This is a genomic window from Aerococcus sp. BD502, from assembly GCF_057919555.1.
This window is the reverse complement of sequence record NZ_CP147972.1, coordinates 897672-1013014: the sequence shown is the minus strand read 5'-3', so window position 1 is coordinate 1013014 and position 115343 is coordinate 897672. Positions and strand designations below refer to the sequence as shown.

The 115343-nt window shown below is 44.6% G+C and carries 98 protein-coding genes, 1 tRNA gene and 3 pseudogenes (2 of these 102 cut by a window edge); 41 read left to right on the top strand and 61 right to left on the bottom strand.

From position 1 onward, the window contains the following. From WF803_RS04690 to WF803_RS04630, 13 genes are all read right to left on the bottom strand, one after another. Positions 1 to 29, bottom strand: partial view of a sulfurtransferase gene (locus tag WF803_RS04690; RefSeq protein ID WP_489610397.1) — the 5' end (the start) only. Its footprint begins 850 nt before the window's first position; only the first 29 of its 879 coding nucleotides appear in the window; it begins with the start codon at positions 27 to 29; the stop codon falls past the left edge of the window. Between the two features lie 15 nt (positions 30 to 44). After that, positions 45 to 938 (bottom strand): nucleoside hydrolase, encoded by an 894-nt coding sequence (locus tag WF803_RS04685; RefSeq protein ID WP_489610396.1) that lies wholly within the window; start codon positions 936 to 938, stop codon positions 45 to 47. Positions 939 to 967: 29 nt separating this feature from the next. Beyond that, the gene (locus WF803_RS04680; protein ID WP_489610395.1) at positions 968 to 1363 is read right to left on the bottom strand and encodes a hypothetical protein; all 396 of its coding nucleotides are present in this window, start codon (positions 1361 to 1363) and stop codon (positions 968 to 970) included. Then, on the bottom strand, positions 1363 to 2586 hold the full coding sequence (locus tag WF803_RS04675) for a sulfurtransferase (RefSeq protein ID WP_489610394.1): 1224 nt from the start codon (positions 2584 to 2586) through the stop codon (positions 1363 to 1365). Before WF803_RS04675 ends, WF803_RS04680 begins: the two co-directional genes overlap by 1 nt. Before the next feature lie 262 nt (positions 2587 to 2848). After that, positions 2849 to 3520: a TIGR04283 family arsenosugar biosynthesis glycosyltransferase gene (locus WF803_RS04670; protein ID WP_489610393.1), complete on the bottom strand. Its 672-nt coding sequence runs from the start codon at positions 3518 to 3520 to the stop codon at positions 2849 to 2851. A gap of 10 nt (positions 3521 to 3530) precedes the next feature. Continuing rightward, complete coding sequence (locus WF803_RS04665; RefSeq protein ID WP_489610392.1) at positions 3531 to 5225, bottom strand: IS1182 family transposase; 1695 nt, start codon at positions 5223 to 5225, stop codon at positions 3531 to 3533. A gap of 156 nt (positions 5226 to 5381) precedes the next feature. After that, the gene (locus WF803_RS04660; RefSeq protein ID WP_489611891.1) at positions 5382 to 6101 is read right to left on the bottom strand and encodes a TVP38/TMEM64 family protein; all 720 of its coding nucleotides are present in this window, start codon (positions 6099 to 6101) and stop codon (positions 5382 to 5384) included. Between the two features lie 28 nt (positions 6102 to 6129). Continuing rightward, the gene (locus tag WF803_RS04655) at positions 6130 to 6942 is read right to left on the bottom strand and encodes a rhodanese-like domain-containing protein (RefSeq protein WP_489610391.1); all 813 of its coding nucleotides are present in this window, start codon (positions 6940 to 6942) and stop codon (positions 6130 to 6132) included. A 39-nt stretch (positions 6943 to 6981) separates the two neighbouring features. Next, positions 6982 to 7164, bottom strand: coding sequence for a hypothetical protein (locus WF803_RS04650; protein WP_489610390.1), 183 nt, complete (start codon positions 7162 to 7164; stop codon positions 6982 to 6984). Between the two features lie 69 nt (positions 7165 to 7233). Further along, positions 7234 to 7722, bottom strand: a complete 489-nt coding sequence (locus WF803_RS04645; protein ID WP_489610389.1) for a glycine/sarcosine/betaine reductase selenoprotein B family protein — start codon at positions 7720 to 7722, stop codon at positions 7234 to 7236. 27 nt (positions 7723 to 7749) lie between these two features. After that, complete coding sequence (locus WF803_RS04640) at positions 7750 to 9282, bottom strand: TIGR04282 family arsenosugar biosynthesis glycosyltransferase (RefSeq protein ID WP_489610388.1); 1533 nt, start codon at positions 9280 to 9282, stop codon at positions 7750 to 7752. 179 nt (positions 9283 to 9461) lie between these two features. Then, positions 9462 to 10343, bottom strand: a complete 882-nt coding sequence (locus tag WF803_RS04635; protein WP_489610387.1) for a sulfurtransferase — start codon at positions 10341 to 10343, stop codon at positions 9462 to 9464. A 128-nt stretch (positions 10344 to 10471) separates the two neighbouring features. Continuing rightward, the gene (locus WF803_RS04630) at positions 10472 to 11152 is read right to left on the bottom strand and encodes a phosphoribosylaminoimidazolesuccinocarboxamide synthase (protein ID WP_489610386.1); all 681 of its coding nucleotides are present in this window, start codon (positions 11150 to 11152) and stop codon (positions 10472 to 10474) included. Positions 11153 to 11492: 340 nt separating this feature from the next. Between WF803_RS04630 and WF803_RS04625 the strand changes: the two genes are divergently transcribed. After that, the gene (locus tag WF803_RS04625) at positions 11493 to 11918 is read left to right on the top strand and encodes a helix-turn-helix domain-containing protein (RefSeq protein ID WP_489610385.1); all 426 of its coding nucleotides are present in this window, start codon (positions 11493 to 11495) and stop codon (positions 11916 to 11918) included. A 44-nt stretch (positions 11919 to 11962) separates the two neighbouring features. Here the strand turns inward: WF803_RS04625 and WF803_RS04620 are convergent, their stop codons facing one another. Further along, a complete protein-coding gene (locus tag WF803_RS04620) occupies positions 11963 to 12130 on the bottom strand; it encodes a hypothetical protein (RefSeq protein ID WP_489610384.1) in 168 nt (55 codons plus the stop codon). 528 nt (positions 12131 to 12658) lie between these two features. Between WF803_RS04620 and WF803_RS04615 the strand changes: the two genes are divergently transcribed. The 4 genes from WF803_RS04615 to WF803_RS04600 are packed head-to-tail and all read left to right on the top strand — an operon-like array spanning position 12659 to position 17530. Next, positions 12659 to 13732, top strand: a complete 1074-nt coding sequence (locus WF803_RS04615) for an extracellular solute-binding protein (RefSeq protein WP_489610383.1) — start codon at positions 12659 to 12661, stop codon at positions 13730 to 13732. A gap of 8 nt (positions 13733 to 13740) precedes the next feature. Further along, complete coding sequence (locus WF803_RS04610) at positions 13741 to 14766, top strand: ABC transporter ATP-binding protein (protein ID WP_489610382.1); 1026 nt, start codon at positions 13741 to 13743, stop codon at positions 14764 to 14766. Further along, entirely contained in the window at positions 14750 to 16486 is a 1737-nt protein-coding gene (locus WF803_RS04605) for an ABC transporter permease (protein WP_489610381.1), read from the top strand. Before WF803_RS04610 ends, WF803_RS04605 begins: the two co-directional genes overlap by 17 nt. Before the next feature lie 18 nt (positions 16487 to 16504). Further along, positions 16505 to 17530: a YdcF family protein gene (locus WF803_RS04600; RefSeq protein ID WP_489610380.1), complete on the top strand. Its 1026-nt coding sequence runs from the start codon at positions 16505 to 16507 to the stop codon at positions 17528 to 17530. 92 nt (positions 17531 to 17622) lie between these two features. On the opposite strand, the gene WF803_RS04595 is transcribed toward WF803_RS04600, so the two are convergent. The 12 genes from WF803_RS04595 to WF803_RS04540 form a co-directional block, all read right to left on the bottom strand. Next, a complete protein-coding gene (locus WF803_RS04595; RefSeq protein WP_489610379.1) occupies positions 17623 to 18888 on the bottom strand; it encodes an amidohydrolase family protein in 1266 nt (421 codons plus the stop codon). Positions 18889 to 19268: 380 nt separating this feature from the next. Continuing rightward, complete coding sequence (locus WF803_RS04590; RefSeq protein WP_489610378.1) at positions 19269 to 21404, bottom strand: peptide ABC transporter substrate-binding protein; 2136 nt, start codon at positions 21402 to 21404, stop codon at positions 19269 to 19271. Positions 21405 to 21843: 439 nt separating this feature from the next. Then, positions 21844 to 23928: a peptide ABC transporter substrate-binding protein gene (locus WF803_RS04585; RefSeq protein WP_489610377.1), complete on the bottom strand. Its 2085-nt coding sequence runs from the start codon at positions 23926 to 23928 to the stop codon at positions 21844 to 21846. A gap of 369 nt (positions 23929 to 24297) precedes the next feature. Continuing rightward, positions 24298 to 26064 (bottom strand): ABC transporter ATP-binding protein, encoded by a 1767-nt coding sequence (locus tag WF803_RS04580; protein ID WP_489610376.1) that lies wholly within the window; start codon positions 26062 to 26064, stop codon positions 24298 to 24300. Between the two features lie 75 nt (positions 26065 to 26139). After that, the gene (locus tag WF803_RS04575) at positions 26140 to 28281 is read right to left on the bottom strand and encodes a peptide ABC transporter substrate-binding protein (RefSeq protein WP_489610375.1); all 2142 of its coding nucleotides are present in this window, start codon (positions 28279 to 28281) and stop codon (positions 26140 to 26142) included. Positions 28282 to 28472: 191 nt separating this feature from the next. Further along, positions 28473 to 30611: a peptide ABC transporter substrate-binding protein gene (locus WF803_RS04570; RefSeq protein ID WP_489610374.1), complete on the bottom strand. Its 2139-nt coding sequence runs from the start codon at positions 30609 to 30611 to the stop codon at positions 28473 to 28475. A gap of 209 nt (positions 30612 to 30820) precedes the next feature. Further along, positions 30821 to 32017, bottom strand: a complete 1197-nt coding sequence (locus WF803_RS04565; RefSeq protein ID WP_489610373.1) for an AI-2E family transporter — start codon at positions 32015 to 32017, stop codon at positions 30821 to 30823. A gap of 222 nt (positions 32018 to 32239) precedes the next feature. Further along, the gene (gene proS, locus WF803_RS04560; protein WP_489610372.1) at positions 32240 to 33688 is read right to left on the bottom strand and encodes a proline--tRNA ligase; all 1449 of its coding nucleotides are present in this window, start codon (positions 33686 to 33688) and stop codon (positions 32240 to 32242) included. Between the two features lie 220 nt (positions 33689 to 33908). Further along, positions 33909 to 34511: an ECF transporter S component gene (locus WF803_RS04555; RefSeq protein ID WP_489610371.1), complete on the bottom strand. Its 603-nt coding sequence runs from the start codon at positions 34509 to 34511 to the stop codon at positions 33909 to 33911. Between the two features lie 137 nt (positions 34512 to 34648). Beyond that, positions 34649 to 35947: an alpha-amylase family glycosyl hydrolase gene (locus WF803_RS04550; protein ID WP_489610370.1), complete on the bottom strand. Its 1299-nt coding sequence runs from the start codon at positions 35945 to 35947 to the stop codon at positions 34649 to 34651. Between the two features lie 71 nt (positions 35948 to 36018). Next, entirely contained in the window at positions 36019 to 36309 is a 291-nt protein-coding gene (locus WF803_RS04545; RefSeq protein WP_489610369.1) for a hypothetical protein, read from the bottom strand. A 24-nt stretch (positions 36310 to 36333) separates the two neighbouring features. Further along, entirely contained in the window at positions 36334 to 36870 is a 537-nt protein-coding gene (locus WF803_RS04540; protein ID WP_489610368.1) for a helix-turn-helix domain-containing protein, read from the bottom strand. 340 nt (positions 36871 to 37210) lie between these two features. Here WF803_RS04540 and WF803_RS04535 point away from each other — a divergent pair, with 340 nt between their 5' ends. Further along, complete coding sequence (locus WF803_RS04535; protein ID WP_489610367.1) at positions 37211 to 38623, top strand: ATP-binding cassette domain-containing protein; 1413 nt, start codon at positions 37211 to 37213, stop codon at positions 38621 to 38623. After that, positions 38580 to 38804: a hypothetical protein gene (locus tag WF803_RS04530; RefSeq protein ID WP_489610366.1), complete on the top strand. Its 225-nt coding sequence runs from the start codon at positions 38580 to 38582 to the stop codon at positions 38802 to 38804. The genes WF803_RS04535 and WF803_RS04530 overlap by 44 nt, the downstream gene beginning before the upstream one ends. Positions 38805 to 38851: 47 nt before the next feature. Here the strand turns inward: WF803_RS04530 and WF803_RS04525 are convergent, their stop codons facing one another. Both WF803_RS04525 and WF803_RS04520 read right to left on the bottom strand, forming a co-directional pair. Then, positions 38852 to 40081, bottom strand: a complete 1230-nt coding sequence (locus WF803_RS04525; RefSeq protein ID WP_489610365.1) for an MFS transporter — start codon at positions 40079 to 40081, stop codon at positions 38852 to 38854. Next, positions 40068 to 40400 carry a hypothetical protein gene (locus WF803_RS04520; protein ID WP_489610364.1) on the bottom strand — a complete coding sequence of 111 codons (333 nt, stop codon included), beginning with the start codon at positions 40398 to 40400 and terminating at the stop codon, positions 40068 to 40070. Before WF803_RS04520 ends, WF803_RS04525 begins: the two co-directional genes overlap by 14 nt. 735 nt (positions 40401 to 41135) lie before the next feature. Here WF803_RS04520 and WF803_RS04515 point away from each other — a divergent pair. Then, on the top strand, positions 41136 to 41336 hold the full coding sequence (locus WF803_RS04515) for a hypothetical protein (protein ID WP_489610363.1): 201 nt from the start codon (positions 41136 to 41138) through the stop codon (positions 41334 to 41336). Positions 41337 to 41911: 575 nt separating this feature from the next. On the opposite strand, the gene WF803_RS04510 is transcribed toward WF803_RS04515, so the two are convergent. From WF803_RS04510 to WF803_RS04495, 4 genes are all read right to left on the bottom strand, one after another. Continuing rightward, positions 41912 to 42604 (bottom strand): ATP-binding cassette domain-containing protein, encoded by a 693-nt coding sequence (locus WF803_RS04510; RefSeq protein ID WP_489610362.1) that lies wholly within the window; start codon positions 42602 to 42604, stop codon positions 41912 to 41914. After that, a complete protein-coding gene (locus WF803_RS04505) occupies positions 42604 to 43329 on the bottom strand; it encodes a hypothetical protein (RefSeq protein WP_489610361.1) in 726 nt (241 codons plus the stop codon). Before WF803_RS04505 ends, WF803_RS04510 begins: the two co-directional genes overlap by 1 nt. A 599-nt stretch (positions 43330 to 43928) precedes the next feature. Next, positions 43929 to 44741: a hypothetical protein gene (locus WF803_RS04500; RefSeq protein ID WP_489610360.1), complete on the bottom strand. Its 813-nt coding sequence runs from the start codon at positions 44739 to 44741 to the stop codon at positions 43929 to 43931. 18 nt (positions 44742 to 44759) lie between these two features. Next, positions 44760 to 45125, bottom strand: a complete 366-nt coding sequence (locus WF803_RS04495) for a DUF488 domain-containing protein (protein WP_489610359.1) — start codon at positions 45123 to 45125, stop codon at positions 44760 to 44762. Positions 45126 to 45313: 188 nt separating this feature from the next. Between WF803_RS04495 and WF803_RS04490 the strand changes: the two genes are divergently transcribed. From WF803_RS04490 to WF803_RS04480, 3 genes are all read left to right on the top strand, one after another. Beyond that, a complete protein-coding gene (locus tag WF803_RS04490) occupies positions 45314 to 46408 on the top strand; it encodes an LLM class flavin-dependent oxidoreductase (RefSeq protein ID WP_489610358.1) in 1095 nt (364 codons plus the stop codon). Continuing rightward, entirely contained in the window at positions 46401 to 46970 is a 570-nt protein-coding gene (locus WF803_RS04485) for an NADPH-dependent FMN reductase (RefSeq protein ID WP_489610357.1), read from the top strand. Before WF803_RS04490 ends, WF803_RS04485 begins: the two co-directional genes overlap by 8 nt. A 531-nt stretch (positions 46971 to 47501) precedes the next feature. After that, positions 47502 to 48785 (top strand): uracil-xanthine permease family protein, encoded by a 1284-nt coding sequence (locus tag WF803_RS04480; RefSeq protein WP_489610356.1) that lies wholly within the window; start codon positions 47502 to 47504, stop codon positions 48783 to 48785. A gap of 62 nt (positions 48786 to 48847) precedes the next feature. On the opposite strand, the gene WF803_RS04475 is transcribed toward WF803_RS04480, so the two are convergent. From WF803_RS04475 to rpsF, 13 genes are all read right to left on the bottom strand, one after another. Then, on the bottom strand, positions 48848 to 49579 hold the full coding sequence (locus WF803_RS04475) for a YdjY domain-containing protein (protein WP_489610355.1): 732 nt from the start codon (positions 49577 to 49579) through the stop codon (positions 48848 to 48850). A 72-nt stretch (positions 49580 to 49651) separates the two neighbouring features. After that, positions 49652 to 50041, bottom strand: a complete 390-nt coding sequence (locus WF803_RS04470) for a hypothetical protein (protein ID WP_489610354.1) — start codon at positions 50039 to 50041, stop codon at positions 49652 to 49654. An 80-nt stretch (positions 50042 to 50121) separates the two neighbouring features. Beyond that, complete coding sequence (gene apf, locus WF803_RS04465; RefSeq protein ID WP_489610353.1) at positions 50122 to 50802, bottom strand: aggregation-promoting factor; 681 nt, start codon at positions 50800 to 50802, stop codon at positions 50122 to 50124. A 277-nt stretch (positions 50803 to 51079) separates the two neighbouring features. Continuing rightward, complete coding sequence (locus WF803_RS04460) at positions 51080 to 51655, bottom strand: hypothetical protein (RefSeq protein WP_489610352.1); 576 nt, start codon at positions 51653 to 51655, stop codon at positions 51080 to 51082. A gap of 925 nt (positions 51656 to 52580) precedes the next feature. Further along, positions 52581 to 52653: transfer RNA gene (locus WF803_RS04455), tRNA-Lys, on the bottom strand. Between the two features lie 110 nt (positions 52654 to 52763). Continuing rightward, positions 52764 to 53480: a CPBP family intramembrane glutamic endopeptidase gene (locus WF803_RS04450; protein ID WP_489610351.1), complete on the bottom strand. Its 717-nt coding sequence runs from the start codon at positions 53478 to 53480 to the stop codon at positions 52764 to 52766. A 168-nt stretch (positions 53481 to 53648) separates the two neighbouring features. After that, a complete protein-coding gene (locus WF803_RS04445; protein ID WP_489610350.1) occupies positions 53649 to 54848 on the bottom strand; it encodes a coenzyme F420-0:L-glutamate ligase in 1200 nt (399 codons plus the stop codon). 96 nt (positions 54849 to 54944) lie between these two features. Next, entirely contained in the window at positions 54945 to 56309 is a 1365-nt protein-coding gene (dnaB, locus tag WF803_RS04440) for a replicative DNA helicase (protein WP_489610349.1), read from the bottom strand. A 54-nt stretch (positions 56310 to 56363) separates the two neighbouring features. Continuing rightward, the gene (gene rplI, locus WF803_RS04435) at positions 56364 to 56816 is read right to left on the bottom strand and encodes a 50S ribosomal protein L9 (RefSeq protein ID WP_489610348.1); all 453 of its coding nucleotides are present in this window, start codon (positions 56814 to 56816) and stop codon (positions 56364 to 56366) included. Beyond that, positions 56816 to 58837 (bottom strand): DHH family phosphoesterase, encoded by a 2022-nt coding sequence (locus tag WF803_RS04430; RefSeq protein WP_489610347.1) that lies wholly within the window; start codon positions 58835 to 58837, stop codon positions 56816 to 56818. Before WF803_RS04430 ends, rplI begins: the two co-directional genes overlap by 1 nt. Positions 58838 to 60832: 1995 nt before the next feature. Beyond that, positions 60833 to 61072, bottom strand: a complete 240-nt coding sequence (gene rpsR, locus WF803_RS04425) for a 30S ribosomal protein S18 (RefSeq protein WP_489610346.1) — start codon at positions 61070 to 61072, stop codon at positions 60833 to 60835. A 37-nt stretch (positions 61073 to 61109) separates the two neighbouring features. Continuing rightward, positions 61110 to 61703, bottom strand: coding sequence for a single-stranded DNA-binding protein (gene ssb / locus WF803_RS04420; RefSeq protein WP_489610345.1), 594 nt, complete (start codon positions 61701 to 61703; stop codon positions 61110 to 61112). A 24-nt stretch (positions 61704 to 61727) separates the two neighbouring features. Then, on the bottom strand, positions 61728 to 62036 hold the full coding sequence (gene rpsF / locus WF803_RS04415; protein ID WP_489610344.1) for a 30S ribosomal protein S6: 309 nt from the start codon (positions 62034 to 62036) through the stop codon (positions 61728 to 61730). Positions 62037 to 62292: 256 nt separating this feature from the next. Here rpsF and WF803_RS04410 point away from each other — a divergent pair, with 256 nt between their 5' ends. Both WF803_RS04410 and WF803_RS04405 read left to right on the top strand, forming a co-directional pair. Beyond that, positions 62293 to 63198 (top strand): ABC transporter ATP-binding protein, encoded by a 906-nt coding sequence (locus WF803_RS04410; protein ID WP_489610343.1) that lies wholly within the window; start codon positions 62293 to 62295, stop codon positions 63196 to 63198. Beyond that, the gene (locus tag WF803_RS04405) at positions 63191 to 64489 is read left to right on the top strand and encodes an ABC transporter permease (protein WP_489610342.1); all 1299 of its coding nucleotides are present in this window, start codon (positions 63191 to 63193) and stop codon (positions 64487 to 64489) included. Before WF803_RS04410 ends, WF803_RS04405 begins: the two co-directional genes overlap by 8 nt. Before the next feature lie 113 nt (positions 64490 to 64602). On the opposite strand, the gene WF803_RS04400 is transcribed toward WF803_RS04405, so the two are convergent. Both WF803_RS04400 and WF803_RS04395 read right to left on the bottom strand, forming a co-directional pair. Beyond that, the gene (locus WF803_RS04400; protein WP_489611890.1) at positions 64603 to 64719 is read right to left on the bottom strand and encodes an IS3 family transposase; all 117 of its coding nucleotides are present in this window, start codon (positions 64717 to 64719) and stop codon (positions 64603 to 64605) included. 179 nt (positions 64720 to 64898) lie between these two features. Further along, on the bottom strand, positions 64899 to 65276 hold the full coding sequence (locus WF803_RS04395; protein WP_489610341.1) for a transposase: 378 nt from the start codon (positions 65274 to 65276) through the stop codon (positions 64899 to 64901). Between the two features lie 470 nt (positions 65277 to 65746). Here WF803_RS04395 and WF803_RS04390 point away from each other — a divergent pair, with 470 nt between their 5' ends. Then, positions 65747 to 66316 (top strand): hypothetical protein, encoded by a 570-nt coding sequence (locus WF803_RS04390; protein WP_489610340.1) that lies wholly within the window; start codon positions 65747 to 65749, stop codon positions 66314 to 66316. Positions 66317 to 66649: 333 nt separating this feature from the next. On the opposite strand, the pseudogene WF803_RS04385 reads toward WF803_RS04390, so the two are convergent. The 9 genes and pseudogenes from WF803_RS04385 to dnaA all read right to left on the bottom strand — a co-directional run. Next, a pseudogene (locus WF803_RS04385) lies at positions 66650 to 66991 on the bottom strand (transposase); the annotation flags it as partial. A gap of 51 nt (positions 66992 to 67042) precedes the next feature. Next, positions 67043 to 67483: pseudogene (locus WF803_RS04380) on the bottom strand (transposase); the annotation flags it as partial. Positions 67484 to 67636: 153 nt separating this feature from the next. Next, a complete protein-coding gene (locus WF803_RS04375; RefSeq protein ID WP_489610339.1) occupies positions 67637 to 68482 on the bottom strand; it encodes a glycosyltransferase family 8 protein in 846 nt (281 codons plus the stop codon). A gap of 12 nt (positions 68483 to 68494) precedes the next feature. Continuing rightward, positions 68495 to 71137, bottom strand: coding sequence for a DNA gyrase subunit A (gene gyrA / locus WF803_RS04370; protein ID WP_489610338.1), 2643 nt, complete (start codon positions 71135 to 71137; stop codon positions 68495 to 68497). A gap of 17 nt (positions 71138 to 71154) precedes the next feature. Next, positions 71155 to 73146 (bottom strand): DNA topoisomerase (ATP-hydrolyzing) subunit B, encoded by a 1992-nt coding sequence (gyrB, locus tag WF803_RS04365; RefSeq protein WP_489610337.1) that lies wholly within the window; start codon positions 73144 to 73146, stop codon positions 71155 to 71157. 17 nt (positions 73147 to 73163) lie between these two features. Further along, positions 73164 to 74333, bottom strand: coding sequence for a DNA replication/repair protein RecF (recF, locus tag WF803_RS04360; RefSeq protein WP_489610336.1), 1170 nt, complete (start codon positions 74331 to 74333; stop codon positions 73164 to 73166). Then, positions 74314 to 74562 (bottom strand): RNA-binding S4 domain-containing protein, encoded by a 249-nt coding sequence (locus WF803_RS04355; RefSeq protein ID WP_489610335.1) that lies wholly within the window; start codon positions 74560 to 74562, stop codon positions 74314 to 74316. The genes recF and WF803_RS04355 overlap by 20 nt, the downstream gene beginning before the upstream one ends. Before the next feature lie 240 nt (positions 74563 to 74802). After that, positions 74803 to 75951, bottom strand: coding sequence for a DNA polymerase III subunit beta (dnaN, locus tag WF803_RS04350; protein ID WP_489610334.1), 1149 nt, complete (start codon positions 75949 to 75951; stop codon positions 74803 to 74805). A gap of 198 nt (positions 75952 to 76149) precedes the next feature. Beyond that, on the bottom strand, positions 76150 to 77505 hold the full coding sequence (dnaA, locus tag WF803_RS04345; RefSeq protein WP_489610333.1) for a chromosomal replication initiator protein DnaA: 1356 nt from the start codon (positions 77503 to 77505) through the stop codon (positions 76150 to 76152). A gap of 887 nt (positions 77506 to 78392) precedes the next feature. On the opposite strand from dnaA, the gene WF803_RS04340 reads away from it, so the two are divergent. The 3 genes from WF803_RS04340 to WF803_RS04330 are packed head-to-tail and all read left to right on the top strand — an operon-like array spanning position 78393 to position 80953. Continuing rightward, positions 78393 to 79130, top strand: a complete 738-nt coding sequence (locus tag WF803_RS04340) for a metal ABC transporter ATP-binding protein (protein WP_489610332.1) — start codon at positions 78393 to 78395, stop codon at positions 79128 to 79130. Further along, on the top strand, positions 79123 to 79992 hold the full coding sequence (locus WF803_RS04335; protein ID WP_489610331.1) for a metal ABC transporter permease: 870 nt from the start codon (positions 79123 to 79125) through the stop codon (positions 79990 to 79992). Before WF803_RS04340 ends, WF803_RS04335 begins: the two co-directional genes overlap by 8 nt. 1 nt (position 79993) lies before the next feature. Beyond that, complete coding sequence (locus WF803_RS04330; protein ID WP_489610330.1) at positions 79994 to 80953, top strand: metal ABC transporter solute-binding protein, Zn/Mn family; 960 nt, start codon at positions 79994 to 79996, stop codon at positions 80951 to 80953. Positions 80954 to 81614: 661 nt separating this feature from the next. Here WF803_RS04330 and WF803_RS04325 read toward each other — a convergent pair. The 3 genes from WF803_RS04325 to WF803_RS04315 all read right to left on the bottom strand — a co-directional run bounded on the left by WF803_RS04325 (position 81615) and on the right by WF803_RS04315 (position 87085). Continuing rightward, positions 81615 to 82754, bottom strand: coding sequence for a ThiF family adenylyltransferase (locus tag WF803_RS04325; protein ID WP_489610329.1), 1140 nt, complete (start codon positions 82752 to 82754; stop codon positions 81615 to 81617). A 230-nt stretch (positions 82755 to 82984) separates the two neighbouring features. After that, entirely contained in the window at positions 82985 to 84574 is a 1590-nt protein-coding gene (locus tag WF803_RS04320; protein WP_489610328.1) for an ATP-binding cassette domain-containing protein, read from the bottom strand. 777 nt (positions 84575 to 85351) lie between these two features. Then, complete coding sequence (locus WF803_RS04315; protein WP_489610327.1) at positions 85352 to 87085, bottom strand: IS1634 family transposase; 1734 nt, start codon at positions 87083 to 87085, stop codon at positions 85352 to 85354. Between the two features lie 140 nt (positions 87086 to 87225). Between WF803_RS04315 and WF803_RS04310 the strand changes: the two genes are divergently transcribed. The 14 genes and pseudogenes from WF803_RS04310 (at position 87226) to WF803_RS04245 (ending at position 102948) form a co-directional block, all read left to right on the top strand. Next, positions 87226 to 87654 (top strand): UPF0236 family transposase-like protein, encoded by a 429-nt coding sequence (locus WF803_RS04310; protein ID WP_489610326.1) that lies wholly within the window; start codon positions 87226 to 87228, stop codon positions 87652 to 87654. 411 nt (positions 87655 to 88065) lie between these two features. Continuing rightward, the gene (gene tet(T), locus WF803_RS04305) at positions 88066 to 90021 is read left to right on the top strand and encodes a tetracycline resistance ribosomal protection protein Tet(T) (RefSeq protein ID WP_176269832.1); all 1956 of its coding nucleotides are present in this window, start codon (positions 88066 to 88068) and stop codon (positions 90019 to 90021) included. A 397-nt stretch (positions 90022 to 90418) separates the two neighbouring features. Then, the gene (locus WF803_RS04300; protein ID WP_243344606.1) at positions 90419 to 90892 is read left to right on the top strand and encodes a PcfB family protein; all 474 of its coding nucleotides are present in this window, start codon (positions 90419 to 90421) and stop codon (positions 90890 to 90892) included. A gap of 116 nt (positions 90893 to 91008) precedes the next feature. Further along, on the top strand, positions 91009 to 91740 hold the full coding sequence (gene erm / locus WF803_RS04295) for a 23S ribosomal RNA methyltransferase Erm (RefSeq protein ID WP_166083556.1): 732 nt from the start codon (positions 91009 to 91011) through the stop codon (positions 91738 to 91740). A 176-nt stretch (positions 91741 to 91916) separates the two neighbouring features. Further along, positions 91917 to 92099: pseudogene (locus tag WF803_RS04290) on the top strand (replication initiator protein A); the annotation flags it as partial. A 934-nt stretch (positions 92100 to 93033) separates the two neighbouring features. Next, positions 93034 to 94617, top strand: a complete 1584-nt coding sequence (locus WF803_RS04285; protein WP_489611876.1) for an ATP-binding cassette domain-containing protein — start codon at positions 93034 to 93036, stop codon at positions 94615 to 94617. 181 nt (positions 94618 to 94798) lie between these two features. Further along, on the top strand, positions 94799 to 94933 hold the full coding sequence (gene rpmH, locus WF803_RS04280; protein WP_489611875.1) for a 50S ribosomal protein L34: 135 nt from the start codon (positions 94799 to 94801) through the stop codon (positions 94931 to 94933). A gap of 54 nt (positions 94934 to 94987) precedes the next feature. Further along, complete coding sequence (gene rnpA / locus WF803_RS04275) at positions 94988 to 95326, top strand: ribonuclease P protein component (protein WP_489611874.1); 339 nt, start codon at positions 94988 to 94990, stop codon at positions 95324 to 95326. A gap of 15 nt (positions 95327 to 95341) precedes the next feature. Then, a complete protein-coding gene (gene yidC, locus WF803_RS04270) occupies positions 95342 to 96184 on the top strand; it encodes a membrane protein insertase YidC (protein WP_489611873.1) in 843 nt (280 codons plus the stop codon). Between the two features lie 16 nt (positions 96185 to 96200). Next, positions 96201 to 97169, top strand: coding sequence for an RNA-binding cell elongation regulator Jag/EloR (gene jag / locus WF803_RS04265; RefSeq protein ID WP_489611872.1), 969 nt, complete (start codon positions 96201 to 96203; stop codon positions 97167 to 97169). Between the two features lie 581 nt (positions 97170 to 97750). Beyond that, on the top strand, positions 97751 to 99391 hold the full coding sequence (locus tag WF803_RS04260) for an ATP-binding cassette domain-containing protein (protein ID WP_489611871.1): 1641 nt from the start codon (positions 97751 to 97753) through the stop codon (positions 99389 to 99391). Positions 99392 to 99800: 409 nt separating this feature from the next. Further along, entirely contained in the window at positions 99801 to 100994 is a 1194-nt protein-coding gene (locus tag WF803_RS04255; protein ID WP_489611870.1) for an amidohydrolase, read from the top strand. Between the two features lie 651 nt (positions 100995 to 101645). After that, a complete protein-coding gene (locus WF803_RS04250) occupies positions 101646 to 102482 on the top strand; it encodes an HAD family hydrolase (RefSeq protein ID WP_489611869.1) in 837 nt (278 codons plus the stop codon). A 1-nt stretch (position 102483) separates the two neighbouring features. After that, positions 102484 to 102948, top strand: coding sequence for a hypothetical protein (locus WF803_RS04245; protein ID WP_489611868.1), 465 nt, complete (start codon positions 102484 to 102486; stop codon positions 102946 to 102948). A 47-nt stretch (positions 102949 to 102995) separates the two neighbouring features. Here WF803_RS04245 and WF803_RS04240 read toward each other — a convergent pair whose 3' ends face one another. After that, positions 102996 to 103250, bottom strand: a complete 255-nt coding sequence (locus tag WF803_RS04240) for a hypothetical protein (RefSeq protein ID WP_489611867.1) — start codon at positions 103248 to 103250, stop codon at positions 102996 to 102998. Between the two features lie 16 nt (positions 103251 to 103266). Further along, positions 103267 to 104175: an Rpn family recombination-promoting nuclease/putative transposase gene (locus WF803_RS04235; RefSeq protein WP_489611866.1), complete on the bottom strand. Its 909-nt coding sequence runs from the start codon at positions 104173 to 104175 to the stop codon at positions 103267 to 103269. Between the two features lie 550 nt (positions 104176 to 104725). Between WF803_RS04235 and mnmE the strand changes: the two genes are divergently transcribed. The 10 genes from mnmE to WF803_RS04185 form a co-directional block, all read left to right on the top strand. Continuing rightward, positions 104726 to 106117, top strand: coding sequence for a tRNA uridine-5-carboxymethylaminomethyl(34) synthesis GTPase MnmE (mnmE, locus tag WF803_RS04230; RefSeq protein ID WP_489611865.1), 1392 nt, complete (start codon positions 104726 to 104728; stop codon positions 106115 to 106117). A gap of 14 nt (positions 106118 to 106131) precedes the next feature. Further along, positions 106132 to 108033 (top strand): tRNA uridine-5-carboxymethylaminomethyl(34) synthesis enzyme MnmG, encoded by a 1902-nt coding sequence (gene mnmG / locus WF803_RS04225; protein WP_489611864.1) that lies wholly within the window; start codon positions 106132 to 106134, stop codon positions 108031 to 108033. Between the two features lie 422 nt (positions 108034 to 108455). Continuing rightward, positions 108456 to 108857, top strand: a complete 402-nt coding sequence (locus WF803_RS04220) for a hypothetical protein (RefSeq protein ID WP_489611863.1) — start codon at positions 108456 to 108458, stop codon at positions 108855 to 108857. 14 nt (positions 108858 to 108871) lie between these two features. Continuing rightward, the gene (locus WF803_RS04215; RefSeq protein WP_489611862.1) at positions 108872 to 109708 is read left to right on the top strand and encodes a hypothetical protein; all 837 of its coding nucleotides are present in this window, start codon (positions 108872 to 108874) and stop codon (positions 109706 to 109708) included. Next, positions 109695 to 110465 (top strand): hypothetical protein, encoded by a 771-nt coding sequence (locus tag WF803_RS04210; RefSeq protein WP_489611861.1) that lies wholly within the window; start codon positions 109695 to 109697, stop codon positions 110463 to 110465. The genes WF803_RS04215 and WF803_RS04210 overlap by 14 nt, the downstream gene beginning before the upstream one ends. Continuing rightward, on the top strand, positions 110458 to 110763 hold the full coding sequence (locus WF803_RS04205) for an ATP-binding cassette domain-containing protein (RefSeq protein ID WP_489611860.1): 306 nt from the start codon (positions 110458 to 110460) through the stop codon (positions 110761 to 110763). Before WF803_RS04210 ends, WF803_RS04205 begins: the two co-directional genes overlap by 8 nt. Then, positions 110690 to 111088: an ATP-binding cassette domain-containing protein gene (locus tag WF803_RS04200; protein ID WP_489611859.1), complete on the top strand. Its 399-nt coding sequence runs from the start codon at positions 110690 to 110692 to the stop codon at positions 111086 to 111088. The genes WF803_RS04205 and WF803_RS04200 overlap by 74 nt, the downstream gene beginning before the upstream one ends. After that, positions 111075 to 111698, top strand: coding sequence for a hypothetical protein (locus WF803_RS04195; protein ID WP_489611858.1), 624 nt, complete (start codon positions 111075 to 111077; stop codon positions 111696 to 111698). The genes WF803_RS04200 and WF803_RS04195 overlap by 14 nt, the downstream gene beginning before the upstream one ends. A 224-nt stretch (positions 111699 to 111922) precedes the next feature. Then, positions 111923 to 114790, top strand: coding sequence for an AMP-binding protein (locus tag WF803_RS04190; protein ID WP_489611857.1), 2868 nt, complete (start codon positions 111923 to 111925; stop codon positions 114788 to 114790). Next, positions 114772 to 115343, top strand: the 5' portion of a protein-coding gene (locus WF803_RS04185; protein ID WP_489611856.1) for an ATP-grasp domain-containing protein. It continues 628 nt past the right edge of the window; 572 of the gene's 1200 nt are visible here — the first part of the coding sequence; it begins with the start codon at positions 114772 to 114774; its stop codon lies beyond the right edge, outside the window. The genes WF803_RS04190 and WF803_RS04185 overlap by 19 nt, the downstream gene beginning before the upstream one ends.

The following is a 115343-nucleotide window of genomic DNA, read 5'->3' as shown; positions in this document are numbered from 1 at the left end:
CAGTCCGTTGTTTTAAAGGGTGAAGTCATACCAATACAAGCCTCCTAATCAATTTGCTGCCAAGTGTCATACAAATGCTTCCTCAGGGCGGCTTTTTTTGCCACTCGGGGCGTATTCAAGGACCGCCTGGCATAAGGTTTACTGGTGCGGTAACTCGTCTGATCGACCGGCGGGCAATCCAAGCGCCCCGTTGCCAAGCCCTCCACACTCACGGTGTACTCCGCCCAGACATCTTCGTAATATTTGGGGTGAAGCAAGTAGGCAGCCGCCAGCGTGTCCCAATTGTAGAAGCCTTCAATGCCGTACTCCACTTCATTATCCACAAACCAAGGCGCCGAGTACTCCCGAATTAAGTCCACAATAGGAGAATCTTCTCGGGTAAATAACTCCCGGTACTCCGCCTCATGGAAGAGCAAATCCAAGCAATGATTGCCTGTCATAATCGCTAAATTAGGCGTCCGACTCAAGACACTAAAACTCGCCATCGGGTCACAGGAAAAATTCAATTCCTGCATGGTATCTTTGGCGAACACGAGGGGCTGGGTAAGGCCGCCCATTAAAACAATCTGCTTTACTTGCTTAAAAAAATTGGGATTATAGAGATAAGCCCCATGGAGATTGGTCAGGGAGCCTGTCGCTAAAACACACAGTTCGCCCGCCCAGCGCTCCGCCAAGTCCGCCAATTGCCGACTCGCCGGACTCAAGTAAGCCCCCGGCTCCGAGCCCCCGCGCGCATAAAGTTCGCGACTTAGGCCACAAACCTCTAACAGCTTTAAGGTATCCGCTTCCACAACAGCAATGCCCTTATTTCCGAAACTAGAGGTCACCGACAAGAGCTCCACCTGACCGCTCCCCAGCAAGTAAAGCAAGGCCAGGCCATCGTCCACGTCCCGATTCGGGGTGAAAAAGGTGTTATCAAAATCAATTGCAACCTTCATAACATCTCCTCCTCAATGAACCGACCACCTTAGCGGACAGTTCTCTTCGGCCGCTGGCGCAGGAAAACATTCAGAGCCTGGAAAATATAGAGGAACAAGCCCCCTAAAAGCCAAACGTAATAGAGGCGCTGGCTTTGGAAATTACTGATGACGGCAAAAACGAGCCAGGCCAAAGCGTATAGGAGCCAAAGTCCCGTGGCCAAGTTTTGCTGGCGGCGAACAGCCAGGATTGCGAGTAGTAACATGACCAGGCCTAAAACCCATACCCAGGAGCCCACTAAACGATCTAACTTCAACGAGCGATGCAAAATACTGCGCATGAAACCCAAGTGATTCTCATAAAAAGGCTTCACCCGCCATAGGAAAAAGGCGAGGATCGCCTGCAATAGATACAGGCCTCCCCGCATAAAAGTGCGCCGCTGCATTACTTATCCTCGACCTTAAAGTCTTCGGTACCGGGGATACCTTCTTGGATGGGGAATTTAGCCGGATCATCTTGGTGTTTCATATCCCATTCGTACCAGCCACCGTCTTGGACACTGACATCTTTGAAGCCGGCTTGCTTGGCCATAAAGAAGACGGTCGTATTCCGCCAGCCCGTCCCACAGTAGAAGGTCACCGGCGTGTCCTGAGTAATGCCCCATTTTTCCCATTCTTTAATGACAGTTTCCGGATCTCGAATCGAGCCATCGGCGTTGGAGATATAATTGACATCGGCCGCCGTTTCTGAAGCCATCGCCCAGACCGCATCCTTAATTTCGCCAGCATTGTCGATGTAGTCATAGCCGCTCGTCTTGCCAGCAAATTCATCCCAACTGCGAACAGAGGCAATCTTTAGGTCAGGCTTTTCTGCCTTCACTTCGAGCAAGTCCTCGGAAGTTTTAATGTATTCATCCGTGCGTTCGGGGAAAGCACCGCCAAAGTCCTCAGCAGCTGCAACGTCTGCTTGGTCCGTGGTTAAGTCATAGCCGGCTTTTTCCCAAACTTCCTTCTTGCCATCAAGAATTTTGACATCCTTAACGCCCAAGTAGTAAGCCGCAAAGGCCACCCGGCAAGCTGCATTAATATCATCCCCATAGAAAACCACGCGTGAGTCCTTCGTTATGCCAGCCTTGAGGAAAGGCTTCACTAATTCTTCGGGTTCAAGTAGGTTCCAGTCACTCTCTAAAGTCTCCACATCATTCGTGTCCACTAAGGCAGCACCAGGAATGTGACCCTTGTTATAGCCTTCATCCCCATAGGATCCTTCAATGACCTTCAAGTCCTCGTCTTTTTCCATTTCTTGCTTCAGCCAGTTCGCCGTCACAAAGAAGTTGTCCGTTTGCTCGTCTTCAGGATCAACAAATTGTGTTTCTGGCATTTCACTAGCCGGCGCCGGGGCTTCCGTGGGCGTATCTGCTTGCGCCGTGTCCTTATCAGCATCTTTTTTGCTAGCTTTGTCCGCTTGGGATTCAGCCTCCTCGTCAGCTTGAGACTCTTCGGTTTTTTCCGTTGCTTCCTTGTCACTCGAAGCTTCACCCGCTGCTTCCTTGCTTTGGGTTACCGCCGGGGCTTCCGGCTTATCCGCATTTTGCCCTTGCCCCTGGCAAGCTGCGAGTAAAAAGCCACTCAGTCCCAAGGCAATTAATGTCTTCAATTTTTTATCCATAAGTACTCCTTCCATCTGAGCTTAGCAAACAAAGGCCATGAGCCCACTCAGATCCAAATTAATTGAGTCTATTATAACAATTTTCAAAGCGATTTAACAGGGAAAAGGTAAGTAGGCTGCGAAGCCAGCTAAAAAACACCGTAGACCGGAACGCCAGAGTGTGAGTCAGCGAATCGCCACGGCTGAGTTGAGCTGGACTACAGAGACTGGTGGTGAGTTCAACTATAGGCTACGAAAGCCAACTCACCATTCATCCCTCTTCCTAATACCGCTTGGCCAACTCTTCTGCGGGCACGCCCCGCCGAAATGCCGCCTGCAACTTCTGCATATGATACAAGGTTGACCAGACCCCCTGAGCCTTAAAGCGCCGCGCCGACGTCCAAAGCACTTGCGGGCTCTGCCTAAGTTTTACGCCCGCTTCCCGCAAGCGCAAGCTCAAATCATAATCCTCCATCAAGGGGATCGGTTTAAACCCCCCTACCGCTTCATAGGTTTCCCGCCTTAAAAACATGCCCTGATCCCCGAAGGCAATTTGCCGGTAGCGAACCCGCCAATTCGAGCCCCAGGCAATACTTCTAAGCCGCCAGTCCGCCCCCTTAAAGCCCAGGGTAAAACAGCCCCAAGAATGCTCCTGTAATAGCCGTTCGATTTCCGGCAAAGGATCTACCTCAAAGCCACTATCGGCATGCAAGAAAAATAAATGCTCACCCTGAGCCTCATCAATCCCCCGACACAATTGCTGGCCACGGCCGGCTTCGCTCGCTAAAACACGAAAACCTGCTGCTCTTAATGCTTCTGGGCTCCCATCCGCACTACCGCCATCTACCAAAATGATTTCCTTTTGAACCGGACTCGCCTCGAGCTGGCGCAAGAGAGCCAATAGTCGCTCCAGCTGTTTGCCTTCCTGGTAGATGGGCATGATGATACTTAACAAAATTTGCCTCCTAAGAAAAAAACGGGGCTGGGAAATAAGTCGCCCTAAATAATAAAAAATGCATTGAAGTTATCCATATTTGGATTCCTTCAGTGCATTTTTTACTTTTAGAGAAATGATTACGAAGAGCTTCTGCTCTTCGCCGAGCTTTAAGGGCTAATTTCGTTAAATTCATGCTCATCAGCATCATTCCGATATCATTATACACGCTTTGTTTGCCTCTCACATGTGTTCTGCGCATACCAAAGACACCTTTCATCCGTCCGAAAACGGTCTCTATGTCAATTTTACGTTGCGCATAGATTTCTTTTCCAGGTGTGCTTTCTAAATTCTCTTTTGCTTGGTGCTTAAAATATTCCCAATTAAGATTGACCGCCGTCTGGCGCTGACGTCCTGTCGGAGTTTTCGCAAGCTCATTTAAACGCTCATCCATTTGTTCAGTATCGGCTTGATAGACTTTAAACTGTCTTTGGAAACCTTTTTTATCTTTTCGCGTACGATAATATGAAAAACTAAAATGAACGCCATCTAAATCCGTATAGGAATCTTCAGCCGCATGATAGTGCCAGTTCTCACGATGCTTGGATTGGTTTCGATATTTTTTACTTTGTTCTTTATGATACATTCCGTAAGGAATCAAAGGGACTTTCTCAAAGTCATCGATAATCGCCATATAATTCTCTTCACTCCCATAACCCGCATCCGCAACAATATATTGGAACAGATCAAGCGTTGGGATTGTTTTTAAAAACGGAATGAGGGTGCGCGTATCGGTAGGGTTCGGGAAAATATCAAAGTCAATAATATATTGATGACTTGAAGCAACTTGGAGATTATAGCCAGGCTTTAACTCCCGATTTTTCATGGGATCTTCTTTCATACACATAAAGGTGGCATCGGGGTCCGTTTTTGAAAAACTGTTTCTGCCATTAAATCGTGCGTTTGCTTCCTCGTATTTCTGTTTTCGGGGTAAGAAATCCTTCATACATCGATTCCGGTGCTTTTTAAGCGTGCGACGACGTCGCTTGTGTCGAGAACCTCCTTTAGGAATGGTCGTCTCATTTTCAATTTTGCTTTCAACCTCTTCGATTGCTTCATCAAGACACGCAATAATTTTTTCAATCCCATCAGAAGTCGTTAATTCTTCTTCGGTCAAGGCGATATCGACATTCGTTTGAATAAGTTCCTCATATAAACTCGAAACATTTTCATTGAGCTTCGCTTCATAGCGTTCAATCGCTCTTCGCCAAGTAAAACTATAGATGTTCGCATCCGCTTGAATTTTTGTCCCATCGATAAATAAAGCCTCTGGGTGGATTAAACCATTGTCCCTCAGCAGCATGGTGAAAAGGATAAAAGCATACTTGATCAAGTTCGAGGCATGTTCGCTTGAACGAAAGTTATTGATTGTCTTGTAGCAAACTGGGGTATCGCCCGTTAGCCATTTCATCGGAATAGATTCTTCATTCATTCGTTCAATTTTTCGACCTGAAAACGTTGATCGACTATAGGCAAATAAACACATCTTTAATAGCATTGCTGGATGAAAAGCAGGACGTCCCGTATGAGAAGTGTCTTCCAGAATAATTTCCGTAGGAATCGAGTCGACAAATCGGCTGATCAGCCGAGCTTCATGGTCCTCAGGAATCGTAAAATCTAATTTTAGTGTTAAAGCTGTTTCCATTGTGGTATAATTTTGATACAAAGCGAGTTCCTCCTTCGGTTTGCTTACCTTTTATTATAAGGCTTGGAACTCGCTTTGTCTTTATAAAATATCAAAACGCATCAATTTATTTTCGAAATAAATTGATGCGTTTTTTATATTCTGAGACTGAGTTTTTTCCCAGCCCCAAACACCATGTTAATCCACTTTTGCTTTTTGTTTTTGCCGGTCGCGCCAAATTTTGCCGACCAGGCCCACCACAATGGACAAGGCAAAGAGCACGACGAGGCCAATGAATAATTTCTTCGCTCCTCCAGTCAGCATCCCACCAAAGTAGGAATAGACGATTGTTGCCGGGGTTTGCCCGACGCCCGTCGCCCAAAAGAAGCTCCAGAACGACATCGATGTCAAGCCGGCCGCATAGCTCACAATATCAAAACTGATAAAGGGCAAAAGGCGGGCCACCAAAATCGTTTGCTTCCCGTAACGGGCGAAGAAGCGTTCAATGCTTTCCAAGCCACGACGAGTCGTGAAGCGAATCACCACATCACGGCCCAAAATGCGTGCAATGGCAAAGTTAATGGCCGCTCCCACCATGGCACTGGACCAGGATAGAAGGGCTCCCTGCCACCAGCCGAAAAGGTTGGCATTGGTGAGCGTCACGAGAAAGCCTGGTAAAGGGGCAAAGACGGAAGTCACAATCATCAAGAAGAAAGACACCGCCATCGCCCAAGGACCATAAGAATCCACAAACTCTTGCACCCGATCAAAGTTACCCGTGGCCAGCATATGCAAAATGGAATTAAGCCATTGGCGAACAGAGGGGACAAGCAAGTAAATCAGTACCAACACAGCCGCCAAGGCGAGCAAGCCTAAACGCTTCTTGTTGCCCTGGGACAGATGCTCCAATTTCTCCATTTCCACAGTCTCCTCCTAGGCTACTCGATTAGTCTTGAACGAGATTAAATTCCCATTCCTTCGTTCCGTCTGTCCCATTCAGGACTTTTTCCCAACCATTGTCCATTAATTTTTGGGCAATCGTGTAGGATTTGTTCCCGGAGTAGCAGTAGGTCACAATCGTCTTGTCCTTAGGAATTTCACTCATATGCTCATCAATGTCATCCACGAAAATGTTGTGGGCACCCTTGAGATGGCCTTCGTTGAAGTCTTTTTCTTCGCGAGCGTCAATGATGTAGTAGTCATCCGAATCCTTGTCGGCAATTTCTTGCAAGGTGTCACCGAGGATGAAGGCGACCTTGGTCATTGGCTCATAGTCGAAGTCTTTCACGCCGACAGCATTTAACACGTCAAGCCCATTTTCAGCCAATTTTTCTGCCGCTTCGCTGGATTTTTTACCCGTATTGCAGATGGTTACAATTTTCTTGTGGCCATCGTATTGCTTGATGCGGTCAATATTGTCTTCAATTTCATCCACTGGAATATTGACAGCCCATTCCACGTGCCTTTCGTCATATTGTTCTTCAGGACGCACGTCAAGGACGAGGTATTCTTCCTTTTGCTTTTTATCGGCGAGGGCTTTATTTAAATCTTCGCCAGAAATTTCGCCGACTTCACCTTTTTGAGCAGTTTCTTCGCCTTTATTGTCAGCTTTACCATCTTCTGATTTAGCGTCAGAAGTTTGCTCAGTCTTGGGCTTTTCTTCATTAATTTTTGGCTTGTCTTGACCACAAGCTGCCAAGCCCATCACCGCGGTTAAAGCAGACGCTGTCAGTAATAACTTCTTGAATTTCTTCATCATTCAACACTCCTTATATGTGTGTATTTTTTAGAATAATACTTATTCCCAATTTTTAACTTCTTCGGCTCCGCCATGCACGGCAAAGTCGAGAAGGGCGCGCACACCCGCCAGTTCACTCTCCTTATCAAAAGCCTCGGGCGCAAAGGTATGGCCCAATTCGTAAGGGGTGACGAGCATACGCGGTGGCCGGCATTTTTCCGCCACCTTCGGCAAATGCATCATGGATGCGGTTCTGATACCGTGCGTTTCAATTTCGCGCTGTATTAACCCGACAGACTGATGGCAAATATATCAGCCGGGCGACAGCAAGGCAATATCGACCCCATCGGCCAGCATCATCTCCGCAATTTTCGGGGCGGTTTTATTCATTAAGGGCTTCACCTGGGGAATGTAACCCATCAAGCCGTAATGATGCTTGGCGACTTGGCCAATTTCCCCCTTCGCCGCCAGTTCCTTCAGAATTTCTAAAGGAAAGACCAGATTATGGTCCTGCTTGGCAGCGGTGGTGTCATAGTGCTCGTGATCCACTACCAGAGCTTGGGGGGGCGTCTCCTTGGGAATCACGCGGAAAGTAGGATCCCCCTGCTTCGTATCAAAAGGCTCATCCGTCTCCAACCGCAAGCCGGCCGTCGTCACGAAGGCCACGGTCGCCTCTTCAACAGGTTTTTTCAAGCTGGCAATCGGCGGCGGGGTGGTAATGGTGACCACCATATGCTGGGCAACTTTTTCGAAGAAAATCTCCTTCAAACTACGCCGCCTGCGTCGTCTGCGTTTCGCCATTTCATTCACCTCCCTTGCCTAAAATTATCAAACAATTGGCCCGCCCAATACGGTAGCCAATTCTTCCATGTAAGCCCCGATCTCGTCTAAAAATGGCGGGCTAATAAAGCGTTCGATCACGCGGAAAGTCGGATCACTCGCTTGCCCCCGACCTTCCTCTATGTACTGAACGTAAGCCATCGCGCACCAGGTGAGCCCACGCAAGCAAGTGAAGCGCAAGTACTGCTGCAATTTCGCTCGGTTCACCGGTTGGGCACTCCTGGCCTCATAGGCAGCCAAGAAGGCTTGAAGAGCCTCGCTCTCATAGCGGTAAGACGTTCGCCACAAGGTCGTTGTCGGCGCCAGGAAATGGGCTAAATCCTGCTCGCGCTCACCGATCAGGGGTTTTTCCCAGTCGATCACGTAGGAAGCTCCCCCAGGATTAATTAAAAAATTGTGGGAATTAAGTTCTGTATTAATAATACAAGGCTCCTCTAAGGGCGCTTGTAAGTCATACTCAGTTTTCAAAGCATCCAGCCAACTCCGAAGACGCTCGGCAACCGCTGGCTCCTGCTCCTCCCAGCTTTCATAGTATTTAAACATGCTTTCAAATTCATCCATCATCACTTGGAAGGGGGCTTTCGCTAAAATAAGATGGGGAGCTCGCTCGCACGACACCTGGTGAATACGCGCCAACAAGTCTGCCGCAAGCTCACTGTCCGTCTCATAGTCAAGCGGGCGGCCCGGTAGAAATTCTTCTGTAAAGTAGTCTAAGCCAAGTAAAGGTTCGTCCTCTACCAAGTCATACACCCTAGGCACCACACCACTGGGAGCCAATGCTTGTAAGGCTTCAAATTCGTAGCGCGCCTGACGCTTAAGATGCAGCTGGGAACCTAAAGGCAAGCGGAAAAGTCGGCCATTACTCAAGGTAAAATTGGCATTGTATTCGCCTTGCGCCAGGAATTTCGCTTCTTCATCATCGGTCAAATAACGCACCAAATCTTCGCGGGTATCAATATCATGTAATTGCCCCAGCACTTGCTTGGAGAGGCCGAGCGCTGCCACTTGGGCTAAGGTTTGCTGGTAAACGGCCTTGTGCCCATAGGTTTTCAAGCCAAACACTCGCGGCTCATAATGGCTCATGCCCAATAAGCCGTAGCCGCCATCCGCAGTGGGGGTAATAACTAAATCTTTGGTTTTTAAAGTCAGCAGCGCTTCGTTAAGTAGTTCGGCAGACAGATCTGCCAAATCCGAACCAATTAATACAATACGTTCGTAGCCGCGGTCAAAGCCACGCTTAAAAGCCTCCGCCATGCGTTCGCCCAAGCTAGCGCCGACCTGGCGTTCCACCCAAGCCTGTTCCCCAAGCGGCAAAAAATCTTGCAAGCGCAAACGCTCATCAGCACTGGTCACCCAAAAAAAGTGATCCGCAGCGACTTTTTTAACCGCTTCAAAGTTTCTGTTGAGTAAGCGTTCGCTGATCGCCACAATATCCTTCTTCTTAAATAAGCGCTCCAAGCGAGTTTTAGTCTGCCCCCACTCTGGCAGCCGGGTCATCAATATGATTAAGCTTCGACTCATGGTCTCTCCCTATTCCTTAGTTACTAAGAAACAATCCTTTATCCTTTTAAAAGGTATCACAAGAACTAATTTTTAACAAGTAAATATGGAGGCTTTCCGGTTAAAAAGAGGGTAAAACGTTTCAATTCAAGCCCAAGTGGGGCAGAATTTTTCGACAAATACATTTCTGTACGCCCGTCTTATTGCACAGGGTATTGTTCAGGCTCAGCATCATGGGCAATTTTCCATTTGTACCAACTGCCGTCAAAAACTGCCACTTCCGGATAGCCTAAACTCTTCAAAACGAAGAAAGCTGTGGAAGCTCGCCAGCTCGTCCCGCAATAGACAATAATGCGCTGATCTTTGGTGAAGCCCGCTGCTTCAAATGCTTCCAAGTAGGTTTTGGGGTCGGCTAAGAGGCCTTGTTCATCCATGAGCACCTCATCGTCTCCCATGTAGATGGCGCCTTTGATTTGTCCTGCACCCGCATTCCAGGCATGCCCTTGCGTTTTGCCTTCAAACTCCTCTAAGCTGCGGACACAAGCCAATTTAACATTAGGCTTCCCCTCTAAGGCAGCCTTTAAATCATCCGGCGTTTTCACATGGCAGTCGGGGTGCTTGGGATATTCTCCCTTAAAATTGCTTTTGGGTGTGGCCACATTGACGCCTGACTCTAAGGCAAAGCCTGCGCGTTCCCAAGCCTGGAAACCACCGTTGAGAATTTTCACATTTTCAACCCCCACAACATAAGCCGCCCAGGCCACGCGACTCGCAATATACATGATGTCCTCCGCATAGATAGAATAAACGACCAATTCCGTTTTTGCATCCACCCCATGAACAAGGAAAGTATTCACCAAATCGGGGTAAGGTTTTAAGTAGGCTTTAAATTCCCCTAATTCATCCGTACTAAAATTTTGGGCTCCAGGAATATGGCCCGCCTCATAATCACGTTCTGTCCGTGTTTCGGCCAGTGGGTAATTCCCCTTCCCCCGCGTCACATCCAGTAAAGCAAAATTCTCTGGCTTATTGGCTAATTTCTTCTCCAAATCTTCTGCACTCATAAAATATTTCCAATCCATGCCATTCGCTCCTCTCTCTTACCAATTATAAGCTAAAAAGTCTCGAAAGGAAAAGAATACAAAGGCATTTTGACCACAAAAAAACACCGGCTAAAAACCGGTGCCAAAGCAGGGAACGGCATAGGCATTTAAAGACCCATGGCCTGCGAAAGTTCGAGGGGTTTTACATAGCTTCCGTTTTTGTAAACACGCATGTTGCCACCGCTCACTTCATCGATGAGGAGAATATTCCCCTCTTCATCCTTGCCCCATTCAAATTTAATATCGTAAAGCTCAAGCCCCCGTTCCGCAAGAATACTCTTCACTATTTCCGCCGCTTGGCGATTTTTCTCAACAATGAGATCATATTCCGCTGGCGTCATTACTCCGAGAACAGCGAGGCCAGCTCGGGTTACCAGGGGATCTTCGCGTTGATCGTCCTTCAGGGTCATTTCCGTATAAGCCGGTAGCGGCGTGCCTTCCTCGATATAAGCTCCGTAGCGCCGAACAAAGGAGCCCACCGCCACAAAACGAGTGATGACTTCCAAACCTTGGCCAAAGACTTGGGCTTTTTTGATTTCCATCAAATTCTGGCTCAAATCAGCCCCTACAAAGGCCGTATCCAGGCCGGCCTCCGCCATTTTTTGAAAGAAAAATTCCGAGACTTTCAAGCACTCTTGCCCCGCACCAGCCATACTGCCAGCGACCTGATTGCCACCCGTATCAAATTCACCGTCCGCTGTGCCTGTCATATCATCCTTAAATTTGAAAAAGTAACGATCACCGTCTTGGAGTAAATCCTTCGTCTTCCCTTGGTAAATAATTTCCATTGTTCGTCCCTCCTCAGGATAAAGGCCCAGGAAAATAGGTCACGAAACCTATCCTCCTGGGCTTTTCCCCCTCTGGTGTCCTACTATTGTAGTCGTACCGCTCGGTCTTGCCAGGCAGATCCCTAGGTACGCTTTCGCTCCGCTCTAGAGCCTTGATTTAACTAGCTTTATCCTAGCAAAAGCCATCGTCACTGTCAAGAAAAAAGTGAACGATTAACTATATTTTTAATTTATTGTTTGGCTTATGGGTTATCTTTTCTTTCCTTTCCTTGCAATCGAAATAGGCTTTCAGTATGTTTAATGTAACAGTCACCACTAAAACTGCACATGAGGAGCATCCATGAAAGAAAAAATCCATCGTTTGAGAAGCCATCTCGGACTCTCGCAGGCCGAATTTGGGAGGAAAGTATACGTCAGCCGGCAAACCGTCTCCAATTGGGAACGCGGCAAAACCCAGCCTGACTTGGCCTCTCTTAAGCGATTAGCCAAAATTTATGAACTCCCACTCAGTTATTTTACGGACGAAGGCAAGGAAATTTTAGATCCTCCGCCTCTGCCAAAGCAAAAAATTTCCTGGCCCTACTATCTCTTTTTCTGCTTTTCTTTTTTGGTCCCTGGAGCGCCCTTTATCCTTATTTATTACTATCGAGAAGAGCCCCTACCTATTAGCTATAAAAAATGCTTGATCATGGTCGGCTTTATACAGCTCATTATCCTCACCGGTTTGACTTACCGGCTGATTGAACTTGCCGCTATATCGCCATAGAAATACCTGCCAGGGAAAAATGGGCAATATTCAAACGTTGGCTATTATTTTAAGTCCTTATATTTTTTCAAGAAAAAGGAAGCCAAAGCCACCAGCAAGAGCGGGAGGAGACTTAGGCCTCGATAGCCATTTTTCCATAACCAAACTAATAAAACCAACGCTAATAAGCCTAAAATGATGCTTGTCAAGCGATAAATAACCGTCTTTGCCATTTTTCCATCTCCTCGATTCTTAAAGCTAAAGTATATTTCAAGCCGTAGACTTCCTGCTCACCAAAGAAACTAAGCCTTTCACCAACTTCATCATAGCAACGCCAGGTAAAAAAATACTTTTTCAAAAGCCCCATGATTGCCTGGCCAAGGATCCAAATTTTCCCCACTCCTTTTACCTTCTTAAATTCAAGCTACTCAAAGCCAGTCAAAAAGGCAAGCGAAAGTCTTTGTCATCTTGCTAAAAAGATAAGCAAACTGTCAAAGCAATTGGTCAAATAGGCTTACAGGGCGCCTATGCCCTCAACAACGGACTTCATTTCGCATTCTGATTTTTAAATACCATCGAAAGACTCCGTCTCTTTATCTCAATGCAAGCCTCTGCTTTTTAAATCTACCAGGAAATTAACCGGCCTTTTACACAAAATTCCCCAGTAGGCATGCTTTATCGTGTGAGAACGGTTATAATGATAGAAGAAACGCAACATTTTTACCGCTAATTGCTAGCACAAGAATCAAGGAGGAAAATGGATGACTTTTTCATGGAAGAAAGCCCTCATGCTAGGGGCAAGTTTACTGGCTTTAGGCGCTTGTGGCCAAGGCCAGACTGAGCAAAATCAGCAAGAAGCTAAAAAAGGTGACCAGCAAGCTTTAACGGTGTACACGAACTCACTGGATGATGAGAAGGAAGACTGGCTAGCCAAGCGCAGTAAAGATGCTGGCTTCGACGTGCAATTTGTCAAGGCTGGTGGTGGGGATACCTTCAACCGCATTATGGCTGAGAAAAATGATCCCCAAGCCGATGTGATTATTGGCTTGGATGAGGGGCAATTGAAGCAAATTAAGGAAGCGGACTTGCTCGCTGAATTCGAACCAAGCTGGGCTAATGATATTCCCGACAATCTAAAAACAGGGGGCAAGTACTATTACCCTTGGACTGAGCAAAGGATTATGGCCTTCTACCGGGCTGACCAAGTCAAAGACGCCCCTAAAAAATTAGAAGACTTCGCTAAGATACCGGAACTGGAGAAAAAATATGCCGTGCCAGCCGATATGGCAGGCTCCACCAACCAAAAAATTGTCTTCAGCATTTTACTCCAACACCTCGACAAGGAAGGTGAATTGGGTGTCTCCAAGGAAGGCTGGCAAGCGGTCAAGGACTACTTCGATCATGGCTATGTGCCTACCGAAGGCGAAGATCGCCACGCTAAAATGGGCCAAGGCGACCTGCTCGCTTCCTACTATTTCAGCGGCGGTATTCCTAATGTTGAGAAGGAATTTGAATTCCAAGCCACACCCGTCAATCCGGACTATGGGGTCTTTTCCATGTCAGAACAAGTGGCTGTCGTGAAAAAAGACGATGACAGCAAATTAGCTACCGCCAAAAAATACGCCGACTGGTGGGGCTCTAAGGAAACCCAAGAAGCCTGGGCCAAGGACTTCGGGACGGTACCTACCCTGAAAAGCGCCCAAGACGCCGTCGCTCCCCGTATTAAGGAAATCATGACGGCCACGGACCGCATGGACGTGGACTGGGACATCATTAATGAATACGCCGACCAATGGGTAGAGAAGATCGAATTGGATCTCCTCCCTGCCCAATAGGTGACAGCATGTTAGAAGTTAAAAATCTACAAATCAAATACGGGGACTTTGTGGCCGTTGATGACGCCAGCTTTACCATCGATCAGGGGGAATTTTTTACCTTGCTCGGCCCTTCTGGCTGTGGCAAGACCACGACATTACGCGCCATGGCGGGTTTTTTAAGCCCCAGCCAAGGAGAAATTCTTCTCAATGGCCAAGATCTCACCCGAATCCCCGTGGAAAAGCGGGGCGTGGGCATGGTCTTCCAGTCTTATGCCCTTTTTCCCACGATGACCGTTTATGAAAATATTGCTTATGGCCTGAAAGTCGCCAAGTGGAAGAAAGCCGACATCAAGGCGCGCGTGGAAGAAATGGCCCGACTGGTAGAACTGAGGCCCGAGCAATTACCCAAGAATGTCTCCGCCCTCTCTGGGGGCCAGCAGCAACGGGTCGCTATTGCCCGCGCCTTGGCCCAAGGGAATGATGTGGTGCTTTTTGACGAGCCCTTATCCAACTTAGACGCCAAACTTCGCAAGCAATTGCGCCAGGAAATTCGCCGTATCCAGGAACAGACGGGAATGACGGCCATTTATGTCACCCACGACCAGGAAGAGGCCTTGGAAATGTCCACGCATATTGCGGTATTTAATGAAGGGAAAATTGTCCAAGTCGGCACGCCCCAAGAAATTTACCACGAGGCCGCGACCGAATTTGTCTGCAATTTTATCGGCGAGGCCAATGCCTTAAGCCCCACCCAAGTTAAAGCCATTAATCAGCAAAAACCCCATGCCCTAAATCCTGAACACCGGCACTATATCCGCGAGGAACGCCTGCATATCAACGATACGGAGGGCTTGTGTGAATTGTCGGGCGACGTCACCCAAATTATTTTCCAAGGGAATTTCACCCGCTATCAAATGAATGTCCTCGGCGAGCCGCTCTACGTGCAAACGACCCAACCACGTGAGGTGGCAGTAGGCCAGAGCCTCACCATTGGCTTGGACCCAGAGGATGTTTTAAGTTACAAGGAGGCCGGCCATGCCAAAGATTGCTAACGACCAAGTGGCTGCTTGGACCCGCCGACTTCCTAAAGTTCTCCTCCTCTTAGGCTTATTCTGGTTCATTTGGACCTTTTTAGCCTATCCCGTTTTTGAAGTACTCCGCCAAGCCCTCTGGGTCGATGGCCACTTCAATGCGGAACTCTTCCAACGTATTTTAGGCTCTGAGCGGGCGATGACGGCCATTAAGAACTCCCTCTTTTTAGCCGTGATCCTAACCATCACGGCCAATGTGGTGGGCACCTTGCTCGTCTTATTTACGGATTACTTCCAGATTAAGGGCGCTAAAATCTTGCGCCTGGCCTACATGTCCACCCTCTTCTTCGGGGGCTTAATTTTAAATAACGGCTACCTGTTTGTTTATGGTGAAGGGGGCATTGTCACACGCGGTTTAATGAAGCTGTTCCCCGGCATGAATCCGGGCTGGTTCACCGGCTTTACGGCGGTGATTTTCGTCATGACCTTTGGCTGCACGCACAATCACATGATTTTTTTGCGCAATGCCATCCAAGGGCTAGACAATAATATTATCGATGCCGCTAAGAATTTAGGAGCCAGTCCCTTCCAAATTCTCAAAGACGTGGTCTTCCCCAGCCTGAAGCCGACTTTTTTAACGCTTATTATTATGGTCTTTGCGACCGGTCTGGGGGCTTTTGCGGCGCCTCTCATGGTCGGAGGCCAAGCCTTCCAAACCATGTCGCCTTTAATTTTAACCTTTGCCCAAAGGCCCAGCTCCAGAAATCTGGCCGCCCTCATGTCCTTATTCCTAGGACTGGCCCAAGTGCTGTTACTGTTGGCCTTGAATGCCTATGAGCGCCGGGGCAATTACCTGTCGGTGGCTAAAACACAAACCCACTTTGAGAAGCAAAAAATTGAAAATCCCCTGCTGCGGGTAGGGGCGCACATTCTGGCCTATGCCTTGTTTGTGATCTATGCCCTGCCACCTGTCATGATTGTGGCCTTTTCCTTTATGTCCACGCGGGCGATCAGTACGCAAACGTGGTCCTTGAGTGAATTCACTCTCAAGCACTACCAAAAAATTGTCATCAGTGCGAAAACTTACGGGCCCCTCCTCCGCTCCATCCTCTTCTCCGGCCTGGCCGCGGTGGTGGCAGTTTTCCTAATGCTTTTCGTGGTCCGCTTAGTGATGGACAAGCGCCAGGCCCGCTGGCTGAAGGCCTTGGAATTCCCCTTCTATATCCCTTGGCTCTTGCCCAGTATTTTACTGGCCCTGGGCTACTTGCTGGCCTATGACAAGCCGAGCGCCCTCTTACTGGGGCAGAGTGTGATTGGCAATCCCTGGATTCTCCCCGTAGCTTATGGGGTGATCGTCCTGCCGGTCACCATTCGCTATTTGAAGAGTGCCTACTATAATTTTGACCATCATTTAGAGGATGCTTCGAGGAATTTAGGGGCCAGTTCCTTCACAACCTTCCGCCGCATTATTGTACCTGCCCTACTGCCGACCATGTTGGCGCTCATTGCCTTAAACTTCAACACTAACCTGGCTGAGTACAACATGTCAGCCTTCCTCTACCAGCCTGGTTGGGAGCCCATTGGCGTGGTCATCCGCAATAACGCCGCTCCCACCGCCACCATTGACGGCAAGGCCATTAACCTAGTCTATTCCGTTATCCTTATGATCACCAGCGCCCTTGCCCTCTACCTCGTTTACGGCCGGGGCACAGCGTTAAGCGAACGCCGCCAAGGCCGCTAAAATTAGAAAGGAGCCCCCATGCGCAGTGCCTACGAGCTTTTTATCGATGATGAAGCCTCCCTAAAACCCAAAGTGGGGGTCGATCCCACGCATTTAAGCCCCACCATGGGGCAAAGTTACCGGCCCTACAAAGCCTTACAGCCGGCCTGTGACTTCGCCTTAGCCTGGAATTTAAAAAAAGCCCGCGCAAGTCTAATCGCCGTCCAAGAAAACACAGCTCCCACCGAAGACTTGCATTTTCTCGCCCTGATGTTTGAGGTGGAACTCCTCCTGCATTACTTTCAAATGCGAACGGCCCAGGAAAAACTTCAGCTCGCCGTCAGCTTGCGGCCCAGCGATCCAGAAGTCCTGACCCTTTTAGCCCTATTAGCCTGGCAAGCTGAAGACAAAAAAGCACAAAAAGCCTACCAAGAAAAATTACAAGCCATCAGTACCCCGCTCGGCCAATGGTTTTTGGCCTTCATCCAAAGCCTTAACGCCAATTGGCAGAAAACGAGCTATGAACATGAAATTCCAAAAGGCCAAGCCCCAGCCGCTATTCTCGTTTACGGCCACCGTTTTGAAGCAAATGGCCAGATGTCGACCATGCTGAAAGAGCGCCTGGAAAAAACACGGGCGCTAGCAAAAAAATACCCCCAAGCCCAACTGATCTTAAGCGGGGCGGCTGCCCAAACCCCAATTGAGGAAGCAGAGGCCATGACAGATTGGCTGGTCAAGCGGGGCATAGACCAAAAGCGCTGCTGGCAGGATCGGTGCGCCAAGGACACGGTCGGGAATAACCTCGGCTTTGTGCGCATCTTAAAAGCGGGCTTCCCCAGGGTGCGAACGGTTTGGGCCCTCACTTCCCTGAGTCATTTGGCCCGCTCGCTGACCGGCCTTCGCTGGGCCATCGCCCAAGCCCAGCTGCCCATGCAAGCTTACGGCCTCGCTCCAGAACGCCCGAAGCCCCTAAATTTTCCTTGGTACGAAGATGTCTACTATGCCCTAACTATCTTCCGCAGTGCGGGCATGCTGGACCGTTCGGCCTACAACAATCTGCGCTAAACACAAAAAGTCATCGGTTTTAGTGCCGATGACTTTTTTCTGGCAAAAACAAAAGGAGTGATCCACTCTGGTTCACCCCTTTAAATATTTTACTAAGCGTTGAGGTCTAAAGGTTTAGCGTATTCCCGGGGTTTCTTCTCGAAAAGGTATTCCCCGTGGCGAATGGAAGCCAAGCATTCTACCCGCAAGCGTTGGGCTTCAAAAACGTTAGGCGCATCCAAGACAATAAAATGAGCGGGCTTGCCTTCGTCTAAGCCGTAAACATCCTCTAACTGCATCAGTTTTGCGCCATTGTAAGTGATCAAGTCAAAGTTCTTGGGAAAATCTTCCTCCCGCATCAATTGGGTCGCATGCAGGCCGTTATCTAAAATATTCATCAAGTTACCCGAGCCGGCTGGATACCAGAGATCCACGATCGAATCTTGGCCAAAAGCAACATTAATGCCATGGTCGACAAATTCCTTGACCCGAGTGAGGCCCCGCCGCTTGGGATAGGTATCTTGGCGGCCTTGGAGGAAGAGATTTTCCGTCGGGCAAGAGACAAAGTTCAAGCCTGATTGGCGGAAGAGACCCAGCATGCGGAAGGCATAGGCATCATTCGCCGAACCGAAGGAGCAGGTATGGGAAGCGGTAGTGGCTTGACCATAACCTTGCTTCATCGCTTCCGCATTCAGAAGTTCTAAGAAGCGTGCTTGGTCGTCGTCCGTTTCATCACAGTGAACATCGATGAGTTTATCGTATTTAATGGCTAGACGCACAATTTCATGAATGGCTTTGGCGCCATCTTCCGCACTCCATTCATTATGAGGAATCCCACCCACACAGTCTGCCCCCAATTGCAAGGCTTCTTCCACGAGATCCCGGCCGGTTTTACCTTCTTCCTGATAGGAATACATGCCATTTTGAGGGAAGGCCACGACTTGAATGGTGATTTTATCCTTCAAGGCATCCCGCACTTCAAGGGCAGCTTTGATCCCGGTCAAATTGGGATCCGTACAGTCCGTTTGCGCACGAATAAATTGCGTCCCATAGGAAGCTACATCATGAACAGCATGGAGGATCCGCTCCTTCATTTCTTCCTTGCTGGTGCCTTTCTTGTAGTCATTCCATAGGTCAATGGCTTCAAAAAGCGTGCCCGATTCATTCTTGATCTGGTCATCTTGGCCGGTGAAATAATAATCCAAGTGCAAGTGCGAATCCACATAAGGGGGTAGGACAAGTTTACCGTGCAGGTCAACCACTTCATCCGCCTCATCTAAATCCACACCAAAGGCCTTAAAAACGCCATCTTCCACAAGAATTTCTGAGGCCTCATCGTGCTTGTAGATCTTCGCATTGATGAACTTTTTAGTACTCATTAACATCCCTCCACTAAGTAGGCGTAATAATTATATTATATGGTTTTTTATTCATCATAGCAATTAAATCACACTACCAATGCTTTTATAATAGGCTTTCTTAGCTTTTTGTATTTTAAAATCTATCATAGATCATAATGGTTCGATAGACAGGAGCAGGGGGCTTGGACAAAAGATGAAAGTCATCGAACGCTTCCTCGCCATTATTCACCGGAACGTCAAAATGACTAAGCTTGACTGCAGCAGCCACCTCCTAGATTCCCATCAAGCCGATCCGTCATTTCGCACAAGAAAAAAAGCCCGAGCCTGGAGGGGGTTCGGGCTAAGTGTCTAATAGTTAGTGGAGGTGGCTATGGAGGACGGCCATAGAGTATTAGCCATTATTTTTTCTTGTCGTCATCGCCTCCTTTCTTCTCATCATCAGTATCGGCCTCTTCTTTATCAGCTTTCTCTGATTTTTCTTTAGTATCCTTATCAGCTTTTTTCCCTTGCTTTTCTTCTTCTTCCTTGGCCATCTTCTGCAAAGCTTCGTCGCGCTTCCCTTCCCATTCCTTCTTCAGGGTTTCATATTGCTCAATCGTAACCGGCTTATCTTGGATACGCAAGTATTTGAAGCGAGCATCGGTTGGTCCGGCGAAGGCAAAGGGGCCTGAGAATGGTACCGCCTTGGTGACCCGTGGTACTGCTGCTTCCAAGTTGATCGGTAAGAGCAGCACGTTTTTCAAGAGAACAGCTTCCGCTTCCGCAAAGAGTTCGTTGCGTTTTTCAATATCAGACGTTTCCTTGCAGGCTTTTTCATAGAGTTCATAGTATTTGAAGAGCTGGCCAGCTTCTTTGGCTTCTTTATTCTTGTCAAGGCCGGTTTCTAGTCCCATGGAGGTCATCATTTCCCCATCATCAGGGTTGACGATACTTAAGTAAGTCGAAGGATCACGGAAGTCTGGCAGCCAGCCACTGGCCGTCGAAATATCATAATCCACGGCGTCCGGCGACGTCGCATTAAAGGTGGCGTTCAAGTAGTTATCCTTGCTCAGTAAGTTCAAATCAATCACAACATTGTCGCTGCCCAGTACATCCTCGATCGTTTTTTTCATGGATTTCCCCCAGTTCACCTGGATTTCATCCTGTTCTTGGAGCGGTAAATCCACATGGATTGGGAAATCGACCCCTTCAGCTTCGAGGGTTTTCTTCGCTTCTGCAAAGACTTTCTTAGCCTTATCAGGATTGAAGTAGCCGTCTTGGCCGTCTGCGAGGTCAACATCCCCAAAATGCTCCGGATCGAGCTCATGGAGTTTTTCTTCTAATACTTCCCCGTAAGTCCGATCGCCAACCATGACGAAGTCGCCTGGGACAATAGTGTTGCGCACCCGTCCGGCCGCATACTCATTCCCCACTTGCTGGGCCATGTAAGTCTCCCGGTCAAAGGCAAAGAGCAAAGCCTGGCGGAAGTCCGGATTGAGAATCGCTTTTTGCGTATCGGCTTTTTCTTTATCGGTGGTTTTCTTAGTCGCATTATAAGACTGACGGTTAAAGTTAAACTGACCATAGAAAGTCCCCGGTCTAGCCATATTTACCGTAATAGCATCTTTGTAAGTCTTTTTGACTTCTTCATAAATCGGTAGGTTCGGTAAAACGGTAAAGGAGACGAGGGCATCATCATTAAACATTCGGAAATAGGCTTCTAGGTCTGAACCATCGTTGAAGGTATAGGTCACCTTTTCAATATGAACATTATCCTTATCCCAATACTGATCATTCTTCACATATTCAATAGCGGATTTAACGGTCAAATTAGCAAGGCGATAAGGCCCGCAATAGAGAATGGAATCCGGTTTTAGGGCACCAAAGTCCTTGCCCTTCGATTTGAGGAATTCCTCATTCAACGGCCAGAGGATCCCATAAGTGGTTTTCGAGTTAAAATAAGGCTCAGGCGCTTCTAACGTATACTCAACCGTATAGTCATCGAGGGCTTTAACGCCCACGTCTTCAAAGTCTTTGACCTTACCGTCCATATAGGCTCGTAAATTTTTAATGGAGTCAGAGACGATAGGCAAACTATCCGACTCAACGTCCACCGCATGTTTCAAGCCGGTCACGAAGTCTTGAGCCTTCACCTCAGCATAGTCGTTCCCATCCACGTCCACCCACCGCACGCCTTCGCGCAGGTGGTAGGTATAGGTTCGCCCATCCTCACTGACCTCATAATCCTTGGCCAGGGCGGGGATATAGTTCCCGTACTGATCCGTTTCAAAGAGCGGTTCGATAAAGTTTACCGTATGATCCGTCGTTGAGGCCCGGGCACTCTGCAAATAGTCCAAAGTTAAGGGATCCGTCCCGTAAGTTGCCTTAAAGTCATCAACCAGCTTGGCCCCCTCTGGCAAGTTTTTCTCAATTTCTGCCGTGCTCGGGCCCTTATCCCCACTACTTTGCTTCTGCTCCGTCTTCCCACCGCAAGCAGCTAGTAAAAAGCCTGCGGTCGCTGTCAGTGAGAGCAGCTTCATCCATTTGCGTCTCATTGTCATCTCCTCCAATTTCTATAGGGGTACAGCAAATGTTGTTCTAGGACAACTGCTTGCTATTATCATACCTGCTTATTAAGAATTTGTCTAGTCTTTTTCTTATTTTTTTGTAATTTGTCCTACAATTCGCACCTTTTTAAAGGAAGCAAAACAAGACTTTTCAAGCTTTTTCTTACCAAGTAACAGCCAGCCCCTTGCCTAGCCTAAGCACTCATAAGCCTTAGTTTTAGGAGTTTTTGAGAAAAAAATGAGAGAATGACTGGTGCGACTTCACCTCCTCAGGTTTCATTCTCGCCGAAAAGTTTTCACAAATAATAAGTTTTCATTAAGATCTTTACTGTTTTCTTATTTCATGAAAATATAAGAAAAACAGGCTAGCATTGAGCCTGTTTTAAGAGTTCAGCGTCAGCGCCTAAGCGTCCACCAGAAACTGGGCTTATTGATCCTCTGCAGTGGAAGTCGTCGCTTCTTTTGCCTCGGTCGGTTGGTCTCCAGCAAAATGCTTGGCTTCCTCCTCGGCCGCCTTTTTATTTTCTGCTGCTAATTGGCTGTCCCATTCGCCCTTTAATTTATTGTACTGATCAACGGTCACGGGCTTATCTTGCAAACGCAGGTACTTATAGCGCAATTCCGTAGGCCCAGCAAAGGCAAAGGAACCCGTGAAAGGCACAGCCTTCGTCACGCGGGGGACGGCGGCTTCAAGATTAATCGGCACGAAAAGGACGTTTCTCAGTAAGACGGCCTCCGCCTCAGCAAAGAGAGTATAGCGCTTGTTGAGGTCATTTACTTCATTAACAGCTTGTTCGTACAAGTCGCCATATTCTTTTAGGCCCGCTTTTTCCTTAATCTGCTGATCCTTAGTGGGATCCCCCGACAAGCCCATCGCAACGAGCATATCCCCATGATCGGGCTTAGCAATGCTTAAATAGGTCGATGGATCTCTAAAGTCAGGCGTCCAGCCACTGGCAGTCGTGATATCATAGTCGACAGCATCGGGCGAAGTCGCATTATAGGTGGCAGCATTGTATTTGTCCTGGTTCAAAAGGTTCAAGTCTAAGACAACATTCTCCTTACCCAAGGACTCTTCGATGGTTTGCTTCATCGATTTGCCCCAGTTCACTTGGATATCATCCTGCTCTTGGATAGGCAAGTCAATATGAATAGGGAAATCCACCCCGTCAGCCGCCAAGGCTTGCTTGGCATCAGCAAAAATCTTCTTCGCCTTGTCCGCATTGTAGTAGCCGTCTTGGCCATCTGCCAGCTTCACATCCCCAAAATGCTCAGGATCTAGTTTTTGCAATTGACTTTGCAAAATATCGCCATATTCCTGGTCACCTACCATCACAAAGTTTGGTGGTACAATCGTATTACGCAGGCGTCCGTTGGCATACTCATCGCCTACTTGCTGAGCCATGTAGGCTTTCCGGTTAAAACCAAAGAGGAAGGCCTGGCGGAAATCACGATTGAGAATCGCTTTTCGGGTATCTTCTTTTTGCTTGTCATTTTTCTTCAAGGTCGCTTGGTAAGACTGGCGATTGAAGTTAAACTGCCCGTAATAAGACCCGGGGCCAGCTGGCTTGACCGTAATAGCATCAGCATATTGTTGCTTCACTTGGTCAAAAATAGGCAAATTAGGAAAAACAGTAAAGGCGACCAGGGCATCATCATTAAACATGCGGAAGAAAGACTCCAAGTCCGAGCCGTCGTTATAAGTTAATGTGACGGTATCGATATGGACATTATCCTTATCCCAATAGCGGTCATTTTTAACGTATTCAATGGCAGACTTCGCCGTTAAATTCGCCAAACGGTAAGGGCCGCAATAGAGAATGGAATCAGGCTGCAAGGCCCCAAAATCCTTCCCCTTCGATTTCAGGAACTCTTCATTGACCGGATAGAGAATCCCATACGTGGTTTTTGTATTGAAGTAAGGTTCCGGCTTCTCCAAGGTGTACTGGAGCGTATGATCATCAACTGCCTTGACCCCCACTTCAGCAAAGTCCTTAATTTCCCCATCCATATACTTGCGCAGATTTTTAATCGTACCGGACACAATGGGCAGGGCTTCCGACTCCACATCAGCGGCGTGTTTAAGCCCGGTAACAAAATCCTGGGCCTTCACCTCCGCATAATCATTGCCGTCTACGTCCACCCATTGAACCCCTTCACGCAAGGTGTACGTCCAGGTCAAGCCGTCCTCACTGACCTGATAATCCTTAGCGAGTGCTGGAGTGTAATTTCCATACTGATCCGTCTCATACAAAGGATCGACAAAATTAACCACGTGCTCTGACGTCGTACTCCGATTGCTCTGTAAGTAATCTAAGGTAAGGGGATCATTGGCATAAGTTGATTTAAAATCGTGTGTTAATTCTGCTCCATCCGGCAATTGCTCCTGAATTGCCTGCGCTTCTGGATCATTTTCTTCTTTTTTTTGGGCGGTATCCTCGCCACCACATGCCGCTAATAAAAGGCCGGCAAGGCCACTGAGAGCCATCAATTTTGACCATCTCTTTACCACGTTTATCTCCTCCAACATTAAAACTCCACACAAGCTGGCCAGCTCGCCTTGCTAAATTAGTTTCACTATACGCTTCATTTAAGTTTTTGTCTAGGCATTTTCTCATTTTTTCTTCATTTTTTATCATGAAAAATATATAAAAAACCGCCACCAAGGACGCGGTGACGGCAAGCAAGCCATATTGAAAACCATCAATGTAAGCAAGTCAAAACAACCTTTATCATAGAAATATATTTTCTATAGCGAAATGATCGTTCTTAATTTTGTGAAAAGATCATTTTTATCGATCATGTAAAGCGTGAAAATAAATAAATTATCGTCAAATAATGAGAATTATTCATGATTTCCTTATAAACAATAATGATCTCGCTATTGATAAGGTTCCGCTTGAGCTGCATAGAGTTCTCGGTAGTAAGCATTATGATGGAGGAGGGTATCATGCTTCGCAAAGCCAAGTACACGCCCCTCTTTCAACAGTAATACGCGATCTGCCTGGCGAACTGTCCCCAAGCGATGTGTCACGTACAGAACCGTCCGATCTTCACCGAGCTCCAATAATTTCTCTAGTACTTCACGCTCAATTTTGGGATCCAAAGAAGCGGTCGGCTCATCGAGCACCAAAAAGCGCGCCCGGGAGTAAAAGGCTCGAGCTAAGGCAACTTTTTGCCATTGCCCACCTGAAAGCTCCACCCCCTCTGAAAAGCGCTTCCCGAGCATCTGTTCTAGAGGCAGATCCTCCCTAAAGCCTGCCGCCCATAAAGCTTCTCGGCAAAGCTCTCCCCCTGCCGGTTGATCCAAGTCAGCAAGCTGAACATTTTCCGCCAAGGTTAAGTCAAAAGGCGCAAAGTCCTGAAAAATAGCGGCAAAATTTTTTCGATAGTCGAGCACATCAAAGCTTTGAATATCTTGCCCATCCAAAGTAATTTCCCCCCTGGACAAGGGATATAAGCGCAGCAAGCATTTCACAAGCGTTGATTTCCCAGCACCATTTTCACCAACAATCGCTATTTTCTCTCCCTGCGACACCGTGAAGGAAAGCTCATCTAAGGCAGGCTTGGCTTGCCCAGGATAGGAAAAGGTCACCTGATCAAAGCGAAGTTCCTCAAAGTCGCCTGACCAAGGCAACTGACCCGGCTGGCTGTCTTCGGGCAAAGCCAAAAAGTGAAAAAGTTTCTTCATATAGAGCAGCGTATCATAAAGCATACTTGAATCGGTTACCAAGCGATTTAAACCTTGCACAGCATAAAGGATGGCTGAGGTATAAACGGCCAAAGTCCCTAGCCCAAAAGTCCCTTTGGCAATCCCACTAGCAATAAAATAAAAGCCATAGGCCGCCAAGCCCCCAGTCACCAGCAAGTAAAGAGCGGATAAGCCAAAACGCTTCAAGCGACTATGCTGCACTTTTTGTAAAATCCCTCTAAACTGCGTCCGATATTTCCGAAGAAAGAAATCATATAAATTATAAAGTCTAACCTCCTTAATGGCACGGGCATCGAGCAAGGCTTTGGTATAGTAGGTTAAGCGTCTGGAATCTTGACTGTTGGAAACTAAAACCTCAAAGGCTTCCTTTTGAATCCGATAGGACATCCAGGCCTGGGGAAGGATCGATAGAAGCAATAAAACAGTGAGCAGCCAATGAAAACTTGCCAATAGAGAAAAAATAGAAATAACCATCAAAAATTGACTGAGAATACTGGTGCCAAAAATCAGCAAATTCACCGGCCGCCAGCTCGCCTGGTCACTCAGCAATTGAATTTCATTATAAAAATCAGGATCCTCATAATAAGCAATACTCTGAAGCTGCTGGGCCTTTGTCATGAGTTGTTCATTAAAATAATAGGTTAAGCGATCCGTTAATTGCCCCTGAATAAAAGTGGTCAAGGGATCTAAGAGATTGCCTAGCATGAAAAGCAAGGCCCAAGCCAGTAAATAGGGCCAAGCTTGGGACAATGCCTTGGCTTCAAGCGCCTCTAAAACCTGATTCAAGCAGTAGAGACTGGCTGTCGGGACGAGGGCTTGCAGGGGGGTGCTAGCGAGAAGAAGCACACTTAACATTTTAGAGGCTCGCCAAACGAAGTGAATACTTTTACCATAAAGTTTGAGGTACTGCCACCAAAGACTAAAGCGATGGGCCATAAATCTCTCCTCCCTTTCTTTGTTAATAAACAGGGGGCAAGTTTTTGCCCCCTCACTACCATAGCCATTTAATGGCTAAGCCTTTTTATCATCCTTTTCTTCCTTTTTGTCCTCAGCCTCTCCTTCTGATTTATCTTTCTCCTTGTCTTCTGTCTTCTCGTCTTTCTTCTTGTCGCCTCCCTTAAACTTGCTGGCTTCTTCTTTAGCTGCTTCTTCATTAGCTTTAACGCGAGCGGCTTGCCACTCTTTCTTCAGTTTGTCGTATTGCTCGTTGGAGACAGGCTTGCTTTGAATGCGCATGAATTTGTAGCGCCCATTGGTGGGGCCAGAGAAGGAGAAAGGAGCAGTAAACGGAATAATTCTGGTGACTCGCGGCATGGCTGCCTGGAGATTAATCGGAACAATCAACACGTTATCAAGCATCAAGGCCTCCGCATCGGCAAAGTACTCATAACGCTTCTCTAAATCATCCACCTCATCCAGTGCCTTATGGTAGAGTTCTCCATAATCATAAATTTTGCCAGCTTCCTTGGCCTCTTTATCCTTGTCGTACCCGCTCTCCATCCCCATAGAGATGAGTAACTCCCCATTATTGGGGTCAAAAATATTGAGATACGTCGAAGGGTCACGGAAATCGGGCAGCCAGCCACTCGCCGTCGAGATATCATAGTCAATGGCATCCGGCGAGGTCGCATTGAAAGTCGCATTGTAGTAGTTATCCTGATTGAGTAAGTTCAAGTCCAAAACGACATTCTCTGCTCCCAGAGATTGTTCGAGGGTTTTTTTCATGGATTTACCCCAGTTCACTGCAATTTCATCCTGCTCGAGGATCGGCAAATCAATGCGGATTGGGAAATCTACGCCTGCTGCGCTCAGCTCCTCCTTCGCCTCTGCAAAAACCTTTTTCGCCTTATCAGGATTATAGTAGGCATCTTGACCATCAGCAAGATCGACATCGCCAAAATGCTCCGGACTCAATTGGTGTAGCTTATCCTGCAGTACTTCACCATATTCCTTCTCACCAATATTCACAAAGTTTCCAGGCACCAGGGTGTTTCGGATCCGTCCAGCTGCAAACTCGTCCCCCACTTGCTGGGCCATGTAGGCCTTGCGGTCAAAGCCAAAGAGGATGGCTTGGCGGAAGTTTTTATTTAAGATCGCCTTTTGCGTGTCTTCCTTTTGCTTGTCTGTTTCTTTTTTCGTGACGTTGTAGGAGCGGCGGTTGAAATTAAATTGCCCATAGAAGGAACCTGGCATGGGCATATTCACCGCAATTGAATCCCCGTATTCCTTCTTAACCTCCTCATAAATCGGAAGATTGGGCAAGACGCTGAAGGAAACGATCGCATCATCCTTGAACATGCGGAAGAAGGCTTCCAAGTCCGACCCATCATTATAAGTCAAGGAGACTTTCTCAACGTGCACATTATCAGCATCCCAATACTGGTCATTTTTGATATACTCAATCGATGATTTAGCGGTAAGATTAGCTAAGCGGTAGGGACCCGAATAGAGAATGGAATCGGGTTGCAGGGAACCAAAGTTATCGCCTTTCGATTTCAAAAACTCCTCATTGACTGGGTACATGACCCCATAGGTACACTTGGTATTAAAGTAGGGTTCTGGTTTTTCTAAGGTGTACTGGAGGGTATAGTCATCCAAGGCCTTGACCCCCACATCCTTAAAATCTTTCACTTCCCCATCGATGAATTTCCTTAAATTCTTAATGGATTCTGACACCATGGGCAAAGCTTCAGAGTCTACCTCCACCGCATGCTCTAAACCAGTGACGAAGTCCTGCGCCTTCACTTCCGCATACTCGTTGCCATCAACATCCACCCATTGAACTCCCTGACGCAAGGTGTAGGTCCAAGTGAGTCCATCTTCACTGACTTCATAATCAGTTGCAGCCGCCGGAATATAATTCCCAAACTGGTCTGTTTCATAGAGCGGTTCAATAAAGTTCACCGCATGGCTGGCGGTCGTATCTCGGTTACTCTGCATGTAATCTAAAGTGAGTGGATCGTTTAGGTAAGTGGCTTTGTATTCATTGACGAATTCCGCCCCTTCCGGCATGTCCTTTTCCAATTCCTGGGTATTCGGGGACTTAGACCCATCGGCCGTCGATTTTTTACCTTGATCCCCCTGGCCACAAGCCGTTAACAGTAAGCCTGCTGTAACAGTCAGCGTAAGCACTTTCCTCCAACTTGCTTTCATTTTAATCTCCTCCAAAAATTTTGGTAACAAGCAATACGAACAAATTACCTTTCAGGCAATGGCAGCATCATTAGCTTGAGGTCTCTTTAGGTTTTCTGAGCCAAGAATTTGCTAGTAAATTCATATTTTTCTTACAATTCACTCAATAATCTTAAAACCAAAGGGAGGCTAAAGCCCCCCTTGCTATTAACTTACTCCTCCTTATCCTTTTCATCTTCCTTATCGTCTTCTTTTTTCTCGTCTTCTTCTTTCTCGTCTTCTTTTTTCTCGTCTTTCTTCTTGTCGCCTCCCTTAAATTTGCTGGCTTCTTCCTTGGCTGCTTCTTCGGCAGCTTGTTTGCGGGCTTCTTCCCATTCTTTCTTCAACTTATCGTATTGTTCATTGGTCACCGCTTCGCTTTGAATGCGCGTGAATTTATAACGATTCCCAGTTGGTCCTGAGAAGGAGAAGGGTCCTGTGAACGGAATAATGCGCGTAACGCGTGGTACCCCACCTTCCAGGTAGATAGGCAAGATCATCACATTATCAATCACCAAGGCTTCCGCATCGGCAAAATACTCATAACGTTTCTCCATATCATCAACTTCATTGATGGCTTTTTGGTAGAGTTCACCATATTCATAAATTTTAGCGGCTTCCTTGGCTTCCTTGTCATTATCGTAACCGGATTCGATACCCATGGAAATGAGCAATTCCCCATTGTTCGGGTCAAAGATATTCAAGTAGGTAGAAGGATCACGGAAGTCTGGCAGCCAGCCACTAGCTGTCGAAATATCATAGTCGATAGCGTCTGGAGTGGTCGCATTAAACGTGGCATTGTAGTAGTTATCCTGACTGAGCAGATTCAAATCAATCACGACATTATCGGTCCCCAAGGAATCCTCTATGGTTTTCTTCAAGGATTTCGCCCAGTTCACCATAATCTCATCCTGCTCAAGGACTGGCAGGTCAATATGAATAGGGAATTCCACTTGATCAGCTTCTAATTCCTTTTTCGCTTCATCCAGTACTTTATGGGCCTTGTCCACATTGTAGTAAGCATCTTGGCCATCAGAAAGATCGACATCGCCGAAATGATCGGGGCTAAGCTCGTGAAGTTTTTCCTCTAGGACTTCGCCGTACTCCTTATCGCCAACGTTGACGAAATTGCCAGGAACTAAGGTGTTCCGCACTCGGCCAGCTCCGAATTCATCCCCGGCTTGCTGGGACATGTAGGCCACGCGGTCGAAGCCGAACAGAATAGCCTGACGGAAGTTTTTATTGCGAATTGCCTTTTGGGTATCTTCTTTTTGCTTGTCCGTTTCCTTTTTCGTGACATTATAGGAACGGCGGTTAAAGTTAAATTGCCCGTAGAATGTCCCAGGACGAGGTAAGTTAACCGCAATGGAGTCGCCGTATTCCTTCTTCACTTCTTGGTAAATGGGTAAAGTCGGCAAGACCGTGAAGGAAGAAATGGTGTCGTCCTTAAACATACGGAAGAAGGATTCCAAGTCGGACCCATCGTTATAGGTAAAGGATACCTTCTCCAAGTGAACATTATCAGCGTCCCAGTATTGGTCGTTTTTAATGTATTCAATAGAGGATTTTGCCGTTAAATTAGCCAAACGATAGGGGCCAGAGTAGAGAATAGAATCCGGTTGCAAGGAACCAAAATCGTCCCCCTTCGATTTTAGGAACTCCTCATTGACGGGATACATGACCCCGTAAGTACATTTCGTATTGAAGTAAGGTTCAGGCTTCTCCAAGGTGTATTCAAGGGTGTAGTCATCAATCGCCTTCACGCCAACTTGGTCAAAGTCCTTGATTTCCCCATCCATGAATTTCCGTAGATTCTTAATGGATTCGGACACCATGGGGAGGGCTTCCCCTTCCACATCTACTGCGTGCTTCAAGCCGGTGACAAAGTCCTGAGCCTTCACATCCGCATATTCATTGCCGTCCACGTCGACCCATTTCACTCCTTCGCGTAGGGTGTAGGTCCAGGTGAGCCCATCTTCACTGACCTCATAGTCCGTGGCGGCAGCCGGAATATAATTCCCGAATTGGTCGGTTTCATACAAAGGCTCGATAAAGTTCACCGCATGGTTGGCCGTGGTGTCCCGGTTACTTTGCATATAGTCCAAAGTCAGCGGGTCATTTAAGTAAGTCGCCTTAAATTCATCCGTGAATTCAGCGCCTTCCGGCATCTCCTGCTCTAATTCTGCGGTGTCTGGGGCCTTATCATTCCCACCTGAAGCCTCCTCCTTGGGCTTATCATTCTGGCCACAAGCCGCCAGCAGCATGCCCGCCGTAGCGGAAAGCGCTAGCAATTTCATCCATCGTGCTTTCATGTACATCTCCTCCAAAAATTTCCTCCAACAACAATACCATGCACTCAAATAGGCAGTGACAGCGCTTATCTGAGTGATTGCTTATATTCTACCCTTTATTTTTAAAAAAGTCTAGTTAAATCTTATTTTATCGTTAATATTATGGAGGAAAAATAAATTAAGCCCTAGAAAACGAATGTTCATCCGTTTTTTAGGGCTATCGTGTTCTTTTATTCTTTTTCGAAATAGTTTAAGAGATCGGGATCGCGCAAGGAAGCCAAGGGCTTTAAAGTAACGCCAGAAACATCATGATCCAAGCGATACCAATAATCAAATTTAATGAGTCGGTAAGCCGCTGAAGCAATGGGGACGCCCAGAATCATGCCTAAAATGCCGGCCATGCCACCCCCAACGGTAATCGCCACGAGCACAAATAAGCCGGGCAAGCCAATGGAATTCCCCACCACGAAGGGGTAGATGGCATTACTTTCAATTTGCTGGATAATAACGACAAAAATGAGGTAGATGACCATCTGCATGGGCGAATTCACCAGTAGCAGTAAGGCACCGACCGCTGCTGCAATATAGGCACCCACGAAGGGAACAAAGGCAGAAACTCCTGTTAGTGCCCCCAGCATGCCGGCATAAGGTAGGCGGAGAATCCACATGCCCACCGTAATCAAGCAACCTAAAATAATCGCTTCAATCACCTGCCCAGAGAAATAATGGGCAAAGGCATGGTGGACGATCCCTAAAAGATTGAAAATCACATTGGCCGTTTTTTTCTGGGTATAAGTTTTAACGAGCTGGCGGAACTGCCGGCCGAGGCGTTCCTTACTGGCCAAAATATACAAGGAAATCATCCAGGCCAAAAGCCAGTTGAAAAAAGTCGAGGTCGATGTCGCCACAAAGGACAAAATGGAGCCCATGGCGACCTGTGTCCAAGACGTTAGGCGGGCCGCCGCTTGTCGGGTGACATCTGCCAAGTCAATATTGAGGCGTTTGACAATATCCATGCCTGTCGGTAAGCGATCACTGAAGGTCATGAGCCAAGTCTCCCCTTGCTGGATCAAACGGGGCACAGCGGAAGCAAAGGCCACAATCGCATTAACAGCTTGCGGAACCACCAAACTGATCACCAAGGCAAGCACTAAAGTGATGGTCAAGTAACTAAGAATAATTGAAGTAAAGCGACGCAGCCCATTTTGCCAGCCCTTTTGGTGCTTGGGCCAGAGCCAACGCTCATAAGGCTTCACTAGCAGGTTGACCACATAAGCCAGCCCACAGCCTAAAATCACCGGATGAGCCGCTGCTTGTAAATAGCCTAATGTCCTGGTGACAAAAGACCAGTTGGTAATAATGAGAACTAAAAAACCTGCAAATAACAAGACTCGAAAAATGATACGTTCCAGCGTCTTAGCAGACATGTTCTCCCTCCTTTGCATTAATATTTAAGAGACACGATCTTGAGGCTGAGTGAATATAAAGACCCTAAGGAGGGGCTTGAGCATTAGCCAAAAAACATCTTGACGGCTGCTAATTCTTTCAAGCTGTCCTCCCCGTGACGTGGCTAACCGGCCGTGGCGCTCCTTTGAAAAGACGGCTCGCCACGCCAATGCCGGCAGCTCCTCCCCAATCAGCTTTCCCTCCTAGTAGGCACGAGCATACCAGACGGTATACTTAGCAGGTTTGCCACTATAGAGGTCAACAGTTTTTTCTACTGGAGGATCAAAGGGTATATTCCGTGTGGTGAAGCCCGTCGCTTCCTTAACAGCGGCCTCCGATTCCTCAGTGCCATCCCAGCCAGCGAGAATCCAACCGGGATGAGTACCGTCTGCTTCACATTGCTTGAGATGGGCTTCTAAGTCTGCCAGCGTATCGATATCATAATGTTCGTTAGCCTTCCGGAAGGCATCAGCTTTATCGTAGAGGCGTTTTTGCATGCTGCTTAAGCGTTCTGGCAAAACTGTTAGCAAGTCATCGAGGCTGACCTTTTCCTTAGCGTCTTCATCACGCATTTTAAGCATGATATGGCCGCCTTCCAAATCACGAGGGCCAAAGTCCAAGCGTACGGGGATTCCCTTAACCTCCACCTCATTATATTTATAACCTGGTGAGTTATTCGAATCATCCAAAGTGGTCCGATAGCCGGCTTTTTCTAATTCTTGTTGAATATCACGCAATTTGCCTAAGACATCCGGGTTTTTCTTCAGATTCCCGACCGGTAAAAGAGCCACTTGAATTGGCGCCATTTTCGGTGGGAAGACCACACCCCGTTCATCCCCATGAACCATAATCATCGCACCAATGAGGCGAGTGGAGACTCCCCAGGAAGTCGTATAAGCCAATTCATGCTCATTATCTTCGTTTAAGAATTTAATATCGAAGGCGTCCGCGAAATTATTCCCCATGTAATGCGACGTACCCGCTTGCACCGCCTTCGTATCCTTCATCATGGCTTCAATCGAGAAGGTATTCTTCGCTCCCGCAAAACGTTCCGACGGCGTTTTTTCTCCCTTGTAAACTGGCATGGCTAGTAAATCAGACACTACTTCCTCATAAATATCCAAGAAATAACGCACACGGTTTAAAGCTTCTGACTCGCTCGCATAAGCACAATGGCCTTCCTGCCAGAGAAATTCTGAGGTCCGTAAGAAAGGTAGTGTTCGTTTTTCCCAGCGGAAGACGTTCGCCCATTGATTAATTTCCATGGGCAAATCCCGATAGGAATTGATCCAGTCGCTCATGGCCGTCCCGAAAAGCGTCTCTGATGTAGGACGCAAGGCTAAAGGTTCCTCTAACTCTTCGTCGCCAGCTTTGGTGACCCAAGGAAGTTCCGGCGCAAAGCCTTCCACGTGATCCGCTTCCTTCTCAAAATAATGGGCAGGAATCAGCATGGGGAAGTAAACTTCCTCTACGCCACTTTCTGTAAATTTTTCATCAAAAGCTTCGCGAATTTTCTTCCATAAGGCAAAACCGTTCGGGCGGAAAATCATCGTGCCCCGCGCTGGCCCATAGGAAAATAATTCGGCTTGCTGGATGCTTTGTAGATACCATTTGGAAAAATCAGTCGCTTGCAAATTTTTTTCTTGACTCATAAGTCCTCCTTTAAAATAAAAAACGAGTGCGTCAGCCAAGGACGAACACTCGCGGTACCACCTTAATTAAGTAAACTTCTCTCAATAACGATAACGGTGTCAGCCGTATCCCATGACGGATAAATAAAGCAGGAGGTTGGCTGCTTAGCGGGGGAATTTTCGCACCAACAAATTCTCTCTGAACCCATAAGCAATTACTAGTCTGCAGGCTCATTTTGCCTTATTTTTTCACCTTTGTCAATCTCTTCTCTAGGAGGCTACTGATGATGGGCACCAAAACCGCCCCTGCTAACATCTCAAAACCGCCATTGGTGACCATCATAGCCGTCAAAGCACCTAAAACCTCTGTTTCACCGACACCCACAACTTGCATATAGGCCTGCCGCGCCAAGAGCAAAACGCCCAGCAGAACAAATATCGTATTCACAAAAGCCGTCAGCGCACCCGTCAAGATATAAGTGAGCCGATGGTTAAAGTGGCGCTTCAAACTGTCTGCCAAAAGACCGGTCAGATAGCCGGCAAGGAGTCGGGGAACTACCGAAATGATGGGGTTAATAAAGACCGGCGTCATGATTGAAGGCTGCAGTAAATGACGCAGCCAGCCTAAAACACCCCAGCCCAGCCCCATGGCTGCCCCAAAGCGTTGTCCCAGCAAGCTGGCCACCACACTGACCGTCAGCGGAACGAGGGTCAAACTAAAAGGGCCAAGAGGAATATAACCTAGCCAAGGGACAAAAGTTTGTACCATTAAAATCGCCAGTAAAATAGCCAGCACAGCCTGGTGATGAATTTTCTGCTTACTCACATCATCGCTTCTTCCCATAAGAAATTAAAAGCCCGAGGAACCCACCGACTTCATCAGCTATTCTAGCATGAATAAGAAAAAAAGCTAGGGGCTTTTTATAAGTAACATTGTTGACCTCCCAACTCGATAGCTTGACCTGACCTTTCTACTACTTTCTATTTCATATTCCCCTCTTCATAGGCCACAATAACAGGCTTATCCTGCAGGGTGATATGCCCGTTTTGGACTTCAATCGGTTCTTCATTCAAAATATCCTCATAAATACCGTCAGGGATAGGAATGGTGACAATCTCCTCCCCGGGTGGTGTTTTTAATTGGAAAAAGCCGAACAAGTACTCATCATAGTATTCATAAGTGATACGAATCGTATGCGGACTAGCTGCTTCATTATAGTAGAGACCGGCCTTCATGATTTCCCGTTTCTTAATGCGGGCTAAGCGCGCCAGCATGTCACTCATATCAAAAGGCTTCTCCCAAGCTAAAACTTTTTTCTCATGCAGAGGAATCGGATGCCGGCAGCCGTACTCTTGACCCATCATTAGACTGGCAATGCCTTTTTGGAAAACGGACATGGCTGTCCAGTTCACAAGTGCTTCAGCACTAGTAATCTGATTGGAAAAACGCTCAGAAGGCACAAATTCCAAGCCCCGATCCATCACACTGGTCGAGGGTGTAGTCATCTCCCGAATATCTTCCAAGTAAGCATAGTTTTCCATGGACATCTGCCCCCGCAAGAAGCGCTGCTGGATGCCTTTAACAGGTTCAATATTTAGCACATCAAAACTTAAATACAATTCGCCTTCCGTCCAGAAGGGCAACTTACGGCGCTTGGCTTGGTAGAGATCACGCAGGCCAATTTGCCCCCCCAGCCAATAGAAATACTGGTGCACATCCTCCACCTCTGCCCGCGCACTCTGCCAGAATTCCGGGCGAATGTACTGGGCATGCTGGATCGCAAAGCCGTCCACATATTTGGCCCAAAACTTCAATATGGCAATAAGATCATCCCACATTTTAGGATTTTTAAAATCCAGATCAACGACCTCCTCCTCCTCGGTGATGCGGTGGCTGAGCGAACCGTCCTTCTCCCATTTGAAAAAAGCCGGCTCCTCTGTCAATAACTCAGCTGACCTGGCCATACTGGTCAAGGGAAAATTCAACACTACTTGCATGTCTAAATCATGAATGGCATCCACCAAATCCATGAAGGCCACCATATCCCCGTATTCCGGATTCACCCGCTCAAAGCTCTCCGCATAAAGGATTTGTCCGTTGCCTTCTGTCCCTACTTGCGTTGGAAAAATGCTCATGAGATTAATGATATCGACACCCAGAGCCTTCAAGCGGGGGAGGTCGTCAATCACCCCTTGAAAGTCACCTGTTTTTGAATAATTACGAATATAGATTTGATAAATCATTTTATGACGCAAGGTTAAATTGGTCACTTTTGCCATGCCTTCACCTCCTTGTCGGTATCCCTTACATTCTATCACAGCCAGCTTAAAAAAGCTGATTTCTTTCCATTTTATTTACCTTTAAGCGTCTGCTGATAAGCTGCTGCCCAGTGCTTAGCCTCTGCCTCTCCCCAAAATAAGGTCACTGCCGCAAGTACTTGTTCATGTTGACTCAAGCCTACATTAGCCTGACCCCATAAGCTTTCGTAGGCTGCTGCTACCTCTAAATAACGCAGACGATGAAAGGTGAAGTAATAACCCTGGATCGTTTTATTAAGCGCATTCATTAATTTTTTAACGCCTTTCTGTTCTCGCCGGTCGAGAAAGGTGCCGGCAATATTTAACAAGGTATCCAAACGCAAACGATCTTTTCCACCTTGGACGGGCTAGGAGAGATCCGAGGCAATTTCTTGGGCACAAAGCTCTAAGCAGGTAGTTAGCAGATGGCTCGCCACATTGCCCAACATACTAACATCAAAACTTGTCCACACCTCAATCCCCAAAAAATAACCGTGCAGCCAAGCAAGCATCTGCTGATCAGGCTCTTGGCCCAATAATTCAGCTCGTAGGATGAAAAAATTATAAGCTAGCAATTGGTACATAGTCTGCCGCGTACGTGTCGCTCGTTTTTGGCATAAATCAGCCAAGGCAGCTAATTTTTCGATATTTTGCGTATCAATAGCGTTTTGCGCTTCCCGAGTGAGTTCGTTGAGCTCAGGATCCCTCACTTCCTGCCAAGTGAAAAAATCCTGGTAAGCCACGAGTAAAACGTCCAGAAGTGGGAACAAGGTCTCATAAGCCAAACGCGTCTTACCATTTTCAAAATCTGAAATACTAGCCACCGAACCTGCCACTTTAGCGAGATCAGCTAGCGTCCAACCTCTTTGCTGGCGTATTTGCCTAAATTTTTTATGCAGTTCCATCAGCCCCTTTTTCGGTTTTCCGAATATTAAGCCGTTTCTTGTAAAACTAGTTTACCATAAGTCAAGAAAGGAGGGGTGGAAACATGATTATAAGCAAAATTAATGACCCTGAAGTAAATGATTGTATTTTTGAAATTAAAAATGGAATATGTGGAGGCGGGTGCTAATTTTAAAAGAGTAGGCTGTCCTATTATTGGGCAACTTACTCTTCCCTTTATACTAATCAACAAATGAAAGGAAGAGCTATGATTCTACTATCTTCTTATATTATTAAAATTCAAAAAGAAAAATATACGTACCTTAAACTATGAAATACGAGGTGAATAAAATGCGATGCTTAATGTCGTGCTTACCAAAGAAAAAATGCTTTCTCTATCTGTTCTTCGCCTTGATATATTCAGGAAATGGCTTAGTGACCGCTCTTGTTATGGACTACGCCGGCCGATTAAACCCAAATGAACCGGGGCAAATTATAATTTTTGTTGTCGGTGGTTGTCTTTTATTCCTTGTTATTTATTTAGCCATGTATATTGATAATGTCTTGCTCCGGCAAATCATTAAAACTTTTAATCTGAACATGAGCCGACTCAATTTAAGACAATTTGCCAGCCGCCAGCAAGACCAAAGTGCCCAAGCTTGCCTTAGCTTTCAAACTCAAGATCTACCCCTCTTCTGGCAGGAATATTTGCTCCCTCTACTCATTTATCCTATCTGGGGACTGACCTTGTTTGTTTCTATGATTTACCTGTTCCTTAAAAATATACCGCTCGCCCTTGCTTTTATTTTAGGGAGCTGGCTGATGACCGTTCCGCAATTTATTTTTAGCCGCCGTCTTGAACAAGCTGGCGAAGCCTTAAGCCAAGCTAAAGAAATTCAGCTAGCTAGCTTAAATGATTTCACGGCCGGGCTCCCCACAATTCGCCAGCATCAAGCGACCGAGCCCTTCCTTGCACAAATCCTTCTTAAAATTACAGCCATGGAGGATGCCCAAGTCCACTTCTATACCAGCCATAATTTGGTCATGTTCTGGACCGGCCCTCTGAAAGCTCTTGGTCTCCTGCTTCCTTTAGCGGGAGGACTTTTGACCATGGAAGAAACAGGGCTTAATTTGGCTAACTTGCTGGCGATGATGACTGCTGTTACCAGTATGATTCATCCCTGGCACCAAATTCTAGACGCTACCGCCAGCCTCCAGAGCGCCAAAAGCCTTCGGAAAAAAATGCTTGCTAAAATTAAAAAAGGGGTGCCGAAAGAAAAGAAAACGCCAGTAAAGTCACACCAACTCCCTTTAAGTATCGTTTTCAAAAATGCCAGTAAGGCCTATCCTAAACAAGTTATCCTCCAAAAAGCCAATTGGCTCGTTCCAGCCCAAAGCCACACCCTCCTTACTGGAGCAAGTGGTAGCGGCAAATCTACTCTTTTTCGTATGTTATTAGATGAAGAAAAGTTGGACATGGGGACGCTGGAATTGCGCGACCAAAAAGGCCAAATCTATCCACCCAATTGCCAGCAGGTCAGTATGATTGCTCAAAATCCTTACTGTTTCAAATTAGATTTGCGAAGTAATTTAACGCTATTTCAAAAATTTTCAGATGATCGCTTGATTGCTGTGCTGAAGCAGGTCGAGCTTTGGGAAGAGTTAGGTGAAGATTTGGCCTGCCCCCTACACTGCCACCAGCTTTCCGGCGGCCAGCGAATGAAGTTAGAAATTGCTCGGAGCCTGCTCCGTAAAAAAACCAATCCTCCTCGCTGATAAAATCACTGCTGCCCTAGATGCTAAAAATGCGCTTAAAATTCGTCAACTCCTCCATCAGCTTCCAGTCACCTTAGTTGAAATCGCCCACCACTACGAAGCAAGTCATTACGAACGCATTGTCGAGTTAAAGCATGGCCAGGTGTACACGATTAAAAAGCCAGCGAGTCGAACAAAATGATGCCCTCCTTCCCTGGCTGGCCAAGAGATTTGAGAGACATCAGGTGGCTATTCCACAAAAATTTTCGTATCCAATAAAAACCAAGCGAGGAAGGCGCAGACCAAAAAGTACAAGCCTGCCAGCATGAACACCGTCTGAATGGAGAAGCTTTCCCCTAAATAGCCTGCCAAGAGGGTGGCGATAGGAATACAGATAACAGCGATGGTTTTCATAAAGCCAAAAACTCGTCCCGCATAGGCCACGTCCAAATGACGCATGGTCAATGTTTCTGTGAAAATGCCACTCATCACTTTCCAAACTCCGGAAGCAAACATCATCATAGCCATCAACCAACCCATTGTTGACCAAGCCATCATTACGGTTGTGCCTGCCGAAAGCAGAAGCAAGACGCAAATAGCCAGACGGCTGCCTTTCACTTTGCCGGTCATAATACCCGCGCCAGCTAAAACCGCACCTAGAGTCATTGCACTCTGAAAAAGGCCAAAGTAGAAAGGTTTGTCCCCAAAATTTTCATAAATCAATGCCGGCATTAAGGTTCCCGTAAAACTTGTTAGATTCACCATAAAGGCAAGAATACTTAAATTTCTGAGGATCGGATGGCGTAATAAGTAACGGAGGCCTTCGCGCATGGCTTGGATACTTTCTCCTCTTTTTTTAGTCTGTTGCTGGTGTTGATTGGCCTCCTGGCGCTCAATAACTCCCCAGCTAAAGAAATAGAAACCAATAATCACCAAGAAATAACTCAAAGTATTGAAGCTCAAGGAAAGGGCTAAGCCTAGAGCTCCTAACACTAAACCACTAAGACTGGAACTTAGGACTGAAGCGGCTTGACTAACAAAAGCAAAGAAGCCATTCACTTGATCCAAATTTTCTTTCGGGATCATAGTGAGAACCATAGCGCTACGAGCTGGAGAAACAAAGGCAGTGAAAATGTTCAGTGCAGCCATCGAAAAAATGGCTAGCCAAATCGGAAGCTCTCCTCGCCAAGTCACATAAGTAGCAAGTAACAGACTATAGCACATGGCACAGGCATTACTTGCAAAAATAACTCTTTTTTTCGAATAGCGATCCACCACCAAACCTGCAATCGGAGCGATTAATGCATCGGTGAGATGCCAAACGACCCCCACTAAACTGGATAAAAACACAGATTGCGAATCTGCATAAACCACCCACATGCAGGCCATATTGAAAAAGTCGTCTCCAAAGATATTTAGCACCTGACAGAGAGCGAGTAGTAGTGTATTTTTAGAACGAAGAGGTCTAGTAGTTTCCATCAATATACTCCCCTTTTCTGGCCAATAAGGCTTCTCTCCCGACCGCGTCTAGCATAAAATGAAAATTATCGACCTGAATTTCCTTACCATCCATTATATTTTCCAAACGTTTCAAACAAGCCAAAACTCCTAGCGAACCCGTCGCATAGTCATCAGATATTTTAAATAGATGCTTTCCAGGCAATGCTATCCGATGTTCGTCATCATTAACACGATGATAGTAAATAGCAGTGAAATATTGTTTTGCCTGTTTTAAGAATTTTTCCTCTTTTAAAATGATGTAAGCATCAAGTAACGTATTAATAATGCCTGCTAGCAACTATGCATATAGCATGAAGAACAGCTAGCTACTGTTTTAGTCAAATCTGCATCTTCTAGGATTTCTTGAAGGCTTAAGATTTTGTTATCATTTTTGACACCCCTTTCATTTAAAGTAAGTGAATATTATCGTATAAAAAAATAAAAGTCAAGCTTTATCTTGACAGGTTGTAATATAAACTGAAACCCTCAAAAACACAAAAAAGCCCATGTTTTCTGAGCAACTAAATTTAAGATCCATATTTAGAAAGGATCAGAAAACATGAGCTATGTACAGTCTACCACATTTCGCAAGAAAAAAGCGCACCTAAACTACAATGATCGCCTAACCTTAGAGTATTTCATTAAAGAGCGTGAACGACGTTAAAAAATAACTGCTCACTCATCGATAAATTTGGGAAAAGTTGAGAATCAGTAAGGCGATATTCTATCGTGAAATAAAACGAGGCGCTGTTGAAATAAAAGACACGGAGTGGCATTTCTACACCTCTTATTCTGCTGATCTTGCCCTGGCAGATAATGATGCCTGCTCTGCTATGAAGAGGACCCTACTTAAAGATTGCTAAAGATTGCAGATAATCTAGAACTAGCTAATTTCATTGAAAGAAAAATAAGGAAAAGTAATTATTCCCCCATGCCGTGACTCAACTGATCAAACAGCCTCAATATAAAGATCGTTTCAAAGTGTGGGTAAGCTGGCGAACAATTTACAATTATATTGATCAAGGGGTTTTCTATGCAATTACAAATAAAAATTTATTCTGCCAGAGTAGACAACGCCGATGAGACTATCAATCTGTTCGTCGAACACGTTCAGTTGCCTTATGAAAAAGAATTGAGAAGCGACCAGAAGAGATCAATAAACGAAAAGTTTGGGGACATGGGGAAATGGATTGGATTGAAGCTGGAAAGAAAAAGAGTTAAGAAGCTTTGTTAACCTAACTGAACGCCGGATGCGTTATACGTTAATATTCAAACTTCCTAGCCAAACACAAGCTGAAGTCATTCGTGTTTTGAATCATCTACAGGAGAAATACCCTGGCGATTTCTCAAAATTTTTTCGACCCATAACCGTTGATAAAGGTAGTGAATTTCTAAACTGGGAAGGAAGCGAGGAGAGTCAATACGGAAAAGAAAAGCGAACGTTCTTATACAATGCACGCCGGTATGCTTCTTACGAACGAGGGACAAATGAGCAGGCCAATGCTCTTATTCGACGATGATTTAAAAAAGGATGTAATTTGAGCTCCTATTCTTGTTAAGAAGTCAGCCAAGTTCAGATTTGGCTTAACTCCTATCCACGCCAAGTCTTTAATGGACAAAGCGCCCAATAGAAACTCGAAAAAACTCTTCTCAGGTCGCAGGCTGAGAAGAGTTTTTCTGAGTCGCTTTGATACTAATGATTTAGTTATCAGAAAGGTCTCCTTTAACCTTGCAATTTACATATGAGATTTTTAGCCGCTTAAAATATTTTCTCAAGAACGATAAAACCTCAAGCTGGCGCCACTGTTACTAGCCATGAACAAAGTAATCTAAAAATTCAAACTTCTTTCCACAGTTTTCTGTTTGTGTCTTAAACGTATTCGGACGATAGGAATAACACTTCCTCTCATCAAGCCAATGAACCATGAACTGGTCAAAATGCTTGAAATCTCGGTAATCATGAGTCACCATCACAATCGTCTTCCCCTGCATTTGTGCCAGTAACTGTAGCAATAAGGCAGCATAGCGCCGATCCAAAGAAGAAGTGGGTTCGTCTAAAATATAACAGGCTTTATCGACCTGCAAAAATAAAAACAATTGAACCAAACGCTGCTCTCCACCTGAGCATTCATAGTAATATTGCTGCCACTTATCAGCGAAGAAGTCATTAACGAGTGGGGGTAACTGCGCTTCAATCTCCTGACATTGTAAATAAGGCTGTTTCCAAGCCACTCCTAAAATTAATTGTGCAATCTCTAGGCAAGTCATTCTCCCCAACATGGGCAAGCCCTGACTAATCGCCAAATAATTATTTTTAAAACAATAATCCCGAACACAGTGAGCCTGCCTAAGGCCTAGAAAAATGTCTAATAGGGTTGACTTACCTACACCATTTCTGCCAAATAAAAAATTAAGTTCCCCCTCTTGAACGCAAAAAGAAAGATCGTCAAATAGAAGCTTGTGATTGCCCGGATAATGGTAGGTGAGATGCTCTAAGTGCATTAAATCCCCTCCAAAGGTAAAATATTAAAAGTTGACACCGAATAAAAGCCCAGGGGTAAATATACTAAGGGAGGAGCTAAGAATAGCGGCGATAATATTTCCAGTCCATAAAAAGAAGCTAGAACATGATTACTCACGGCCAAAGGATTAACCAGATTCCACCAACCGATGGACAGCACCGATATATAAAGCAGGCCAATCGCTCCGAGAGTCAGTAAACCTGTGTAAGTGTTAATCGTTCGTGCACTGATTCGAAATAAAAACAGGAGGCTGGCTAAAGCTAAAAAGGAAGGATAGAGTAAAGTAGCGGCCAGTAAAGCAACGAGTAATAACCGCAATAAAGCTACAGCTTGCGACGAAAAAATAAGCATTAGCAAGCCCAGAATAGCGACAATCGATAGAAATAGAAATAGAAATTCGACAATGGCTTTGGCCAAAAAAATAACCCAATGAGAACTGACGAGCGTATGATACTGTTTCAAATAACCTTGCTCACGCAGTAAGATGTAGTCGGCGATGACATTGATGCCAGCAACCAAGAGCAAATAAGATAGCCAAGGAATAATTTGCCGAATTACCAGTTCGGGATCACTCTTTCCGATACTATTCATGATCAATAGCAAGGCAGGTAAAAAGATCTTATATAAGTAATTAACAGGGGTTGATAGGGTTAATTTTAAAAAGTATCGACTAAAAACAAACACTTCAATACATTGCGCTCTCATCACGAATCCTCCTAAGGAAATGGTATCCGGCCTTTATTTTTTTGTTTCTGTAAAGAACCGTTAAACTCAAAACAAGAAAGCTCTTCCTGTGTAAATAAAGGCACATTCATATGCGGAAAGGCTCCTTCAGGCGCAAGACATTTTACTATTTTTATACCCATTTGAGCAGGTGCTCGTAGAAAACGTTGACGCTATTATAGCTCGGTTTAAGTCAGCCCCTGAACCTACTCCACAGCTATCAAGATATACATCATTCGAAAAATATAGCATAGAAGAATTTAGCAAAACAGTCTCTTGGTTTGATAATCTCAATCCGTTTTGTTTATTTTGGCTACCTCTAAATAAATACAATCTCTCAAGATATTCACCAATGCATGCTTGATAGGAACTGGTTGTTGAAGTAGACACACCATGGCCAATATGGTTATAGTTATTCAGATTAACAAAGCTACTTTCTATAAGATTATGTCGATAAAGTGATCTTTTGATATTTAAACTACTGTATTCATTTAGAAAGTTAACAGCAACCATCTCTTATCACCCACTAATGGGCTAACTGTTTCTTTTTATTTTCAATCTCTAAATGCCTTATTTTTTATTCATGCGTCCACAAACTCATCAATTTGCCACTGCAAGGTCAGAAAAGTCGCAACACCTACTGCCACCAAGTCCAAGCCTCCACGGCAGAGTAAATCCCACCAAGCCCATTCAAAGCGCAAGCCTAATTGCACGTGGTAGAGCATAATCAAGGGCGCCGTGTAAAGCAACGTAAACTGCAGAAATTTCCCTTTTTTATCTTGGCGACGGGTGAAGCGCTGCAGCAAGCAAAATACTATGCCATAGGCCAAGCCTAAAAGCAGCGCCCACAGAAAATTGAAGGCATTGAAAGGACTAGGAAATTGATAAATGTCTAAGGCCAAGTAAGCAATCACACGGAAGACAAAAACGGCTCCAGTAAACACCAATAAAGCCCGCCCGTAAATAAAAGGCTGGCGTTGGTGCTGGTAGCGTTTGGTCGCCACAAAGGCTGCCAATAGCGCTCGTAAGGTTAAAAAAAGCAGCACGCCTTTAAGCAATTCTAGCGAGAGTGACAAGGCCGCTTGATGGGGGAGGGGCTCCACTAAATATAACAACCAGAGTAAGCCTGTCCCTAAAGTGAAGACGCTAGTTTTCGCCAAGCGTCCCCCCGTTAGCCGTAAATCAAATAATTCATAACTTGCCGCTACCATTGTCCATAAGGCACCCATCACCAGTAAATAAAGGAAGGAATAGAGTACCGGACTTGCCATCAAGCTTTGCGTCAGCAAGACACCCGGCACATGAGGTTCGGGCAAGAAAATTAAGAGCGCCCATTGAAGCAGAGCCACCAAGTACCCCACCCCTGCATATTTTAACCAGCGTGTCTGACTCACAATACCGTCCTTCCTAAATTAGAAACCCTGGTCTTCCAGGTAAGTTTTCAATACGACTGCATTATTTTCTTGCTCATTTTTAGAGGCATAAACGAGGGTTAATTTTTTCCGATCTTCTTCTTTGAAGGTTTGCTTCAAGTTTTTGATGGCTTCCTGAGCCTCGTCGCTGTTCTCTAATTCTTCAATAAATTTCTTCTTAAAGCTCTCAAAATCATCATGATCATGGAACCATTTCCTCAATTCATCAGAGGGAGCGAGGGCTTTGCTCCAATCATCAAGCTTGGCTTTTTCCTTACTCACTCCACGCGGCCACAAGCGATCCACCAATAAGCGATAGCCATCTTGGGGCTCGGCTTTGTCATAAGCACGTTTTAATGCCAACATCCTGGCTGCCTCCTCTCTTTCCTTTCTATTATACAATTATACAATGAAAAAGGTTGTCAATTCTAGTGGGGGCCTTTGAAAGCAAGACAACAAGAAAACATCAACGCTGATAGCGAGCCTCTTCCTTCCTTCTTAATCCTTTTTGTGCTATACTTATTTCGAATTAGAAATATAGAGGAGGAGCAAGCATGACCCCTGAGAAGAGACTGATGCCGAAATTTGATATGAATAAGGGTTTAGAGTTTGGCTTATATACTCTAGGTGAGCACATGCCCCATCCGGTGACGGGAGCACATCTCACCTCCAAGGAGCGCATTAAGCAAATCATCAACATGGCGCAATGGGCAGAGGAGGCAGGCTTTGATAGCTTTCAAGTCGGAGAATCCCACCAGGAATACTTTATCTCCCAAGCCCACTTTGCCATTCTCGCTGCCATTGGCCAAGCTACCGATAAGCTTAAAATTGGTTCCAGTGCCACTATTGTGAGCACCGATGATCCCGTTCGTATTTTCGAGGCGGCAGCAACCATCGACTTAATCGCAGATGGCCGCTTTGAATTAGTGGGTGGCCGGGCTTCGCGCTTGGGTCTCTTCAAGCTTTTGGGCTATAACCGGCGCGATTATGAGGCTTTATTTGAGGAAAAATTTGAACTCCTTTTACAAATGAATAACGAGCAGCGGGTGACTTGGGAAGGAAATTTCCGTGCTCCCCTGGACGATATGTTAATTCTGCCACGCACAGAACATGAAAACGGTGGTGTTCCAATTTGGCGAGCCGTCGGTGGCTCCATGCAATCCGCCATGCGCTGTGGAGAAATGGGCGTTCCCTTCCAATTGGCACATCTCACCGGTCCCGCAGAAACCTTCCAAATGTATATTGACCGCTTCCGAAAATCTGCCGAAGAAGCTGGCTATGATGCCAGTCAGATTCCTGTTTGCACTGGCGGCTTCCTCTGTGTCCGTGAAAACACCCTGGATGCTTATCGAACCTGCTATGAACCGATCGCTGCCGGCCTCAAAAAAGCCAATGGCACCACGCTCTCCAAACGTGTCTTCGCCCAAGGCCAAGACCAACGCAGCATTATTAATGTTGGGGATCCGGAATTAATTATCGATAAATTGCTCTACCAGCACGAATTATTCAACAATCAGCGCTATATTGGGCAAATTGATTTTGGCGGCCTCAGTGAAAAGGATATTCGTCAAACAATCGATATGATGGCAGAGAAAGTCATCCCAACTGTCAAGAAATATACCAGAAAGGATGAACAATACGGTGGCTAAGTTAAATATTACTCTCTTGCAAAGTTCAGCCTTTGGCAATAAAACCGAAATTGCCTTGGCAAAATTAGCCCAAAAATTAGAAGCCAGTGGGCAAGACGTTACTACCCTCAATTTAAAACAGTTAGAGCTTGAATTCTGTGATGGGCGTAACTTTACGGAATACGAAGGCGACACCAAAAAAGTCATCGATACAATCATGGCCACTGATGTCCTCTTTATCGGCTTCCCCGTCTTCCAAGGCAGCATTCCTGGCACGCTGAAGAATATTTTTGACCTGCTGCCCCAAAATGCCCTGGAATATAAAACCGTCGGCTGCATTGTCACTGCTGGCTCCAAGCGGCATTACCTTGTCTGCGAACAGCAGCTCCTCCCCATCCTTCGCTATATGAGGGCTAACGTCGTCTCACGCTATGTCTTCATCACTGACACGGATTTTACCGGCCAAGAACTCACCAGCGATGATATCGACTTCCGCCTCGATCGACTCCTAGAAGACACCCTTGTCCTCGCCGAAACCTACCAGCACATCTGGCAAAAACAAGAGAACAGTTATGGCTTTTAGGATACGAATCCACCATAGTCTCCGCTGAGTTGAGTCGATGAAGATGGTTCTGGCTTTAGCCAGGTTCATCCTCATTGACTAACGCAAGCGTAGAGACTGGTGGTGAGTTCAACTTTATGACATAACGTCCTCCTTCTGGGTTGGCCTTCACACCCTTATATTGTTCGGAGTGGAGCCTCACCTGCCGAGCTGAGCTGGACTTAAAGTTAGGAACTACCGGGACATCACTTCAAAGTCCAACTAACGCAGACGCAGGAACTATTGATCAACCAGATTTAAAAACCCTTCGTGATTTGCATTATAAAAATACAAGCCTAAATCCACCTAAGTAATTAGGAAAAAAGCTCTCAAAATAAAACCAAGAAGTTACCATTTTAACGTGAGTCCTTCTCACGTTTTTTTCGTCGTTTAATAACGTTATCAAAAAAATATTTTTGAAGATAGCGTTTTGAGCCCTTGCTTTGTTCGCCTAAGTACCGTATAATACCGAAAGTTTGAGCAATTTTAAGACATACGTTTAGGAGGCACGCAATGGAATTTAATATCAGTAAATTAAATATGATCTATGACATTGAAGAGCACCCACCCCTCGGCCAAGGCTTGTTGCTAAGTTTCCAGCACGTCTTTGCCATGTTTGGCGCCACCATTCTTGTGCCCATTATTCTTGGCTTACCCGTTTCTGTCGCCCTTTTCTGTAGTGGCCTAGGAACCCTCATTTACCACGCCTTCACCAAATCCAAGGTTCCTGTCTACTTGGGCTCGTCTTTTGCCTTTGTGGGGGCAATGGCTTACGCTATCAAGCAAATGGGCGGAGATATTTCGGCTGCCCAAACCGGCGTCATCCTCACCGGCCTCTTCTACGTAATTGTCGCCTTTGTGGTTAAGGCAATCGGCACGCGTTGGATTGACCGCCTCCTGCCTCCGATTGTGATTGGGCCGATGATTATCGTCATTGGTTTAAGCTTATCCAGCACTGCGGTGCAAAATGCTGGCCTCATTGAAAAGGGAAACTGGCGGGAAATGCTGGTGGCTTTAATCACCTTCCTCATTTGTGCCTTCGTTAACACCAAAGGCAAAGGCTTTATCCGCGTCATTCCTTTCTTGGTGGGACTCGTTGGGGGCTATATTGTGGCTCTCTTACTAGGCATTGTGGACCTCTCACCGGTGCATGAGGCCGCTTGGTTCCAATTCCCTGAATTCTTCCTGCCCTTCAAAACTGCCCATTTCGGCCATTACCAATTCTATTTTGGCCCCGAAGCCATTGCGATTCTGCCTGTAGCCTTAGTGACGATTTCTGAGCATATTGGGGACCATACCGTGCTTAGTGAAATTTGCGGCCGGCCTTTCCTTCAAAAACCTGGCCTCGATAAAACTCTCATGGGAGATGGGGTCGCAACTGCGGTTTCTGCCTTTTTGGGGGGACCAGCGAACACGACCTATGGGGAAAATACTGGGGTGATCGGCCTAACCCGTGTGGCTTCCACCACCGTCATTCGAAACGCCGCCATCATTGCTATGGCGCTTAGCTGCCTCGGTAAATTTACAGCTCTGATCCAAACCATGCCCAATAGCGTACTCGGCGGAATGTCTATCCTTCTCTACGGGGTCATTGCCTCTAACGGGCTCAAAGTCCTCATCGAAGCTCAAGTGAACTTCAACCATGTTCGTAACCTGGTGATCGCCAGTGCCATGTTGGTGCTCGGGCTGGGGGGTGCCGTACTTGAAATCAGTGTCTTCACCTTATCCGGCACAGCCCTCGCTGCCATTGTCGGCATTATCTTGAACTTAATTCTCCCCCCAGCTGAAGAAGAATAATTGAAGCCAAAAAATCGCCTGCCGCAAACAGAGACAGGCGATTTTTATATTCGTAAACTGTTTTAGTCTTTTAAGGTATAGGTGAAGGCCACATACTCACCGTCTTCAGGTAAATTATCGCTATTCACCTTGAATTCAACTTCCTTGCGGTCCTCAATCGCCACCAAGGTATAGGTGGCATTCGAAGTAATCCCCACAAAGCAGCTATCCAAGCATGTAATGCAGCCGGTTGGGATTTCCTTTGCACCGTCTAAGTTGCCACTGAACCGCATGTCGATGGGCTTGCCATTGGAATCCTCAAAAATTTCCTCCAAATTATGCTCGCTCTGATCGGGGTTGGTGACCGTTACTTCTAAGGATGAGCCTTCTGTGGGCGTGTTCGCCGCATTCTCTTCCGTCACATTATCGCCCGGTTTTGCCCCTATATCTAAGAGTGCTTGGTGAAAGTCAGCCGGACTCACTTCAGAGACAAAGAGGGACTTATCCGCAATGCTGCCATCCTTGAAAATAACGGCATGCCGGGTTGCTTCCTCAAAATATTTACCATTTACCTTAGCGAGCAAGGTCACTGTTTTAGCTTCCTTGTCCACTTTCAAAGGTTCTGCCAAACTAACCCCAGCAATACTGTCCTCGCTGGCATCACCCTTCGCTGAGCTTTCCTTTGCATTTTCAACCATTTCGCTTTTTTCACTGCTAACATCCTTAGTGTTTGCCGTCTCATTTCCTTTCCCACAAGCCACAAGAACAAAGAAGGCAAGGAACAACAGACCCAAGTAACGACTCCATTTCTTCATCCCATCACTCCTAACAAATTTTATCTTATATTCTTAGGTTAGCACTTATGTTTAATAAGTAAAGCGATATGACTAATTCGGCCCATAATCAACCCAGAGAAAATACCCCGTTAAACCCACAATAGTCCAGGCCAAGAAAACTGCCCAAGGTACGACAAAAGCGATCGGAGTGTGAGGAAGAAAGAGATCACGCACTATGTACAAGAGTGTGGGCCCTTTGCCCAAGAATATTGCCAGCAAGACACCACCATCACCGAGAAGCAAGCCCCAGATAGGATACTGAAACCAATAAGTTCCCACTAGAGTCAAGAGGAGCACTCCCCAAAAAACAGGTCGAGGGTGGATGCGCATGGCCAGCCAAATATTAGCCTCTAGTCCCAACAAGATAAGCAAGCTCACTGGCAAACTTAAAGCCAAAGCACGCCCGGCTCGTTGGAGGTAGAACTTGTATTTAAAAGCCACAATGGCCACCTCCTTTCGCTTCTAGAGTAGCAAAAAACCGCTAGGCGAGCTAGCGGTAGAAGTGGAGTGAGATTTTAACTTTAGTACCAGCCGTTGGCGTTCCAGAAAGCTAAGGCATTGTCCCAAGAACCGTAACGGTTAGCCACGTATTGGTCGGCAACCCGTTCTTGGTTGGCTGGGGAATAGTCGCCACCGAGGTAGCTGGCGCTCAATTGGTAGCGGCCGATGTATTGGCCATTCCGAGCGTTGTAGGAGCCACCGGATTCGCGTTGGGCGATAATTTCTTTGGCGCTAGAACTTTGCCCCTGGTAGTTGTTATTGACTGGTGCTTGTTGAACGGGTGCTTTTTTTGCTGGTGCTTGCGCTACTGATTTTTGTGCTGGCGCTTGAGCTTGGGCTTTAGGCGCTGCTTTTTTCGCAGGAGCAGGGTCATTTTCTGCCTTCACGGACTTAGCTTCCCCAGAAGCATCCGTCGTGATGACAAGTTTTTCACCTGGCATAATTAGGTTTTTATTTTCAATGTCGTTTAATTCGGCCAAAGCATTCACGTCTGCCTTGATAGCGCGAGCGATCACACCGAGCGTGTCGCCCCATTGAATGGTGTAAGTTTTTTCGTTGCCGGCTTCAACAATGTCCGCTTGAACTTGTTCAACCGTGCGTGCTTCCCAGCTAGCCGCTTCCACGTGGTCGCCCATCATGGCATCAACACCAAAACCAACCACAGCAACACTAGCAGCTAAGAGGAACTTATTTACTTTCATCATCATTCTCCTTTAAATTTTTCGATTTCTATCGCTTCTAAAGTGGGGACATTTCCCACTAGCAAGGCGTCTTGCCTCGAACACTTAGTATCTTAGCATAGGAAAACCGAAAAAAAAGGCCTTTGACGGACTTGTTAAGGACCTTTAAACTTCTTGTAAAGCCATCCCCGACTATATCAAATTCATGTTACGCTTGTCATCGTTTTGTAAAGGAAAAACGGGGCAAAACCCCGTCAGAACTTACTTTGTATTAGTCGGCTGCTGTAAAAATACTGGCCTAAACCGCCGGATCAGACGTCGAAGCCACCTCACCAGCTTTTGCTAAATTAGCATAAGTTTTCAGACAAATACCATAAAGTAAAGCTGCCAAACAAAGACTAATCGCCAAGCTAAGCCAAGTAAAAGCCGTTATTTTCACAAAACTTTGCATTAGGCCCATCAGGTTAGCAAGGATTTGCTGGGCAATTGTGATCACTAAGCCCGTAAGGAAAGCTTGCTTCGTTTTTAGATCCACTTGTGCATTTTCCTGGCGTAATTTCCGCCACTCCTTAAACATGAAGTAAACAATGACCCCAAAAGCAAGCAAGTAAAGCAAGGATAATAACGTAAAGGGGAGCGAATGCTGATACTCATGCACTTGCTTCAAAATCGTCATGGCTTCCTTGCCCTGACTGCCAAGGCTTCCCATTTCTCCCTGCATTTTACCCATCATCGTCTCTTCAAAAGGCTTATGATTTAAGGAATTAACAAAATTAAAAGCTTGCGAAATCACTCGAATAACATTCACAACCATAAAGAAAATCGCAAAATTCTTCAACCGACGCACCCAAGACTGATGTCGACTCGTTTCCATAGCCACACTCCTTCATCTCATTTGAATCAATTATAACGAAAATAATCCCATCTTCAAAAGGATACGATTCCACCAAGGTTCCCGCTGAGTTGACAACAGGAAGGGAGACCAGAACAGCAGGCGGAAACACTGGAAAACCAGGATACGAAGCCACCGCTTGCCCCCGCTGAGTTGACTGCTTAGAATGGTTCTGACGATAGTCAGGTTCATTCAAAGCAGTAACGCAAGCGACGGGGCAGGTGGTGAGTTCAACTATAGGATACGAACCCACCAAAGTCTCCACTGAGTTGACAACAGGAAGGGAGACCAGAACAGCAGGCGGAAACACTGGAACTAAAGGAAGGTTCTGGTCTAAAACCAGGTTCTTCCTTTAGTGAAGTGGAAGTCCAGCCTGCCTGGTCGACCTGGACTACAGAATGGTTCTGACGATAGTCAGGTTCATTCAAAGCAGTAACGCAAGCGACGGGGCAGGTGGTGAGTTCAACTATAAGGATACGAAGCCACCAAAGTTCCCGACGAGTTGACTCTTGAGGACGGTTCTGACGGAGTCAGGTTCGTCCTCAAGAGTAACGCAGGCGTAGGAACTGGTGGTGAGTTCAACTAAAGGCTGCGAAGGTCGCACGTCGCCGCCGAGTTGACCTGAGGAGCATGCATTTTTGAAGAAAATACATGCTCCTCAGGTAACGCAGGGGAAGCGACCGGCCTGAGCGTAACTTGGAGTCAGGCAGAAACGGCATAGCCTTGTCTCTAGCTTAGTTAGGTTTAGGTCTAGAAGGAGTCCCTCACCCCCTTCTTTAGTGAAGTGGAGCCTCGCCGGCCAAGTTGAGCTGGACTAAAAAGTAGGAAGCAAATATCATACAAAAAGCAAGCACAGCATGATTAATCCAATAAAAAAACCGCCTAGCAAAGGCGGTTTCTCTATTCATGGACCATGGGGGACTCGAACCCTCGACCCTCTGATTAAGAGTCAGATGCTCTACCAACTAAGCTAATGGTCCCAATGAGTCTATTATAGCTGCTTTCCACTTAGCTTTCAAGACTTTTTCAGAAAAAAATGAGTTTTTTGAGGAAATTTCAAGGCAAGTAAAACTTCGTCCGCCTAGCTAATTTAAGACAGATTCAGCAAATGGGTGAGGATTAAAAATGCTACGGAAACTCCATTATTTAAAAAGTGCAGTAACATAGAATCCTTAATATTATTACGCCGACTATAAGCTAAATACAGCGCAACACCTAGAAGGAAATACATGAGGAAGGAAAAAATACCCGTGGGCCCATGGAAGAAGGCGAAAATCGTGCTACTAACCAGGAGAGGCGCATAGAATTGCCCAGGCTTAAACAAGAGATGCTTGAAACCGGCCCGAAAAACAATTTCCTCAATGATGGGGGCCCCTACGGTCGTCATCAGGGCAAAAATTAAGGCTCCCCAAATATTTTTTGTGCTGTTCAGCATCAATTGCAAGCTGGCATCATTGGGTGTGGTTTCGATCCCTTCAAAATGCACCATAAAGTAATTTAAGATAACAATAAGCAAGCGTACAACCAACCAAAAGCCGACGCCATATAAGAAATCCTTCCTGCCCAACTTAGCGAGGTTATCGCCTGACTGCCAGCGCTGGTATAAGCGCCAAGCGAGAATAGCAACGCCAATTTGAACAATCAGGGCCAGAATAAATAAAATAAGGCCACCCCAAAGACCAAAAATAGCGGTCAAGGGCATAAAAACACCGAGTAAAATAGTCGCTAACATATTTAAGGCAAACAAACCAATGACCTTCAAGGCGTTGAGGAGCCACTGGCCAATGGTGCGTGTCGAATCGTTCATGCTAAACCTCCTCAAAAACTCTCTTCCTATCATAACATATTCGAACAGAGCCTTGCACTAAAATTAACTTTCACTAATAGCATCTTAATCTTTTCACCAAAAGAAAAAAGGGCTGGCTAGAAGCCCTCCCTAGAGGGAAAAGGCTCTTTAGCCAGCACCATTCTTGGCTTAATTATTGGCGTAGTTATCGAAATAACCTTGAATGTAGACAAAGGGCGTGCCCTTGTCCCCTGAGCCGGACGTTAAGTCCGACAAGGAGCCGAGCAGGTCGGTGATTTGCCGTGGGGTCGTCCCAAGCGAGGTTTTCTCATTTTTATTATCCTCATGGACTTCTCGGTTTTTAATATACTCTTGCATCTTTGCTTCTAAGGCTTCGCCAGAGAGGTCAGCGAAGTCATTATCAGCCAGATACTTTAATTTAATTTCATTAGGCGTCCCTGCCAGCCCCGCCGTGTGGCCTGGGCAGACAATCGGATCGGCTAATTCCCAAATTTTACCTTGGGGATCCTTGAAGGCCCCGTCGCCGTAAACCATGACTTCAATGGTTTTACCGGTAGCTTCCTTCACGCGCTCTTGAATATCTTGGACAAATTCCATGCAATTCTCGGGGAAGAGTTTCACACTCTCATCGGTCGCCATATTGGAACCGAGCAAGCCATATTCACTATTGAAGCCACTGCCAGCAATCGAAGCCGTCATGAGATCATCCAGGCCCAGCACTTTCTCCCCACCGGCTTCTTTAATGATGCGTTCGTCACGCTTGCGGCTATGGATGCTGGCGACAAGCACGTCTTTGGTATAGTCGAGAATGCTTTCGGCTTTATTGGAGAAAATAATCTCACACGCGCAATTTTCTTCAGCACAAACATCTTGGTAAAGTTTCACATAGTCCACACCCGTGAACGTGTGGCGGATATCACCGAAAGCCTCACGGAATTCTGCTTCGGTTAAAACATCCTGCCAGGGGTTGATATTTTTCTCATCGAGATTGTCGAGGGAAATCAAATGGTTGCCGACTTCATCAGAAGGATAGCTTAATTGGATAGTGACCTGGTCCACGCCTCGGGCTAGCCCCTTCAAAAGTTGCTGGAAACGATTCCGGCTCAAAATGGGGAAGACAATACCAATGTGGGAACTGGCAAACTTTGCCTGCACATCCTGGGCAATGGCGTCCAAGCTGGCATAATTGCCTTGGGCCCTGGCCACCACGGATTCTGTAATGGTTAAGATGTCCCGGTCGTTAATGGCATAACCTTCTGCTTCACTAGCATCTTGCACCACGTGAGTCAAGATGTCCACCAAATCATCGCCTTGATGAATAATCGGACCGCGTAAACCTCTAACCGTCGTACCAACTAATCTTGCCATATGTCTAACTCCTTACTCTAAAACCGCGATAACACTGCCTTGTGGAACCACGTTACTATTTTACTAAAAAATATGATGAGGTCAATAGTTTTTTTCTTAATCTTCTGTTCGGAAACTGACCGAGGAGAACTTATTAAATTCCTTGGTGAAAATTAATTTCACTGTTCCCCGGGCCCCACTCCGGTTTTTCTCAATAATAATCTCAATCAAGTTATTCTCTTCCTCGTCCTCATCGTCCTCGCCAGCATGCTGGTAGTAGTCCTCGCGATACAGGAAGGCCACAATATCCGCATCCTGCTCAATGGACCCCGACTCCCGGATATCACTGAGGATCGGCCGCTTATCCTGGCGGGCTTCCACACTCCGTGACAATTGGGAAAGGGCAATCACCGGCACACTCAATTCCTTGGCTAATTTCTTCAATTGCCGGCTAATTTCCGACACTTCCTGCTGGCGATTTTCTGTCCGCCGGCCGCTCTCAATCAATTGCAAATAGTCAATCACAACCAGATCCAATTCTTTCTGTTCTTGCTTCAAGCGGCGAGCTTTGGCGCGAATATCATTGACCCGAATGCCAGGCGTATCATCGATAAAAACATTGGCCCGGCCTAATTCTCCCATGGCCACCATTAAATCCGACCATTCTTCTGGAAGCAGGCGCCCCGTCCGCAGGCGGTTGGCATCAATATTTCCTTCCGCACAGAGCATCCGGTTGACCAATTGCTCCGCCCCCATCTCTAAACTAAAAAGAGCGACGGTGGCTTCCTGCTTGGTCGCCACATTCTGAGCAATATTTAAGGCAAAGGCTGTCTTTCCCATCCCCGGACGGGCAGCAATAATAATTAATTCATCGTCGTGCAAGCCAGTCGTCATCTTATCCAGATCCGGATAGCCCGTGGGCAGGCCGGTGACCGCCTGATCCAATTGGGAGAGTTCTTGAATATTTTCGACGGCTTTTTGGACCAAGTCCGCAATGTGGGCAAAGCCCCCACGATTGCGATGCTCGCTTACCTGCATAATACGCTGCTCCGCTTGCTCGAGAATTTGATCCACATCGTCGCGTTCTTCATAGCTGTCTTGCTGGATATGGGTCGAAGCCTGGATTAAGTTCCTTAAAATGGCCTTCTCTTCCACAATTTGCGCATAGTACTCGGCGTTCGCTGCTGTGGGTGTTTTCTCCGCCAAGTCGAAGAGGTATTCCGCCCCACCCGCGTTTTCCAATTGCTCCTGGCGGGTCAATTCTTCTTGAACGGTCAAAATATCGATCGCTTCATCCTGGTCAGCCAAGGCCAGCATGGCATGGAAAATTAAAGCATGGGCCTGCCGGTAGAAATCATCCTCGCGCACATATTCACAAACGCCTGTAAACATATCTGGAGCTAATAATATTGAACCTAAAACCGCCCGCTCCGCTTCCAAGCTTTGCGGTGGCAAGCGGTCCATTAACTCATCCTTCGCCATACAACCCCCCTTACACAAAAAAGAAAGCAGGCCTAGACCTGCTTTAGCAATTTGCTAGGCTTCAGTGACATGAACCCGAATCTTGGCGTCCACATCAGGGTGCAGCTTGATCGGTACATTGCGGTAGCCAAAGGAACGTAGGGGTTCAGGCAAGTCGATTTTTCGCTTGTCGACAGCAACATCATACTGCTCCATCAAGGCTTCCGCAATTTGCTTGGAGGGAATGGAGCCGAATAGCCGGCCGTCTTCCCCACCTTTGGCCTTCACCTCAACAACGGTGTCTTCCTTCTCTAGGAAAGTTTTCATTTCTCTCGCTGCGGCTAATTCTTCTTGGGCTTCCTTTTCAGCTGCTTTTTGCTTGCCCTTCAGCGCACTGATGGCTTTTTTAGTGGCGACTTTGGCCAAGCCTTTTTTCAAGAGGAAGTTATTAGCGTAGCCATTCGGCACATCCTTGATGTCACCTTTTTTACCTTGGTTTTTAACGTCTTCTAAGAAAATTACTTTCATTATTCTGCCTCCTCATGTTCATTTAAAACGCTGACGAGTTGCTCGACGGCTTCATGCACCGAGACGTCAGCTAATTGCGTAGCGGCATTGGACAAATGTCCGCCTCCACCCAGAGCTTCCATGATAACCTGAACGTTAATATTTCCCAAGCTACGAGCACTGATCCCCACTCGTCCATCTTCGCGCAGAAAAACCACAAAGCTGGCCTGCACCTTATTCATGGATAAGAGGGAATCGGCGGCTTGGGCCGCAATGACGGTACTCACCGCCTGATCAGCCGGCCCTTCAGCGACCCCGTAATGCCCTTTGACTAAATCCACACTTTCAATGAGTTGGCTGCGGGTCATGTAGTCGGCAAGATCTTCTTTGAGAAATTCTTGGATTAAGACGGAATCGGCACCATTGGATTTCAGGTAACTCGCTGCGTCAAAGGTTCGTGAGCCTGTCCGCAGGGAAAAACTCCGTGAGTCGACGGTGATCCCCGCCAGCATAATGGTCGCTTCTAGGCGATTGACGGGCTTGGCTTCCGCATTCTGGTACTCGAAAAATTCCGTAATCAATTCTGAAGCGGAAGAGGCGTAAGGCTCAATGTATTCCAGGAGAATATTATCGGGCACTTCTTCGCCTTTCCGGTGGTGGTCAATCACAACCACACCATTGACCGTTTCGATGAGACTCGGTGCCACGGTTAGAGACGGCCGGTGCACATCCACCAAGAACAAGAGGGAATCCGGCTGAATCAATTCGCTGGCTTCCTTGGGTGAAATGAGGCTACCGGCATTGTCTTCATCCTCATGCAATTGCTCGAGCACGCGCTTAATGTCCTCATTCACATGCTCTTCGTCCACGACAATATAGCACTGGCAATCATTCATCTGGGCAATGCGGCGAATACCGACGCAGGAGCCGATTGCATCCATGTCCGGATAGTCGTGCCCCATCACAAAGACAGTATGATTTTCCGCCATCATGGTGCCGATGGTATTGGCAATCTGCCGGCTGCGCACGTGCGTCCGCTTGACCATCGGATTAGTTTTTCCCCCGTAGTAGCGGACCTTGTGGTCTTTCGTTTTAATCACCACTTGGTCTCCCCCCCTAGAGAGGGCCAGGTCCAGGTTGGCCTGCGCTTCATCAGCAATTTTATTGATGGCTAGAATTCGTTCATCCTCATGATAGGAGATCCCGATGGAAACGGTGAGCGGGAAGTTGCCCTTGGAGGTGGCTTCTCGAATAGTATTAATGACTTCGAATTTTTCATCTTCCATCGTCTTTAAGGACGCATAGCTCCCTACCATCAGGAAGCGGTCGTCGTCTAAAGCCTTGAGGAAGGTCCGATGCTTGCGGCCCCAAGAGGTTAATTGCTTCGTAATGTAATTATCAATGGTGGATTTACGCCGGTCATTCAAAGCCGCCATAATCTCATCGTAATTATCCACGAGCACATAGCCAATCACCAGGCGATTATCACTCGCTTCCTTGGCAATCTTACCGTATTCCGTAATATCCAGGAAGTACATGGCTTTTTTCTCATGCAAAAGCCCCACATCGAAGAAACGCTCATTCCATTCCACGCGATGCGTGACGTGCTCTTCTTCTGCGAGCAGATGGTCAAACTCCGTGGCCAAGCGCTCATCAATTTCCTCCAGAGTCTGGCCAATCACATCCTGCTGGTCAATATAATAATGAAGGTAAGGGTTCATCCAAGCAATCGTATCATCCTCTGAAAATAAAATAATTCCGATTGGCATCTGCAATAACACTTCATTTTGAACCGTTTGAATGGTGTTCATCATTGCCATCAGTTCGCTCTCCAAGCGATCCTCCACCTGACTTAAGACCCAAAAGACCAAAAAGCCAGCGATGAGGAAGAGCAAGACGACAATCATCCCAACCACACGATCCTGGATCACTGCCAGCACTCCCGCCACCAGCAGCAGCAGCGCCGCTAGCGCCAAAGGAATGTTAATCGCTGGGTTCTTCAAAAACACAGCGGGCTGTTTATTTGTTTGCTTACTTGCCATGACAACTCCTCAGATTCAGGTTTATTTATTCTTATTTTACCATACTTTCCCCATAAGGAAAATTTATAACCGAAAAAAGGAAAGCATTAGATATTGTTTCACGTGGAACAATCAGAAGACCTGCATGTAAGATACCTTGCTAAGGACTATGATGTTTCACCTGCAACATTTGGACTAAAGAAATTGTTTCACGTGAAACAAGGAATTATCTAAGTGGCTCAGAAGCACTAAACAGCCGGCCAAATTAAAAAATATATCGCTCAGCCCCACAGTTATCTCCAAGCAAAGGGATAATACTAGTGTTGCTCTGTTATCCACATGTTAATAACTTTAAAGTGTCTTTTAGGTCATTCCTATGCTTAACTCTTCCTGTTCAGGTGTGGATATGTCTCTGTTTACAATTATCCACAGCTTCCTCATAACGGCCCCAGCTCCATTTTCTGCAGTAAGTCAATACCCAAGCCTTACCTGATACCTCTAACAGTATCGAACCTCGTTAATTAGCTATCATTAATATTAAAATCGATAAACGTGAATAATATGGCGCACGCCCTACTTACCCAATGATAAATATCAAAAATCATAAATAATATAGAAGTTGATACCTCACTATTCCTAGCTCACTCAGCCAAAATACATGAGTAGTAAATATAGATCAATATCATTTCTACCTCATAACTAAAATAAAAGCTCTTTATTTGAAGCTTATTTTTTTCGACCTCTTATAAAGCAAATCATAGCAAGTAAGTAAAATGTAGACACAAGGGTTTTGTATAAAGTTTTCCCATCTTAGAGCTAACTTATAGCATGTTTCACGTGAAACTTTCAGTTCAGGTTTTTATAGAGATCCAGGGAGCGTATCTTTTATTTTCTACTGTTTCACGTGAAACAAATAAAATTCAAAGTAGAGTAATGATAAATATTAGATGCCGGCTTAGCCCACCTAGCAAGCAATGGTAAAGATCGCTACTAAATATTCTAATGATCGTTCTAAAATGCAACATCAGTAATCCTTTACGTTGTCAATCAACTGATTCAGGTAAAATAAATGTAACGTGATGAATGGGGTACTATAAATAAATCTCTGATACAATATGCCAGCAGATAAGTTGATAGTATTAAAAGGAAGTGTTCGATAGAAATTATTTACTAGTATGTAAACTCGTCAAGTTAATGTTTCACGTGAAACAAATAAAGCTCAGTCTCGGTGGCCCTTCTACAACGGCTTACTGTCATAAAACATTTTAAAATTGCTTATATGGAATTGCCAGTCTACGATAAAAAATATCAGTCATTATGCACATTACTCAATATATGTTTCACGTGAAACATCAATAAACAGATATCTCATTTTTCAAACCAAAAGTAGGTGTGATAAACTTATAATTTCTAGAATAAATTAAATATGTTTCACGTGGAACAATTTAGATGTCCGTTCCAAAACATTATATGTCGATTCATTTTGTTGAATAATAAAAAACACTGTATTATAGTACGCTGAGCATATAAATATTTCACGTGGTACAATATATGCGGGTACTCATAAAAATAGAGCATTCATCAGCCTTTTAAACAAGTGTTAATTGAGCCCTATGGTTTAACTTTGCCAAAATGATGACTTATGTTTCACGTGAAACATTCATAATTCATAACCACGAAAGAAAAACAAGCTTTTTTGAACTAATCCCATTGACACTAATATTTGTTTCACGTGGAACAATAGCTATTTCTATACTTGATAAAATAAATAACAACCGTAGCATCAGAAAAACAGGTTAACGATAAATTGGTAAAATAAAAAATGTTCCACGTGGAACATTATCAAGCAAAGCTTCTAACATAGCTAATCTTATACGCAAAGGAAAGGAACAAATGGTGTCGATCCATCCACAGATGAAAACCTGTGGATATATTTCTTAAATCGAACTAGTCCCAACTAACTTATGCACTTATGAATAAAAAAGACTGGGACGAACCCAGTCTAAAGATTTTAAATTAGTCTTGAACAACAAAGGGTAGTAGACCCATGATGCGTGCCCGTTTGATGGCACCAGCAACAGCACGTTGGTGCTTAGCACAGGTTCCGGTAGCACGACGAGGCAAAATTTTACCTTTGTCAGAAATGTAACGTTCTAGTAGTTCAAGGTCTTTGTAGTCGACATGATCTACGTGGTTGGCGCAGAAATAGCATACCTTACGGCGTCTGCGACCGCCACGACGACGGTTAAAAGCCATTTTTATCCTCCTTCTTCGCCATTCCTAGGCCGAAGCTCTAGAAGGGCAGGTCATCATCGGAAATATCGATTGAACCCTCGCCATCATTACTATTATTATCAGTCTTGGGCTTTTGGAATGGATTTTGCTCACTAAAACTAGGTCGATTTCCGAATGGAGAGGAATCATTATTGTTCCCACCAGCGAAAGGATTACTCCCTTGCTGATTGGTTGGGGCATTTTGGAAAGGATCGGCAGGTTGCTGGCCAAAACCTTGGCCACCACCAAAGTCGCCTGAGTTTCCTTCGTTTTGTGGTCGTTGTTCAGTGACTGACTTTGGCTCTAAAAAGCTAAAATTGTTCACGAGAACTTCGGTCACATAAACACGTTGCCCTTGATTATTCTCATAATTTCTGGTTTGGATATTACCTTCCACGCCAACTAAGGAACCTTTGCGGGTAAAGCGGGCAAAATTTTCAGCCGCCCGCCGCCACATGACACAATTAATAAAATCGGTCTCGGTTTCGCCTTGAGCATTTCGGTAATTACGGTCACAAGCCAGCGTAAAATTAGCAACAGATGTCCCACTCTGGGTCTGGCGTAAATCAACTTCGCGAGTTAAACGACCAACTAAAACAACGTTGTTAATCATGATCTATCCCTCTCTCGGCTGAACCTAAGCTTCTTCTTCAACAACGGTAATCATATGACGAAGAATGTCATCATTGATTTTAGCAAGACGATCGAATTCATCAATCCCGCGTGCATCGGTCGCTTCGCATTCGATTAAGTGGTAAATTCCTTCGCGGAAGTTCTCAATCTCATACGCAAAGCGGCGTTTTTGCCAGTCCGCAGACTCGATGATTTCCACGCCGTTTGAAGTGAGCACATTATCGAAGTTTTCCACGAGCGCTTCCTTCGAAGTTTGTTCGAGGTTAGGACGAATAATGTATAGAACTTCATATTTGCGTTTCAATTCACTCATACTTTGCACCTCCTTATGGTCTTATGGCTCGCTTGCGAGCAAGGAGTATCTTCATACTCACAGTACCTTATTATAGCAAAGCCCACCAAAGACTACAAGAAACAATCTTTATTTGATATCGCTTACAATGCTATAATCCTTATTTATCGATAATATAAACAATTCTTTAAACCACATTACCTATAAGCATGCTACAATTAACCTTAACTATTATACTTATTTTATGGAAAAGATTTTCTTAGAAAGAAGGTGTCCAATGCTTAAAGCAGAGCATTTAACCAAGCATTTTGGCTCAGTCTGTGCGGTAGACGATGTTTCCTTCGACCTGGAAGCCGGTAAAATATTAGGCTTAATCGGCCGCAATGGTTCGGGAAAAACAACTATTTTTCGCCTGTTGCTCGGTTTTTTGACCTCAGAAGGGCAGAGTTCTGTCTTATGGAAGGGCCAGCCGCTCAAAGGACAAGTTTACAATGTCATTGGCTACTTACCCGAAGAGCGTGGCTTGTATGAGAAAATGACTATTGCTGATCAGATCACTTACTTTGCTGAACTACGTGGTCTAAGTCAAAAGGAGATTGAGACGCGTTTGCCGATTTGGCTAGATCGCTTTGAAGTGAAAGGAAAGCCAGATGACAAAATCTCCAAACTTTCGAAAGGGAACCAGCAAAAAGTGCAGGTGATTGGAACGATTATTCACGAGCCTGAATTCGTCATTTTGGACGAGCCTTTTAGTGGCCTGGATCCAGTGAATGCCGATCTCTTGCGCCAAGGTATCCTCCATTTACGCAATCAAGGAAGTTCTATTATTTTTTCCAGTCACAATATGGCCAATGTCGAGGCTATTTGTGATGATCTTCTGATGATTCATGACGGGGAAGCCCTCTTGCAAGGTGGCGTCCAGGAGGTACGCAATCGTTATCCCAAAACAACCCTTTGGCTGGAAAAACCTGGCCTCAAGCGAGACGAGCTGGCGGCCTTAGAAGGGGTCACTACGGTCGAAGAGACCACGCCTGGCCGCTTCCAATTAAAACTAGCCAACGAAGAGGTTGGCCACGATATTTTTGACTGGGTCACTCGCGATGGCTATATTCAACTGTTTAGCCAGCAACCACCAACATTGGAAAGTATTTTCAAAGAGGAAGTGAGGAAGGTTCATGAGTAAATTATGGCTTGTCACCAAGCACACTTACCGAAAGAATGTTTTTACCCCTGCCTTTTTCTTCATGCTTTTCGGTCCAATCTTTTTCCTAGCTTTCTTCGCCTTTATCGGCTTTATTGTCGGCTCCATTTCGTCAGGAAATAATGAAGGTGAGTTAGCCATGGTCGGAGGCAATCCTGCTCTTGTGGAAACTTTTGAAGCCCACCGAGGGAAGATTAATTTACAAACAGGCTGGTCCGAAGAAAAAGCCCAAGCAGCCCTAAAAAATAAGGATATTGCTGGTTACTTCAAAGTGATTGAAGATAAGGACCAGGTGAAAAGTATTGACTATATCACCACAGCAACGAGCGATGATATCAACCTATCCGGCTTCAAAACTGCGACGAAAAACTATGAAGAAAAGCGAAAAGCACAAAAATTAGGAATTAGCGATAAGGAATTTCAAACTTTAAAAACGTCAAAGCTAGATATTAACCAAATCAATCTGAAGGAGAATGAGCAAGGCGAACTTGTTGCCACGTCCCGCCAATCACCGGAAGTTTTTGCGAAAAAAGCAGTAGCCTATACGGTTTCCATTTTAGTCTTCTTCTTCATCATGCAGTATGTGAGTGTGATTTCCCAGGAAATTGCGGGCGAGAAGGGCTCAAGGATTATGGAGATTATCCTCTCCAGTATTCCGGCGAACACACACTTCTTCGGTAAAATTTTTGGCGTTTGCCTGATGATTTTAACCCAGATGGCTTGCTATGTTGTCCTGGGTCTTGTCCTAAACATCGGCATCCAGCAGTTTAACTTGCTCGGTCCTGTGCTTAAAGACTTAGAAACAAGTTTCGGTTTCTCGATAGGAAGTATTGTCCATGCGATTCTCCCGACGATTGGGATGGGGATCATTTTCGCCTTACTGGGCTTTGTCATGTTTGTGGCTTTGGCCGGCCTGTTAGGCTCCCTCGCCTCCAAAATCGAAGACATTCCAAAGTCCGTCTTACCGGTGACTTTATCGGGTGTGCTGGGCTTTTATATTGGTATCTTTGCCCTAGGTGCACCGAATAACAATCTTGTTCGTTTCGGTTCCTTTTTCCCACTTTTCACCCCCTTTGTCATGCCTTTCCGCTTGGCTGCGGACACCGTGTCACCTTGGGAATTAGTCCTTTCGGTCGTGTTAATGCTTCTTTTTGCAGCTTTAACCTTCTACTTGGCCACACAATTCTACCGGACCAATGTTCTCACCTACAGCAATGAGGGCATGTGGCCAACCTTTAAGCGTTCCCTCTCCCTTTGGAAAAGCGAACACTAATATTAGGAGAAAGAAAAAGATATTCAGAAGCTGAGTGAACTGACCCCTGTCAAGTAGACAGATAAATAAACAAATTTTTTCCCATGTATGAGATATCATCATACATGGTTTTTTTACGATAGAATCCTTAAGCCCAACAGCTGCATCAAGCGTTGCACACATTTGTGGTTGACTTGGTATCCTTCTTGTTGAAGCTTTTTGACCGTTAGAAATTCTGCTTCATATTGTATTTGCGTTACATCAACTCTCTTTCTACTTCTTTTAACTTTTTTAAGACGGCGTTCTCTGCTTCTAGGTATTCATTACGTGCTTTCAAGGCCGCGTATTTAGCGCGTATTTTTTCAGTTTCTGGTTGAATCGTCTTCGGTTTTCCACGCCCGCGACCATCAATTAAGCCATCTGGCCCATGTTATCGATATTTTTGGGTCCAGGAATAAACATTATGGTAGGACACTTGATATTTTTTAGCCGTTTCTTGATAAGATAGACCGTTGGCTAGACATTCTTTAACCCTTTCAATTTTTTCTGCATGGGTTGTTTTTCTACTTTTCATTGTATACACCTCGGGATGAGGAGAATAACTCTTGACTGCTTCCCCTCTAATATACTTCACCAGCCAATTTCTAACAGTGGAATGTGATGGAATATTATATTTTCGAGCTAATTGACGAATTGGAACACCTTCAATTAGATGTTCATTGACGACAGTCAATTTAAAATCCCGACTATAGTGATTGTTCTTGACGTGGGATTGGAGGCCTTGGCGACCATGGATTTGATATTTCAAGATCTTTTCACGAAAAAGCGAATAACTCAATCTTAGACTATAATGTTGACACAATTTTTGATAACTTATTCCATCTTCAAGATACCAATCAATATACTGTTCAAGCTCCTCAATTGAATGTTTACAATTTGAACGTATAAAAAAATCCCCTAAGTAGTTTTACTTTTTTGAGTGTCTACTTTAGGGGGAGCATATCAGATAGATTCGTTTATTAAGGTTTATTTTTTGATTTAAGAGCTTTTAGCTTTTAAAGCACTCTGTGATACTTTTGAAATTAAACGGCTTAAATCGCAAAATTGAGCTGGATTAAGGCTGATGATTTGATAGAAGAAAATTTTTTTATTATACGACTTTCGATTAGCAAACTAATAATATTAACTTGAAGCTTAATATTTGATTTGATTTAAACTCAGTAATACACTAGAAATAGATAAGAAAACGTTTATATAAAGAAAGATAAAGTGATCTATATGGTCAAGAGAAAGTATATTATAACTTCACTTTTAGGATTGACTCTTTCTCCTTTAGCTTTCGGAACAGTTAATTTGGTACCAGCTAATGCTGAGGAAAATATTGAAGTTATTGATAAAAATCTTAACGAAGAAAATAGCATAGAATATACTAATATTGCAGATTCTTTACAAATTAGAGGATATACAGTCGATTCAAATAATAAATTCGTATATGGTGGGTTAACTTACACTAAATATTTTGATGAAAATCAAAATATTGGTGTGATTGAAGAAGGTAAAAATTATGTTACAGCATATACTCTAAAAGATAATGGAAATACATACACTTTAACTGCTGAAAATGCGAATGGTGAACAAGTTTATAAAGAGTTTATGTCTGATGGTACGTGTGTTGATCCTATTGGTGAAAATAAAAATGCTTGTGATTGGGGAGTTGGTTTATCAGGCGTAGCCCTATCCACTATCTATGGTGGAGCTATAGGAATGGCCTTCGGAGGAGCAGCTGGATTGATTGCAGGTGCTGCAGTTGGAGCGGCCTGGATTCCTGTTTCAGCTGCTTGTCCTTAAATAATGAGGTGTAATAATGACAAAGAAAGTTAGTTTTTATATGTATATGGCATATATATACGTACCGACTATTATTTTTATCTTTGGATTTAATCTTAGAAAGTTAGATTTAATCTTTAGTGGTTTATTTATAACCGTCGTAACTTTAGCTGCCTTATCAAGTTTTTATATTATTAACAAGAATCTTGTGAGTACAACTTATGAAAAAATGTTAGGACTATGTCTTCCGTTGTTTTTTACTCAATCACTTGTATTATTGGGTTTGTTAAAATTATTACAGTTAACTTAAAAATAACTTTTTAAAAAGAGCTGGGAATTAAGTCGAGGCTAATACTACAAAGCATAAAAAAGCGTTGAAGTGATCAAAATTTTGCTTGCTTCAGCGCATTTTTTATTTTTATTGAAAGCCTCACGAAGAACTTCTGTTCTTCGTCGGCTTTCAAGGGCTAGTTTTGTTAAATTTATACTCATTAGCATGACTCCGATATCATTATAAACTGCTGGTTTGCCTCTGACGTGCGTCCTGCGCATGCTAAAGACACCTTTCATCCGTACGAAAACGGTCTCTATGTCAATCTTACGTTGCGCATAGATTACTTTTCCAGGTGTGCTTTCTAAATTCTCTTTAGCTTGGTATTTAAAGTATTCCCAATTATAATTGACTGCTGTCTGGCGCTGCCTCCCTTTGGGTGTTTTCGCTAGTTTATTTAACCGCTCATTGGCTTAGTCAGTATTGGCTTGAATTTTTGTCCCGTCAATAAATAAAGCCTCTGGGTGGATGAGACCATTGTCCCTTAAAAGCATTGTGAAAAGGGTAAATGAATATTTAAGCAAATGAAAAGCATGTTTGCTTGACCAAAAGTTATTGATTATCTTATAGCTAACAGGGGTATCGCCTGTTTGCCATTTCATCGGAATGGCTTCTTCATTCATCTGTTCAATTTTTCGACCTGAAAACGTTCATCGACTATAGGCAAATAAACACATCTTTAATAGCATTGCTGGATGAAAAGCAGGAGGTCCCGTATGAGAAGTGTCTTCCAGAATAATTTCCGTAGGAATCGAGTCGACAAATCGGCTGATCAGCCGAGCTTCATAGTCCTCAGGAATCGTAAAATCTAATTTTAGTGTTAAAGCTGTTTCCATTGTGGTATAATTTTGATACAAAGCGAGTTCCTCCTTCGGTTTGGTTACCTTTTATTATAAGGCTTGGAACTCGCTTTGTCTTTATAAAATATCAAAACGCATCAATTTATTTCGAAATAAACTGATGCGTTTTTTTTATTCTGAGACTGAGTTTTTTCCCAGCCCCATGTTTTTTTATTCAGGAATTGAGTTTTTTCCCAGTCCCTTCTTGCTTTCAGCAATCACCATCAGCCGGTGGTAGTGCTGGTAGAGGGCGTGGAAGAGGCCGGTATAGCCGTCTTGCCAGGGCTTATTTTTCCCGCAGAAATGGAGGATGGCCGTCTCGAAGGCCACCCGCTCCATCGGCCACTCTCCCAGCGTTTTCAACTGGTAATAGCGAAATTTCCGGGCATCATAATTATACTTTAACTCGTCTAAGGCGATAACATCATGGGCATAGAGGGCGTTTAAAACGTCCTGGTCGGGCAGGGCCAGCCAGCTGCCGTGCTCTTCGACAAAGTCAAAGATCTCCTCTGGCTCAATCCGTTGCCGCTGGGCGGCCACATTCATCAGCAAAACACCCGTATTGTAGTAATTGTCAATCTCATAGGGTAAAAAACGTAGCTTATTCAATTCATTCATGCCAATGGTGTCATGATGAGCTGCCGCAAACAATTGCTCCGATAAAGGCGTCTCGTAGAGCGGCGTCAAATCATTAATCACCAAAATATCCGGATCCAAGTAGAGAATCTTCTCCACGTCAGTAGGCAAAAATTGATAGGCTAAGAGTCGATAGTACATTTCCACCGTATAATGCTTGGTTAAGGGGGCCTCCTGAAACAGACTATTGTCAGCCTTCAAGGGGATGAGTTTGCCTTCATAGCGCTCCACAAAGGCCCGTAAGCCTGCCACCGTCTCCGCTCTCAATTTGGAGTGGAGGAGGTAGATGGTTAACGAGCCGGGCGTGTTTTTGAACAGGGACGCCAGCATAATTTTCAAAGGCTTTACGTAATTCTCATCAACGGTGACTAGAATATTCAAAGTATTCTCCTCCTAAGCCTCCGGCTCTTCCTGGTCCTGCTCTGGGTCAAGATCCTTAGGCAAGTCCTCGTCAGCGAGTAAATCATCCGCAAAGGCCTGCATATCAGACGCCAAGTGCTCAGACACTTGACCCGTGGCTTCCGCTTCCGGACTTAGGGCTTCGTCCAGGCTGTCCTTCGCTTCATTCTCTGCCGTGTCCGCCTCTTCTTCCCCAAAAGGATCTGTAATCACAGTCATGGCGGACACCAAATCGTTACCATTCAGGCGCATGAGGCGCACTCCTTGGGTATGACGGCCGGTTTGGGAAATGTCCGTGGCCTTGAAGCGAATCATAACCCCTTCATCACTCATCATGAGCACTTCCTCGTCTCCCGCCAGGGCCCTTAAGCCCATGACAGGACCGTTTTTCTCAGTAATATTACTGGTGGAGACCCCTTTTCCGCCTCGGAATTGCTGCTTGTAGGCGGTCGCTGGGGTCCGCTTGCCGTAGCCGCGTTCATTCACCACGAGCACATCGTCAAGGTCACTCACAGTAGAAGCCCCAATGACATAGTCCGAAGCTCCCAAACGAATGCCCCGCACCCCACGGGCTGTCCGTCCCATGCTTCTCACATCGGTCTCCAAGAAGCGAATGGCCTGGCCATTATGGGTCCCAATGATAATATCTTGGTCGCCTGTGGTCGGTAAGACGCGCACTAATTCATCATCGTCATTGAGGGTTAGGGCAATGAGGCCGCTTTGGCGAATGTTCAAGAAGTTTTCCACGGCGGTCCGCTTGACAAAGCCTTGCCGGGTCACAAAGCAGAGCTCCTTGATCCCAATCTCATCCACGCCCCCGCTCGGAATTCGAAGGGCGGCGCAGACCTCTTCATCGGCCTCTAGTTTCAGAAGATTCACCATGGGCAAGCCCTTCGCCTGCCGGCCGTATTCCGGTATTTCAAAGCCGCGCAATTGGTAAACCTTGCCGTGGTCGGTGAAGAAGAGCAAGACATCGTGGGTGGAGGTGTAGAGGATGGTGTCCATGACATCATCCTCCGTCATGCTCATGCCTCGCACCCCTGTGCCGCCGCGGTGTTGGACGCGGAACTCAGCTTCGCTCAGGCGCTTGATGTAGCCGTTCTTCGTGAGGGTGATGATGACGGCTTCTTCCTCGATCAAATCTTCGTCTTCCAGATCCAGTAATTCTCCTGCCCGGAGTTCCGTGCGCCGTTCATCCCCGAAACGCTCCTGAATCGCCAAAAGCTCCTCGTAAATAATCTGGTAGCGCAGGCGTTCGTTGGCGAGCACTTCGGTCAGGTAGGCAATTTCTTCCATTAATTTCTGGTGCTCGGCATCAATTTTTTCCCGCTCCAAGCCGGTCAAGCGCACCATGCGCATGTCTAAAATGGCTTGGGCTTGCTTGTCGCTTAGTTCATATTGCTCCATGAAAATCTCCTTGGCCTCATCGCCAGAAGCACTGGAACGGAGAATATTCACAATGGCATCAATATGATCCAAAGCCACCTGCAAGCCTTCCAGGATATGGGCGCGGGCTTCTGCCTTCTTCTTCTCGAAAAGGGAACGCCGGCGGATCACATTTTCCTGGTGCTTCAGGTAATGGTAGAGAATTTCTTTAAGGCTTAGGGTTTGGGGGACACCGTCCACAATGGCCACCATATTGAAGTTGAAATTGGCTTGCAACTGAGTCAGTTTGTAGAGATTGTTGATTACCACACTGGCGCTAGCATCGCGCCGGCATTCGATCACAATCCGCATGCCGTCTCGGCCCGATTCGTCACGCACGGCGGTAATACCATCCACTTCCTTGTCGCGGGCCAAATCAGCAATACGCTCCACGAGCTTGGCCTTGTTCACCATGTAAGGAATTTCAGTGACAATAATCCGCTCGCGGTCATTGACTTGTTGAATATCTAATTTAGCCCGCACGGTAATGCGGCCCCGGCCTTTTTCATAGGCACGGCGGATGCCTGATTTTCCCAGCACAATGCCGCCAGTGGGGAAGTCAGGACCGGGGATGGCCTTCATCAATTCGGGCGTGGTGATGTCGGGATTTTTCATCAGCAGATGCAAGCCGGCAATCACTTCATTCAAATTGTGCGGGGGAATCGCCGTGGTCATCCCGACCGCAATCCCCGTTGCCCCGTTGACAAGCAAATTCGGGAAGCGGGCGGGGAGGACTTCTGGCTCGGACTCTTCCCCGTCGTAGTTAGGGATTAAGTCCACCGTGTCCTTGTTAATATCACGAAGCATTTCTATTGAAATTTTACTCATGCGGGCCTCGGTATACCGCATGGCGGCTGCTTGGTCGCCGTCAATCGAACCGAAGTTCCCGTGGCCATCCACCAGCATGTAGCGGTAGGAGAAATCCTGGGCCATTCGAACCATTGATTCGTAAATGGCCGAGTCCCCGTGCGGGTGGTATTTCCCCATGACGTCCCCGACAATCCGAGCCGATTTCTTATAGGCCTTGTCGGGAGTCACCCCTAATTCATTCATGCCGTAGAGAATGCGCCGGTGGACCGGTTTTAAGCCGTCCCGCACATCAGGCAGGGCGCGGGAGACGATGACACTCATCGCATAGTCTAAAAACGACTTCTCCATCTCATGGGCGAGACCCCGTTGTTCGGGTTGCAAGTTTTCTTGATCCATATCCATTGCCTCGTCTCCTCTCACTATAAGTCAATGGTGGCGTATGTCGCGTTTTCTTCAATAAATTGCCGGCGGGGCGCCACCTGATCCCCCATCAGCATATCGATAATCTGATCCGCTTCCTTAGCGTCTGCCACACTCACTTGAAGCATGCGGCGGTTGGCCGGATCCATGGTCGTCTCCCATAATTGGTGGGCGTCCATTTCCCCCAGCCCCTTGTAGCGCTGAATAGCAGGCTTGGGCCGTTCGGGCAGTTCCTTCAGTAAGTCGTCCAACTCCGCATCAGAATCCACATACTGGATCTTCTTCCCTTGGCGCACTTGGTAGAGGGGAGGAACGGCAATATACACATAGCCCCGGTCTAAAAGCGGGCGCATGTAGCGGTAAAATAAGGTCAATAATAAGGTCCGGATGTGGGCCCCATCGACGTCCGCATCGGTCATGATGACTAATTTATGGTAACGGGCCTTGTCCGCATCAAAATTCTCACCCCAACCGGTCCCCATGGCCGTAAAGAGGGAGCGAATTTCCTCATTGGCTAAAATACGCTCGAGACTAGCTTTTTCTACATTCAAAATTTTCCCGCGGATGGGAAGAATGGCTTGAAAGTGGCGGTCACGTCCATTTTTCGCTGAGCCACCCGCCGAATTCCCTTCCACGATGAAAAGTTCACACTCTTCGGGCAGGCGGCTGGAGCAGTCAGCCAATTTCCCCGGCAAGTGACTGATCTCCAGGCCTGACTTCTTGCGCGTCATTTCCCGGGCACGCTTGGCCGCTTGACGCGCTTTGGAGGCCAGTAAGCCTTTATCCACAATTTGCCGGCCAACGCGCGGATTTTCCATCAAGAAGCGCTCAAAATGCTTATTGAAGAGGCGGTCGGTAATGGTACGGACTTCCGAGTTCCCTAACTTCATCTTCGTTTGCCCTTCAAATTGGGGGTTGGGGTGGCGGACGGACACAATCAACGTCAAACCTTCGCGCACATCTTCCCCACTTAAGTTCGGGTCATCGTCCTTGATGATATTGGCCTGGCGAGCATAGTCATTGACCGTGCGCGTGAGGGAGGCTTTTACTCCAGCCTCATGCGTCCCGCCCTCGAAGGTATGGATATTATTGGCAAAACTTAGAAAATTCGTATGGAAATCATTCGTATACTGAAGGGCCACTTCGACTTCCACACCGTCTTTTTCCCCTTCCAAGTAAATCGGTTCGGGGAAGAGGGGCTCGTATTTTTCATTTAAGAAACGGATATATTCCTTCAAACCACCTTCGTAGCAGTAACTGTAAACAATAGCTTCCTCCGGCCGCTCGTCAGCCAAACTGATGCGCAGGCCCTTGTTTAAGAAAGCTAACTCCCGCGTCCGCTGGTTTAAGACTTCCAGGTCATAAGTCGTGGTGTCGGTAAAAATTTCCGGATCCGCCTTAAAGGTGACCACCGTCCCCGAGACATCGGTTTCGCCAACCACTTCCAATTCACTCAAAATTGTCCCACGCGAGTATTTCTGGTGGTAGATCTGGCCGTTTTTATGGACATCAACGGCCAACCATTCCGACAGGGCGTTCACCACGGAGGCGCCCACCCCATGGAGGCCGCCGGAGACCTTGTAGCTGCCGCCGCCAAACTTCCCGCCCGCATGCAAAACGTTAAAGACCGTCTCCACAGCTGGCCGGCCGGTTTTGGCTTGAATATCCACTGGGATCCCCCGACCATTGTCTGTAATTTGAATGATATTATCAGGCAGGACTTTGATTTCAATATGATCCGCAAAGCCCGCTAAGGCTTCATCAATGGAGTTGTCGACAATTTCCCAAACCAAATGATGAAGGCCGGTACCACTGGTCGAGCCAATGTACATGCCCGGCCGCTTCCTCACTGCCTCCAGGCCTTCCAGCACTTGAATTTGACTGGCATCATAATCTTGGCCTAAAAGCGGGAGCTCTTCCGGAAGAACTTCTTTTTTCCCTTCGTCTTGGGGCTGCAAATTGTCATCACGTTTATTTTTCTCATCCGCCATGCTATCACCTTCACTTTTTAATTCTTAATCTCACAAGGCTCAACTTGCCCTTGGCTAATGCGATAGCCGTGCGGGTTTTTGAGCACATCCCAATTCACGCCTTCTAGGCTCGTCGTTGTTAAAAAGGTCTGAACTTTATCTTCAATGACCTGAAGTAAAAGGCTTTGCCGCTTGGCATCCAATTCACTCAACACGTCATCCAATAAGAGCAGAGGGTACTCGCCGGTGGCTTGGGCCATGCAGTCGAGTTCCGCTAATTTCATGCTTAAAACCCCCGTCCGCTGCTGGCCTTGGGAACCGTAACGTTTCACTTCCTGGCCATTAATGTAGACGAGGAGGTCATCGCGGTGGGGGCCCAGTAGGGTGGTTCCCCGTTCGATTTCAGCGGCTGCCTGCTCTTCATAAGCCGCCAGTAAATTTTCTTCCAAAGCCTGGGTGAGGGCTTGGGCCTGGGTGTTGGGGTCGGCGTCCAAAGCTCCGGCTTCAGCTTTAGGCCAGGGCAGGCGCGTGTCGTAAGCAAGCGTGAGCTTTTCCTTTTGGTCGGAAATCGCCTCATGCACCGGCCCGGCCCAGGCTTCCAATTGCTCGACAAAAGCCTGTCGCATGGCCAACATCCTAGCCCCGGAAGCCGCCAATTGCTCAGTTAAAATATCTAAAAGTGTCCGATCCTTGGCCTGGCCCTTGCGCAATTGCTTCAAATAGGCATTGCGCTGCTTCAATTCATGCTGGTAGGTCAAGAGTTCATGCAAATAAAGGGGGTTCATCTGACTTAATTCGCGGTCGATAAATTGTCGGCGCTCGGCCGGAGGGCCTTTGAGCAGGGTTAAATCCTCTGGGGCAAAAAGAACGACCCGGAGTTGGCCGATATAATCGCTTAAACGTGGCAATTCCAAATGATTGGCCCGCGCAATTTTCCCCTTTGGCCAAAGCGTCAAGCTCAACGGACGCTGGCCTTGGCGAAAGCGGACCTCACCCGCCAAGTAACTTTCGGACGCCCCCCATTGGATCAAATCCCGCTCCTGCTTGGTGCGGTGGCTGCGCGCGAGGGCGAGAACGTAAATGGCCTCTAAGAGGGAGGTTTTCCCTTGGGCATTTGCCCCCACCAGCACATTGATTCCTGGGGAGAAGGTCACTTCTGCCGCTTCATAATTTCTGAAATGCTTCAGCTTAAGGTTTTTCAGTTCCATCGCTACCACGAGCACTGACGAGGTCATAGCTTTCTTCAATTTCAACAAGCGTCACCCGCATGCCGGGGTAGAGCTTGCGCCCACGCCTGGTTTCCAAGTCACCGTCCACTAGAATACGGTCTTCTTTAAGCACCCATTTGGCCTGGCCTCCGGTGTCAATGTAGCCGACTTCCTTTAGCATTTGCCCGAGCGTCAAATGCTCGCCGGCGACGACCAATGTTTTTGCCATGTCGAACCTCCTTAAGTAAATTGGGGCAGCCAAAGCCACCCCAGATCGCTTCATTCCCTATATATTATAGCTTAAATCCCCCTTAAACTCAATTCAGACCCCAGAAATTGCCCGTCATTCTCTTCTACGGCTTGGGAGGCTTTTAACACATTTTAAGGTTATTCGTGAATACGGGCTAATTTTAAGCCAAAAAGAAAAAGTCCCGCCGAGGCAGGACTCAAAATGCTTATCTGAAAAGTTTTATTCCGGCGTCCGGATCGGGGTGATCAGTTGAACCACACTGCGCTCCTGTTCCCGCTCCAAAGGCAGAAGGAGGAAAGGCTGAGTGGCTTGCTGGAAGCGAATGACGATATCTTGGTCGCCAAAGGTCCGCAAGGCCTGGCGCATGTATTGGGGGTTGAAGGCAATCGTTAAATCCTTGCCATCAAAGGCTTTGGGCGTTAATTCCTCCTTCACTTCCCCGACTTCCTGGGATTGCCCGTAGAGGAGGGTCAAGTCCGCGCTCATGGCCAATTTAACCACGTGATTGCGGCCTTCCTTACTCATAATAAGGGCCCGCTCAATCGCCTTGAGGAAGTGGGAAGCCGATAGCATCAGGCGGGTATCGTAATTTTCCGGTAGCAAGCGGTCCGTATCGGGGTAGTTCCCTTCCAATAAACGTGAGTAAAGGTAGAGGTTGCGCGTATGGAAGAGAATTTGCTGGTCACTGACCGTCATTTCCACATCATCGTCGTCGTGGATAATTTTCACCAATTCATTCAGGCTCCGCCCCGGAATAATGAGGCCCAAGGGTTCCTCACGCTTGGCTTCCGGACTGTTCACCTGCACAATACGCTGGCTCAAGCGGTGGGAATCGGTGGAGACGGCCTTCAATTGCCCGGCTTGAAATTCAAAGTAAATCCCCGTAAACATGGGGCGAATTTCCTGGGTAGAAATAGAAATAATCGTGTGGTGGATCACTTCCTTAAAGGTCATCGCCGGCAGGGTAAAGGTACTGTCCTCATCAATGGTGGGGAGGCGGGGGTAATCATCGCCCGCTGTGCCCAAGAGCGTAAAGGCGGCATTGCCCGCAGTAATATCTGCTTGCAGGCGGTCTCTGACTGCAATTTGCATGGTCTCATCGGAGAGTTTGCGGACAATATCGCTTAAAACAGAGGCCTGCAAGACAATACTGCCAGTTTGCTCAATGGTTAGGGCATGTTCCGGCTCACTCGCATCAATAAAAGCCTCAATCGAAATGGTGGCGTCGCTCCCAGTTAACCACAAGCCATCCTCACTGGCTAAAATTTTAACCCCCATCAAAATGGGAATTGGCGTGCGTTGGGAAATCGCCTTGGTCACATGATTGAGCTGTTCGATAAAAACAGTCCGCTTGATGGTGAATTTCATGGCTCGCTCCTTTATTTATTATATAGATAGATATCATAGTCGTCTTAGGTCCTGTGGGCTCTGTGGATAATTCCGGGAAAAGAAGTCATCCACAGACTTTGTCATGTGGATAAGTCTTTTGAGAAGGGCGTGGATAAGTCTTGGTTTTATCCACAAGGCCTGCTTCTAGTTTAGCATAGCTGCCTGCATTTTTGGCGGCTAAAACATATTTTGCAAGAGTTTTTTAATCTGGCCCAAGTCATTTTCCAAGCTGATAGAGTTTTTCATTTCTTTGGTGATTTTGTCATGGGCATGGAGGACGGTGGTATGGTCCTTGCCGCCAAATTTGCGGCCAATTTTAGGCAGGGAGAGGTCGGTGAGTTCCCGCGCCAAGTACATGGCAATTTGCCGGGGGAGGACAATCTCGCGTTTGCGCTTCTTGCCTTTTAAATCGGCGACCGTTAAATGGTAGAAGTTGGCCACTGTTTCCTGAATACTGGCTACCGTTGGCGTATCATCCTGGGTTTGCTCGGTGTAATTTCTCAACGCCTGGGCAGCGACACTGGGCGTGAGTTCGGCGTGGTGCATGACCACATAGGCCTGGACACTCGTCAAAGCTCCCTCCAATTCGCGGACGTTGGAATCAATTTGCCCGGCAATGTAATTCAGCGTGTTATCGGGAATATCCAGCTGATTGGTTTGTGCCTTATTCCGTAAAATCGCAATCCGAGTTTCTAAATCAGGCGGGGTAATATCAGTGGATAAGCCCTGCTTAAAGCGCGACACTAAGCGGTCTTCCAGTTGGGGAATTTGCCCAGCATCCCGGTCGCTAGTGAGGACAATATGTTTATTATTATTGTAGAGTTCGTTGAAGGTATGGAAGAATTCCTCCTGGGTTTTATCCTTATTTCCTTCAGCGATAAATTGGATATCGTCCACCAAAAGCATGTCGACCTGCCGGTATTCTGCATGGAAATCAGGCATGGTATTGGTGCGGATCGCTTCAATAAAGTCATTGGTGAAAGTTTCACTCGTCACGTATTTCACGCGTGCTTCTGGGTGGAGGCGGGTCACTTCATGGCCAATCGCTTGCATCAAGTGTGTTTTTCCCAAGCCGACGCCCCCGTAGAAGAAGAGGGGATTGTAGTCGTGGCCTGGGCCTTCTGCCACCGCCAAAGCCGCCGCATGCGCCATCTTATTCCCTTCCCCTACGATGAAATTATCGAAGGTATATTTGGGATTTAATTGCGTCGAGCGCGAGCTGAAACGATTATTGTGGCTTTTTGTCGCTTGTGTCGGACTTCCAAAGGATAAATTATCCGGCTCCTCATCGGCTAAAATTAACTCCACATTAATATCCCGCTTCAAAAAATCATAAGCCACCTGGCGAATTTGCACCAAATAGTGCGTTTCGATGTGGCGTTTATGTAATTTAGAGCCGGCCAGTAAATACAGCGTGTCCTGCTCAAAACGCGCCGGCTTTAATTCTTGAAACCAAGTTTCAAAACTGGGCTTTGATAACTCTTCTTGGAAGTAATTTTCAATATAAGCCCAAAGACGATTTAAATCATCCATAATGATCTCCTTTATCTATTTCTAGCATGTTAAGGATAGCATGAAGACTAAAAGTTTTCCACAATTAACAAGCAAAGAAAAGAAATATTCGCATATCCAAACAATATTTGTCCACACCTTGTGAAAAATAGTGGATACTTCTTGGGATAAGCTTGATATTGTGGATGACTTTTCCTAGTAAAAGCTTGATTATCCCCATTTTCGCTCTCGGTTATCCACAATTGTTAATAACTATCTTTTACTTGTGAATTGTGGATAAACCTGGGAGTAATGTGTGCACAAAAACAAAAAGTGAATTCTGTCCACAAAGATGTGGATAAATAAGGTGAATAAAAAGGCGACGAACCTCTCAATTTCCCGTCGAGTTGACGATAGGAAGCGAAACTCGACTAGCAGGCGGAATCACTGGAATTAAATGATGGTTCTAACGATAGTTAGGTTCATCATTTAATGAAGTGGATGTCCAGCCTGCCGAGTTGAGCTGGATTTAAAAGTAAGAACGACCTAGGGTATAAAAATAAAATTCGAGTAACGCCACCCTCCCTTAGGCGTGACCTGGACTAAAGGAAGGGAACGCCGAAGAAAGGGAGCGGTGAGTTGACGGCCAAATGAGAGGTTCTGCCTGTAGGGCAGGTTCTCGCATTTGACGTAACGCCACCCTCCCTTAGGCGTGACCTGGACTCCTTCTCTTAGTTTAAAGCCGCTTAATGATGAGGGTGAATTTTCACGGAGTTCCCTTTTACTGGCAGCAAAATGGCTAAACTTTTTCCTTTTTTCTGCACTTTTAGCTTGCAATCTAGCTATATTTAGGTTAATCTAAAACCAATCAATAAATGTGAGATATTTCATGTAACAATACATTGAATGTTTTGGAAAGGAGGTCTGACGTGATTGACGTCGACCATTTATCTGTAACTTATGATGGCGAGGTGCCGGCATTACGCCAGGCTGATTTTCATGTCGCCCCCGGTCAAATTTATGGCATCATTGGGCCGAACGGGGCTGGAAAGTCAACGCTAGTGAAGGCGATGCTGGGTTTGGTAAAGCACACAGGGCAAGTGACCTATGATGGCCAACCATTGAAAGCCGTGCAAGCCCACATTGCCTATATTGAACAACGTAGCTCGATTGACACGAGTTTTCCGATTACTGTTTTTGATTGCGTCCTAACGGGTACTTACCCGAGTTTGGGCTGGCTAAAGCGTCCGGGTGAAGCGGAGAAAAAACGTGCTCTGGAGGCTCTAAATCAGGTGGATCTGCTGGACTATCAAGATCGGCAAATTGGCCAATTATCCGGCGGGCAATTCCAGCGGGTCTTGATTGCGCGTGCCATGGCACAAAATGCCCAATACCTTTTCTTAGATGAGCCTTTTATTGGTATTGATGTGACGAGTGAACGCTTGATTATGGCTATCCTTCAGCAATTAGCAGCTGAGGGCAAGACCATTTTCATTGTCCATCATGATCTGGGCAGTGTGAAACAATACTTTGATGGGGTTATTATTATTAAACGCGAAGTGCTCGCAGTCGGCCCCGTGGAGGATGTTTTCACGGATGAGAATTTGGCCCAGGCCTTTGGAGCAGAATTAATTTACAATTACCAAGGAGGTGGCCAGCATGCTTAGCCAATTTATTAATCAAGTGATGCAGTATCAATTCCTCCAGCAGGCGCTTCTCGTCTCCATTGTGGTGGGGATTGTCTGTGGGGTGGTTGGTTGCTTTATTGTGCTACGCGGGATGGCCTTAATGGGCGATGCGATTTCCCATGCTATTTTGCCCGGGGTCGCTATTTCCTATATGCTAGACATCAATTATTTTTACGGGGCAGCGGTCGTTGGTGTTCTTGCCGCTTTAGGTATTACTTTTGTGAAGCAGAATAGTACCATCAAGGGAGATTCAGCCATTGGGATCATTTTCTCCGCCTTCTTCGCCTTGGGGGTTTTACTGGTCACAAAACTACAGACGGCCACCGATTTGACGTCGATATTGTTCGGGAATGTTTTAACCGTCCAGCCCATGGATCGCTATCTGACCTTTATTATTTCGGGGCTCGTCTTACTGTTTGTGGCACTCTTCTACAAGGAATTGAAATTGACCAGTTTTGACCCAGTCATGGCGGAAGCCAGTGGCCTACCGGTAAAAATGATTCACTATGCCTTGATGATCATGCTGACCTTGGTGACCGTGATTTCCCTCCAAACGGTAGGGGTGATTCTCGTGGTCTCGCTCTTGATAACACCAGCGTCGACGGCTTATTTGTTGACGGATCGCCTACCACGTATGCTGGCGATTGCAGTGCTCATTGGGGTGTTTTCAACGAGTACGGGGCTGATGATTAGTGAGGCGTATAACCTTCCTTCAGGAGTGGTCATGGTTTTAGTCGTGACCGTCATTTTCCTTTTAGTCTTCTTTTTAGCCCCAAAAAAAGGCTTAGTTTGGCAGTATTTAAAAAAAGACAAGGAACAAGAACAAGTAAAGGAGCAATAAAATGTTGAAGAAATTAGTCAGAGTCTTGGGAGTTCTTTTCCTGGGTGTTCTTCTAGTAGCCTGTGGCCAGGGAGGAGGGCAAGATTCGGCAGCAGCCGACGGTTCAGGAGAAGGTAAAGTAAAAGTCGCTTCTTCTTTCTCCATTATCACCGATATGGCCGAAGAAATCGGCGGAGAGCATGTGACGGTGCATAACTTCGTTCCGATTGGTACTGATCCGCATGAATATGATCCCCGCCCTGAAGACATCAAGGCCATGACCGATGCGGATATTCTTGTGTACAATGGCTTGAATCTTGAAGGCGGGAAGGGCGGCTGGCTCACGAAGCTCGCTAATTCCGTTAACTTTCCTGAAGATAAGCGCTATGCCCTCTGTGATAGTATTGAACCGAAATACTTAAAGGACGAAGCAGGGCAAAAGGAAATCAATCCGCATGCCTTCTTGGATCCTAATGTGGGGATCACGATGGCCGAAGCTTTGCGTGATGCCTTAGTCAAAGAAGACCCTGATCACGCTGAGGATTATAAGAAGAATGCCGAGAAATACCTCGCAGACTTGAAGAACGTTGAAAAGGAGTACGCAGAAAAGTTGGGTAGCTTGACGGGGGCTGAGCGTGCCTTTATCGCGAGTGAACAAGCCTTCCAATACATGGCGGATCGCTATGACTTAAATGAAGGCTTCATTTGGGCGATCGATACGGATGAAACCGGTACGCCTGATCAAATTCAAAATGCTATTCACTTTGTGCAGGAAAACAAGCCCAAGGTACTCTTTGTGGAATCCAATGTGGACACCCGGCCGATGGAAACTGTCTCCAATGAAACGGGTGTGCCCATCTATAAAACGCCAATTTTCTCCGATGAAATTGGGAAAAAGGGTGAGCCTGGGGATACTTATATCAAATTCCTCAAACATAATCTTAAGCATATTTATCAAGGCCTAACCCAGGGCAATGCTTAACTCTCCTGCTGGTGGATAGGAATAAGTCTGTCCATGCGTTAAAAACTGCGGGTAAGAGGTTTGAAGCCAAGATTTATTGGTTCGGTGAGGTTTTCAAACATACCGACCGTCTTTATCTTGCCTGCAAATTAGCATTGCACCCATTTAAAATGTGACTCAGTAACATCGTTAACTTGACTGTTATTCTATATAAGTTTAGGCATCTGGTATTTGAAGGATAGTTTTCTGTATGAGGTTTTGCTGTCGAAGTATGATAATCTGTTCCTTAAAATTGATAGGCTATGTCTGATGGCATCGATGAGTTTCTAAATATTCAACATTACATAAATAAATACTTGTTGTTGCCTGATATATTAGCTAAATCCTCTGTTTGGCCTTTAAATAGAAAATATAAGAGATCAGTTTCAGCTAATAAGGCCGAAGTAGTTAAATTACTTTTTTATTTCCTTATAAAACTTTGACAGACAACAGTGCAGGCTAAAACCTAGTTTAACGTGTAAACCTATTTATTGCTTTTTTTTAAAAACGAACTATCGAGGCTTTCAAATAAAGAAATCCTTGATGGTTCGTTGATTTAGAACCAAATATTTAAGTCATTCAATTTCAGCTATTGACAGGTATTCTTATTAGATATTTAATATAGTGGTTTTTTAGCATAAAATTACTGAATAGGTATAAACTTCCACAGATTACTTTCTATTTTGTTTGTTTTTTGGCATGTAGGACAATCAGGGTGCTTGGAAAAGTTGTGAAATTCCTTCTCTTCAAAGCGATCAAAATCAAAGCGAAATAATTTGTTAAAAATATCATTATTTTGTTTGGTTATTAAATTCAACCATTTTTTTACAATCCAGCTACATAATAGGGTAAAATTAGGCATAATTGTTGCAGTTTCCAATTCTTTGAAACCACTAACAAAAAATTGTACTAAGTCTTGAAATTCCTCAGAGTCAGTTTGGGCTAATAGACAATCAATACAAGCACAGTCTTTAATCCGTGGATCGACAAAAATTAATTTTCCTGCTGTTTTTTGGCTAAAACAGTATAAGCTGGGAAGCTTTATTTCATAACATGCTCGATTTACTAATCTTTGGGCAATATATGGGGGTTCATCCATTGCACAAACTACCCAGTCCACGTCTTTGATTTCATGCTTAACGTCAGCAATAGTCCTCATGCGAGATGTACTTGTAGTTATTTGAACGTACGGATTTTTATTGAGTAGTGCCTTTTTGAAACAAGTAACTTTTAATTTTCCAATATCATTAACTTCAAACAAAGCTTGGCGACTGACATTTTTTCGTTCAACGCGATCGGGATCGACGATATGGATATATCCCACTCCCATCTGCGCAAAATAATAAGCTAAATGAGACCCTCCACCTCCACAACCTAAAATACAAATTTTCATTTTTTGAAGTTGCTGTAGTAATTTATAGCCACCTAAACCAGCACTTGAATAATAAGTTATCGCATTATTAAAATAACTAAGAAAAGGATCGTTTTTATCGTAAGGGAATGGAAAAAAATTAATGAAGTTCTCCGATGCAAAGCCCTGAATAAATTTTAAAACTTGATTTTTTTCAATAGAAAATTCATGAGACAGATCATTTGCTAATTCATCGACTGTCCTCTGACCATCAAACTGCTTGATAATTTTTTTCCAAATATTAGGATGCCCTATAATTTCCTTTGTACTATCGTCATCTGATCCCACACGCAAAATATTTTCTTTCCACGGGTATATTACTAAGTCACGATTAAATAAAGGATAAAGAAGTGTATTATTTATTTTATTCATTTTTACCACCTTGTTTACTATAATAAAAGACATCAAAAAGGAAGAAACTTCAATGATACTCACTTTTAGCTTCTTCCTCAATCTAGGTATGAACTTATATCAGATCTTTAACAATTACACAAAGTACCAATTCACAACGCCACCGTCTGAACTTCCTGATCCAGCGGAGCGAACTTCTAACTCTAGTTTCAATGTTTTCACCTCCTAATATATTTTCAATGAACTCATTCTTATTTCAACTCTAGAACATCATCAAAGCGTTGCAGCACTGCTTTATTGTCGACATGAGTGATCACCAGAATGAGTTTATTGTCTAAGGAAAAAATTAAGTCAAAGATGATGTCGCGAGTGGCAGGATCTAAATTAGCTGTCGGTTCATCAAAAATTAAGACATCGTAATCTTCAACTAAAAAGCGTGCAATATTGATGCGTTGAGCTTCACCACTCGATACATGTGTTTCGCTGCCTTGTTCTAAGGGCTTCTGGAGGAAGACATCGGTAAATTTTAACTGATGATATAAAGGGCGAGGATCCTTTTTTAATTCCCGATATAATTCAATGTTTTCTTGAACAGAACCAGGAATAAAAAAGTCATTTCGCTGAATAAAGGCCATCTGACCATATAGACTTTCTGTAGATAATTGCTCGATGTTTTGGCCATTAACTTCAATCGCTCCTGAATAAGCTGAGGCAGGATAATATTTCATGATTAATTTCATTAGGGTCGATTTTCCGCGGCCAGATTCACCAATGATGGCATAGTGTTTCCCTCGTTGAAAGGAAGTTTGGAAGTGATCAAAAATAACCTTATCTTCGTTATATGCCAGCGATAAATCATGAATTTCAATATGGTCAATAGGGCCTTGCAAAGTCACTTGGTCGGATAAGGAGTGGTTTTCTTCTCCCAGAGCATTAAATTCTGCCATAATATCCGTCACTGTGCTCATTAAATTCCGATTATAGGCTAAACTCTGAGCCGGCTGAAACACACTATTCAACAAATTAACAGCCGCAATCAATAGTCCGGTGGTAAGTTGGCCTTGAATAACAAACCAAACACCGATCCCCATGCAGGCTAATTGTGAAGTGAAAGCAATCACCAAGCCTAAAGAACTGGCTGTCCAATTTGTCCAGTGATAGGTTCTTCTCTTATCTTCAAAATCATTATCGCTTTTCTCAAAACGCTTTCTAAAAATTTGAGTTAAATTGAGCAATTTGATTTGTTCAAAGCCTCGCAACAGTTGATTGACTACAAGTAAAAACTGTTCATTGGCTTGTGTAAAGGCTACTGTCTTCTTTCTCATCACGAGCCCTGGTAATTGGGAAACAATAATAGTAATAGCCACGATTACGAGCAGGGCAAGAGCCAGCTGCCAGTTAATAGAGACAATGAAGCCGATACTTGCTATAATTTGGAAAAATTGGATGACAATATTACAACGAGGGACTAAGTAATTATCCGTCAATAAATCAATATTTTTGGTTAATTGATTAAGATAATAGTCATGCCCCTTTTGCTTAAAGTGATAAAGCTCTCGCTTGTAAAGGGCCGCGCTTAACTTTGCTTTTAAATCTTTATTAATGCCTTGAATATAATAAGCTTGACAAGTATTTTCCAGTATATTAAAAAGAAAGAGAAGCATCAGCATGAGGAAGGCCCAAAGACCTTGTCTAAATAATATATCTGTATTTTGGTTAGCGCTGTCAATGACGCCACCAGTTTTCAGTGAGAATAAGCCCATCGCAATGGCTCCACCCAAACCAAACAGAATAGTTAACGCATACAATAATAGGTAATGACGAATAACTTCCTTTACCATTTGAACACCTCAAACTTTATGCTCTTATTTTATAAAACTATTTAAAATATATCTTAAATAATTAATTTTGTCAAATTATATTATGATTAGTATGTCAAGCGCAAATGACTTTGTCCGAAAAATACGCAATTTTGCTTACACTTTTTTTGGGTGAAAAAGCTAGCGCGCTTCGCTTGCTTTACACTCAGAAACGGAACGAACTCCACGAAAAGATCAATTCAATTTTTTTACCCAATTAAACCTGAGGTAGATTTTTTTCACACTCAAGCGGGTCGTTCATTTCATTTCTGAGCGTTTTATACATTATTCTCTCAGAACGGTTTGTTTTTTACGAAAGAGATAATAATTTTGAATGCGCCAAGGATGAGTGAGGGGTGGAATATAAGGTTTTCGCTGTTTCCTTTCAGGAACTTGATCCAGCTCCTTGGAGTAGCGTTCATGTGGTGGGATAGCCTCTAATCGATATAATTGATTCGCATGATTAGCGAATAATTCTTGTTGGTAAGTTTCAATAATTTGAACTCGAGTGCGATGGGGAAGATAGGCCTGTTGGCCGTTTTGATCAAGTAAGCGATACGTTTTATTTTTGTATTTAATGGCGTGACCGTGATCGATGACTCGCTCATTAAAAATAGCTAGAATATAATCGAGATTTTGACTAGAATCTAGATCTACGCACGCGTTTATGCTATCCTTAATCTCATCTTTGACAGTTAGAAAGTAGAAAAAGCAGCCAAAACATTGAAAAATCAGTGTTTTGGCTGCTTTCCTTTTTGCTTAGTTTTTCGTACAACGCTTATGTTTTTTTACCTGTTTTAAAATATTTTTTAGTCGTTTGGATTCAATAATTTCTGTGTCTAATCGGAAAGAAAATTCTTCATGAAGCAAATCTGTCAAATCAGTTCGAGTAAAGGTAGGGATATACCCCTCATGCTGCATTCTTATTCCATTCATCTCACGAAGGGTTTGAAGAATTTCTTCTCGTGTAAAGTGGCCACCTAAGCGGTAATCAAGTAATTTAAAAACCAATAAAGCCGTGAAGCAGGTCAGAAAATGAGCTTCAATGCGATTTTCGCGTTGTAGAAAGACTGGTCGAGCTTTGAAATTAGTTTTCATTGCACGAAAGCAATCTTCAATTTGCCAACGGCAATGATTAATTTGCACGATGGCTTGTACATCATCTTCTAAGTCAGTACAAACCCCATAGAAGCCATCATATATTTCTTCTGATTCAATCTGTTCAAAATTCAACGTATAGTTGACATCCTGGCTAATTTCACCATTAGGGGTAAAGTGAGTTTCTGTAATGAAACGACTAGGATCCGAGAAATTTTTCTTTTTAATCTTACTAAGCTGTTCGAGTTTCTTTGTTGCTCTTTCAACTTGTCGATGACGAATTTGTCGCTGATAATGTTGATATTTAAAAGAGAAAGTAACAATTAAATGTTGTTCAAGACCATTTTCGTTAATCCAGCGATCTTTATAGAAGACATGGTTATAATATTCTTCTGGATCTAGCTCATTAAGATCATAAGTGACATCGTTATCCTTTAATTGCCAGCCTATAGGTGAAAGAGCCCATTTTTTAAGGTGTTTTTTTAATTTCTTGATGGATTGAGTGGTGATAAAAGCTTTATTCGATCGGCTGTTAAATTTTCGATTTGCCGTAGAAGAAAGACCGGCATCGGTACAGACTACTAATTGCGATAATTTAAAATCATTGAGGATTCTTTTTTCGAGAGGTTTTAACGTAGTTTGTTCATTTTGATTCCCTGGAGTTAATGAGAAGCCTAGCGGGAATCCATATTGATCAACGAAGAGTCCCATTTGGACAATAGGATTCGGACGATGTTCTTTCGAGTATCCATACTGTTTTAAGCCTTCGGCCTCCTCAATTTCAAAATAATAATTGGTGCAGTCATAATAGAAAATCGAACTAGCTGGAGAAATAAAATTTTTTCGATTCTCATACAGAGATTTCTGAATAGATTCCGAATGCTTAGCTAAAAGATCGAGTGCCCGATACTCATCATAAAGATGATATTTGGGCGATTCTATATATTTTTTTGCCTGTTTGTAAGTATGACGTTGTGAACCTGGGAATAGAATTCGAGAATAGATCATATGCGAAAAAAGTTGCGTTAAATCAAAGGTCGCTTTACTCGATTTTTGAATTTTTTGGCAGATTTGGTCTAACTTGAGATCATAAAAAATATCTTCTAGGAAAAGATAACCTAGGTGATAACTTTGTTGCTTCCCTTTGGGAAGTTGTTTACTTTTATCTAACTTAACAATAATTTTAGCGTTCTTCTTTTTTTCTTGTTGAGCTAATTCTTTCGCATACTGTTTTGCCCAAGCGTAGGGCTCAACACCAGGGTGTTTCTCTAAAATTTCTTCTTCATTACCCAATGCTTCGACCACTTTGGTGGTCCGCTTGCCGTTCTCATTGTAAACATCTTTGATAATTGAATAGGAGGTTGAATTTTTGGATCTTGCTATTTTGACTCGCACCCTAGACACCTCATTTCTTGTTTCTATTATATTATTGTACGATATTGTACGCAATATAAAAATATAAAAATTGACAAAAGAAATAAAGCCATTATAGGATTTTTAGCGCTTTTTATAGTTAGTAACTGTCAAAGACCCGTATGGAAGAATCAACAGAAACTACACTTCAGCTAACAAACGCATACAAATACCTAAGAAATCAATGGCAAGGAATAAAAAATAAAATAAAAAATCCAGAAATAAAAATAAGTGCAGAAGGCCAAGTAAGTCATATACTATCCAGTAGACTAAGCTCACGCCCCTTAGGATGGAGCGAAGAAGGCATGGACAAAATGTCAAGAATGCGAGTATATCAAGACAACGGAGGCGACTTAGAAAAATACTACCTGAAAAAAAGAAAAGAAAAACATAAAGAAACAAGAATAATAAAACTAGACGAAAAAGTATCAAAACCAAAGAAATCATCATATAATAATAATTATGGTGGAACAAACATAGAAATATTAAACAAAAGTTCAGGTAAATGGTTGAAACAGTGGTTAAACACAGACTTTTTAAAAAGTCTATAAATTAAAGGGATTCCTTCACCAACAAAAACTTGACACTATCAGGGATCAAATCTTCCTTGACAAATATAATAAAAACAAATATTATAATATGTAGTATTAATTAAAGGAGTTTTATCATATGAGGCATAGTATTTTTAAATAACTATTAATAAAATAGAACAAGTACATTTTCCATACTAGTTAATATTTGTATGGCTTGTTAATTGTACTTTTATTTAAAAATATTCTCATAATAATAAATTTATATTTTTATGTATTATAAGGCATTGACCAGATTAAAGATATAGCACGATTATGCTATATCGAATTGTATATGTCATATTTACTTTAAGCAGTTATATAAAAAATAAATTCCCCTGTGAAGAGAGTATTTTATCACAGGGGATTTTTATATAATTGTGGAGGTATAAAATGAAAATTATTAATATAGGAATATTAGCACATGTTGATGCAGGTAAAACAACTGTTACAGAAGGTTTATTATATAAAAGTGGGGCGATTAATAAAATTGGAAGAGTTGATAATGCTACAACGACAACGGATTCGATGGAACTTGAAAGAGATAGGGGAATAACTATACGGGCGTCTACAGTTTCATTTAATTACAATGATACAAAGGTAAATATCATAGATACACCTGGGCACATGGATTTCATAGCCGAAGTTGAGCGAACTCTGAAAGTGTTAGATGGAGCTATTTTAGTAATTTCAGCAAAAGAAGGAATTCAAGTCCAAACTAAAGTGATTTTTAATACTTTAGTGAAATTAAATATACCAACACTTATATTTGTGAATAAAATAGATCGAAAGGGAGTATGTTTGGATGAGATATACACTCAAATACAGGAGAAATTAACTTCTAATCTTGCAATAATGCAATCAGTTAAAATAAAAGATAAAGGTGATTTTGAATTGACAAATGTAAGGGATGATAAAGTAATTCAAAGTCAAATAATAGAGAAGTTACTGGATATAAATGATTATCTAGCAGAAAAATATATAAATGGCGATGTCATTGCAGAAAAAGAATATAATGATGTATTTTTGGATGAGATTAATAACTGCAATCTTTATCCTGTATTTCATGGTTCGGCTTTAAAAAATATTGGAATTGACGAGCTATTATTTGCCATTACTAAATATCTTCCTACCAAGAGCTATAATACTGAAGACCTTTTATCAGCGTATGTTTATAAGATTGATAGGGATGAAAAATCTAGAAAGATGACTTTCTTAAGAGTATTCAGTGGGAATATAAGGACACGTCAAGATGTTTATATAAATGGCACAGAAGAAACTTTCAAGATAAAAAGTCTGGAATCAATTATGAATGGTGAAATTGTGAAGGTAGATCAGGTTAATAGTGGGGATATTGCTATTATTTCTAATGCTAATTCTCTGAAGATAGGTGATTATATTGGTAAGAAATATGACGGGATTTTAGATATAAAGATAGCCCAACCGGCATTGAGAGCATCAATTAAACCTTGTGATTTAAGCAAAAGAAGCAAACTGATAGAAGCACTATTTGAATTAACTGAAGAAGACCCATTTCTCGATTGTGAAATTAACGGAGATACTGGAGAAATCATATTGAAGCTATTTGGAAATATTCAAATGGAAGTAATAGAATCACTACTTAAAAGCCGATACAAAATAGATGCTAGATTTGGTGAATTGAAAACAATATATAAAGAACGACCTAAGAGAAACTCTAAAGCAGTAATCCATATAGAGGTTCCACCAAATCCTTATTGGGCATCTATTGGACTGTCAATAGAACCACTACCAATAGGGTCAGGATTATTATATAAGACAGAGGTGTCCTATGGATATTTAAATAATTCATTTCAAAATGCAGTAAAAGATGCTGTAGAGAAGGCTTGTAAAGAAGGGCTTTATGGATGGGAAGTTACAGACTTAAAGGTAACTTTTGACTACGGATTATACTATAGCCCGGTAAGTACCCCCTCTGACTTTAGGAATTTAACACCATATGTATTTTGGGAAGCTCTTCGAAAAGCAGGAACTGAAATATTAGAACCTTATTTAAAATATACAGTTCAAGTTCCAAATGATTTCTGCGGAAGGGTTATGAGTGATCTTAGAAAGATGAGGGCTTCTATTGAAGATATAATAGCCAAGGGAGAGGAGACAACTTTAAGTGGAAAGATACCTGTTGATACATCGAAGTCATATCAAGCAGAATTGCTTTCCTACTCAAATGGGAAAGGTATTTTTATTACTGAGCCTTATGGTTATGATATATATAATGGTGAGTCTATAACTAATGATATTAGAAATAATGATAATGATAGTAGCAAAGAAGGACTGAGATATTTATTTCAGAAACAAAGTGAAATTTGAAAGGAGCTTAAGTGCAATTATCAGTTAAATATGGATAAAACCTATATCTATAAAGGTTTTCACCATATGTACAAAAAAATGAACCATGGGATAAACATCAATACGTAAAACAAGAAATGGTGGTAGTATATAACTATGGATACTAAATAAGGTTTTATATATATGCTATAGCAGAGGATGCTTTAAGATCTTAGGAAGAGCTTATTATGTTTTTAGATGATTGGCTTAAACCAAATCGTGTAAACTACTCATTAAATCATTTAACAAAAATATTTAAAGAGGAGCTAGTTAATAATTAATATTATAACAATACATGAAATCTTTTAATAAATCTTAGTGGTTCAGATATAAAAGTCTGGGCCGTTTTTTTTATTTCCCTAGAAAGGAGGTTACCTGCATGGTAAATGACGAAGTCAATAATAAGGCTATAAATATTGAGATTAAGGTTGCAGAGTATTCAGCAAAAGCAATCTTTAAGGCAATTAAAAAGATTATGGAAGATGCAGCTGAAAAAAGCCAACCACTTGCTGACTATCTTAGTGAGAAAAGGAAGACTAATTCAAGGAGACTTAAGGATATGGTTAAAAAAGGTCAGCTTGAAAATATTGAACTACAAAAAGGTGAAGTCAAGGAACTTAAAAAACAACTTAACCGATATGGAGTAAGGTTTTCTGTAATGAAGAATAAGGAGGCAGGACTATACTCTGTATTCTTCCAGGCAAAAGATACTAAGGCTATGGATCTAGCCTTTAAAAAAGCTATAGAAAGATATGAAAAGAAAGAAAATAAGAGAAATTCAACAAGGGATATTTTAAATAAGTTTAAGGTGAAAGTGCAAAAATTACATATAGAGCTTTATTCTAAAAAGTAAACAGAAATGATATAATCAGTTACGTAAGGAGGTTTCAAGTATGTGCACTAGTATCGCAGTAGTAGATATTACTTTATCTCATTCATAATGAAAAAAATGGCAAGGAGAAGGTTATAATGAACCAGAAAAACCCAAAGGACACTCAAAATTTTATTACATCTAAAAATCATGTCAAAAATATACTAAAAAATACGAACATTACAGGACAGGACAAAATCATTGAGATTGGAGCAGGTAAAGGTCATTTCACTAGAGAATTGGACTTAATCAGTCAATCTGTTTTAGCGATTGAAATTGATGAAAAGTTAGCAAGGATTTCTCAACAAAAGATTGAAACATCAAATAATTCTAAAGTATTGACGATGGATTTCTTGCAGTTCGATTTTCCGAAAAACACTGACTATAAAATATTTGGAAATATACCATACAATATCAGTACAGATATTGTATGGAAGATTGCTTTTGAAAGTAATGCAAAATATAGTTATTTAATCGTTGAAAAAGGGTTCGCCAAGCGACTGAAAAATTTACAACGTGCTTTAGGATTATTACTGGCTGTTGAATTGGATATTAAGATCATTAAAAATCTACCACGAAGCTACTTTCATCCTAAGCCAAAGGTCGATTCTGTGTTAATTGTTTTGAAACGTCATCACCCTTTAATTGCTAAAAAAGATTATCCGCTCTATAAAAAATTTGTGTATAAATGGGTAAATAAAGAATACAAATCTTTATTTACGAATAATCAATTCAGAAGAGCAAAGCAATATGCTAAGCTTACAAATTTGACTGATTATTCCATTGAACAATTTATCTCAATTTTTAATAGTTACAAATTGTTTCAGTAAATTAAAGTAATAAAGCGTTCTCTAATTTCACAAGAGAACGCTTTATTCTTCCTAAAAATTTTCAATATTTATTAATAAATCGGTTGTTTTAAAAGTAGGCATCCGTTATTGCAATAAGATCAGCCTAATTAAGAGAAGTTTTAGATGTCTTTTTTTATTGAGATGAGGTGAAGTGAATGGATTTTGATTATTTCTATGGGAGAGACGCTGAAAGCTTTAGGTTTATCCGCTTACCTATAGTTCTTATTGAAGATGAAACGTTTAAAAGCCTATCAATAGATGCTAAGGTGCTTTATTCCATGTATCTGTCAAGGAGTACCTTATCTTATAAGAATAACTGGGTAGATGAAACTTGGAAGGGCAATCATCGATATTTATCTGATTACAGGAATCAAATGACTCATAGAAATTCACCTAATGTAACAGGAGTTTTAGGTCAAGAATTTAATATGAAAACTCCACCAATATATCTTATTAAAAGGACCAGTGAAGATTACTCATATATTATTAATAAGCTAGCTAGCTTAACCGAAAAAATTGAATCTGAACTTATAGCATAATATAAAGATTCAATTATATAATACAATTTAATTTTTAAATCAAAAATCATTAAAATATTTATCATACCCTTGACACGAGAGGGCTCTTCGGGACTATTTCAATAAAAACAAAAAAATGCACTGCAACTATCAAAAATTACGATAGTTTCAGCGTTTTTTATACCTTTTTACTATTAGAGTCGATTTAATTTCAACTCCGGTAGTATAATGAAGTAAATAAAAAGTTACCACCGTATATTTATTATATTAATAAAATGTTGGAGGTAAACGATAGAAAGGGGTTCGTATCATATGGATAGACAAGAAATTGATTTATCTACATTAATTTCTTATTCCTCATCGTCACAGTTAGGCAATTCATGGCAAACTTGGAATTAGTTTCTGATATTTTTGGTGGAGCTACTATTAACTAGGTAATGGTGGCTCCATTGTATTAATTTATGGAGAAATGTTATGGAGCAAAAATATAAGCTTAATGATGGAATATATATATTTAGATCCTGTGATAAACATACGTTAATAATTCGTAATTACAATCTAGGTATATGCTCAAAGGTTAAATATCAGAATAAATTATATAAACTACTTCTCCAGCTAACGACTCCAAAGTCAATTGATGAATTAAATAAAGTAGTTTCCAATATATCTAAATCAAAAATCATTAATATTATCACTGTACTTAGGGAAATAATTCGTTGTTATTCTTTTGATCGTATTCTGAAGGGAGACGGCCATGAGGCAAGTGTTTAAGCAAAATCGCTCGAAGTTACTCCTATTTTTCCTAGTAACGAGTCTTCTGGCAGCTGGGATGATTGCTGACGCCTTCTTATTGCAGGTTATTACCAATGTTGCGACGAAAAAAAGTACTTTTCCTTTGCTTCTTTTGGTAGCTGTCACAAGCATTTTTTTACTGCTACAGACGGGCCTTTATTTTTACCAGCAAAGTTTTCAGGGAAAGTTGATAAAGGAGTTAGCTAATCAATATCGTAATCGTCTTTTTTCCCAGTTCGAAAAGCTATCCGCCCAACGTGTCCTGTCACGCCATTCGGGAGAGTATTTGTCTGAACTGACGACACAGATTGAAACTTTAGAGAACAGCTATTTTTACCCCCTGCTCTGGGGTAGTTATCTGATTTTTCAGTGCTTGTTTGCGACTTTAGCGGCCTTATGGCTTAATCCAATCCTTACACTGTTGGTCTTGGTGCTAAGTTTGCCTAACTTGCTTCTCCCGTATTTTTTCCAAAATAAATTAGCCCAAAAACGTCGGCAAGTCGTCAAGGAAACGGGCCAACTCTATCGCAGTCTGGAAGATCTCTTGAAAGGCCTAGAAGCTTGGTTAAGTTTACGCAAAGAACATTTTATCTTGGGCTTTTTCTACCAGAAAACAGAAGAATTACTCGCAAAAAATCGTCAGTTGATTGATACTGAGGAGGGGGTTGCAGCCCTCACAAAAATATTCTCAGACTTTCTCTATTATGGCTCTTGGTTGTGTGGGGCATTTTTCATTCTGAGAGGACAAATGACCTTGGCCCAAATGATTGCTTTTGCGCAATTAATCAGCAACATTTCCTTTCCAATTCATCAATTTTCAGATTTGCTGACAACTTTCATTGGAGGCCAAGAAGTGAAAACGCATTTGGCGGAGGTTTTTTCTTTGGGAGAAGCTTCCCAAAGCGCTGCAGACGGCGAAGAGAGGCTGCAAGCTATTTGCTTACAGCAATTTAAAGCGATTGCCACTTCCGAGCAAGAGCCACTCGATTATTGCTTTCAAATGAATAAGAAATATTTGCTATTGGCGCAGAGTGGCCAAGGCAAAACGAGTTTACTCCGTGCATTGTTGAAGTTAAACCCTTCTTATTCTGGACGCATTGTTATGAACGGTAAGGAGCTGGATGAATGGCAGGAAAAAGAACTTTTTACGCGGCTAGGCTATCTTCCTCAGGAGATTTTTATTTTTAATGCGAGTTTGCGGGAGAATTTGCGCCTTTTTGATTCGGCAACTAGCGATGAGCAGTTAATGACGGTTCTCAAGCAGGTGAACTTGCCTGATTGGGCAACCGTTGAAGGGCTCGACACCCTACTCGGTTCAGGAGGGAAGAAGTTGTCTGGTGGAGAGAGTAAGCGTCTGGGTTTGGCGCGTCTGCTCTTAAAGAATTATGACTTCTTACTTCTGGATGAGTTATCGGCAGGTTTGGATGCAGGACATTTGGCGAGCTTAGAGGAGCAGCTCTTCCACTTAGACATCGGCTTTATCTATGTCACTCATCAAGTGCATCCGGAGCTTATTAACCAAGCTGATGCGGTAGTGAATTTATAGGAATGGCAGAGGAAAAGCGAGTAGGAGCTTGGACTGTCTGGCCTAAAATGCTGATAGCTCCCTTTTCTCAAGAAAAATCCGCCTAGACCTTGCCCTTTTGCTGTTTGTTGTGATAAAATGACCATGTGTTGTGGTCAAGAAAGATACAACAGACCGAAAAATCACAAGGGAGGTGCCCCATATGAAAAGAACCTATCAACCAAAAAAACGTTACCGTCAAAAAACACACGGCTTCCGTAAACGGATGAGTACCAAAAATGGTCGCCGCGTCTTGGCTAAACGCCGTCGTAAAGGAAGAAAAGTTCTCTCCGCGTAAGACCACGTTATTCTTGTGGTCTTTTTTTTCTAGGAGGGCGAACAAGGAGGCATCGTGAAGAAGGCTTATCGTGTGAAGAAGGAAAAAGAATTTAGTCGGGTCTACCATGAAGGGGACAGCGTGGCCAATCGGCAATTTGTGGTCTACCACCTGCCTAATGACCAGTCGCATTTTCGCTTGGGCCTGTCGGTGGGGAAGAAGATCGGCAATGCCGTAACAAGAAACTATGTTAAGCGCCGCATTCGCCGCAGCTTCCAAGAGCTTGCGGAGCAATTACCCCAAGACCGTGATATCATCGTCATTGCTAGAAAGCCGAGTGCCCAGATGACCATGGCTCAAATTAAAAAAAGCCTCATTCACGTTTTGCGCCTTGCTCATTTATTGAACACTTAGCCAGAGGAGATTATCGTGCGCTTATTTTCACTTAAAAAAACCAGCAAAAAAATCTTACTCCCTCTATTACTTACAGTCTTTCTCGCCGGCTGCCGGGTTAATAACACCCCCATCACCAGTGAGGCGACTGGCTTTTGGGATAAGTACATTATTTATAATCTCTCCCAGTTAATCACCTGGTTTGCCAAGCATTTGGGGAATAATTTTGGGCTCGGTATTATTGTCGTGACCTTAATTATTCGGCTCATTCTCTTGCCCCTCTACCAATACCAATTGAAGTCGAGTGAGAAAATGCAGGCCATTCAGCCCGAAATGCAGGCCTTGCGGGAGAAGTATTCTTCCAAAGACCCAGAAACCCAGGCAAAACTGGAAGAAGAACTTCAAGCTTTAAATAAAAAACATGATTACAATCCTCTATCCGGCTGCTTGCCCATGCTCGTGCAATTGCCACTCTTGATGGCTTTCTACGAGGCGATTCGCCGGACCGAGGCCATTCGGAATGCTCATTTCCTCTGGCTAACGCTAGGGAAACCCGATCCTTATTTTATTCTGCCTATTCTAGCGGCCGTGTTCACTTGGTACAATACCCGTTTGATGACCATGGCCAATCAGGAGAAAAATTCGCAGATGGCCATGATGCAGTGGCTGATGCCCATTTTAATTCTCTTCATGGGGGCAAACTTACCAAGTGCTTTGGCCCTTTACTGGGTGGTTGGGAATGGTTTTATGATTTTACAAACCTTACTCCTCAACAACCCTTACCAAAAACGGGCCGAGCGTGAAGCCAAGGAGAAAAAACGCCGCTATCTGGAACGTCAACTCGAAAAAGCTCGTCGTAACCCGCGCAAATTCCGTTAAGTCAAAGGAGTTAAGCATGAAGGAATTCACTGGAAAAACGATTGATGACGCCATTGAGGCCGGTCTGAAGGCTCTCAATTTAGCGCGTCGTGATGTGATGATTGAAGTATTGGATGAACCGCGCAAAGGCTTTTTAGGCTTTGGACAAAGGGAAGCCCGCGTTGGCCTCACCCCTAAGGAAACCTTGCAGGCAGAGGAAGCAGAGGCTCAAGCCACACCAGCCGTTGACAGCGAGCCGGAGAGAGGCTTGGAAGCTGAAGATATCCCGGAAGCAGAACTGGTTTCGGCCGACCAGGAAACCGAGGAGGCCTGGCAGGAACTTTCCGCCGTTGATGAGGAGATGGTGGAACCGGCTGCCCCTGCTTGGGAAGACCAGGCCAAGGAAGCAATCGAACCTGCCAAAGTAGCGCCTACCTCGATGGACGAGGATCCACAAACTTTTGCGGTGACCACCAAAGCTGATGACACCGAAGACGAGGAAGAGACGGCGGAAGTACAAACTGAGGATGGGGCTGACGAAGAGGTCGCCGAGCCCTTTGACGTGGACTTTCCCGCCCGCTATGTGATTGATGTCTGCCGGGCTTATGGGGTTGGTGAAGTGACTGTCGAGGTGGAAGATCTCGGCAAGCATGTGATTTACCATATCGAAACAAACAAGCCAGGCTTGGTGATTGGGAAGCACGGAAAAATTTTAAACGCCTTAGAAAATCTCGTGCGTGTCCTGACCCACCGCCATGTGCGCAATCGCGTGCAAGTCACCCTCAATGTGGGCGACTACCGCGAACGCCGCTTGGCCACCCTGCAAAAATTAGCGGAAAGAAAGGCCCAAGAAGCCTTGGACCGTGGGGGGAGTGTGCAATTGACTCCTCTCCCTGCCCGCGAGCGCAAGATTGTCCACCAAGTCCTAGCGCAATATGATCATATCGAAACCTACTCCAAAGGTCGCGAACCGCGCCGTTATTTGGTGATTCAAGCCCGTGACTAGTGAGAGTAAAGCCTGTCTTGAATTTGGGACAGGCTTTTTTGTTGTGGGAGGGGTGCTTTTTAGTGGGTTGGTGGGTCGCTTTGTGTAGTTGAATTCATTATCAATCCGTGCGCTTGCGTTACTTTTGCGAATGAACCTGGCTAAAGCCAGAGCCACCCTGTAGTCCAGGTCGACCAGGCAGGCTGGACTTCCACTTCACTAAAGGAAAAACCTGGTCATCGACCAGAACTTCCCTTTAGTTGAACTCACCACCAGTCTCTGCACTTGCGTTACTTTTGCGAATGAACCTGGCTAAAGCCAGAACCACTCGCAAAAGTCAACTCAGTGGAGACTTTGGTGGCTTCGTATCCTGGAGTTGAACTCACCACCTGCCCCGTCGCTTGCGTTACTTTTGCGAATGAACCTGGTTAACGCCAGAACCTTCTGTAGTCCAGCTCGCGCCTACTGAGGGCTTGCGTTACGACACAGGAGAGAACCTGCCCAAGAGGCAGAACCCCCCTGTGTGCGTCAACTCAGCACCTCAGTTGGTCGGCGCTCACTTCCTGTCCTTTTTATGTACTTTCTTTGTTGGGTGCCTTATAATGAAAAGGCATGCTGATGCTAGAGAGGTCGTGAGGCAAGTGAAGTTGATTCTTAAAACGATTCCGGGGCAGGTGTCGCGTTTTGCAGTGATTACGCTGGCATTGTCCATATTTATGGTGTCGGAGGCTTTATTTTTAGAGTGGATTATGGACGTGGCCGCTCAGCAAGTAAAGACGCCGTTTCCCCTGTTGGTGTTTGCGGTGATTGCCTTCATTATTGTGCAGACGTTCATTTACTTTGCCCAGCAGGTGGCGACGGACCGGCTGACGAAGCGTTCGCTAAAAATTTACCGGGAGGCTTTCTTCGAGAAAATTGAACGGGGTGATGTGCGTTCTTTGATGAAGAAGGAGCGGGGCGAGTATTTGGCGATGCTGACGAGCCAGTTGACGACCTTGGAGAACGATTATTTCTGGACGATGTACTATAGTTTTTTCCTGCTTTGCCAGCTTTTGGTGGCCTGTGTGCTGGCCTTTTGGAAGAATCCGCTGCTAGCTTTTTTTGTGATTATTTTGGCCTTGCCGAATGTGATTGTGCCAAACCTCTTCCATAAAGTGATCAAAGGCCGGCGCCAGCACGTGATCCGAGCGACGCAAACGCTGGTGAATAAAACGGAGGATCTCTTGACCGGCTTGGTCACATGGAAGACAGCGAATAAGGCCAAGGCGGCCCGCACGTATTACAATACAGCGAGTGAGCAATTATTTACGGAAGAGAAGTCGGAAATTCATGCCCGGATGGTGGTGCAGGCGATTAGCCAGTATTTTGCTAATTTCCTTTACTACGGGACGTGGCTTTTGGGGGTTTATTTTGTGTTGAATAAGGATTTTAGTCTGGGAGCTTTGGTGGCTTTCACGGCTTTATCCGCAAATATTTCTGAACCTTTGAGCAGTTCGGCAGAAATGATTACCTATTATATAGCCGGTAAAGAAGTGGCAGATGAGATGATGCGCTTGATTGAGGAACCGGAGGAGCAAGTAGAAAGTCGTCAGGAGCCGATTGAGCAGATTGAAATTAAAAATTTGAGTGTGACGATTGACGGACGGGCGATTCTCTGGCCGACGTCTGCGACCTTTACGGCGGGTAAGAAATACCTGCTGATGGGGGATAGTGGTTCGGGGAAGAGTACTTTAATTCGCACGCTGTTGCGGGAGCGTGACGAATACAATGGCACAATCACTGTGAATGGCTATCCGCTCAGTGACTGGTCGCCCCAGGAATTGTACGAACAGATTGGCTATTTGAGTCAGGACGTGCATATTTTCAAAGCCAGCCTGCTGGATAATTTGACTTTATTTGAGAGCCAGGAGAATTTAGAGGATATCCATGCTGTCTTGCGTTATGTGGGACTAGAAAAGTGGGCGAATGAGGAGTCTTTGAACATGCAGATTGGGTCGGGAGAAGGAGCCCAGCGCGTGTCGGGAGGTGAAGCTAAGCGCATTGGCCTAGCCCGCCTGCTCTTGCAGGGCAAGCAAATCCTCTTCCTCGATGAATTTTCGGCTGGCCTAGATCATCTTCTTCTGCAGAAAATTGAGGAGCAATTACTAGAATCACCTTGCCTGATTATCTATATTACTCATGTCTACGATGAACATTTAATGGATGGAATTGATGGCGTGGTGCGTTTAGGCGATAGTTTGTAGGTAAAGCGCTCATAGGGGCGGGGCGCTTTTTTTATTTAGCAACTAAGCGTTGCTAGACGAGGGATTTTTATGGGTGTAAAATTAAGAAAAATTTTGAGGAGAAATGCTATGTTAGAGAAAAATATCTTGTCAGCGGTGCGATAGGTCTGCTTTTGTTTTTTCAACTCCAAGTGCTCAGTACTGTCTACGGCGTATTAGTCCAAACCGGTGTGATGAATGGCTTCGTTGATACTCATTACTTTCTTAAGGGGTCGCTCAGTTTGATTCCCTCAGTTTTTATGTTGTATTTTGCCTGGGGCTGGGTCAGGTTTTGGTGGCAGGCAAAGCAAATATAAGTCATGAGCGGGCGAAGGGTTTTCTCTTCGCTTTTTTCTAAGGCTAGCTTAAGCTTAGTAGTGAGGTGAGAAAAATGTCATTTTTAGAAGAACTTGACCAACGCTTAGCAAAGAAGGAGGAGCGGATGATTAAAATTCGCCGCCACCTTCATGAATACCCTGAGCTGTCCTTTAAGGAGAAGGAAACGAGTCAGTACATTGCGGATTTCTATGAAGACTTGGACTGTGAAGTGAAAACTCAGGTCGGCAATGGCTATGGGCTCACGGTTACCATTGATTCGGGCCGACCAGGGAAGACTTTGGCTTTGCGGGCTGATTTTGATGCCTTACCTCTTCAAGAAGAGGTGGATGTTCCCTTCAAATCGAAGCACGATGGGGTCATGCATGCCTGTGGCCATGATGGGCATACGGCTTATCTAATGATTTTGGCCGAGACTTTGATCGAATTGCGGGAGGAATGGTCCGGTAAGGTAGTCATTCTCCACCAAAACGCTGAGGAAGTGACACCGGGTGGAGCGAAGTCTATGATTGAAGATGGCGCACTGGCCGGAGTGGATGCGGTCATTGGCGCGCATGTGATGAGTAATATGCCGGTGGGCACGGTGAATTACTGTCCGGGCAACTGCCAGACGGGGCGTAGTAATTTTACGTTGAAAATTCATGGCTCCGGCGGCCATGCCTCCTCTCCCCACCAAGCCAAGGATGCGATTGTAGCCGGGGCTTACTTTGTGACCGAGGCGCAAAGTATTGTCAGCCGCGTGCTCAATCCCTTTGACGTGGGGACGGTGACGATTGGGAATTTTGACGGCCGAGGAGCAAATAATGCGATTAATGGCGAGGTGACCCTGGGCGGTGACGTGCGGACGATGGATGAAGATAGTCGTCAGAAAATTGAGGAAGCCATTCGCGCTCGGGTGCAGGGCTTAGAGGATAGTTTCGACGTGGAGTGTGATTTGGAGTATGATAATAATTATCCGGTTCTCCACAATGATGAAGAATTGCTCAATTTGGTCTTAGAGAGCTTGAAACAGCATGACTTCAAGGAATTAACCGCCGTCCAGCAAGTGGGTCCTCAACCTCCGTCCGAAGATTTTGCCTATTATGCTAAGGAACGCCCCGCCGTCTTCTTGTGGATTGGAGCCACCGATCCCGACCACTTGGACAAAGCCTACCCCCACCACCATCCCAAATTCTTCATGGACGAACGCGCCTTGCTTATCGCCGCTAAAACCGTAGGCCGAATCGTCGACCGATATCTTAATGATTAGTAAGGAAGTGAGGTTAGAAGAGCAGGCGGAAGCACTGGAAAACCAGGATACAAAGCCACCGCTTGCACCCGCTGAGTTGACCTGAGGGGAGACATTTTGGGAGAAAATGTCTACTCCTCAGGTAACGTAGGGGAAGCGACCGGCCTGAGCGCAACTCCAGGATACGAACCACCGACCGCCCCCACCGAGTTGACTCCTTTAGGGTGGTTCTGACCTTAGTCAGGTTCACCCTAAAGAGTAACGCAGGTGCAGGGGCAGGTGGTGAGTTCAACTCCAGGATACGAAGCCACCAAAGTCTCCACTGAGTTGACTTTTGCGAGTGGTTCTGGCTTTAGCCAGGTTCATTCGCAAAAGTAACGCAAGTGCAGAGACTGGTGGTGAGTTCAACTCAGGCTGTGAAGCCAGCTAACAAAAAACACCGTACACTGGAAGCAAAATGCGAAGAGACGGCGAAGCATGGTCTCTAGCTTTTTGGTGAAGTGCTAGGTGTTTTGCTGGCTAAGCGTAACTAAGGATACAAAGCCACCGCTTGCCCGAACTAGACTATGAGGAAGTGAAAGCGGAAAAGCAGGTAGAGCCACCGGCGAGCTTCCTCTGTTTTTCCTTTTATTTTCTGGTAGAATAGGGAAGATGAAGGGGGAGGATCTCGTAATGATACGATTAGTAGCGATCGATATGGATGAAACCTTACTACGGGCGGATAAGACCTTTGATACTGAGCGTTTTATTCGGGTGGTGAAGGAACTAAGCAATCAGGGCGTCGTCATTTGTATTGCTAGCGGGAATATGATCAGCCGCTTGGAGGCTTATTTACCCCATGAGGTACGTGATACTTTGTATTTGGCGGGTGAAAATGGGAACCTCACTGAAAAAGCCGGCGTGGAATTGGATGTTTGTGGCCTGACGGATGCGGATGTTTTAACGATTGCTAAGGCTTCTAGCCAGCGTTCTTGGGATCATTTGGTTTTAAGCACGGGTGAGCGAGTCTTCAGTACCAATCCCGAAGCCCTTGCTTCTGACTATGTCAATATTTTTTACCCGGATTTGGAGTATACCCCGAGCTATGAAGCAGTGCTGGCTGAATTCACACCTATTAAAATTGCCATTCATTCCGCTGATACCTTGGCTCATAATAAAATCTTCGCCCGAGAAGTTGCGGCCAAGCTCCCTGAGGTGGTGGGCTTAACTTCCGGCCCAGAGTGGATTGACTTCTACCCTAAAGCTGGTGGCAAAGATCGCGCCCTTCGTTTTCTCCAGGATAAATACCATATTAAACCCGCAGAGACAATTGCTTTTGGTGACAGCTTAAATGATTTACCGATGATGGCTTATGCCAAGTATTCGGTAGCCATGGCCAATGCGGATACGGATCTAAAAGCGCATTGTGTTTATGAAATTGGCAGCAATGAAGAACAAGCCGTCATCACTGTACTGGAAGACTATCTCAAAACTGGCCAGCTTGATTTTTTACCGGAGAGGAAGGGATAGCATGAATCGCTTCTTAGGGACCGCAATCTTTTTACTTTTGGGAATTAATTTTTTCCGCCAAGCGCTGGTTATTTTAGATATCCAAGTGACCGCATATCGGCCAAGGAAAAAGCGCTGGACGACTGGTTTAGCTTTACTGGGTCTTCTGCTGGGCTTTATTTTACCTTTGCCTTTTTTTGAACGTTTATTACTCTGGCAAGCCAGTATTCTCGTGAAGCTGTCAGCCTATACATCCGGCCTCGGCATAATTGCATTTTACAGCGACCAGACCGAGCGGCGTTTTGCTGTCTTAGTTGGACAAGGGCACCTCTATGAAGAAATTCGTTTGCTCCAGCTGCAAACTTTTGAAGAACCTTACTTGGAATTAACCCTGATGACGTCGCGTGCCACTGTGCGCCAAGTATACTTGAGTCGGGATCTTCCCGACATAAAAGCCTTTCTCCATGAGAAAGGCTTCGAATTGTAAGCGGGAGTTTTATCGCTTGTGTTTGAATTGAGCTGATTTGGGAAAAATTAGTTCTCGAAGAGAATCTGCTTCACTTCGTCTTCATCAAGCTCCATGGCTTCTGCGATCTTCTTATGATCTACACCTAATTTAGCAAAATTACGAACAGCTTTTTCCCGTTCTTGTTTGGCTTTTTCCCGCTCTTTATGCGTTTTTTCCTTTTGTTCCTGCAACATCTTCTGAGCTTTTTCGCGTTCGATACGAATAACTGTCTGCTTTTCTGCCAAAAAATTGATCTCGCGTTCTGTAATTTTCTCGGCCATGTCCTGCTCCCATCGATTAATTTTTTGAAAGAATCTGCTTCACTTCGTCTTCATCAAGCTCCATGGCTTCTGCGATCTTCTTATGATCTACACCTAATTTAGCAAAATTACGAACAGCTTTTTCCCGCTCTTGTTTGGCTTTTTCCCGTTCTTGTTTGGCTTTTTCCCGCTCTTTATGTGTTTTTTCCTTTTGTTCCTGCAACATCTTCTGAGCTTTTTCGCGTTCGATACGAATAACTGTCTGCTTTTCTGCCAAAAAATTGATCTCGCGTTCTGTAATTTTCTCGGCCATGTCCTGCTCCTCCTTCGTTAAATTTTCAAATTCACTTGCTAATTCTGCATCACGAATATACTGAGGGGCATCTTTATCTAGCGGTTCGCCTCGGAAAAAGTCCTGCCAGTGTTTGATATTTTTTTGCTTAAAATTGGCGTTCCTTAAACTAAAATAGGTGGCTTGGATATCACGCACACCGTAACTACTCAAGGCTCGGTTGGACATTTGGTCTTTTAACACAAAATGCCGAACAGCCGGTTCATGTTCCTCAAACAAATGAAAATTTAGTACATTAATCCCATAAGTTTTTTTCAAGTAACTGTAAGGCAATGTTTTTTCCCTACGGCGATATTGTTTTCCATAAGCACGAAAGAGGTAATACAAAGTGCGCTCGATGAAGTAATCGTGGTTCGATACCTGCATCTCAATGGTCACCAATTCGCCTTCGGTATTTTGTGCTAAAATATCTACTTCAGTCCGCCCTAATTTATTAATATCCAGTTTTCGAATGTCATAGGTTTCTCGAGTGGAAACGTTTGTAAAACTTTCTCCCAAGACATCCTGTACAAAACCTAACAAAATATGCTCATGCCCTGTCGACGTGAAGGTTTTCTTGAATAGAAGATCGTTCGTCGGCAAGATTTTCTCCATGCCTTTCCCCTCCTTCACTGTTATTATACCCGATTTGGGGGAGAAATTCACTTGGCAAGCTAGGGACAGCACCAGTGGAAATAAGCATCGCGCACTCTCTGATATCTGTGCCATGTCAAAAAAAGAAGATGCTTAGTAGCCGGAAGCTCTCCTCGATGTGATAACTAAACTTTGATGTTAATTGTCGCTGCATTGCTACTTTTTAATCCAGCTCAGCTCGACAAACGAGACGCTAATTCGAACAATGACTTGAGACCATGCTCTGCCGTTTCTGTGCATTTTGGAGTTGTGCTCGTCATCTGCCACGGGCTTGCGTTACGTCAAAGGAGTGAACCTTCCTAAAGGAAGAACCCCTCCTTTGCCCGTCAACTCACCACTCCCTCTCCTCGGTGCTCCCTTCCTTATTTTTATTGACGTTTTGTTATGATATGGCTATAATGGGTTTAAATGAATAGTTTGACAGTCAAAGTGTCAGCCTGCTTTTTTCTGGGAGTGGGGGCACTTTTTTATTTATTTTTAGGGAAAACATTGAAATGAAGGGGGAGGTTACGTGTTCACGAGTGATTTAGATACGATAGCGGCTATTTCGACGGCGCCTGGTGAGGGAGCGATTGGGATCGTACGCTTGTCAGGGGGCGAGGCTTTGGCGATTGGGGATCAGCTTTACCGGCAAGGCCAGAAGGTATTGAGTGAGCAGGCGAGCCATACAATTCATTATGGCCATGTGGTGGATCCGCAGTCCAAGCAGGTTTTAGATGAAGTGATGGTCAGTGTATTGAAAGGGCCGAAGACCTTCACGCGCGAAGATATGCTAGAAATCAACTGCCACGGTGGCATGGTAGCTTTAAAGCAGGTTTTGGATTTAGTTTTGCGTTCGGGAGCGCGCCTGGCGGAACCGGGTGAATTTACGAAAAGAGCCTTCTTAAACGGCCGGATTGATCTGACCCAGGCGGAGGCAGTGATGGATGTGATCCGCGCGAAGACGGACCAGTCCATGCAGCAGGCGTTAAAGCAATTGGATGGGCGGTTGACAACTTTGGTGCGTGGCTTGCGCCAGAAATTATTGGACACCCTAGCTCAGGTGGAAGTGAATGTGGATTATCCGGAGTATGATGGGGTGGAAGAGATGACCAGCCGCATACTCTGGGAACGCACGACCGCTGTCGAAGAAGAGTTGACCAAGCTGTTGGCCACGGCACAAACTGGTAAAATTCTGCGTGAAGGCTTGGATACGGCTATTGTGGGTCGGCCAAATGTCGGAAAGTCAAGTCTTTTGAATGCGTTACTGCGCGAAGATAAGGCCATCGTGACGGACATTGCTGGAACCACGCGCGATACGATTGAGGAGTACGTGAATGTGCGCGGCGTTCCTTTGAAACTGATTGATACGGCAGGTATTCGTGAGACTGCTGACACGGTGGAGCGTATCGGCGTGGAACGTTCCCGGCAAGCGATTGAGCAGGCGGATTTGGTCTTTCTCCTCTTGAACCAAAGTGAGCCTTTGACGCCTTTAGATCGGGAATTATTAGCTTTAACCGCCCACAAAGACCGGCTGATTCTCTTGAATAAAACAGATTTGGTAGCGGCTTTTACGCCCGCAGATTTAGCCAAAGAACTCCCCAAGGAGACCATTCTTCCCTTATCCATGAAGGATGGTTCGGGTTTGGAAAATTTGGAGGAAACACTCGCACAGCGTTTCTTCCAAGGCGACTTAGAGCAGCAGGAAGCGACCTATTTGACCAATTCTAGGCACGTAGCGCTCTTAGAAGAAGCTAGGGCGGCCTTAGTGGAGGTTAAGGAAGGCTTGGCTTTAGGTATGCCAGTGGACTTAGTGCAGATTGATTTGACGCGGGCTTGGGAAGTGCTCGGTAAAATAACCGGCGATAGTGCGCCTGATGAATTGATTAATGAGCTCTTCTCCCAATTCTGCCTCGGAAAATAGAAAGGTTGTGACTTGTGACTTACGTAGCGGGACAATATGATGTCATTGTGGTGGGGGCTGGCCATGCAGGCTGCGAGGCTGCTCTAGCGAGCGCTCGTTTGGGACAGAACACCCTGCTGATTACGATCAGTATTGAAATGCTGGCCTTTATGCCCTGCAATCCTTCCATCGGCGGTCCAGCCAAAGGGGTCGTCGTCCGGGAGATTGATGCCTTAGGCGGTGAGATGGGGCGAAATATCGATGAGACCTATATTCAAATGCGACTTTTAAATACGGGCAAAGGGCCAGCGGTGCGGGCTTTGCGGGCGCAGGCGGACAAGGAGGCCTATGCCCGTCGCATGCGTGATGTCATCGAAAATCAAGATAATTTAACTTTAAAGCAAGGTATTGTGGAAGATTTAATCGTAGAAGGGGGAGCCTGCCGGGGTGTGGTAACGCAAACCGGTGCCGAATACTTGAGCAAAGCCACGATTCTCACGGTCGGTACCGCTGCCCGCGGGGAAATTATTATTGGCGAGTTGAAGTATGCTTCAGGCCCCAATAACTCCAAGCCTGCAGAGGCCTTGACGAAGAATTTAGCTGACAAGTATGGCTTTGATATCGTACGCTTTAAGACGGGAACGCCGCCACGGCTAGATAAGCGGACGATTCATTATGAGGCGACCACCATCCAACCGGGTGATGAGAAGCCTGCACACTTTAGTTTTCTATCCCAAGATGAGGACTACTTGCCGGTTGAAGATCAAGTTCCTTGCTGGCTGACGTACACCAATCAGCGGACCCATGATATTATTCGCGCCAATTTAGAGCGGGCACCGATGTTTACTGGCCTCGTGGAAGGGGTGGGGGCGCGTTATTGCCCGAGTATTGAAGATAAGGTGGTGCGTTTTGCAGACAAGGACAAGCACCAGATTTTCCTTGAGCCCGAGGGTCGGCATAATCAGGAAATTTATGTTCAAGGTCTGTCCACTTCCATGCCCGAGGAAGTTCAGCTGGCCATGCTGCACTCGATTTCTGGCTTGGAGCAGGCGGAAATTATCCGGGACGGCTATGCCATTGAGTATGATGTGGTGGTGCCAAGCCAACTGAAGAAAACGCTAGAGACAAAAAGCGTGGCTGGCCTCTATACAGCTGGGCAAACGAATGGGACGAGTGGCTATGAGGAAGCGGCTGGTCAAGGCCTTGTCGCAGGTATTAATGCGGCTCTTCAATTACAGGGAGAGCCCCCCTTTATCCTGGGACGGGACGAAGCTTATATTGGGGTCATGATTGATGACTTGATCACCAAAGGCACGCTGGAACCCTATCGTTTGCTGACATCACGGGCGGAATACCGGCTATTACTACGCCATGATAATGCTCATCTGCGCCTAACCGAGCGGGGCCGGAAATTGGGATTGGTGACTGATGAACGCTATGCCCAATTTCAAGAAGAACGAGCGCAAATTGAGAGGGAGTTGAAACGCTTAAACAGTATTCGCTTGACGCCACACACGCCAGGACTTAAAGTATATCTCCAAGAGCATGGCAGTGCACCGTTGAAGGACGGCATTTTAGCTAGCGATCTCCTGAAACGACCAGAACTCAACTTAGCGGACATCTATACCTTCCTTCCACCCGCAGAAAGCCTCTCCCGGCCGGTTCAAGAGCAGGTGGAAATTCAAATTAAATATGCCGGTTATATTGAAAAAATGAAGAAAAATGTGCAGAAACTGCGCCGCTTAGAGGCCAAGCAAATTCCTGCTGACTTGGATTGGACAGACGTCAGGGGGCTGGCGACCGAGGCCTTGGAACGCCTCCAGGAAATTGGCCCCACGACCCTGGCCCAAGCCAGTCGTGTGCCGGGTGTTAATCCAGCGGATATTTCTATCCTCGCCGTTTACCTTGAGAGCCACTATGCCAAGCAAAAGGCCTAAATAGGCTATGAGAAGGAAGTGACCCCCAAATCGTTAGTGTTAGCCGCTAGCGTTTTGGGGGTTATTTCTATGGCTTAATTAACCTAGGCTGCCAATGGGAATACTGAAGTTGGCCACCGTTGAGGGGCGAGAAATATAAAAGGTTAAGGAAAAAGAGGATCAGCTTGGCTATAAAGGTAAGGCTCGTTTCGATTCAGCCTAGAGGTAGAATGCTCTTCATTGGACGAAGTGGAAGAAAAAATTGAGTGAGCAGCCTGAGCGCAATTTTCGCCTCCGCCTTTCTCAGGCTCTTGGCAAAAATAAACGAAAATTAATTTTTTATAAAAAAGATTAATAATGGTATAAAATAATTGACAGAAACGCGATAAAAGACTACAATTTATTATAATATAAAACCGTTTACATGGAAAGGAAGTTTAGTGATGAGAAGAAGAGCTGTTAAAAAACTAGCTGCCTTTGCTTTAGGCGCTTTGTTGTTAGTTAGTATGAGTCCTAAAGTTGTTGAAGGCGCCCGTCAAATCAGAAGTATTACTAATTTTTTGGTAACAAGGACAGGTCAGTTTACTCAAGCTGCATATAAAACCAACAATTCTAACACCATTATTAATTTACAACCTTCTACTCCTGGAAGACTTGTTAGGGTTTCCAACTACAATGCTACAAATGGTAAATATGTCGGTGGAACATCCCTAAATACAGCTACTAGACAGTCTTTCTCAGACAATTCTATTGCTGGTGGATATTACCATCTTAAGCTTGCTAGTGGTAATCCCTTAAGACCTAATTTTCGGGTCAATGGCTCTTGGAGTCCTGACCCTTATTAAGGGGAAGGTATTTTATGCAGGCTTATGTTAAAAAGCGCATCTTAAAAAATGGGTCGCTTTACACCTTGCTTTTCTTGGTCCCTTTTGTTCTTAGCTTGTTTTATATCGGTGATATACTGACCAAAAGTTTTGAAACCGTTATAAAATTTAAAACTTTGACTTACTCTGAGCAGGCTTTCTGGGCAACGGATTGGTCACAATTGACTAATTTTCATTATTATACGGCCTTTTTAGGCTTGTTTTTACCCCTCCTATCCATGGTAGGCTATGGTAATTTTAGGGAAGACCTGCTCACTTACTATCCTCTCAGCCGGTCGCGGCTGGGAGGGTCTTATCAGTGGCGAGTCCTAAAAACAATTGTTTTATCCGCAATCCTGATCAGTTTTACCTTAGCCCTAAGTCACTTCCTATTTTACTTTCTTGCTACTTCGATTAGTGCAGATCCGGGCGATATTTTGACTGAGGCTGGCGACTACCTCTTTCATTTTCTTCTACCTACCGATTATTTCCATGGCCGTCCCTTGATATTTTTTGCAGCAACTATATTTTTCATTGAATGGCCTATTTTGCTAGCCTATGAAATCTATTATGGCGTTTTGGTTTTGTATACCTATCCCTCTCGTTATACGTTTTATCTCCTACCGCTTTTCCTGACCGTCATAACCACTTTTTCCTTTATCATTTTGCCGGATACTCTGGCTGCCTATCTGAGTTTGGACGATGTTTTCCAAAATGTTTATGTGCCCATCGGAGCCAGTTGGAAATTCATGATTTTTCCTGCCTGTCTGGCCTTAGGCTTATGGTTGTGGTGGCATTATCATGATAAGGGGTGTCATAATGCAGCAGCTTAGAGTAAAGAATTTTGTCCAACAAGGCTTAGTCATTTTGCTTCTCTTGGCTTTAAGCTATGGCTACTTTAGCCAGTATCCGCCTTATTATTTTAGGGATTTCACTTATAATCAAGGTTGGCACTTCAATGCTTGGGATTTTGGGCAATTACTCCTTGGCTATTACCGGCCTACTTCTACAGAGCAATTTTCCTATTTAGAACTACGAAATTTAACCCAAATTTTCTTGCCGCTTCTCTTCCAACTCTTTGGTTTAATCTCTTGCTTGAGTTTTCTGCGTTTACCACGCTCTTATCAAACATTTGTGCGAACGCGAACGTCATCACGTTGGCAGTTGATGCGGTTAGAATTAAAACCCCTATGCTGGGCAGCATGGCGTTATGCGCTGACAACTGGCCTTAGCTTTGTGTTAGCGAGTTGGCCGGCTCGACAGATGGCTAGTACCTTTGACTACCAGAAGGGGTCGTTTGGCCTCGCCTGCCTGGGTTATTTTTCTCAATTAGCCCTCATGTTGTTGGCGGTTGCCCTATTTATTTTACTGATGATGTTTTCCCATCACTTACTGGCTGGCTTAAGCCTCAGCCTGCTTGGGCTGTTGGGCTTAAATCTTCTTGATCGGGCTTGGGTCAGTGTGAATGTGGTGCTTTTTGATGCGAAGCATTTTTTCCTTGATGGTCTGGCCTTCTGGCTAGTTTTGCTTTTATTCGAACTCTTCGTTTTCTACCATATGCCCCTGACCCAGGAGGAGTACAATGATTAATATTCAACAACTCACCTTAAATTTTAAACATGATCAAGTATTTTCAAATCTCAATGCCCAATTTGAACTCGGCCAATGCTACGGAATTATCGGCCACAACGGCTCGGGAAAATCGGTGCTCTTCAAAGCGCTCTGTGGTTTTTTGCCTTTTCAAGCGGGTCAAATTACGGTTGGCCAACAGGAAATCAAGGCTGGCCAATTTATTCAAGATGCAGGTGTGGTGATTGAAAATCCTAATTTTATTGGCAACTTATCGGGTTTTGAAAAATTTAGCTCTTCTGGCTGCCATACAGAATAAAATATCGGAAGCGGATATTTTAGCGACGCTAGAACGAGTCGGTCTCGCTGATGCCGGTCAAAAAAAATACAAGCATTATAGCCTCGGGATGAAGCAACGGCTGAGGATTGCCCAGGCGATCATGGAAAAGCCTACCTATTATATTCTTGATGAGATCTTCAATGGTTTGGATGAAGACGGTGTCCAAGAAATGTATGAGGTTATTGCTGAATTAAAGACGCCGAAGCATTTGCTGCTCATGACGTCACACGATCGCCAGGATATTGAGACACTGTGTGACCACGTTTTTCAAATTAAGAAAGGGGAACTCCATGAAGTGGTTTAAGCGAGGCCTGCTTTTTATGCTGATGTTAATGTTAGCAACGGGCTGCCAGATTAAAAATAAGATGGCTGGTTACCGCGAGGAAGCCGAAAAGCAAACCCAGCAAAAAGAACAGCAAGTAGGGAAGCAAAAGACTCAGGAAGAGCAAGCCATAGAAGAAGAATTAGCGGTCGCTAAGGAAGAAAATTCCTTTCCCCTTAAGATTGATGATTATATTGCTAATCTCCAGCAAGTGGAAGATATCACGGTGAAACAATGGGAGGAAGATGGCATTCTTAATGTCGATATTACCCATGGCGATCAGCCCTTGACAGAGCATATTGCCGCTAAGCCTCAAAGCAAAATGATTACTGCCTATAGCCTCCTTATTGAAGAAGCTTCCCAACTTGAGGAGCGCAGTCAGGCCACTTATTTTACCCTAGGTTTAAATATAGCCCAAAATTTTCTAATGGATGCGGATCTACTCGATAAAACCCTACAGCATACGGTGGATACCAGCTCATTAAGTCCCACTTATGCAGGCGAATTTAAAGTGAAGCCTGGACTAACCTTCGTTTTCACGCCCCAGGAACAGGATTGTACACTATTGACTGTCTATTACGAGCCTGCTTAATGTTTGACGTCTGCCAGTCAGCTAAGATCTCACGGTCTGTGGTGGGATTTTTTTAAATTGAATAGCTATAGAATAATTTTTATTTGGTGGGGCAAAGAGAGGGAATGGTAATTTTGGTCATATCAGATTGACATTTGGTTTTTTTATGCTACTATAATCAATAAAGCGATATCATTGGCTAACAACTTGCGGGAAAAATTACTGAGTATTTTGGAGGTCTAGTGATGAATAAAATATTAGCATCATTTTACAAAAAGCTAGATCATACCCCTAAAAAAACGGTGTTACTTACTTCTGAAAAGGCCTATAGTGTTCAAGATATTCACTATTTTTCGAATTATATCGCTAAGCGCATCATTGAAGATGGCAGCCAATATGTGCCTTTTTATTTGAAAAATGATACTTATGTTTTGCCCACAATATTAGCTATTTACAAAAGAGGTAAAATCCCAGTTCCCTTAAATACTTCATTGAGTTTCGAAGTAGCCCTAGAACAAATTTGTGATCTGAAATTTTCCTCCATAGTGACCGACGAAAAACAATATGATCGCCAAGCGTGTTTCCTAGAAACATTCGATACTGAAGAAAATGAGTTGACTGATCAAGCCACTCATCGTCACTCAGAAGTTGCCTATTTAATCATGACTTCAGGAACAACGGGTCGACCTAAGAAAATACAATTAACAGAAGATAATATCATAAGTATTTTGCTAGACTACTATAATCTCGTTGCTCTTGGATCCGGGTCCAAAATGATATTTGCGACACCACCAAGCTTTGATGTATCCATTAGTGAAATTTTTGCACCAATATTAACCGAAGCAGAGCTGCTTTGCTTTGATGAAATTTATGATTCCCATTCCATAAAAGCTAAAGCTTTACTCGAAAAACTTTCCGATGAACAGGTGACACATTTATTTGCTTCTCCTTCTTATTTACAATTGCTGCTAGATATTTCTTCACCTAAACACTGGAAGAGTTTACAGGCCATATCTGCGGCAGGAGAGTTATTTACCTATCACCTTAAAGAAACATTAAAAAAATATATTAAACCTTACACGAAGGTTTTTAATCTATACGGGCCTGCTGAAACCACTTTATTTGCGACAGCATACCAACTCACTTTTACTGAGAAGGAATTCGTTCCCATAGGATCTCCCTTAAAAGGGGTTAAAATTAAGGAAGTTTCTCGTAATGACCGAGAAAAGGAACTCTATATTGGCGGTGTTGGCCTTTCCAAAGGTTACACTGATAGGACTCTGACTCAAGAAGCTTATACGATGATTGACGGTAAACGCTTTTATAAGACGGGTGATTTTGTTTTTCATCAGCATGGAGAATTGATTTTTTCCCGGAGAAAAGATCAACAAGTTAAAATTAATGGGATCCGAATAGAGCCTTCAGGCATTGATCAAATGCTATTGGCTCAACCAGAGGTTAAAAATTGCCGAACGATTGTTGATCGTGGACGACTCTATGCGTTTATTCAATTATATTCCCGATCGGAGCAATCAGCGATTTTGGCTTATATTGATCAAAATATTCCTAAAAATTATGGTTTAAGAGTACGCTTTGTTAAGCAATTTATTTTGACCAGTAATCGTAAGCTCGATGTGCGAGCGATGGTGAAGAATACCGAAGACACGCTCAGGTCGAGTGAGAACTTAGAAGAATTATCTCGAACGATCGATCAGTTACTACAGTCTTTTGGTGCACAACAGCTTTCAGAGCTGGATTCTCTTGACTTATTACGTTTTTATTTGGCAGTGGAAGAAAAGTATTGCCTTTCTATTCCTAGTGAACGGTATGCAAACTTAAGAAATAAAGATGAATTACTTCGTTATCTTCAAGCTAAACCCAAGCAAACTTCAGTACGTTGGCATACTGAGGATAAAAAATGGCATCTTAAGAACATTCGACAGCTGATCAGTTTACCGCAGCAAAAAATTGGCTCCTACTTTCCTAGTCTTTATTTGCAAAAAAATTATCTTGATAAGAATTATCGAACTATTATGTTTCGAGATATCCATCTCACCGCAAAACAAATGGAAAGCTTGCCGAGTATATTTGATGAATTCCTTAGGCAACTAGATATATTTAGCTTGAGGCTTAACTGTGTACAAGGGGATATTTTGTTTGAGCAAGCAGAGTGTTTTCAAACTAAATTCTATTATTCGAAACAACTCCTACCGGCAAAGGCTGTTTCTAACATAATGAATGAGCAAATATTCAACCGCTTATCCTTTGTGAATATTGCTACCGATCAGCAAATTGCTCGACTCTATCTTTCACATATGATTATTGATGAATTTCGGATGAATCGTTTGCTGCATTTGCTTGCGGATAAGCTTCAAAATAAGGAGCTTGTTCTCCCAAGGTCTTCTTATTTATCTTATATTCAAACGATTCGCCAAAAATCTCACGCCTTCAATGCCTTGGAGCGCTGGCTGCCAGTGACCCCTTATCAGCTCACCTATCACTCTGCTAAACCAAGCTGGTATTTAAGAATATCAGGAGACCTGTTTCAGCAACAGAGTTCGCAATATTATTCCAATGTTGCCACTTTTTGTTATTTTAAATTATTAGCGAAGTATCATCATATTTCACAAGTTACCGGGACGATGATCGCCAATATTCCTCTAGATATTGAAACGGAAACATGCTGTACATTTGGGGATATGCATTCGACTTTTCTCTTCTCTTTAGATACGAGGGATGATTTTTCTGCCTTCGAAGAAAAAAATAACCGCATGATTCAATTATATGCCCAAGGGATTAGCTTAAGAGAGAAGATTTTTGAAAATTATCCGCATTTTAGAAAGCAAGATCAATGCCTAAAAGAGAGCTGGGAAGCCATGAATCTCTCCGTTAATTTTATTGGAGAAGTTGTTGATCCCTGGCAAAAGTTAAAACAGTTGAAAAAGGATCATTATAGTCAGAAATATTTGGTCGCTTTCCGCCATCAAAACCACTTATATGTGTATTTAGGAGGGAATATCTTTACAAAGGAACGAAATTTGGATTTAGAAAATTGGCAGGTAGAAGTCCTGCCCTTAGAAGGAGAACAGCTGCGATGCATATCATTATTTTAGGGGGCTATTCGAGCGCCCATCAAAAATTGAAGGAGCGCTTGGCTTGTCAGTTGACCTTGATCACAAAAACGAGTGCCCTGAAGGAAAAATATCGGCAGCGGTATGACCATATTTTGACCCTTAAAGAAGTCGATGAGGACTTGTGGGTGGCTTTGGGACTGGTGATGGGTCGGCAGTATCCAACCAAATGTGTAGTGACTTTTGATGATGACTACCACCGTATGGCCCAAGACATTGCCAAGGGCTTGGATATTCCCTATCTCTATGGAGAGAAGACCTTAGACTTGGTTACGAGTAAGCCCAAATTACGCCAATTTCTCTATGCAGCTGGCTATTCCCAGGTGGAAAGCCAGCGGGTACAAACTTTGGCTGATATTTCGACTTTCTTTGCGACAACTGGGGTTAAGCGCGCGATTGTGAAGCCGGTCCATGGCTCTGGAAGTCAGAATATTTATGAATTAACGTCGGCAAGTGATTTGAACTTTTTAAAAACTTTGCTCGCCCAGGACGCCTATATGATCGAAAGCTTCATCACTGGCCAGGAATACAGTGT

What these genes read in the sequence shown, in the direction of transcription:
- WF803_RS04550 (WP_489610370.1), bottom strand. Translation starts at nt 35,947, where the DNA reads ATGGCAAAAGTGACCAATTTAACCTTGCGTCATAAAATGATTTATCAA.
- WF803_RS04300 (WP_243344606.1), top strand. Translation starts at nt 90,419, where the DNA reads ATGGTAAATGACGAAGTCAATAATAAGGCTATAAATATTGAGATTAAG.
- WF803_RS04580 (WP_489610376.1), bottom strand. Translation starts at nt 26,064, where the DNA reads ATGGCCCATCGCTTTAGTCTTTGGTGGCAGTACCTCAAACTTTATGGT.
- WF803_RS04630 (WP_489610386.1), bottom strand. Translation starts at nt 11,152, where the DNA reads ATGGAAATTATTTACCAAGGGAAGACGAAGGATTTACTCCAAGACGGT.
- WF803_RS04610 (WP_489610382.1), top strand. Translation starts at nt 13,741, where the DNA reads ATGTTAGAAGTTAAAAATCTACAAATCAAATACGGGGACTTTGTGGCC.
- WF803_RS04505 (WP_489610361.1), bottom strand. Translation starts at nt 43,329, where the DNA reads ATGAGAGCGCAATGTATTGAAGTGTTTGTTTTTAGTCGATACTTTTTA.
- WF803_RS04595 (WP_489610379.1), bottom strand. Translation starts at nt 18,888, where the DNA reads ATGAGTACTAAAAAGTTCATCAATGCGAAGATCTACAAGCACGATGAG.
- WF803_RS04590 (WP_489610378.1), bottom strand. Translation starts at nt 21,404, where the DNA reads ATGAGACGCAAATGGATGAAGCTGCTCTCACTGACAGCGACCGCAGGC.
- WF803_RS04250 (WP_489611869.1), top strand. Translation starts at nt 101,646, where the DNA reads ATGATACGATTAGTAGCGATCGATATGGATGAAACCTTACTACGGGCG.
- WF803_RS04540 (WP_489610368.1), bottom strand. Translation starts at nt 36,870, where the DNA reads ATGGAACTGCATAAAAAATTTAGGCAAATACGCCAGCAAAGAGGTTGG.
- WF803_RS04390 (WP_489610340.1), top strand. Translation starts at nt 65,747, where the DNA reads ATGGTCAAGAGAAAGTATATTATAACTTCACTTTTAGGATTGACTCTT.
- WF803_RS04330 (WP_489610330.1), top strand. Translation starts at nt 79,994, where the DNA reads ATGTTGAAGAAATTAGTCAGAGTCTTGGGAGTTCTTTTCCTGGGTGTT.
- dnaN (WP_489610334.1), bottom strand. Translation starts at nt 75,951, where the DNA reads ATGAAATTCACCATCAAGCGGACTGTTTTTATCGAACAGCTCAATCAT.
- WF803_RS04615 (WP_489610383.1), top strand. Translation starts at nt 12,659, where the DNA reads ATGACTTTTTCATGGAAGAAAGCCCTCATGCTAGGGGCAAGTTTACTG.
- WF803_RS04510 (WP_489610362.1), bottom strand. Translation starts at nt 42,604, where the DNA reads ATGCACTTAGAGCATCTCACCTACCATTATCCGGGCAATCACAAGCTT.
- WF803_RS04640 (WP_489610388.1), bottom strand. Translation starts at nt 9,282, where the DNA reads ATGAGTCGAAGCTTAATCATATTGATGACCCGGCTGCCAGAGTGGGGG.
- jag (WP_489611872.1), top strand. Translation starts at nt 96,201, where the DNA reads ATGAAGGAATTCACTGGAAAAACGATTGATGACGCCATTGAGGCCGGT.
- WF803_RS04260 (WP_489611871.1), top strand. Translation starts at nt 97,751, where the DNA reads ATGAAAAGGCATGCTGATGCTAGAGAGGTCGTGAGGCAAGTGAAGTTG.
- WF803_RS04635 (WP_489610387.1), bottom strand. Translation starts at nt 10,343, where the DNA reads ATGGATTGGAAATATTTTATGAGTGCAGAAGATTTGGAGAAGAAATTA.
- WF803_RS04600 (WP_489610380.1), top strand. Translation starts at nt 16,505, where the DNA reads ATGCGCAGTGCCTACGAGCTTTTTATCGATGATGAAGCCTCCCTAAAA.
- WF803_RS04655 (WP_489610391.1), bottom strand. Translation starts at nt 6,942, where the DNA reads ATGATGAAGAAATTCAAGAAGTTATTACTGACAGCGTCTGCTTTAACC.
- WF803_RS04620 (WP_489610384.1), bottom strand. Translation starts at nt 12,130, where the DNA reads ATGGCAAAGACGGTTATTTATCGCTTGACAAGCATCATTTTAGGCTTA.
- ssb (WP_489610345.1), bottom strand. Translation starts at nt 61,703, where the DNA reads ATGATTAACAACGTTGTTTTAGTTGGTCGTTTAACTCGCGAAGTTGAT.
- WF803_RS04685 (WP_489610396.1), bottom strand. Translation starts at nt 938, where the DNA reads ATGAAGGTTGCAATTGATTTTGATAACACCTTTTTCACCCCGAATCGG.
- erm (WP_166083556.1), top strand. Translation starts at nt 91,009, where the DNA reads ATGAACCAGAAAAACCCAAAGGACACTCAAAATTTTATTACATCTAAA.
- WF803_RS04410 (WP_489610343.1), top strand. Translation starts at nt 62,293, where the DNA reads ATGCTTAAAGCAGAGCATTTAACCAAGCATTTTGGCTCAGTCTGTGCG.
- WF803_RS04660 (WP_489611891.1), bottom strand. Translation starts at nt 6,101, where the DNA reads ATGGAGAAATTGGAGCATCTGTCCCAGGGCAACAAGAAGCGTTTAGGC.
- WF803_RS04325 (WP_489610329.1), bottom strand. Translation starts at nt 82,754, where the DNA reads ATGAATAAAATAAATAATACACTTCTTTATCCTTTATTTAATCGTGAC.
- rpmH (WP_489611875.1), top strand. Translation starts at nt 94,799, where the DNA reads ATGAAAAGAACCTATCAACCAAAAAAACGTTACCGTCAAAAAACACAC.
- WF803_RS04645 (WP_489610389.1), bottom strand. Translation starts at nt 7,722, where the DNA reads ATGGCGAAACGCAGACGACGCAGGCGGCGTAGTTTGAAGGAGATTTTC.
- WF803_RS04575 (WP_489610375.1), bottom strand. Translation starts at nt 28,281, where the DNA reads ATGAAAGCAAGTTGGAGGAAAGTGCTTACGCTGACTGTTACAGCAGGC.
- WF803_RS04215 (WP_489611862.1), top strand. Translation starts at nt 108,872, where the DNA reads ATGCAGGCTTATGTTAAAAAGCGCATCTTAAAAAATGGGTCGCTTTAC.
- apf (WP_489610353.1), bottom strand. Translation starts at nt 50,802, where the DNA reads ATGAAAGTAAATAAGTTCCTCTTAGCTGCTAGTGTTGCTGTGGTTGGT.
- WF803_RS04555 (WP_489610371.1), bottom strand. Translation starts at nt 34,511, where the DNA reads ATGGGAAGAAGCGATGATGTGAGTAAGCAGAAAATTCATCACCAGGCT.
- WF803_RS04235 (WP_489611866.1), bottom strand. Translation starts at nt 104,175, where the DNA reads ATGGAGAAAATCTTGCCGACGAACGATCTTCTATTCAAGAAAACCTTC.
- WF803_RS04525 (WP_489610365.1), bottom strand. Translation starts at nt 40,081, where the DNA reads ATGGAAACTACTAGACCTCTTCGTTCTAAAAATACACTACTACTCGCT.
- gyrA (WP_489610338.1), bottom strand. Translation starts at nt 71,137, where the DNA reads ATGGATATGGATCAAGAAAACTTGCAACCCGAACAACGGGGTCTCGCC.
- WF803_RS04335 (WP_489610331.1), top strand. Translation starts at nt 79,123, where the DNA reads ATGCTTAGCCAATTTATTAATCAAGTGATGCAGTATCAATTCCTCCAG.
- WF803_RS04535 (WP_489610367.1), top strand. Translation starts at nt 37,211, where the DNA reads ATGTCGTGCTTACCAAAGAAAAAATGCTTTCTCTATCTGTTCTTCGCC.
- WF803_RS04430 (WP_489610347.1), bottom strand. Translation starts at nt 58,837, where the DNA reads ATGGCAAGTAAGCAAACAAATAAACAGCCCGCTGTGTTTTTGAAGAAC.
- WF803_RS04680 (WP_489610395.1), bottom strand. Translation starts at nt 1,363, where the DNA reads ATGCAGCGGCGCACTTTTATGCGGGGAGGCCTGTATCTATTGCAGGCG.
- WF803_RS04245 (WP_489611868.1), top strand. Translation starts at nt 102,484, where the DNA reads ATGAATCGCTTCTTAGGGACCGCAATCTTTTTACTTTTGGGAATTAAT.
- WF803_RS04650 (WP_489610390.1), bottom strand. Translation starts at nt 7,164, where the DNA reads ATGATGCATTTGCCGAAGGTGGCGGAAAAATGCCGGCCACCGCGTATG.
- WF803_RS04675 (WP_489610394.1), bottom strand. Translation starts at nt 2,586, where the DNA reads ATGGATAAAAAATTGAAGACATTAATTGCCTTGGGACTGAGTGGCTTT.
- WF803_RS04625 (WP_489610385.1), top strand. Translation starts at nt 11,493, where the DNA reads ATGAAAGAAAAAATCCATCGTTTGAGAAGCCATCTCGGACTCTCGCAG.
- WF803_RS04190 (WP_489611857.1), top strand. Translation starts at nt 111,923, where the DNA reads ATGAATAAAATATTAGCATCATTTTACAAAAAGCTAGATCATACCCCT.
- WF803_RS04570 (WP_489610374.1), bottom strand. Translation starts at nt 30,611, where the DNA reads ATGAAAGCACGATGGATGAAATTGCTAGCGCTTTCCGCTACGGCGGGC.
- WF803_RS04515 (WP_489610363.1), top strand. Translation starts at nt 41,136, where the DNA reads ATGCAATTACAAATAAAAATTTATTCTGCCAGAGTAGACAACGCCGAT.
- WF803_RS04450 (WP_489610351.1), bottom strand. Translation starts at nt 53,480, where the DNA reads ATGAACGATTCGACACGCACCATTGGCCAGTGGCTCCTCAACGCCTTG.
- WF803_RS04210 (WP_489611861.1), top strand. Translation starts at nt 109,695, where the DNA reads ATGCAGCAGCTTAGAGTAAAGAATTTTGTCCAACAAGGCTTAGTCATT.
- WF803_RS04255 (WP_489611870.1), top strand. Translation starts at nt 99,801, where the DNA reads ATGTCATTTTTAGAAGAACTTGACCAACGCTTAGCAAAGAAGGAGGAG.
- WF803_RS04475 (WP_489610355.1), bottom strand. Translation starts at nt 49,579, where the DNA reads ATGAAGAAATGGAGTCGTTACTTGGGTCTGTTGTTCCTTGCCTTCTTT.
- WF803_RS04495 (WP_489610359.1), bottom strand. Translation starts at nt 45,125, where the DNA reads ATGTTGGCATTAAAACGTGCTTATGACAAAGCCGAGCCCCAAGATGGC.
- rpsR (WP_489610346.1), bottom strand. Translation starts at nt 61,072, where the DNA reads ATGGCTTTTAACCGTCGTCGTGGCGGTCGCAGACGCCGTAAGGTATGC.
- WF803_RS04405 (WP_489610342.1), top strand. Translation starts at nt 63,191, where the DNA reads ATGAGTAAATTATGGCTTGTCACCAAGCACACTTACCGAAAGAATGTT.
- WF803_RS04490 (WP_489610358.1), top strand. Translation starts at nt 45,314, where the DNA reads ATGACCCCTGAGAAGAGACTGATGCCGAAATTTGATATGAATAAGGGT.
- WF803_RS04285 (WP_489611876.1), top strand. Translation starts at nt 93,034, where the DNA reads ATGAGGCAAGTGTTTAAGCAAAATCGCTCGAAGTTACTCCTATTTTTC.
- WF803_RS04355 (WP_489610335.1), bottom strand. Translation starts at nt 74,562, where the DNA reads ATGGCAAAAACATTGGTCGTCGCCGGCGAGCATTTGACGCTCGGGCAA.
- WF803_RS04205 (WP_489611860.1), top strand. Translation starts at nt 110,458, where the DNA reads ATGATTAATATTCAACAACTCACCTTAAATTTTAAACATGATCAAGTA.
- WF803_RS04240 (WP_489611867.1), bottom strand. Translation starts at nt 103,250, where the DNA reads ATGGCCGAGAAAATTACAGAACGCGAGATCAATTTTTTGGCAGAAAAG.
- WF803_RS04320 (WP_489610328.1), bottom strand. Translation starts at nt 84,574, where the DNA reads ATGGTAAAGGAAGTTATTCGTCATTACCTATTATTGTATGCGTTAACT.
- proS (WP_489610372.1), bottom strand. Translation starts at nt 33,688, where the DNA reads ATGAGTCAAGAAAAAAATTTGCAAGCGACTGATTTTTCCAAATGGTAT.
- WF803_RS04565 (WP_489610373.1), bottom strand. Translation starts at nt 32,017, where the DNA reads ATGTCTGCTAAGACGCTGGAACGTATCATTTTTCGAGTCTTGTTATTT.
- gyrB (WP_489610337.1), bottom strand. Translation starts at nt 73,146, where the DNA reads ATGGCGGATGAGAAAAATAAACGTGATGACAATTTGCAGCCCCAAGAC.
- WF803_RS04195 (WP_489611858.1), top strand. Translation starts at nt 111,075, where the DNA reads ATGAAGTGGTTTAAGCGAGGCCTGCTTTTTATGCTGATGTTAATGTTA.
- rplI (WP_489610348.1), bottom strand. Translation starts at nt 56,816, where the DNA reads ATGAAAGTAATTTTCTTAGAAGACGTTAAAAACCAAGGTAAAAAAGGT.
- WF803_RS04605 (WP_489610381.1), top strand. Translation starts at nt 14,750, where the DNA reads ATGCCAAAGATTGCTAACGACCAAGTGGCTGCTTGGACCCGCCGACTT.
- dnaB (WP_489610349.1), bottom strand. Translation starts at nt 56,309, where the DNA reads ATGGCGAAGGATGAGTTAATGGACCGCTTGCCACCGCAAAGCTTGGAA.
- WF803_RS04220 (WP_489611863.1), top strand. Translation starts at nt 108,456, where the DNA reads ATGAGAAGAAGAGCTGTTAAAAAACTAGCTGCCTTTGCTTTAGGCGCT.
- rpsF (WP_489610344.1), bottom strand. Translation starts at nt 62,036, where the DNA reads ATGAGTGAATTGAAACGCAAATATGAAGTTCTATACATTATTCGTCCT.
- recF (WP_489610336.1), bottom strand. Translation starts at nt 74,333, where the DNA reads ATGGAACTGAAAAACCTTAAGCTGAAGCATTTCAGAAATTATGAAGCG.
- WF803_RS04460 (WP_489610352.1), bottom strand. Translation starts at nt 51,655, where the DNA reads ATGGAAACGAGTCGACATCAGTCTTGGGTGCGTCGGTTGAAGAATTTT.
- WF803_RS04445 (WP_489610350.1), bottom strand. Translation starts at nt 54,848, where the DNA reads ATGGCAAGATTAGTTGGTACGACGGTTAGAGGTTTACGCGGTCCGATT.
- WF803_RS04480 (WP_489610356.1), top strand. Translation starts at nt 47,502, where the DNA reads ATGGAATTTAATATCAGTAAATTAAATATGATCTATGACATTGAAGAG.
- dnaA (WP_489610333.1), bottom strand. Translation starts at nt 77,505, where the DNA reads ATGGATGATTTAAATCGTCTTTGGGCTTATATTGAAAATTACTTCCAA.
- WF803_RS04310 (WP_489610326.1), top strand. Translation starts at nt 87,226, where the DNA reads ATGGAAGAATCAACAGAAACTACACTTCAGCTAACAAACGCATACAAA.